Origin of the sequence: Paenibacillus sp. Soil724D2, assembly GCF_001427935.1 — a bacterium.
Classification (GTDB): Bacteria; Bacillota; Bacilli; order Paenibacillales; family NBRC-103111; genus Paenibacillus_E.
This window is the reverse complement of record NZ_LMRY01000009.1, coordinates 1-115,343: the sequence shown is the minus strand read 5'-3', so window position 1 is coordinate 115,343 and position 115,343 is coordinate 1. Positions and strand designations below refer to the sequence as shown.

86 protein-coding genes and 1 pseudogene (1 of these 87 running past the window's edge) are annotated in these 115,343 nt (G+C 46.8%); 72 read left to right on the top strand and 15 right to left on the bottom strand.

Annotated features, from left to right (window positions below):
- Positions 1–1,561, top strand: partial view of a phosphoenolpyruvate--protein phosphotransferase gene (ptsP, locus tag ASG85_RS11335; protein WP_060646278.1) — the 3' portion only. It extends 161 nt beyond the left edge of the window; the window shows 1,561 of its 1,722 coding nt (coding positions 162–1,722); its start codon lies beyond the left edge, outside the window; it ends in the stop codon at positions 1,559–1,561.
- A gap of 47 nt (positions 1,562–1,608) precedes the next feature.
- Here the strand turns inward: ptsP and ASG85_RS11330 are convergent, their stop codons facing one another.
- Positions 1,609–3,219: an S-layer homology domain-containing protein gene (locus tag ASG85_RS11330; protein WP_060646277.1), complete on the bottom strand. Its 1,611-nt coding sequence runs from the start codon at positions 3,217–3,219 to the stop codon at positions 1,609–1,611.
- 1,210 nt (positions 3,220–4,429) lie between these two features.
- On the opposite strand from ASG85_RS11330, the gene ASG85_RS11315 reads away from it, so the two are divergent.
- The 8 genes from ASG85_RS11315 to ASG85_RS11280 all read left to right on the top strand — a co-directional run bounded on the left by ASG85_RS11315 (position 4,430) and on the right by ASG85_RS11280 (position 12,958).
- Positions 4,430–5,137 carry a FadR/GntR family transcriptional regulator gene (locus ASG85_RS11315; RefSeq protein WP_060646274.1) on the top strand — a complete coding sequence of 236 codons (708 nt, stop codon included), beginning with the start codon at positions 4,430–4,432 and terminating at the stop codon, positions 5,135–5,137.
- Between the two features lie 57 nt (positions 5,138–5,194).
- A complete protein-coding gene (locus ASG85_RS11310; protein ID WP_060646273.1) occupies positions 5,195–6,424 on the top strand; it encodes an MFS transporter in 1,230 nt (409 codons plus the stop codon).
- Positions 6,425–6,554: 130 nt separating this feature from the next.
- Positions 6,555–7,130, top strand: coding sequence for a nitroreductase (locus tag ASG85_RS11305; RefSeq protein ID WP_060646272.1), 576 nt, complete (start codon positions 6,555–6,557; stop codon positions 7,128–7,130).
- A gap of 250 nt (positions 7,131–7,380) precedes the next feature.
- A complete protein-coding gene (locus ASG85_RS11300) occupies positions 7,381–8,427 on the top strand; it encodes a LacI family DNA-binding transcriptional regulator (protein WP_060646271.1) in 1,047 nt (348 codons plus the stop codon).
- Positions 8,428–8,451: 24 nt separating this feature from the next.
- Positions 8,452–9,867 (top strand): extracellular solute-binding protein, encoded by a 1,416-nt coding sequence (locus ASG85_RS11295; protein ID WP_060646270.1) that lies wholly within the window; start codon positions 8,452–8,454, stop codon positions 9,865–9,867.
- Positions 9,860–10,813 (top strand): ABC transporter permease subunit, encoded by a 954-nt coding sequence (locus ASG85_RS11290; RefSeq protein ID WP_235550106.1) that lies wholly within the window; start codon positions 9,860–9,862, stop codon positions 10,811–10,813. The genes ASG85_RS11295 and ASG85_RS11290 overlap by 8 nt, the downstream gene beginning before the upstream one ends.
- 9 nt (positions 10,814–10,822) lie before the next feature.
- Positions 10,823–11,683: a carbohydrate ABC transporter permease gene (locus ASG85_RS11285; protein WP_060646268.1), complete on the top strand. Its 861-nt coding sequence runs from the start codon at positions 10,823–10,825 to the stop codon at positions 11,681–11,683.
- Positions 11,684–11,692: 9 nt separating this feature from the next.
- Positions 11,693–12,958: a CehA/McbA family metallohydrolase gene (locus ASG85_RS11280; RefSeq protein WP_060646267.1), complete on the top strand. Its 1,266-nt coding sequence runs from the start codon at positions 11,693–11,695 to the stop codon at positions 12,956–12,958.
- Between the two features lie 81 nt (positions 12,959–13,039).
- Here the strand turns inward: ASG85_RS11280 and ASG85_RS11275 are convergent, their stop codons facing one another.
- From ASG85_RS11275 to ASG85_RS11245, 7 genes are all read right to left on the bottom strand, one after another.
- Positions 13,040–13,954 (bottom strand): pseudouridine-5'-phosphate glycosidase, encoded by a 915-nt coding sequence (locus ASG85_RS11275; protein WP_060646266.1) that lies wholly within the window; start codon positions 13,952–13,954, stop codon positions 13,040–13,042.
- 7 nt (positions 13,955–13,961) lie between these two features.
- Positions 13,962–15,062, bottom strand: a complete 1,101-nt coding sequence (locus ASG85_RS11270) for a carbohydrate kinase (RefSeq protein WP_060646265.1) — start codon at positions 15,060–15,062, stop codon at positions 13,962–13,964.
- 159 nt (positions 15,063–15,221) lie between these two features.
- Positions 15,222–15,611, bottom strand: a complete 390-nt coding sequence (locus tag ASG85_RS11265) for a hypothetical protein (protein ID WP_057302552.1) — start codon at positions 15,609–15,611, stop codon at positions 15,222–15,224.
- A 143-nt stretch (positions 15,612–15,754) separates the two neighbouring features.
- Entirely contained in the window at positions 15,755–18,358 is a 2,604-nt protein-coding gene (locus tag ASG85_RS11260) for an Ig-like domain-containing protein (protein ID WP_060646264.1), read from the bottom strand.
- A gap of 738 nt (positions 18,359–19,096) precedes the next feature.
- A complete protein-coding gene (locus tag ASG85_RS11255) occupies positions 19,097–20,386 on the bottom strand; it encodes a glycoside hydrolase family 18 protein (RefSeq protein WP_060646263.1) in 1,290 nt (429 codons plus the stop codon).
- Between the two features lie 183 nt (positions 20,387–20,569).
- The gene (locus tag ASG85_RS11250) at positions 20,570–22,444 is read right to left on the bottom strand and encodes an alpha/beta fold hydrolase (protein WP_060646262.1); all 1,875 of its coding nucleotides are present in this window, start codon (positions 22,442–22,444) and stop codon (positions 20,570–20,572) included.
- Positions 22,445–22,506: 62 nt separating this feature from the next.
- The gene (locus ASG85_RS11245; RefSeq protein WP_060646261.1) at positions 22,507–23,088 is read right to left on the bottom strand and encodes a TetR/AcrR family transcriptional regulator; all 582 of its coding nucleotides are present in this window, start codon (positions 23,086–23,088) and stop codon (positions 22,507–22,509) included.
- Between the two features lie 109 nt (positions 23,089–23,197).
- On the opposite strand from ASG85_RS11245, the gene ASG85_RS38845 reads away from it, so the two are divergent.
- The 35 genes and pseudogenes from ASG85_RS38845 to ASG85_RS11075 all read left to right on the top strand — a co-directional run bounded on the left by ASG85_RS38845 (position 23,198) and on the right by ASG85_RS11075 (position 74,640).
- Positions 23,198–23,971, top strand: a complete 774-nt coding sequence (locus ASG85_RS38845) for a hypothetical protein (protein WP_057302547.1) — start codon at positions 23,198–23,200, stop codon at positions 23,969–23,971.
- Between the two features lie 10 nt (positions 23,972–23,981).
- The gene (locus tag ASG85_RS38840; RefSeq protein WP_060646260.1) at positions 23,982–24,437 is read left to right on the top strand and encodes a hypothetical protein; all 456 of its coding nucleotides are present in this window, start codon (positions 23,982–23,984) and stop codon (positions 24,435–24,437) included.
- 1,750 nt (positions 24,438–26,187) lie between these two features.
- Positions 26,188–26,388, top strand: a pseudogene (locus ASG85_RS39560) (YiaA/YiaB family inner membrane protein); the annotation flags it as partial.
- Positions 26,380–26,646, top strand: coding sequence for a YiaA/YiaB family inner membrane protein (locus ASG85_RS11230; protein ID WP_268795876.1), 267 nt, complete (start codon positions 26,380–26,382; stop codon positions 26,644–26,646). The pseudogene ASG85_RS39560 and the gene ASG85_RS11230, both read left to right, overlap by 9 nt.
- A 155-nt stretch (positions 26,647–26,801) precedes the next feature.
- Positions 26,802–28,604, top strand: coding sequence for a sensor histidine kinase (locus tag ASG85_RS11225; RefSeq protein WP_057302545.1), 1,803 nt, complete (start codon positions 26,802–26,804; stop codon positions 28,602–28,604).
- The gene (locus ASG85_RS11220) at positions 28,601–30,157 is read left to right on the top strand and encodes a response regulator transcription factor (protein ID WP_060646259.1); all 1,557 of its coding nucleotides are present in this window, start codon (positions 28,601–28,603) and stop codon (positions 30,155–30,157) included. Before ASG85_RS11225 ends, ASG85_RS11220 begins: the two co-directional genes overlap by 4 nt.
- A 162-nt stretch (positions 30,158–30,319) precedes the next feature.
- Entirely contained in the window at positions 30,320–32,185 is a 1,866-nt protein-coding gene (iolD, locus tag ASG85_RS11215) for a 3D-(3,5/4)-trihydroxycyclohexane-1,2-dione acylhydrolase (decyclizing) (protein ID WP_060646258.1), read from the top strand.
- A gap of 24 nt (positions 32,186–32,209) precedes the next feature.
- Positions 32,210–33,118, top strand: a complete 909-nt coding sequence (iolE, locus tag ASG85_RS11210) for a myo-inosose-2 dehydratase (protein ID WP_057302542.1) — start codon at positions 32,210–32,212, stop codon at positions 33,116–33,118.
- Positions 33,119–33,125: 7 nt separating this feature from the next.
- Entirely contained in the window at positions 33,126–34,136 is a 1,011-nt protein-coding gene (gene iolC, locus ASG85_RS11205; RefSeq protein WP_057302541.1) for a 5-dehydro-2-deoxygluconokinase, read from the top strand.
- A 31-nt stretch (positions 34,137–34,167) separates the two neighbouring features.
- Positions 34,168–35,613 carry a CoA-acylating methylmalonate-semialdehyde dehydrogenase gene (locus tag ASG85_RS11200; RefSeq protein ID WP_057302540.1) on the top strand — a complete coding sequence of 482 codons (1,446 nt, stop codon included), beginning with the start codon at positions 34,168–34,170 and terminating at the stop codon, positions 35,611–35,613.
- A 38-nt stretch (positions 35,614–35,651) separates the two neighbouring features.
- Positions 35,652–36,527 (top strand): class II fructose-1,6-bisphosphate aldolase, encoded by an 876-nt coding sequence (fba, locus tag ASG85_RS11195; protein ID WP_057302539.1) that lies wholly within the window; start codon positions 35,652–35,654, stop codon positions 36,525–36,527.
- Positions 36,527–37,570: an inositol 2-dehydrogenase gene (iolG, locus tag ASG85_RS11190; RefSeq protein ID WP_060646329.1), complete on the top strand. Its 1,044-nt coding sequence runs from the start codon at positions 36,527–36,529 to the stop codon at positions 37,568–37,570. The genes fba and iolG overlap by 1 nt, the downstream gene beginning before the upstream one ends.
- 17 nt (positions 37,571–37,587) lie before the next feature.
- Positions 37,588–38,412 carry a 5-deoxy-glucuronate isomerase gene (gene iolB / locus ASG85_RS11185; RefSeq protein ID WP_060646257.1) on the top strand — a complete coding sequence of 275 codons (825 nt, stop codon included), beginning with the start codon at positions 37,588–37,590 and terminating at the stop codon, positions 38,410–38,412.
- A 76-nt stretch (positions 38,413–38,488) separates the two neighbouring features.
- Complete coding sequence (locus tag ASG85_RS11180) at positions 38,489–39,508, top strand: LacI family DNA-binding transcriptional regulator (protein ID WP_060646256.1); 1,020 nt, start codon at positions 38,489–38,491, stop codon at positions 39,506–39,508.
- A 1,057-nt stretch (positions 39,509–40,565) separates the two neighbouring features.
- Complete coding sequence (locus ASG85_RS11175) at positions 40,566–43,181, top strand: transglutaminase domain-containing protein (protein ID WP_082588052.1); 2,616 nt, start codon at positions 40,566–40,568, stop codon at positions 43,179–43,181.
- Between the two features lie 108 nt (positions 43,182–43,289).
- The gene (locus ASG85_RS11170) at positions 43,290–44,438 is read left to right on the top strand and encodes a GntR family transcriptional regulator (protein ID WP_235549185.1); all 1,149 of its coding nucleotides are present in this window, start codon (positions 43,290–43,292) and stop codon (positions 44,436–44,438) included.
- A gap of 984 nt (positions 44,439–45,422) precedes the next feature.
- The gene (locus ASG85_RS11165) at positions 45,423–46,811 is read left to right on the top strand and encodes an ABC transporter substrate-binding protein (protein ID WP_060646254.1); all 1,389 of its coding nucleotides are present in this window, start codon (positions 45,423–45,425) and stop codon (positions 46,809–46,811) included.
- Between the two features lie 74 nt (positions 46,812–46,885).
- Positions 46,886–49,837 (top strand): extracellular solute-binding protein, encoded by a 2,952-nt coding sequence (locus ASG85_RS11160; protein ID WP_082588051.1) that lies wholly within the window; start codon positions 46,886–46,888, stop codon positions 49,835–49,837.
- Positions 49,838–49,903: 66 nt separating this feature from the next.
- A complete protein-coding gene (locus ASG85_RS11155) occupies positions 49,904–50,827 on the top strand; it encodes a carbohydrate ABC transporter permease (protein WP_060646327.1) in 924 nt (307 codons plus the stop codon).
- Positions 50,828–50,832: 5 nt separating this feature from the next.
- A complete protein-coding gene (locus ASG85_RS11150) occupies positions 50,833–51,705 on the top strand; it encodes a carbohydrate ABC transporter permease (protein ID WP_057304328.1) in 873 nt (290 codons plus the stop codon).
- Between the two features lie 15 nt (positions 51,706–51,720).
- On the top strand, positions 51,721–53,784 hold the full coding sequence (locus ASG85_RS11145) for a YIP1 family protein (RefSeq protein ID WP_060646253.1): 2,064 nt from the start codon (positions 51,721–51,723) through the stop codon (positions 53,782–53,784).
- Between the two features lie 75 nt (positions 53,785–53,859).
- On the top strand, positions 53,860–56,460 hold the full coding sequence (locus ASG85_RS11140; RefSeq protein WP_060646252.1) for a DUF5696 domain-containing protein: 2,601 nt from the start codon (positions 53,860–53,862) through the stop codon (positions 56,458–56,460).
- Positions 56,453–57,358, top strand: a complete 906-nt coding sequence (locus ASG85_RS11135) for a carbohydrate ABC transporter permease (RefSeq protein ID WP_414858708.1) — start codon at positions 56,453–56,455, stop codon at positions 57,356–57,358. The genes ASG85_RS11140 and ASG85_RS11135 overlap by 8 nt, the downstream gene beginning before the upstream one ends.
- Positions 57,359–57,373: 15 nt before the next feature.
- Positions 57,374–58,327: a carbohydrate ABC transporter permease gene (locus ASG85_RS11130; protein WP_057304320.1), complete on the top strand. Its 954-nt coding sequence runs from the start codon at positions 57,374–57,376 to the stop codon at positions 58,325–58,327.
- 30 nt (positions 58,328–58,357) lie between these two features.
- Positions 58,358–59,401 carry a family 20 glycosylhydrolase gene (locus ASG85_RS11125; RefSeq protein ID WP_057304319.1) on the top strand — a complete coding sequence of 348 codons (1,044 nt, stop codon included), beginning with the start codon at positions 58,358–58,360 and terminating at the stop codon, positions 59,399–59,401.
- A gap of 32 nt (positions 59,402–59,433) precedes the next feature.
- Positions 59,434–62,202 carry an alpha-mannosidase gene (locus ASG85_RS11120; RefSeq protein WP_060646251.1) on the top strand — a complete coding sequence of 923 codons (2,769 nt, stop codon included), beginning with the start codon at positions 59,434–59,436 and terminating at the stop codon, positions 62,200–62,202.
- 764 nt (positions 62,203–62,966) lie between these two features.
- Positions 62,967–63,932 (top strand): ABC transporter permease, encoded by a 966-nt coding sequence (locus ASG85_RS11115; RefSeq protein ID WP_060646250.1) that lies wholly within the window; start codon positions 62,967–62,969, stop codon positions 63,930–63,932.
- Positions 63,933–63,951: 19 nt separating this feature from the next.
- Complete coding sequence (locus ASG85_RS11110; protein ID WP_060646249.1) at positions 63,952–64,824, top strand: carbohydrate ABC transporter permease; 873 nt, start codon at positions 63,952–63,954, stop codon at positions 64,822–64,824.
- Positions 64,825–64,881: 57 nt separating this feature from the next.
- On the top strand, positions 64,882–66,561 hold the full coding sequence (locus tag ASG85_RS11105) for an extracellular solute-binding protein (RefSeq protein ID WP_060646248.1): 1,680 nt from the start codon (positions 64,882–64,884) through the stop codon (positions 66,559–66,561).
- 127 nt (positions 66,562–66,688) lie between these two features.
- Positions 66,689–67,768, top strand: coding sequence for a Gfo/Idh/MocA family protein (locus ASG85_RS11100; protein WP_060646247.1), 1,080 nt, complete (start codon positions 66,689–66,691; stop codon positions 67,766–67,768).
- A 27-nt stretch (positions 67,769–67,795) separates the two neighbouring features.
- On the top strand, positions 67,796–68,818 hold the full coding sequence (locus ASG85_RS11095) for a Gfo/Idh/MocA family protein (protein ID WP_060646246.1): 1,023 nt from the start codon (positions 67,796–67,798) through the stop codon (positions 68,816–68,818).
- Between the two features lie 109 nt (positions 68,819–68,927).
- A complete protein-coding gene (locus ASG85_RS11090; RefSeq protein WP_060646245.1) occupies positions 68,928–69,875 on the top strand; it encodes a sugar phosphate isomerase/epimerase family protein in 948 nt (315 codons plus the stop codon).
- Between the two features lie 12 nt (positions 69,876–69,887).
- Entirely contained in the window at positions 69,888–71,624 is a 1,737-nt protein-coding gene (locus tag ASG85_RS11085) for a hypothetical protein (RefSeq protein ID WP_060646244.1), read from the top strand.
- Positions 71,625–71,638: 14 nt separating this feature from the next.
- Positions 71,639–73,891 carry a glycoside hydrolase family 105 protein gene (locus tag ASG85_RS11080; protein WP_060646243.1) on the top strand — a complete coding sequence of 751 codons (2,253 nt, stop codon included), beginning with the start codon at positions 71,639–71,641 and terminating at the stop codon, positions 73,889–73,891.
- Entirely contained in the window at positions 73,888–74,640 is a 753-nt protein-coding gene (locus ASG85_RS11075; protein WP_060646242.1) for an MgtC/SapB family protein, read from the top strand. Before ASG85_RS11080 ends, ASG85_RS11075 begins: the two co-directional genes overlap by 4 nt.
- Positions 74,641–75,916: 1,276 nt before the next feature.
- Here the strand turns inward: ASG85_RS11075 and xylA are convergent.
- Entirely contained in the window at positions 75,917–77,236 is a 1,320-nt protein-coding gene (xylA, locus tag ASG85_RS11070; RefSeq protein ID WP_060646241.1) for a xylose isomerase, read from the bottom strand.
- A gap of 171 nt (positions 77,237–77,407) precedes the next feature.
- Here xylA and ASG85_RS11065 point away from each other — a divergent pair, with 171 nt between their 5' ends.
- The 3 genes from ASG85_RS11065 (at position 77,408) to ASG85_RS11055 (ending at position 79,763) form a co-directional block, all read left to right on the top strand.
- Positions 77,408–78,586 carry an ROK family transcriptional regulator gene (locus ASG85_RS11065; protein ID WP_060646240.1) on the top strand — a complete coding sequence of 393 codons (1,179 nt, stop codon included), beginning with the start codon at positions 77,408–77,410 and terminating at the stop codon, positions 78,584–78,586.
- Positions 78,587–78,720: 134 nt separating this feature from the next.
- On the top strand, positions 78,721–79,188 hold the full coding sequence (locus tag ASG85_RS11060; RefSeq protein WP_060646239.1) for a hypothetical protein: 468 nt from the start codon (positions 78,721–78,723) through the stop codon (positions 79,186–79,188).
- 71 nt (positions 79,189–79,259) lie between these two features.
- Positions 79,260–79,763: a Crp/Fnr family transcriptional regulator gene (locus tag ASG85_RS11055; RefSeq protein ID WP_060646238.1), complete on the top strand. Its 504-nt coding sequence runs from the start codon at positions 79,260–79,262 to the stop codon at positions 79,761–79,763.
- Between the two features lie 28 nt (positions 79,764–79,791).
- Here the strand turns inward: ASG85_RS11055 and hmpA are convergent, their stop codons facing one another.
- Positions 79,792–81,006, bottom strand: coding sequence for an NO-inducible flavohemoprotein (gene hmpA / locus ASG85_RS11050; RefSeq protein WP_060646237.1), 1,215 nt, complete (start codon positions 81,004–81,006; stop codon positions 79,792–79,794).
- A 623-nt stretch (positions 81,007–81,629) separates the two neighbouring features.
- Between hmpA and ASG85_RS11045 the strand changes: the two genes are divergently transcribed.
- Together ASG85_RS11045 and ASG85_RS11040 are read left to right on the top strand one after the other, a co-directional pair.
- Positions 81,630–83,138: a hypothetical protein gene (locus ASG85_RS11045; RefSeq protein ID WP_235550105.1), complete on the top strand. Its 1,509-nt coding sequence runs from the start codon at positions 81,630–81,632 to the stop codon at positions 83,136–83,138.
- Between the two features lie 19 nt (positions 83,139–83,157).
- Positions 83,158–83,892 (top strand): metallophosphoesterase family protein, encoded by a 735-nt coding sequence (locus tag ASG85_RS11040; RefSeq protein WP_060646235.1) that lies wholly within the window; start codon positions 83,158–83,160, stop codon positions 83,890–83,892.
- A gap of 641 nt (positions 83,893–84,533) precedes the next feature.
- On the opposite strand, the gene ASG85_RS11035 is transcribed toward ASG85_RS11040, so the two are convergent.
- On the bottom strand, positions 84,534–85,169 hold the full coding sequence (locus ASG85_RS11035; protein ID WP_060646234.1) for an FMN-dependent NADH-azoreductase: 636 nt from the start codon (positions 85,167–85,169) through the stop codon (positions 84,534–84,536).
- 230 nt (positions 85,170–85,399) lie between these two features.
- On the opposite strand from ASG85_RS11035, the gene ASG85_RS11030 reads away from it, so the two are divergent.
- The 12 genes from ASG85_RS11030 (at position 85,400) to ASG85_RS10970 (ending at position 98,291) form a co-directional block, all read left to right on the top strand.
- Positions 85,400–86,434, top strand: coding sequence for an agmatine/peptidylarginine deiminase (locus ASG85_RS11030; protein ID WP_060646233.1), 1,035 nt, complete (start codon positions 85,400–85,402; stop codon positions 86,432–86,434).
- A 5-nt stretch (positions 86,435–86,439) separates the two neighbouring features.
- Complete coding sequence (gene aguB / locus ASG85_RS11025) at positions 86,440–87,315, top strand: N-carbamoylputrescine amidase (protein WP_060646232.1); 876 nt, start codon at positions 86,440–86,442, stop codon at positions 87,313–87,315.
- A 5-nt stretch (positions 87,316–87,320) separates the two neighbouring features.
- Positions 87,321–87,941, top strand: coding sequence for a LysE/ArgO family amino acid transporter (locus ASG85_RS11020; RefSeq protein WP_060646231.1), 621 nt, complete (start codon positions 87,321–87,323; stop codon positions 87,939–87,941).
- A gap of 286 nt (positions 87,942–88,227) precedes the next feature.
- On the top strand, positions 88,228–88,494 hold the full coding sequence (locus tag ASG85_RS11010) for a hypothetical protein (protein ID WP_060646229.1): 267 nt from the start codon (positions 88,228–88,230) through the stop codon (positions 88,492–88,494).
- A gap of 111 nt (positions 88,495–88,605) precedes the next feature.
- On the top strand, positions 88,606–89,547 hold the full coding sequence (locus ASG85_RS11005) for a DUF1861 family protein (RefSeq protein ID WP_156396534.1): 942 nt from the start codon (positions 88,606–88,608) through the stop codon (positions 89,545–89,547).
- Between the two features lie 129 nt (positions 89,548–89,676).
- Positions 89,677–91,971, top strand: coding sequence for an AraC family transcriptional regulator (locus ASG85_RS11000; RefSeq protein ID WP_060646228.1), 2,295 nt, complete (start codon positions 89,677–89,679; stop codon positions 91,969–91,971).
- Positions 91,972–92,140: 169 nt separating this feature from the next.
- The gene (locus ASG85_RS10995) at positions 92,141–93,106 is read left to right on the top strand and encodes an ABC transporter permease (RefSeq protein WP_060646227.1); all 966 of its coding nucleotides are present in this window, start codon (positions 92,141–92,143) and stop codon (positions 93,104–93,106) included.
- 1 nt (position 93,107) lies between these two features.
- Positions 93,108–93,986, top strand: a complete 879-nt coding sequence (locus ASG85_RS10990; RefSeq protein ID WP_082588048.1) for a carbohydrate ABC transporter permease — start codon at positions 93,108–93,110, stop codon at positions 93,984–93,986.
- Between the two features lie 52 nt (positions 93,987–94,038).
- Positions 94,039–95,586, top strand: a complete 1,548-nt coding sequence (locus tag ASG85_RS10985; RefSeq protein ID WP_060646226.1) for an extracellular solute-binding protein — start codon at positions 94,039–94,041, stop codon at positions 95,584–95,586.
- Positions 95,587–95,656: 70 nt separating this feature from the next.
- Positions 95,657–96,718: a glycoside hydrolase family 130 protein gene (locus ASG85_RS10980; RefSeq protein WP_060646225.1), complete on the top strand. Its 1,062-nt coding sequence runs from the start codon at positions 95,657–95,659 to the stop codon at positions 96,716–96,718.
- A 1-nt stretch (position 96,719) separates the two neighbouring features.
- Positions 96,720–97,574: a protein phosphatase 2C domain-containing protein gene (locus ASG85_RS10975; protein WP_060646224.1), complete on the top strand. Its 855-nt coding sequence runs from the start codon at positions 96,720–96,722 to the stop codon at positions 97,572–97,574.
- Positions 97,575–97,856: 282 nt separating this feature from the next.
- A complete protein-coding gene (locus ASG85_RS10970; RefSeq protein WP_060646223.1) occupies positions 97,857–98,291 on the top strand; it encodes a YkvA family protein in 435 nt (144 codons plus the stop codon).
- Between the two features lie 578 nt (positions 98,292–98,869).
- Here ASG85_RS10970 and ASG85_RS10965 read toward each other — a convergent pair.
- Positions 98,870–99,940, bottom strand: coding sequence for a branched-chain amino acid aminotransferase (locus ASG85_RS10965; RefSeq protein WP_414858707.1), 1,071 nt, complete (start codon positions 99,938–99,940; stop codon positions 98,870–98,872).
- 126 nt (positions 99,941–100,066) lie between these two features.
- On the opposite strand from ASG85_RS10965, the gene ASG85_RS10960 reads away from it, so the two are divergent.
- Together ASG85_RS10960 and ASG85_RS10955 are read left to right on the top strand one after the other, a co-directional pair.
- Positions 100,067–100,942: a LysR family transcriptional regulator gene (locus ASG85_RS10960; RefSeq protein WP_060646221.1), complete on the top strand. Its 876-nt coding sequence runs from the start codon at positions 100,067–100,069 to the stop codon at positions 100,940–100,942.
- A 95-nt stretch (positions 100,943–101,037) separates the two neighbouring features.
- The gene (locus ASG85_RS10955) at positions 101,038–102,126 is read left to right on the top strand and encodes a TRM11 family SAM-dependent methyltransferase (protein WP_060646220.1); all 1,089 of its coding nucleotides are present in this window, start codon (positions 101,038–101,040) and stop codon (positions 102,124–102,126) included.
- 2 nt (positions 102,127–102,128) lie between these two features.
- On the opposite strand, the gene ASG85_RS10950 is transcribed toward ASG85_RS10955, so the two are convergent.
- Complete coding sequence (locus ASG85_RS10950; protein ID WP_057304289.1) at positions 102,129–102,737, bottom strand: DUF3298 and DUF4163 domain-containing protein; 609 nt, start codon at positions 102,735–102,737, stop codon at positions 102,129–102,131.
- Positions 102,738–103,459: 722 nt separating this feature from the next.
- Here ASG85_RS10950 and ASG85_RS37765 point away from each other — a divergent pair.
- On the top strand, positions 103,460–103,639 hold the full coding sequence (locus ASG85_RS37765) for a hypothetical protein (RefSeq protein ID WP_156390059.1): 180 nt from the start codon (positions 103,460–103,462) through the stop codon (positions 103,637–103,639).
- Positions 103,640–103,679: 40 nt separating this feature from the next.
- Here the strand turns inward: ASG85_RS37765 and ASG85_RS37760 are convergent, their stop codons facing one another.
- Entirely contained in the window at positions 103,680–103,847 is a 168-nt protein-coding gene (locus ASG85_RS37760) for a hypothetical protein (RefSeq protein ID WP_156390057.1), read from the bottom strand.
- Between the two features lie 297 nt (positions 103,848–104,144).
- On the opposite strand from ASG85_RS37760, the gene ASG85_RS10945 reads away from it, so the two are divergent.
- Positions 104,145–104,714 carry a pyridoxamine 5'-phosphate oxidase family protein gene (locus tag ASG85_RS10945; RefSeq protein ID WP_057304454.1) on the top strand — a complete coding sequence of 190 codons (570 nt, stop codon included), beginning with the start codon at positions 104,145–104,147 and terminating at the stop codon, positions 104,712–104,714.
- Positions 104,715–104,726: 12 nt separating this feature from the next.
- Here ASG85_RS10945 and ASG85_RS10940 read toward each other — a convergent pair whose 3' ends face one another.
- Positions 104,727–105,119, bottom strand: coding sequence for an acyl-CoA thioesterase (locus ASG85_RS10940; RefSeq protein ID WP_060646219.1), 393 nt, complete (start codon positions 105,117–105,119; stop codon positions 104,727–104,729).
- A gap of 199 nt (positions 105,120–105,318) precedes the next feature.
- Here ASG85_RS10940 and fumC point away from each other — a divergent pair, with 199 nt between their 5' ends.
- The 7 genes from fumC (at position 105,319) to dgoD (ending at position 114,919) form a co-directional block, all read left to right on the top strand.
- A complete protein-coding gene (fumC, locus tag ASG85_RS10935; protein ID WP_057304452.1) occupies positions 105,319–106,710 on the top strand; it encodes a class II fumarate hydratase in 1,392 nt (463 codons plus the stop codon).
- A 362-nt stretch (positions 106,711–107,072) separates the two neighbouring features.
- Entirely contained in the window at positions 107,073–108,416 is a 1,344-nt protein-coding gene (locus tag ASG85_RS10930; RefSeq protein WP_057304451.1) for an ABC transporter substrate-binding protein, read from the top strand.
- 95 nt (positions 108,417–108,511) lie between these two features.
- Positions 108,512–109,396 (top strand): carbohydrate ABC transporter permease, encoded by an 885-nt coding sequence (locus ASG85_RS10925; RefSeq protein ID WP_057304450.1) that lies wholly within the window; start codon positions 108,512–108,514, stop codon positions 109,394–109,396.
- Positions 109,393–110,208 carry a carbohydrate ABC transporter permease gene (locus ASG85_RS10920; protein ID WP_029196223.1) on the top strand — a complete coding sequence of 272 codons (816 nt, stop codon included), beginning with the start codon at positions 109,393–109,395 and terminating at the stop codon, positions 110,206–110,208. Before ASG85_RS10925 ends, ASG85_RS10920 begins: the two co-directional genes overlap by 4 nt.
- A 113-nt stretch (positions 110,209–110,321) precedes the next feature.
- Positions 110,322–112,076 (top strand): sensor histidine kinase, encoded by a 1,755-nt coding sequence (locus tag ASG85_RS10915; protein WP_235550104.1) that lies wholly within the window; start codon positions 110,322–110,324, stop codon positions 112,074–112,076.
- Complete coding sequence (locus tag ASG85_RS10910; protein ID WP_060646217.1) at positions 112,073–113,689, top strand: response regulator; 1,617 nt, start codon at positions 112,073–112,075, stop codon at positions 113,687–113,689. Before ASG85_RS10915 ends, ASG85_RS10910 begins: the two co-directional genes overlap by 4 nt.
- An 81-nt stretch (positions 113,690–113,770) precedes the next feature.
- On the top strand, positions 113,771–114,919 hold the full coding sequence (dgoD, locus tag ASG85_RS10905) for a galactonate dehydratase (RefSeq protein ID WP_060646216.1): 1,149 nt from the start codon (positions 113,771–113,773) through the stop codon (positions 114,917–114,919).
- The last annotated feature ends 424 nt before the right edge of the window (positions 114,920–115,343 follow it).

The following is a 115,343-nucleotide window of genomic DNA, read 5'->3' as shown; positions in this document are numbered from 1 at the left end:
GGCTGAACTGCAAGTTCTGATTGAAAAGGCGCAGCGTACACTTGGGGAAGAAAAGGCTGTGATTCTGAAAGGGCAGATCAGCTTTTTGCAAGATCCAACCTTTTATCCACCTATGGAGAAATTAATTGTAAGCGAGCAGTGGACAGCGGAAAGCGCGATATATCAAGTGGTTACGCAGATTGCTGCTCTGTTCGAAAGCATGAAGAATGAATATATGCGGGAGCGCGCGGCGGATGTCCGGGATGTAGGAAACAGGATGTTTGCTCAGCTATGTGAACGCAAAGGAACACAGCTTTCCGATATCGGGGAGCCTGTCATTCTTGTAGCGGATGATTTGACACCTTCTGATACGGTTCAGTTGGACAAAAATTTGGTGCTCGGGTTTGTCACCCGTATTGGCGGCAAAACTTCCCACACGGCTATTTTGGCCAATTCTTTAGGGATTGCAGCGATCCTTGGGTTGGGGGATGGGATAGATCAGATTCAGCATGGAGATGAGCTTCTCATTGATGGCTCGACTGGAAACTGTATCTTAAATCCAACAGCGTCAACCAAAGAATCTTTTCATGTTCTTATGCTGCGTGATGAAGCTGAGAAGGCCGAGCTGCTGGCTTATGTGGAACGGGATGCTGTTACGAAGGACGGCTTCCGTGTGGAACTGGCAGCAAACATCGGTACGGTGGAAGAATCGGTAAGCCTGCTGAGCCAAGGGGCTGAAGCAGTAGGACTGTATCGTACAGAGTTTTTATTTATGGGACAATCTCAGATGCCTGACGAGGAAACCCAATATAAGGCTTACCGGCAGGTAGCAGAAGCAATGAAGGGACGTCCTGTTGTTATTCGTACGCTCGATATTGGCGGCGATAAGGAGCTTCCTTATCTGGATTTGCCGAAGGAGATGAATCCCTTTCTTGGTTACCGAGCCATTCGACTTTGTCTAGACCGTAAGGAATTGCTTATAACCCAGCTTCGTGCGATTTTGCGAGCGGGGGTTCACGGTGATGTGAAAATCATGTTTCCGATGATTTCGGGCATGGAAGAATGGCGTCAGGCGAAAGAAATCTATGAGCTGGTGCGTGAGCAGCTGGGCCAAGAAGGAGTCCCTTATGCGGATTCTGTAGAATTGGGAATTATGATTGAAATTCCGTCAGCAGCATTGCTCGCTTCCAGATTTGCCAAGGAAGTAGACTTCTTCAGCATCGGGACGAACGATCTTGTGCAGTACACGGTTGCTGTCGATCGTATGAATGAGAAGGTAGCTTATTTATACGATTATTTCCATCCGGCCGTCATTCGACTGATCAAGACGGTCATCGATGCTTCTAATGCTGTAGGCAAATGGAGTGGAATGTGCGGCAGCATGGCAGGTGACCCGATTGCAGCACCGCTTTTGCTCGGCTTAGGTCTGCATGAATGGAGTATGGCGGCTTCATCGCTTTCCAAGGTGAAGAAAGTGATTACGGATTTGAACCGCAGCGATTGCGAGTCGTTAGTTGAAAGGATTTTGGAGATGGACACGGCGGCCGAGGTTAGAGAGGCATTGCTGGCGTTTAAGCCATAATTTAGAAAAACCGTCAGGGTGTCCCTGACGGTTTTTCTTTGATTTTATTAGTGCTTAAGTGTCACGTAGCTTGTTGTTTTTTCACCAGTTGGAGTTACTGCGGTTAATTCGAAGGAAGTCACATTGTCAGTCACTTTAACGTTTCCAGCCGCGTCAACCTCTACGGTTCCTACAGGTGTGCCGGCAGTTCCCTTAATATCATTCGTGATGAAAAGGGTGCCTAGTGCGAAATTATAGCCTTTAATGTCCGCACTTGTATACTTAATACCGTAGTTATCTGTGATGGAAAGATCCATTTCCGTATAAGCATTGAAGGTATAAACGCTGCCTGTTACCGTCTTCTCAATGGAAGTTTGTCCTGCTTTTATTTCCTTGGCAGTGATCGCGTCGCTTTTAACCGTAACAGTTACGTGTAATTGCTTAGCGTCGCCATTTCCAATTTGGACAATGACACTGATGTCTGCTGTTCCAGGTTTGTTGCCCAGAACATAAGCGTGATGGTCTGAGGTAAGACCGACTTTAGCTATGCTAGAATCAGAGGAATGAACAGATTGAACAACCCCAGGGATCGCAATGGGATCGCCACTAGCTGATGTCACTTTAATTTCAATTTCTTTAGCTAATTTACTTTTAGTTGGATCTTCAGCAGTTGCTTTGTCAACGAGATCATTCAATCCTGTTGCCGCATCTGTTAGACCGCTATCGAGCACACTAGCTATTGTATAGGTGCCGTTAATTGAAACGTTCCCTGTGCTAGGAGCTGTAACGCTAAAGCTGCCAGTTGTTGTTTGGACAGTGGAAGCGTCGAGTCCGCCAAGCGTAACCGTGTAATCACCTGCAGCAAGCGCTACGTTGGCTGTTAATGTTGCCGATTGGCTATCACTAGCCCATTCTGTTATCGTAAAGACAACCGTTGAACCATTTTTCAAAGTGAGCGTTGCTTTGCTAGCATCTACCTTTTTATTGAAAGTAACTTGAACCTTCTTATTGTCGGAAGAAGAGGCTTGCGTTTTTGTAATCGAAATGAGTGTTTGATTCCCGAAAGCTTGCTGAGCTGTATAGGAGCTTAGAACAAGGTCAGCGCGGTTGGCAGCCTGGTCGCCAGATTTGCTAGTAGGGTGAATACCAAGTTCTGTTGCTTGTTTCACAGCGTCTGTGTACCAAGGTGAACCTGTCATGGAAATCTTTTTGCCTAAGCCTTTAAGTAGGACAGTATCCAGTTGAGCTGTCGTTACTGAATCGCCGGGCATGAAAGTGGTGTCGGTAACACCGTCTATGAGGCCTGCTTTTTTGGCGGCTTCAATATAAGGGATAGCCCAGCCATTTGCTGCATCGTTGGCATTAACATCGGAGAAACTGGACACCTTAACGGTTGGGTCAACAGTGATGTTGTAGATCAATGTGGCTACTTTGGCAAATTGAGCACGAGTCATATTTTGCGTAATGCCAAATGTGCTGTCTGAGACGCCTTCGAAAATACCAGCTGCAATCATCGCATCAATCTTAGCTTTAAGCGCGGCATCACTGCCGGCCAAATCTGTGAAATCAGCGCTTGTTTTGGCTGCAGCAGCGGAAGCTGGAAGAGAAAGTGAAGCTGAAGTGAATAAGGAGAAAGCCATTGCGGCCGTCGCGATCATCGTGAGTTTCGTGGATTTCATAGTACCTCCCAAGGGTTAATTATTTTATTTGAATCTAGCAAACTATCGTTCATCTTCTGTTGCTATAACTATACCTTGCATGATGGAGTACGTCATTGTCAAATTCTTGGCAGTCTCGGTAGGGGAGTGCTAAGGGGGTTTGGTTGATTGGAGTGAGAATGATAAGTCGATTGAAGAATGAGAATGATAAGTGAGATTGAAGAATGAGAATGATAAATAAGAATGATAAATAAAATTAGAATGATAGATGAAAATGATAATGAAATGAAGACTGAGAATGATAGATGAAAATGAAAAATGAGAATGATAAATGAAGAAGCTTGGATGATGTGCAATGCGCATAAGGAACACCCAAAACACTAAAGGTAACTTCGATGGTTTTCACACGCTAAAAAGACACATATGTCTCATACATATAGGTGAAAAAGGGGCTTCCGAATTTTTATTTCGAAGACAAGTTGTACAACGTACAACAATTTCCTTCATTTCTTCTGGGCAAGTTAAGGATTGTTGTATGTCGTACAACAATTTATTCGATTTAGAGGCAATAGAGCTACTTTTGGCTGGAATTGTTGTATTTTTTGCAACAATTACGTGGAAAACGCGGATTAGCTTGCATAATGTTGTACAAAGTACAACATTAGCATGTGGACGAGCAAGCGAATGAGTACCTTGACCGTGGCTTTCTTTGATGCGCGGATAATTGCTGATGTTTTTGTTTTCTGCTTTTGGATGAAAGGAGGGAATTTCGAAGACAAGTTGTACAACGTACAACAATTTCCTTCATTTCCTTCTGGGCAAGCTAAGGACTGTTGTATGTCGTACAACAATTTAACCGATTTAGAGGCAATAGAGCTACTTTTGGCTGGAATTGTTGTATTTTTTGCAACAATTATGTGGAAAAGGCAGATTTTCTTGCATAATCTTGCATAAAATACAACATTAGAATGGATGAGTAAGCGCGTACGTAAACACATACGCCGTGTGAGTAACTTGCTTTAAAATAAACTATACGCCATAGACGCAACCTTCTACGCAGCAACCTTTACAATACCTCGCACAAGAGCAACATAAGCCGTGTTTTCAGTCGATTTAAGGCACTCATATAAGGAAGGAGGCAACCGTGATCTTTGTACGGAGCCCCATTGTAAAAAATAGGATGAAAATCCAAGCTCACCTATGCTATACTCAACAAACAGGAGATGATCTGATGAATTCCAAAATGTCATTCCAGCCGCTAAATCGCCCTAAATTGGTTGACGATGTTGTTAATCAATTACAAAAGAAAATATCGGAAGGCGAAATGAAGCCGGGCGACAAGATTCCAACGGAACCCGAGCTGATGCAGCAATTCGGTGTCGGACGTTCGACGATCCGTGAAGCGGTCAGAGTGCTTGTTCATGCGGGTCTGCTCGAAAAGAAGCAGGGCTTCGGCACTTTTTTGACGGCTAACACCGGTGTGCAGGAACCGCTTGATCATAGGCTTCGCAGAGCCGAGATTCTGGAGGTCTATGAGGTAAGAAGGATGCTCGAGCTGGAAATCGCCCGATTAGCCGCGGAGCGCCGCGATGATCATGATCTTGAGCAGATGCGCAGCGCACTGGATCAACGGTCGGAAGCGCTGGAGAAAGGCGATACGAGCACCTATCTGAACTCTGATGTAAAGTTCCATCTGTCCATAGCTATCGCCAGCAAGAACAGCGTTGCCATCGACCTGTACCGGACTTTCTCAACCGTTCTCCTCGAAACGTCATACAAATTGGTGAGTGTCGAGAGTCCACATGATTCCCACAATCTCCAGCATGAAAATATGTATCAGGCGATTAAAGACAAGGATGTATCGGCTGCCGAGTACTGGACCAAGCAAAATCTAGATGATACGGTCAGCCAGCTTAAAAAGTATGTTAACCAGGAGTAGCTTTATTCTCCTCTAATTTTAAACATCAGATGATATGATGAAAGGGTTTGAGATCACATGTCCGTATCAAACAATGCCCGTAATAGTACCGTTTATGCTATTTTATTTTCAATAAGCTTGGTTCATTTGTTGAATGATGCGATTCAATCCGTTATCCCTGCAGTGTTCCCGATTCTTCATGATTCGTTACAGCTCAGTTTTACACAAATCGGGTGGATTGCCTTCACTCTGAATGTGACCGCATCGATGTTTCAACCCTTAATTGGTCTGTACACAGACGCTAAACCGAAGCCATTTCTGCTTCCCGCAGGTGTGTTTTTCTCTCTTATGGGCGTGATTGTCTTGGCTGTGGCGTCATCGTTCGTGCAGGTTATATTAGCCGTCATTCTGGTTGGTCTGGGTTCCTCGGTCCTTCACCCGGAAGCATCGCGTGTGGCCTATTTGGCTGCTGGGCCTCGCAGAGGACTGGCGCAGTCGATCTTCCAAACAGGCGGTAACATCGGGCAGGCTTTGGCTCCTGTCTTTACAGCCCTAATCTTTGTACCGTTTGGTCAATTCGGTATCATCTGGTTTTCATTTGTCGCTGCGGCGGCGATCGTTGTTCAGTTTTTCGTTGCCAAATGGTATCGGAAGGCGGGAAGCCGTCCATCCACAGCCAACAAAACCGGGGGTGTCCGAAAGAAGCTCCCACGCAAAATGGTTGCCTATGCGATATTTATTCTCATCATGCTGCTATTTTCTAAGTTTGTTTATGTGGCCAGTATGACAGGGTTCTACGCCTTTTATTTGATCGAACATGACCAGCTCTCGGTCGAAAGAGCGCAGCTTTTCATTTTCACCCTGCTTGCTGCCGGAGCTGTAGGTACTTTCATGGGTGGACCTTTAGCGGATCGTTTTGGGAGACGTAATATGATCTGGTTCTCTATTCTAGGCACTGCGCCGTTCTCGCTGCTTCTGCCATACGCCAATTTGTTCTGGGCAGGTGTTCTTTGTGCGTGTATCGGGTTTATTTTGTTATCCGGCTTTTCCGTCATTGTCGTTTATGCACAAGAGCTGCTGCCAGGCAAGGTGGGTACAGTTTCTGGATTGTTCTTCGGATTGGCCTTTGGTTTAGGCGGGATCGGATCAGCTGTGCTGGGAACGCTGGCTGATGCAACAAGCATCACCTTTGTTATTAAGCTCTGTGCCTTTTTACCGTTAATTGGGTTATTGGCAGCCTTCCTTCCGACAGATAAAAAGCTGAATTTGCACGATATTGAGCTGCCGCAAACAGCAGTGAAAGCATAAAGCATGATTCATTAAGCTGCAAGGAAAAGTTCATAGCTACTAGGACGATGCTTCCGATGTAGTTTGCAGTGTGAGCTTGGGTCGTGCAACAATAGAGAGAGAATAAGCAAAAGGGAGAGGAGTGGGGTTCATGGAAATTAAAGAAGCGATTCGCCATCGCCGCAGTATCGGCAAGGTTAAACAGGATCCTGTCGACAAGCCGCTAATCGAACAAATCCTTGAAGCAGGCATTTGGGCGCCTAACCATTGTCACACAGAGCCATGGAGGTTCTGGGTCATGACTGGAGAAGGCAGAGGATTGCTTGGTCGAGGCTACGCTGAGGTTGCCGCTGCTGAAGCGGATCCAACACTCTCTGAGGAGGAGTTATCCAAGCTGAAAAGCGCTCAGGAGAAGAAAGCGTTCCGAGCGCCTGTCGTTATTGCCGTGGCCGTAACACCCTCAGTGAAGCCTGTAGTTCCGGAGACCGAGGAATATGCGGCAGCACACGCCGCAGTTCAGAACATGCTGCTTACAGCGCACGCACTAGGCCTAGGAGCAGTATGGCGGTCGGGTGCACCTACCTATCATCCGAAGATGCGTGAAGCGTTCAGTTTAGCGGGAAAAGAGGAGCTGGTCGGATTCATCTACATCGGCTATCCAGACATGGCTCCTCCTAAGGCGCAGCGGGTGCCGTTCGAGCAGAAGACGGTTTGGGTTAGCGAGTAAGCGTAAAGATTTATCGAACTTAAAAGAACCGTCAGGGATATTCCCTGGCGGTTTTCTCTTTTTGTGTAAACAAATCGTCGAACCGGTTTCATGATTTGTAGTTATGGATTGTAAGGAAATGCTTGAATTTCCTGGTTTTTGATTAAAACGATCATCAAAAACGCGCATTTCCTTTACAAATCATTAAGCTCTATTTAAAACTCCGTTGATAAAACCGGTTTAATATGAAATAGAAGTGAGGCGAGCTCATATGGCCAACATAGATGATGTTGCAAAAGTAGCTGGGGTATCCAAGAGTACAGTGTCCAACGTGTTTAGTAAAAAAAGGCCGATTAGCAAGGAAGTGTCGCAGCGTGTACTTGATGCAGCTTTAAATTTGAATTATCGACCCAATTACTGGGCTCGCAGTTTAGCTAATAAAAAAACGAATATCATCGGGTTAAATATGCCTGGTGAGCAAGTGAAATTCAGTCAGTTCCATCTTGGTCTCTTTAATGGCGTGTTGAGAGAGTGCTATAACCAGGGCTACCGGTTGCTGGTAAACACCCTGTCTACCGAATTCTCCTGCCAAGTTGAGCATTTGGCTACAGATCCCGTAGATGGTGACATTCTTCTGGATCCTGCCGCAAATGATGAGCGAATTTCCGAACGAATAAAGCGTAACGTGCCGCTTGTCGTGATAGGAAGACCACAGGAGGAGTTCGAATCCAGTGTCTCCTATGTGGATAACGATAATATAGAGATGGGACAAATCGTTACCGAGTACCTTCTGCAATTAGGTCATATTCATATCGCGTTCCTCAATGCACCGAAGGAAAGAACGGTTGCTCAAGACCGGGAGCATGGTTACTACAGAGCCTACAATAAAGCGGAGCTGTCGGTTGATGCAAAGTTCATTGTGTATAAAGATAGCAGATTAACGTCCACTGTCTACGGTTACCAGATGACCAAGAAGCTATTAGCAGCTTATCCGCATATTACAGCCATCATTACGGATACAGATAAAGTCGCATTAGGAGTTTACCAAGCGGCTGCGGAGCTTAATTTCCAAATACCGCATGACCTTTCTGTCTTTGCTTTCAGCGATGATTCTGTCTTCGCACCTGAATTCAAGCCACCCCTTACCGGAGTCAGGCTCAACGGGGAGGTACTGGGAAGCGAAGCAGCCAAGCTGCTCATCGAACAGTGCCGTCAGCCCAACGCCATTGCCAAACGAATTTTGATTCCTGCCAGTTTAGTTTATAGAGGCTCATGTGCCCGAGCGAGAGTTAGCTATACCATCAAACCCCATAAATAGATAGAAAAATAGGAGGCCATACCCATGTTCAACAAAAAAGCAGGAATGATCGCAGCACTTGTTTTATCGACAAGTTTACTAGCCACTGCGTGCAGCACGAATAGTGATAAAACAACAACAAACGCTGGCAGCGAAACTTCCAAGCCGGCCAAACAAGAAACCCTCCGCGTTCTGAGCAATGTTGCAGGGGGCAAGACGCCGGAAGAGAATGCCCTATTTGAGAAGGAAGTAGAAAGATTGACCGGTATTAAGGTCACCATTGAGAAACCAGCAGCCGACTATGATAAGAAACTATATGCAGCGATTTCAGCCGGCGAAAAGTATGACCTCATCTATATGGGCAAAGGTAATATGGATGTCCTTGTTGATCAAGGTGCTCTGATGCCGTTAAACGATAAGATCAAAGCCTCCAAAATTTTATCCGATCCTAAAGTGATTCCAACCAAGGAATGGGACATGATCACTTACAAAGACGGTCAGATCTTTAGTGTATTTAATAAATCAGAAGGCGGCACACTGCCTACCGTTCGTCAAGATTGGATGGACAAGCTGAAGCTGCAGCAGCCGAAATCATTGGAGGATTTCTACCAAGTACTGAAGTCATTCAAGGAAAAAGATCCAGACGGCAACGGTAAAGACGACACCTATGGCTTGTCCACGGCTGGGTTATACGACATTCAAGGGTTTATGAGCGCAGCAGGCGTGAAATACAAATATGTGATTGATGCCAGTGGCAAGCGTTCGATTCCTTATGCAACAGAAGCAGCGGTTCCGATTTATGAGTGGTTTGCGAAGCTGTACAAGGAAGGTATTCTAGACCCGAACTTCGCCACCAACGATTCAGCCAAAATGAGAGAGCTCTTCTTGACGAATCGTGTTGGGATGGTCACGTACTGGGATGCATGGGTAGGTTTGTTCAATAATATGAAAAAAACGGATGATCCTAACTTTAAAGCCAAAGCAATCGCTGGGGCTGTAGGTCCAGATGGTAAAATCATGCTTCGTCGCGGCGACCCAAGTGTTTGGGGAGTTCCAGTGAATGCTGAGCATGCAGATACGGCGATTAAATTTTTAGAATTCTGGCACTCCGAGAAGGGCAACATTCTTAGCACATTAGGTATTGAAGGCAGTGATTACACCGTTAAAGATGGGAAATATACGCTAACCGATGAGGGAGTTAAACATGGTATGGACCATGGCGCTCCGTTCCCGAACAACACGAACTTTAAGAACCCGATTGGTACGCTGCCAGGCGCTATGGAAGGCCGTCAAGTTATTTTCGATAATAATGCAACGATTGAAAACTCCACCAAAGACTGGCCGAGCGCTGAAAAAATCGTTACCAATTATGCTTTCCAAGCGATGATGGGTAAACTGCCAGCAGCAGAGGCTGTGAAAAAAATGAATGATGAGCTAAAAGCAGCTAAACTAATTGACTAATGAGAGAGCGGAGGCAGGGAATAACTCCCCAGCCGCCGCTTTACTTTTCATGGATAAGGTGGGACGTCAAGTGACCGCATGGGCACGTTATCGCGTAATGTATATCATGATGATTCCCGTTGTGATTTATTTTTTGATTTTCTCTTATTACCCGCTCATTAAGGGCTTGCAAATCTCCATGCAAAACTTTCGGATTATTGGAAATCGTCCGTTCGTTGGTCTTCAGAATTACATCACGGTTTGGAACGATCCGGTATTCTGGCGCGTCTTGGAGAACACCTTAATCATCGGAGTCGGGATGCTGATAGTTGGCTTTTTTGCCCCGATTATAACGGCTCTGTCGTTAAACGAAGTGCTTAAAACGTGGTTTAAGAAGCTGACACAAATGGTTATTTACTTGCCGCATCTTTTTTCTTGGGTTGTTGTAGGAGGCATCTGGATCATTATGCTGTCTCCGGACGGAGGATTTGTTAATGATTTGTTGAAGCTGCTTGGTGCTGCTAAACCGATTCATTTTTTTGCGGAAGTCGACTATGCCCAAGCTTTAATGGTCTTAACGAACACTTGGAAGGAAATGGGTTTCACTTGCATTCTTTATTTGGCCTCTATAGTGACCATTTCCCCTTCTTTGTATGAAGCCGCGCGTATGGATGGAGCTGGACGCTGGCAGCAAATTCGTTATGTAACCCTGCCTCAGCTCATTCCGACGATGAAGGTTGTGACCTTGCTGAATATGATCGGGATGCTTCGGATGTTCGACCAAATGATCATTCTAAGTAATCCTGTTATTGCCCGTAAAGTGGATGTACTGATGACGTATACGTATCAAAAAGGAATTCTTGAGTTCAAAATGGGCGTTGCATCAGCCGCAGGCTTTCTCGTTGTATTGGCAACGCTGATCTTAGTGTTCGCAACCCGCAAACTGATTCGTTATGACGAGGAGTGAAATCGTGTTATGAATAAATCGTTGAACGGCAGAGACTTGCCCTTCCATATAGTAAACAGCCTCTTCCTGCTGCTGCTTGTAGCGACGATGATCCTGCCTATTTGGAACACCTTTGTCATCTCCATTTCCTCTAACATCTCATCCATGCATGGCGGTATTCGATTATGGCCTTCTGAGCCGAGCCTAGAGGGATACCAGACAGTGTGGCAGCGTATTGAGCTGTGGAGACCTTTCGGTTTGAATGTACTGGTGACGTTGTTGGGGACGTTTGTCCACTTGCTGCTATGTGCAATGGCTGGATATGTGCTGCTGCACAAGGGGCTGCCTGGGCGCAAGCTGATCATTAGCTTTATTTTGCTTACCATGATGGTTCCGAATGAAGCCGTGATGATCCCCCTTTACGTTGTGAATAAAGAGCTAGGCTTATTGAATTCCGTATATGCTTTGATTTTATATAGTTTGGTTTCAGGTTTCAGTATTTTACTAATGAGAAATTTCTTTGGAGCTGTTTCGTACGAAATGGCGGAATCCGCTAAAATCGACGGAGCAGGTGAGTTTCGCATTTTTTCTACCATGTATGTGCCGCTTGCTAAACCAGGATTGGCTACTGTTGCATTGTTCGAATTCGTTTCACGTTGGAATCAACTGACGCCTGGACTGCTCTATATCACCGATCAGAAAATGTTTACTTTGCAGGTAGCGCTGCGCTCACTCGTCATTCAGTCCGACTCGACCAGCAGCAACTTGTTTATGACGCCTAATGTTCGGATGGCCGGTGTCATGCTGGCCTTGATTCCATTGGTAGCTATTTATCCATTTGTGCAAAAATATTTCGTAACAGGCCTTATGGTCGGCGCTACGAAGGAATAGGGGGAGCCTATGAGCTTCGTGACGATATCTCGTTTCATTACAAGTGAGGAAGCCGATCGCTATGTGGAGGTTCCTTTTCAAGTAGCCTCAGGTATGGAACGTATTTACGTTAGCATAGAAGTGGAATCCCATGGACCCGGAGACTGCGTCATTGATCTTGGTTTAAAGGATACGGATCAAGTGAGAGGCTGGAGCGGGGGCGCGCGAACCGAGTTTTATGTGGAGCTTGAAAAGGCGACTCCCGGATATGTACCTGGGTACATGGTCAACGGGGAGTGGTGTGTGCTGCTAGGTACGTACCGGATTCCACCGGCAGGATGCACCGTCATTGTGAAGGTTGCCTGCATACCCAAGGAAGGGCGTTGGCTGAAGGGCGATCTTCATATGCATACCGTCCACAGTGATGGAGCCCTAACATTATCCGAGAATGCTCGAATTATGGAAGAGTTGGGCTGCGATTTTCTAGCAATGACGGATCATAATACGTACAGTCAAAATCTTGCTTATCCGCATGAAACGGGCGTTGTTTTAATTCCCGGTATGGAATTGACGACGAATCACGGACATGCGAACTTCTTGGGTGTTGTTAAGCCTGTGGTAGATTTCCGTGCGACTAGCTCGGAGCAGGTGCAGGAACGTATACGTGAGGCAAGATCGAATGGCGCACGCGTCGTGCTGAACCATCCCCATTGTCCGAATTGCGGCTGGGAATGGGACTGGATGGTCGATTATGATTGGGTAGAAATTTGGAACGGGCCTTGGCGGGAAGCTAACCGCAAGACTCTCGACTGGTGGCATGGGCAGCTTTGCAGGGGCAAACGCCTCATCGCCGTAGGTGGCAGTGATATGCACCGGTTTGGAAGCTACGTCAGTCATAGTTCGCCGACAACCTGGGTGTATGCATCCTCTCGAACCGTTGACGGCATACTTCAAGGTATCGATACGGGGCGCGTTTTTCTAAGCTACTCACCGGATGGTCCAGTCATGGAGTTGAGCGCAGGGAAGTATAATATGGGCGATGTAGTGCCTATAGATGCACCGGAGCGTGAAGAAAATGTAAAGCTTGTGCTGTCAGGGCTGCTTGCAGGGGATGAGGTTAAGCTAATCTCGAATCAAGGTGTCGAGCGCTCATGTATCGTTTACAATGAGCATTCGCTCGAGTTACTAGGTGAGCTGGCAGGTCGAAGTTTTTATCGGGCTGAGGTGTGGCGGTATTTTGTCGAGGTGCATGAAATGCTTCTTGCATCTGTAAGTAATCCGCTGTATATGGCATAATGCTAGCCATCCAACGTAAAAACGAGCCGCCAGAACTTCTGGGGCTCGTTTTTTTGAGAAGTCGAGGTCAGATGAACTCGACTACTTGTTCTTAAGGGCAACCGCAACCTGCGCGGCCGTTTGCGCGTTGTGATAAACGAGCGCGATGTTCGTCTCCAAGCTGCGGCCTTCGGTCAGCTGTTTGATGCGCGCTAGCAGGAAAGGCGTGACCTTCTTGCCGGTCACGTTTTGATCTTTGGCCTCAGCCAGCGCTTGCTGGATGACGCCTTCGATCTCGTGATGGTCCATTGCGGATTCCGCAGGAACCGGATTGGCGATGATGGCGCCGCCGGCAAGTCCCAGCTCCCACTTGGTGCGGAGCATGGCCGCAACCTCGGCTGCCTCATCGAGGCGGAAGTCAACACCGTAGCCGCTTTCGCGGGCGTAGAAGGACGGGAACTCGCTCGTTTTGAAACCAACTACGGGTACGCCGTGGGTTTCCAAATACTCGAGCGTGCGGCCAATATCGAGGATCGACTTCACGCCTGCGCAGACGACAGCGACGTTCGTTTGAGCCAACTCCGTCAAGTCAGCGGAGACGTCCATTGTCACTTCACCTTCGCGGTGAACACCGCCGATACCGCCGGTAGCGAACACTTCGATGCCGGCAAGCGCAGCGCCGATCATCGTTGCCGCAACAGTCGTTGCGCCGATTTTGCCGGACGATAGGATGTAAGGGAAGTCACGACGGCTAACTTTTTCTACATTAGCTGTTGTCGCGAAAGCCTCAAGCTCCTGCTCGTTCAAGCCGATTTTGATTTTGCCATCCATAATGCCAATCGTTGCTGGAACAGCGCCGTTATCGCGGATGATTTGTTCCACTTTTTTGGCCATTTCAATGTTCTGCGGATAAGGCATCCCGTGTGAGATAATCGTTGTTTCCAAGGCTACGATTGGCTTATTGTTCGCGAGAGCATCTTTCACTTCGTCGGTAAATGTCAGGTAGGATGTGTTCATAATAGGTTCAGTCTCCTTTAGTTATCGATTGTATGGTTTGTAGCAGTCGCTCTTCGGTTAGTTCACTTGCTACAGATTGATTGGTTTGAAGCGTAATATGTGCGGCAGCGAGCCCATAGGAGCATGCGTCCATAAAGGTATGTTGATGCATCACACCATAAGCGATACCAGCGACGAGAGCATCACCTGCGCCAGTTACTTCCACGACATGGGTAGGAATAGGAGGGAAGAACCGCTCGCCTTCCTCGCCAGCATACATGACACCCGCGCTGCCAAGTGTAATGATTACGTGTTTCACACCCCGTGCCTGAATAGCTCTAGCCAGCTTAGCGTAATCTTGATCGGTTTCTACCGAGGGACCAGCAAGTAATCGAGCTTCTTCCAGGTTAGGGAAGATCGCTGTAATACCATGAAGCTCCTGCGGGAGCTTTTTCGCTTTTTCGGAAGAGACGGGGTCGATGAATAGCGTGATGCCTTCTTCTTTACAGCGCTTAATTAATTCTTGGAGCGTATCCGCAGGCAAATTCGTATCGGCAATGATCAGCTGGGAAGCCGCAATATGGGACCATTTGTCCATCAAAAGCTGGGGTGTACATTTATCGTAAATTTCCATGTTGGCAAAAGCCAAAAACATCTCGCCCGTGGCATCAAGCAGCGCCGTGTAAGTCCCCGTGTTCTCGCCCTGTAGGACAATCGTTTGGCTGACGTCGACACCGCGCTTTCGTGTTTCATCAAGCACCCACTGACCAGCCTTATCGTCACCGACAACGGTTACGAGGGCAGTCCGGCAGGATAAACCAGCTAGTGTATCCGCGATATTGCGAGCCACACCGCCGCAGGACTCGGTAACCGTTACCGGATTCGAGGAGGCCAGTCGAATAGCCTGCTTGCTGGCAGCTTTACTGTCTAGGTTCGCGCCGCCGATACACATGACGGTTTGCTCATCAGATGTGACATAGGCTCGGCCTCGGATCGTACCTTTCTTGGTCAACGCAGCGATATAGCCGGCAACAGCAGATCGGGAAATGCCTATGGCACTGGCTATTTCAATTTGGGAGATGAATGGATTTTGACGTATTAGTGCTAAAATTTGCTGTTCACGATCCATGAAAAGCTCCTTTCAAACGAATAACTGCCTTTAGTTTAACGCAATCAAAAACATATGTCTATAATATAAACAAATGTCCATAAACAATTTAGCGAAACAGAAAAAAGCCTTCCCCTAAACCGGGAACAAGGCCTCTTTAACCAACCTTCACATGTCACTTTAAGAAGTCCGGGAACGTTTGCCGAGTCCAAGCAGTCCGATTAAACCAAGCAGTCCTAGGTAATTCCACCAAGGCGAAGCTTTGTCGTGCGCTCCGTTTGCTGCCTGGGTATGGACCTTTAAAGCCTTCATCGAAGTAGGCGGTGTAAGCCCATATCCAGCCGCATGACTGTTCATGCTGCCCGTTTTACGCAAATTAGCATCCGCGCCAGGCATGCCGAACGGATTCGTGTCAAAGAACGTCGGTGAGCCTTGTTTGGCGGCTTCCCAACTATCTACTTGCGAAATCATTTGCTGGTTAGGGGAATGCATACGATAGTGATGTGCCCCAAGGAGAGCCGAGATTGACAAAAAAGAAATCAGACCCAGCTTCATAAATCTGGAAACCATGATCCATACCTCCAAGACTTGTTGAATTGGTACTGTAAGTGTAAGTATGGATATATTCCCCTAAGAGCAAGAACTTATGCTTTTTTCTGTAAAATGAGAAAAACCGCTGTTCCCCAATTTGGGAAACAACGGTTTCATTGGTATTACTTCGTAACTGTCACTTGTACGGTCGTTCTCATGTTGGAATACGTGACCGTAATTCTAGCAGACCCTTTGCCGGTTGCTCGAATGATACCATCCTTCACATCAGCAATCATGATGTTCGACGATGTCCATAGTGCAGGTTTGGTTACATCTTCTTCGGACCCGTCTGTGTAGGTAGCCAACGCCTCAATCTGAGCCGTTTTGCCTTCTTGCAGCTCGATTTTGACGACATCTGTTTTCAAATATTTCAGTGAATCGATTTCCACGGGAATAGCGACCATTTTGCCGCCGAAGGACCCGGTGATCGTTGTTTTTCCTGAACCAGTAGCAGTGAAAAGCCCATTCGTAACAGTTCCAAGTTTATAGGCCATGACTTTCCATGTTGCTGTTTCCGTGACATCTTTGGTAGTGCCGTCAGCTAAAGTAGCGGTTAATTTCACTTGTACTTGCTCGCCGCTTTTGGTGACGATGAAAGATTTATCAGCGACTAGTGTCTGAATCACGCCGATTTCAACCGGAATGGATACACTTTTACCGCCATAAGTTGCGGTTATGGTTGCTTTACCTCGGGAAACCGATGTTACAACACCTTTGGATACTGACGCGATGGTGGTGCTGCTTGATTTCCACTCAGCCTCATTAGTTACAATGCGTGCTGCACCGCTAGCATCTGTAGCCGTCAACACGATAGATCTTGTTTCATTCAAGTCAAAAACTAAATTGGTAACATTCGCCGATAGATCGCTTGCCATATCGACAGTGACCGAAATTGTAACTGTCTTGCTGTCCAGCTGCGCGGTCAGGGTCGTTTCTCCTGAAGCTACAGCTTTTACTTTACCTCCGTCAACAGTGGCTGCTTTGAGATTACTGCTTGTCCAGATGACATCTGCGGCTGCATTGCTATTCTTGGTATCATCGGTATATATAGCTTCTGCTGTTAAAGTAACGGAATCGCCTTTTTTCATAACTAGCTTTTCTTGACTGACCGTCAAACTTTTCAGTACGCCAACCGATACTTGAATACTAGTTGTGCGTGTACCGTATTTCCCTGTAATCGTTGCAGTGCCGGTTGAAATCCCTGTGATTTCACCGCCCCGTACTTCGGCGATATCTTTGGAGCTGGTCGTCCATTCTGCCAGGGATGTAACATCCAATTCTCTGTTATCTTTGAAATAAGCGGTTAACGTGACTTTGTCGGACCCGCCTTTTTGTAAATTAACAGCTTTTTTACTTGCTTTGATGGTCGTAGGGATATCGACTTCGACTTTGGTTGTCGTAGTCTTGCCGCCGTATTTAGCGGTTACCGTGGCTTCACCGGATTTATAAGCTTTAACTAAACCCTTACTTACAAATGCAACGGCGTCGTTATCCACGCTCCAAGTCGCGCTATCTGCGATGGTATTGTCGCTCGTACCATCGGCATAAGTAGCCGTCAAAGTAAGGGCGGGAAGCACTTGACCTACTTGCATAGAGAGCAGGTCGGTACTAACGACTAAACGGCGAGGAACTTCAACATCAACGTTAGCTGTAACTACTTTATCACCGTATTTGGCATAAATCGTCGCTTCACCAATGGATATGGCAGTCAGCTTACCTTTGGTAACTTGGACGATATCTTCATCACTTGAAGCCCATTCAGCGCGATCTGTAAAGTTAACGGGTGTAGCGCTGTCGATGTAGGTAGCTTCTAATTTCAGATCTTTAATTGCATTTTTCTTCATTAAGACATTTGGTTGATCTAATGTGAGTTTCAATGTACTGTCCACATCAACTTTAACCGTTGTCGATTTAGTGCCGTATGTAGCAGTTAAATTAGCTGTACCTACACCGTAACCTTTAACGGAACCATTAATGACATCAGCAACGTTCGGTTTGTCAGTGGTCCATACTGCTTTAGCGGAGATATCAGCGTTTGTACCATCTGGGTAGGTAGCGTTCAGTACGATTGGTTCTGTTCCATTAAGCAGTAAGGATATACTGGATTTCACAGCATCAATACGTCTTACAATTTCAACATCGACTGGCAATGTCAGGGATTGATTCATATATTTAATCGTAATCGATGCACTGCCGGGATTTTGTCCCTTCACTAAACCATTCGTTACGGTCGCAATGGAGCTCGTATCGACGGTGTAATCAGCCTTGCTCGTTACATCTTCGGACGTGCCGTCGTCGTAAAAGGCTGTAATCTTAACTTGATCAGTCGCATTAAGGCGGAGAGCCAGGGACTGTTTATCTTTGGTTAATGATTTTACCTTTTTGCTAACATCGACGTTAACGATTACGGTCTTACCCATATACGTGGCAGTTATCACGGCCTTGCCTTCTTTTTTGGCGGTTACCACACCCGCATAGACGGAGGCAATATCGGTCGAACCGGAATTCCAATCGGTTTTGACGGTTGCATTCTCGGTAGAGCCGCTTACGAAGATGGCGGTGGCCGTCAGATTGGCTGTATCTCCGACTTGCAAAGCAAGTTCGTTTTTATTCAGGACGAGCTTAGAAATCTCATCAGCTGCAAAAGCGGTTCCTGTCACTAAGGATTGAGTAGCTAGAATAAAAATAAATACCAAGGATAACCACTTACTGTGTCTAGACTTCATTTCTCTCGTTCCCTCCATTGTTGTTCCTCTACGATTTATAAATTGAAAATTATGGAACGCTACTATTATCGGAATATAGAGGGTTAAAATGAATAGTTGTCATAATAAATACCCAAATACATCCATCGAATCATAGTTTCAAGTTCCATACTTGCCAGCAAGTTTATGCCCCACGCCCTTCCCATTTGATGATCATAAGGATTACAGATGAATATAAGTTAAACCTATGTAATTGGTAAAAATTACTTAAGCTTAGACGAGAGGCTGTAAACAAAGGTTGCAGCAAGTTATTATTCTTTACAAAGGCAGGCTTAGGCCAGAAAAAAGAATTTTCCCAAAAGTAAAAGGGTGCAAAAAACAAAAAAATGAGGTGGCAAGGTTATTCTTGCCTTCTCATTTTTTGTTTTGTCTCGATTGCAAGGGAAAGTCTCACCGGACCTTTAATTAGGGGAACGTCGATTCGTTATTTTGGGAAATCTGCGATAGAAATCGAAATAGAGGAACATGAGAACGCTATTTGCTCAAAATGAACAATCCGGAGGCATAAAAACGATAAATAGCGCATCGTAGTTCCTCTTCCTCATGAATTCGGGTGTTTTTCGTCCAAATAGCGGATCGACGTTCCCTCGGGTAAACCCTGATCGCCATAACTTGGTAAAGTAAATGAGAGATTACATCCAAAAATGGCTTAGTGGGAAAACCTCTTTACTACTTTGTGGATCCGCCATTTCCATCCGACTAAGATCGTTTCACGACTTTGAAATTTTCCTCAAGGAGCAGCCAGTTTTGCGGAAATTTAAGACCAAGCTTCCAGTAACTAATCCCGCGTAAGCCAAGCTCCTTCAATAAGCGGAATTTCGCTTGAATCGAGCGCGCGTCCTCGAACCAGACGGTGTGTTCCTTGCCAGCATCGTCCCAGTAGTTAAAATGCGGGGCTTGCGCCGTGTAATCGTATAGGATCTGCGCATTATACTTGCGGGCGAGATCAATAGCCGCTTGCGGAGAGACAGCCTTAGCAAAGGCGCCGCCTTTGACATAGGGCAACGTCCAGTCGTAGCCGTACAGATTTTGACCCATCATGACTTTGGAAGCGGGCATCTCGCTAATGGCATATTCCAGCACTTTGCGCACGGGTCCGATGGGGGAGACGGCCATAGGGGGGCCACCGCTGTAGCCCCACTCGTACGTCATGATGACAACGAAATCGACGATTTGGCCATGCGCTCTGTAATCATGCGCAGAGTACCAGGCGCCGACTTGAGCGGCGCTTGTTTTCGGCGCGAGTGCCGTAGACATTAAATAACCTTCTTGATGGAGTTGTGTCGCGGCTTTACGTAGAAAGCGATTGTAGGCATCACGATCATCGGGGAACAGATGCTCAATGTCAAAATGGATATCGCGGAATCCATATTGCTTGGCAGTGCTTTTAATAGTCTGAAGCAGATGATTCTGAACGGTTTCGTCGGTGAGGATGATATGTCCGAGCTCAGCGCTGAATTGGTCATTCTCGAGATTGGTCACAACCATCATCAAGGTGACGCCATGCTGTGAGGCAATCCCACGAAGATCATCCAGTGGAGGGGCTTGGAGGGTGCCGTCCCGTTTAATACGGAAGCTGAATGGAGCTAAGTACGTAAGATGAGGGGCTGCTTCCTTGGCGGATTGAATGAGAACGGGCGATACGTCAGACCCGCGAGGCTCTAAATAGGCATTCACTTCTGCTTGCGTACGAGGGGTTGGCGGAATATAGAGACGAAAGCCTACAGGTAAAGATTGATACAAGGTTAGTCTATTGACGGAGGCGAGGGTTTGCAGGTCGATTCCGAGTTTTCGGGCAATCAGATAGAGCCCTTCACCGGGCTGTACCCAGTAGAACGAGCCAACAATCGGAATGACCAATGCCTGTCCGATGACCAGGGATTGGCTGGGGGTCATTTCATTGGCTGATGCGATCGTATCTACTGACACTCCATACGTTTGCGAAATGCGGTATAACGTCTGTCCCTTCTGGACAACGTGGATTTGCATAGGGGTTCCTCCCTTTCTTCGTAAGCAAAGGCGTTACATGCGAGCCTACTTTTTCCTTTACCTTATTCGAAGAGAAGGAATTGGGTGTATGTCTATTGGAAAATGTCTGCTGGAAAAAAATCGAAGAACTCGATTGACATCATGCCTCGCTGCGGCAGAAGAATCGAGCTCTTGCAGTAAAAGCTATAGACCTTGCTGCCTCAGGAGCTGAGCGCTTAGCACCGGATGCGAGATAGGGAAGTGGTGAGCAGCCGCTATCTCCACCGTGCGCGCGGAGCGAAAGCGCTCCGGCAGACGGTACATCTGATCCTGGGTTCCCCACAGGATCGATGTTTGATGAAGCAGCCGCGCATCGAGCTGCTTCAGTGTGAAGCTCTCTGCGCGCGTCAGCGCAGAGAGGGTCTCCGCAGTCGTCTTCCGCACACGCGGCGACTGCAGCTCGGCCAGGACATAAGTGACATACGCAGGCGGTATGTCACTTATGTCCGTGAAGCAGCTCTGCGCCAGCAGCTGCTTCCGTAAGCTCGCCGCGCGCAGCATGCGCAGCGCGGCTTCGTTGATTTGCGCGCTACGGTACCTCCGCGCAGCGCTGTGCAGTGCAGGCTGCAGCAGATGCAGCCTGTGGATCTGTTCCGGTACGCGAGCGTAGGCGTGGGCGGCGAGCAGTCCGCCCAGTGAGTGCCCCACGAGCGTAACCGGGGTCTCGAAAGACCGAATCGCCCGGACAAGCGATTCGATATGCCCTTCTATCACGTCCGCACCGTGGTGATAGGGCGAACGGCCAAAGCCTGGGAGATCGACCAGGCAGACGGAAGACTCAGGGAATTGCTCGGCCAGCGGAAGCAAGCAGTCTGCTCCGCTTAAAGTGCCATGAACGAACAGGATCGGAGGCTTTCCCTTGTCTGATCCCACTCGTTCCAGTGTGGCCAAAGGCCCTCTTTTACCCCGTATATATCCATCTGCCTGAGGGTGGGAATGAACGAGACGAAAGTCGAGATCCGAGATGGTATGGGGCATAATCGAGGCGTTAATCGCGTGCCCCAATCCGTACTTTCTCTGCATGTCTTGTGCGGCAGTTAGGGGATAGACATGATTAACATCCACGATGAAATCGAGGGATTCCTTAGGAATTCCGATTTTCCGTCCAAGAGGACTCCCCAGAATCTTTGACAACCATTTAGGTGAGATCGCTCCCCATGGTTTACTGACACGAAGTTCCTTGGCTATGCCTGACACGAGCTCTGTCATCGAGGGACTTTGCTTCTTCTCATCCAGTAAGTAGTAGGTTTGACTAACGGGATTCGATTCCTTCGCTAGAGCGCTAATGAACTCAGCAGCGTGATCAACATGAAAGAGAGGCAGCCAATGGGAGTTACCGCCGGGTGTAATACTCATCAACCTACGCGCGGTGGCCTGTACGAGAATACCGAGCCCGCCTGTTTGCGGGGTATCCCCATTCTCTGAGCTGCCAATAAGAACGCTTGGATGGACGACAGATAGAGGAAAGTTTAGCTGCTTCGCTCCTTGGCGAATGCGCAAATCAGCTAGAAATTTCATGAGCTCGTAAGGAGATTCCTTCTCTAAACTAGCGATGATAGGTGCTGGATTGTGGATATTATCAGCTGTAAAGGGACTTTTGAAGCCGACTAGATGGATGAAATGCTGCAGACCCTTGCGCTTATGAATTTGCGATGCCAAACTTAGCAATTCCTCGGCGGCTTGCAGGAAAACCGCACGGGCCTCGGCCTCCCCGATCCGAATATCCATCGGTCCACCTGCGTGAATGATGACATCTGCCGTTAGCACTGACGCCATGTCAGGCGCGCTTAATCCAAGGCCGGGTAAGCTTAAATCTCCTATAACCGGGAAAATTCGCTCATTTCCCACACTAGTTTCCCTCTGACCATCACCGCTGAGCCCGCCTAATTGCTTGCGGATCTGCTCCCATCGAGCTTTGGAGCGAACGAGCACCGAAACGGTATGATCCTCACGGAATAGCTGCTCTAATGTTTGTGTTCCTATGAAACCTGTACCGCCTGTGATGAAAATATGAGTCATCTTAATTGCCCGCCCTTCATTGTTATTTTAGTACTAATTGGTACTAGTTGTGATTAAAAAAATTACTTTAGCAACAAGGCTAAAGTAGAAAGAGTTTGATCCAACATAGCTGGATCTTCGTTTGCATGCTGCAGGAACAGCCCGCCTTCAATCGTCGATACGATCAATTGAGCCGTGGCTTTTGTCGGCAGAGTGGATGAAAACTCCTTGTTATGAACACCCTCGATGAGCAGGGCTTCCACCGTAAGTATTTGGTCCCTGAAAAAAACGCTCACTTTCTCCCGCAGTACATCTGCATCAAGCGGCATCTGTGTGTAGAGCGTGAGAAACGGGCATCCGCCTAAGGAAGTCCATTCAAGTCCTGTCAGCACTTGTAGGAGAGCAGTGAAACGCTCCTGCACACTTAACCCCGAACGTGACACGGTCTCCTGGATCATCTCGTTATAGGTGTGAATAAGTTGTTCGAGAATTGCGGTCAACAGGTCTTCTTTGCTTTTGAAATAATAATAAATATTGGTTTTAGACACTTTACTCACGGCAACGATTTCGTCCATGCTGGTTGCTAAGTAGCCTTTGGTCAGGAACAAATCCGTTGCCACTTGAATCACAAGATCACGGTTGGTTAATTTTTTTTGTTTTTTCATGAATAGTACTATACGGTACTAAAAATCAATTGTCAAATCCGAAATGTATATCTTACATGCGAAAGAAGATAATAGCATTATTGGAAACTGATTTATAAGGATGCTGCACATGAGAACCAAGCCTCGCCGTCAGATTGCATTCGTCAGTGTATTAGGCATTACTCAATTGCATTTGCGCAATCCCTTCATTATTGTATGGTGGGCCGCAGCCTTTCCGGGCTTTGGTCATTTATTGCTATCCAAGTATATTCGCGGCTTTATCCTTATTGGATGGGAAATGCTCATTAATTCCCAGATGCATTTGAATGAAGCGATCGTATACACCTTTACTTGTCAATTCGAACGAGCCAATGAGGTGCTGAATATTCGGTGGATGTCACTCTATGTGCCTGTATATTTATTTGCCATTTACGATAGCTATCGAACTACCGTGGATATGAATCATCAATTTATTTTGGCCAAGCGGGAAAAAGCCCCGATGGATTGTTTTAAGATGAGCAGTATGGAAATTAACTATTTAGATAAACGCTCGCCATGGCTATCGATGGTTTGGTCCCTGTTAATGCCGGGAATGGGACAGCTTTACGCCCACCGGATTATCAATGCTTTTTTTATACTGGTGACCTGGATTTCGCTTTCTTATTTGTCCCATTTGCTTGAAGGAATTCACTATTTACTCATGTGGGACTTAACACAGTCCGCCCGTGTAGTAAGTATGCATTGGCTTATATTTTTGCCTTCTCTATATGGTTTTTCCGTCTACGATGCTTATGTAAGTACAGTTGAATATAACAAGCTGTTTGATCACGAGCAGATTTCCATGCTGCAAGAGAACTATCAGCCTCCCCAATTTCCATTTCCTAAATCTTCGCTTCGAAAATGAGGGTTACACCATGCATGTAATAGCATCATTTGAACATTCGATCTACTTGGAGCTGGCGATCACTGCTCTTGAAGAAGCGGGTATTCCAAAGGAGCACATTTATGCTGTTTCTTTGCAGGGGAGACCCCATAAACCGAAGATGTTCGATACGATCCATCGTTCCGATGGCGTTAGTTTATTTGATGCGGGGACAGCCTTGGCAACGGCGTTCACGGTAATTGGCTCTACCTATGGCTTTATTTTAAAAGGTGGGGCCATTCTTTGGGGCCTTATTGGCGCAGCCGTGGGGTTCATCATTGGGGTTATCATTGATATCGTTCATAAAAAAAAGAAGAAGGGGAATCTCCCGTCCCGGAACAAAATAACCGAAGTTATTGTGCTCGTCGCTTGCGAACAAGAGGAAACGAAGCAAATTCAGGGTGTCTTCTGGGAGCATCATGCCTTTGGTGTAGCTATTTGTGATTGAATTTTGGTTGCGCAAAAACAGGATAGATTCATGCCGAGTTAATGCCTTCTCAACGCGCGCGTTATAGCACCGTCGCATAGCGGTGGTCAACCCCGAACGGGTTATTTTTGAAATAGTTGGATCAGAGAGGAGGCGAAGCTTACCTCTATTTAGCATGTTTAGTCATGCAATTTGCTGAGTTGAGTGAGATTGTGGGGAGAATGCCTAATCATTTGGTTAGTGACTATGGGTTGGAGTTGTTTGTAATTGAGTGGGATTGTGCGGATACGTGCGTAATCATTTGGTAAGTGAATATGCGTTGTAGTTGTTTGTGATTGAGTGAGATTGTGGATACGTTCATAAACACTCAGTAAGTGTCTATGCGTTCTTGGCGCTGGTGGTTTGTTTGATTGTCTTGTCTTGTCTTTCTCTGGTCTTGTCTTGTCTGGCTTATCTAGGTTATGTGGTTATTTGTTTAATGTTTGTTTAGTTGAAATAGAGAATTAAGCAGCCAAGTTGTACAACGTGCAACAATTTCTTTGATTCTGCTTAGTAAGCTAAGAATTGTTGTATGTTGGAGTCAATTTCATAATAAAGTCCGATTTTCCAAGTATGGATTCGGGAGAAATGCAGTTGAATAAGAGCCTTTAGAGACTGCTATTTCTTCATTTCCAGCGTATTTTGTAAAAATAAGAGTCCGTAAATAAGAGCCTTTAGAGACTGCTATTTCTTCATTTCCAGCGTATTTTGTAAAAATAAGAGTCCGTAGAGGCTCTTATCCGTCAAGTAAAGTKTGAWCTCRGGAGAAAAGCAATCGGATAAGAGCCTTTAGAGACTGCTATCTCTTCATTTTCACCGTATTATGTAAAAATAGAAGTCCCTAAAGACTCTTAACGTTCAAATGAAGTGTGGATTCGATAGAAATATCGTCGGATAAACCTTAAGGAGCTAATTTCACTATTAAAGCACTATTTTCCCACAAGGAGCCATAATATCTTGGGTAGGTGACTGTTTTTGAATGCGCTATAAGTCCTTATGTAGCAAGGGTTTTGAATTACGAAATTGACTCTGTTGTACAACAATTCGTCCGTTTTAGAGGCTAAAGAGCTGCTTTTGGCTGAAATTTCTGTATTTTTTGCAACATTTCCATAGAAAATGTGGATTAACTTGCAAAATGTTGTACAATGTACAACATTTCCCGGTACGAAGCAAAATGATGCTTAAACTATATATAATCACATAGAAGGTCTCTATGCGTTTTTGGTGACGACTGGTTTGTTTGGATGTCTTGTCTTGACTTGTCTTTGTCTTTGTCTTGTCTTGTCTTTGTCTTGTCTTGACTTATCTTGATTTGACTTGATTTGACTTGACTTGTCTGGTTTATGTGGTTATTTGCTTGTTTATAGTTTATTTAGTGGAAATAGAAAATTTGGAGGCAAGTTGCACAACGTACAACAATTTCCTTGATATCTTCTCTACAAGCAATAGATGTTGTAAATAGGCCTTAGGCGGCACAATGTGTTTAACATCAACCTCTGCAGCACTCGCTCTCTCAACGCGCGAGAATCCTTGGCGCCGTTGTAGCACAACCGCGTGGCGGTGGTCAACCCCAATAAAGACGATGCAAGCCGTGTTTTAGGATGCAAGAGCATTTGGGTACTATTGGTAAATAGTACTATCTGCGATGGGAGCTATCTCGTATACTAAGAACAAAAGCAAGAGCAAAACACTAAAGCGTTGCGGCAGCAACCACAGGGGGCTTTCTGAGATGATGGATCATCGGAGACGGAATACGACAGCATTTACTTTTATGGCATGGGCATCTTTCATTGGGGCGTTTCTGGCGATGTTCATCGGGATTTATACATTGGAAGAATCACTGAGTGTCAAAGGTTACTTCGCAGTTTGCGCGTTATTCCTCACGATGTCAGCTTTTGTCTTACAGAAGGTTATTCGTGATAATTTGGAGGATGGCTACGGTTCACGCAAACGCAATACAGCTGCTTTCACCTTCTTGGCATGGAGCTCATTCGCTCTAGCGCTTCTGGGTATGTTTATTGGGATTATTAACCTGGAGCAGTTGCTTTCTGTAAAAGGTTATTACGCTGTTACGGCCTTGTTCCTGACGATGTCTTCCTTTGTTCTCCAGAAAACGGTACGTGACAACAACGATGATGAGCTCCTGCAACCGATCGAAAATAAATTAGAAAATAAATTCGAAGAGCTGTAGCACACAGCGCTTTGCCAAGAAGTTTAGTTCATGATTGATGAACTAAGCTTTTTTCAATTTTTGCCTATATGACTAAAAGGATGGCAGGAACACGAAAGATGTTGCTATAATGTCGTCAAGGGATTGGCCACTACTAAGATATAGGGGTAAATGAGATGAGATCATGGAGTCGACTTTTACTAAGCATTAACCGCAGCTTCAGGGTAAAACTGATTCTCAGCTTATCCGTCATCATTTTGCTGACGTTCGGCATAACGGGTTATTTAACGTATCGCTATAACTTGACACTGTTTGAAGAAGAAATCAGTAAGCAGTTTTCGAGTACGAACGAAGAAGCACTGGCGAAGATGGACCTGAAAGTACAGGAGGTTGTACGGATCTCACAAACGGTCGTATTTAATCCTGAAATCGAAAAGGTCATCACACGGATCAATTCGAGCGAAGATTCCGATCCTTTTAATCTGTATTACAACAAAAAGCAAATCGAAGAACAGATATTCCAGATCAAATCCGATGCGCCATATATTACCGGTATGTACTTGTATGACCTCAAAGGGAATCCTTCTTATTTCAGCTATACCACCTCGGCCATTAACACGCCGAATGAGAGCGTATTCAGCACAATTCGTTCCAAAATCAACGACACCTATGGGGATCTCGTTTGGATTAACATGCCATTGTCATCCTCCGTGGAGCCAAGCGGGTTCAGAAACACAATCATTGTGGCCCGATGGATGAAAAATAGCGCTTTGAACACGTATGGTGTGCTCGTGATGGCTTTTGACGAATCGTTCTTCTCAGGTTCTCTCAAGGAACTGACGAAGAATGGAGAGGGCGAAGTCTATTTGTTCAACAAGAATAATGAGCTGTTATTTAGCAATTCGCCGGAGAGCACGATAGATAAACAGGAACGCCTGAAAAATTTGAATCAAACTCAGATTATGGATCAGCATTTGTTCGTTCAAGGACAGTCGAAAGTGACTTCCTTCAAGCTAGTTAGCGGCACTTCGCTTACGGCTATTCAAAGCAAGAATCGGGATTTATTTCAGAAAATCGTATACTCTGGCCTGGTCAGCATTCTTCTCACCAGTGTGTTGATCGTACTCTCTACGGGAAATCTGCTGCGGCCGCTCAAGGATTTGCTGCAGGGTCTGCGCAAAGTAAGATCTGGCGATTTCGATACGCGCATTGAGATTCGAACCAAAGATGAGCTGGCCTATATCGGAGAGAGCTTTAACGCAATGGCGGAACAAGTCGGAAGGCTGATCAAGGAAGTGTATTTGACGCAATTAAGTGAGAAGGAAGCAGAGCTTAAAGCGCTGCAGGCTCAATTAAATCCACATTTTTTGCATAACATGTTTAACGAAATTTATTGGAAGCTATATCTGCAAGACGAGGTCGAAACAGCGGCCTTGATCGCGGCCATATCTGAGATGCTCAAGTACTCGTTGATGCCTGTGCGTACCCTAACCACTGTGGGAGAAGAACTACAGCAAATCCGAAACTATTTGAAGGTACAGAAGGAGCTCTTTGAAACGGACTTGGAGACGATCATTCAAGCGGATGATGACGTTCTGAATGGCCAAGTTATGCGGTCTCTTCTACAGCCATTGGTCGAAAATGTGTTTATGCATGCCTTTCGCAACAAAGTGTCGCATAAGGTGCTGTTGATTAAAGCGAGCAGTCGAGATGGCTTTCTTGAGATTGAAGTAACGGATAATGGCTGCGGTATGGACGAAGTGGCCATTTCGCAAATACTAGGCTTCCAAGGCTCCTCTTTGCCGCAGCGTTCAGATGGGCGAGAAAGTCTCGGGGTTCGCAGTGTTGTTAGGAGAATCGAGCTGGTGTATGGCTCGCCTTATCGTTTGGAAATCAATAGCGTGATCGAAAGCGGTACCACTATGCGTCTTGTTTTGCCTTTTGTAAACAACGTCGAGACAGGAGGTTCAGCAGCATGAGAATCGGGAGAGTATTAATTGTGGAAGATCAGCCGAATTTTCGAAAAGGGCTAATGAAGATGTTAGAAGGCAGAGAATTAGGCTGGGAAGTGGTTGGCGAAGCTAGCAACGGGCAGGATGCATTAGCAATGCTGGACGAGCTTAAGCCTGACTTGGTGTTGACCGATATCCGAATGCCCATCATGGACGGGATCGAATTCGTAGGGCATTTGCGGCAGAACTATCCCGACATGCTTGTCATCATTTTGACGGGCTACAAAAATTTTGAGTATGCACAAGCGGCCGTTCGACATGGTGCGTTGGATTTTCTGACCAAACCATGCACGGAACAGGATGTTCGTCAGGTGATGAATAAGGCATCCGAGCGGTTCTATGTAAAATATGCCCAGCAGCAGAAACAGGAAGTGCAGCTGCGGCTCCAGCAAGATCAGGAGCTTCGATCGGCCTTGCTGGACTTGCCTTATGAGAAGAGCACAGCAGCAAGGCTAACCGATGGTCTGGCTGGCAAGGAGCTGTGGCTTCTGCAAATGAACAGCGAGGATTTGGCAAATAAGGCGTATGGGAAAAGCGACATGAGCCTGCTGCAGTTTGCGTTCTCCAATATCGCCCAAGAGCTGCTGAATGGAGCGGGGGTTGAGGCGCAGCTGCTATTAGTGGAGCATGACAGCTTTGTACTGGTTTCGGCACAACATGGTGTCGAGGAGAGCTTGCAAGAAGCCATTCAAAATGCTTCCTTCGAGTATTTGAAAATTCGCTTGCATATGATTTCCATGGGGATCGGCCCTTCTGCTAATGAGTTAGCGGATTTGTATAACTTGACCAAAGGGATTGTCTCCGGACCTGTTGCCAGCCTTCCTGAGAGTGGAAGTGAAATAGGATCCGGGATTATGCTGTCGCTTAACCAGGCGAGGGTTAGAGAGATGGAAGTTCAACTGATGTCTGCCATTCTGGTCGGTCAGGAGGACAGTCTTCAGCTTCTTTTGGATCGGGTGCTTGCAGAGCTGCCTCTTTCGTCGCCAGAGGAAATGCGAATTGGGGCGTTATCACTCTCCATTGCTTTGCTTGGAACGATACAGAAGCAATTTGATCCCGATGATAACAATGCGCTAGCCAGGATTCCTAACGAAATGCCGCAAACGCACTGGACCTCTGAAGAAGTCCTTCATTGGGCTGCCGAGCAAGTGAAGAGCTTCCAGCAGCAATTTAACAACTGGCAGGCGGCCAAAAGTGACAATCTGATCGAGAGAGCGGTCAAGTACATTGAGGAGCACTACAATGAAGAATGCCGCTTGACCGATGTGGCCTCGCATATTCATTTAAATCCAAGCTATTTCAGCGTTGTATTTAAGAAAGCAACAGGGGAAAGCTTTACACGCTTCGTTACCCGTTTCCGTATGGATAAGGCGGCTTTGCTGCTCCGAAATACCGATATGAAAATATTCGAGATCGCTTCTGCCATCGGGTTTGATGAGCCGAATTATTTTACGAATGTCTTCAAACAGCAGTTCCAAATGTCACCCAAGGAGTACAGGAATGGCAGAGCGACACCATAAGGTTAAAAGCTTCAGGATGTCACTATGCCATTGCCATTTCTTGGTCCATGGATTTTTTTTGTAAAAGGCATTGCGGTCGAAAACAATATGTTGTACTATCGGATTAAGCGCTTAACCTTGTGAGATTAAGCGCTTAACCTTTATCGTGAAAGGAAGATGGTCATGAGTACGATTCGACTAACGATGGCACAAGCGCTGCTGCGTTTTCTGGACCAACAGTATGTGTCTGTGGATGGACAAGAGACCAAGTTTGTACGTGGTGTCATGGGGATTTTCGGTCATGGCAATGTGACAGGACTTGGAGAAGCCTTGGAACGAAGCGCAGGAGACCTTACTTATATACAAGGCAAGAATGAGCAGGGGATGGTACATGCCGCTGCGGCTTACGCTAAGCAGCAAAACCGTCTGCAAATCTATGCCTGCACGACATCGATTGGACCTGGTGCTCTGAATATGGTGACCGCCGCGGCAACAGCGACAGTCAACCGGATTCCGGTGCTGCTGCTGCCAGGAGACAATTTTGCCACAAGACAGCCAGATCCAGTGCTTCAGCAGCTTGAGGTTGTGGGTGATTATACCATATCGGCCACTGATCCTTTCAAATCAGTCAGTAAATATTGGGACCGAATTGTTCGCCCAGAGCAGTTAATGAGCGCGGCTGTACAGGCGATGCGAGTGTTAACAGACCCTGCAGAAACAGGTGCGGTTACCCTAGCTTTACCTCAAGATGTGCAGGCTGAGGCGTACGATTATCCGGAAGCCTTTTTCGATAAGAAAGTCCATTATCTAGATAGACGTCCACCAGCAAGAGAAGCGATGAATCGTGCTGTGGCCTGCCTGGTAGGCAAACAGCGTCCGTTGATTATTGCAGGCGGCGGGGTCCTTTATGCAGATGCGACGAAAGAATTAATGGAATTTGCAGCTGCCTTTGGGATTCCTGTAGCAGAAACGCAAGCAGGTAAAAGCTCGTTGCCTTGGAACCATCCGCTGAATGTTGGCGCTATCGGTGTTACGGGCGCACTCGCAGCGAATGTGCTGGCAAAACAAGCGGACCTGATTATCGGCGTAGGGACGCGGTATTCCGACTTTACAACGGCATCGAAATCGGCTTTTGCGAATCCGAAGGTACAGTTTATTAATATAAATGTCAGTGGGTTTGACTCTTCGAAAATGAGCGGAATCAGCATTACGGCTGATGCGAAGGAAGCGTTAAGCGCTCTGAAAGATGCTTTGACGGCGCAGCACTATGTTAGCGGTTACGAGAACGGTTACATAGCTTCTTTGAAAGCAGAGTGGGATGGCGAGGTTGACCGCTTGTACAATGCGGAATGTGAAGAGGGCTTTGCCCAAACTCGCGCGCTTGGGGTCATTAATCAAACGATTGATCCTTCAGCTGTCATTGTTTGCGCAGCGGGAAGCCTGCCGGGGGATTTACACCGCTTATGGCGATCATCGGAGCCTAAAACCTATCATATGGAATACGGCTTCTCCTGCATGGGCTATGAAGTTAGCGGTGCTTTCGGGGCAGCGTTGGCTGAGCCGAATCGCGAGGTCTATGCCGTGGTCGGTGATGGAAGCTACCTGATGCTGCACTCTGAGATGGTCACAAGCCTGCAAGAGGGCCGGAAATTTACTGTGCTGCTGTTCGATAATCATGGCTTCCAATGCATCCATAATCTGCAAAGGGGTCACGGCAGCGACGGGTTCGGGAATGAGTTCCGATATCGTGAAGCCGCTACGGGCAAGTTGACAGGCGGATATATGCCAATTGATTTCGCAGCGCATGCTCGCAGCTTAGGCGCGAAGGCTTACAAAGCAAACACTCCTGAAGAACTAAAGGAAGCGCTGCTTAAAGCGAAGGATGAAACAGTCACGACGCTGATCGAGATTCCTGTTGTTCCGGGAACCAACACACAGGGGTATGAATCCTGGTGGCAGGTAGGTGTTCCTGAAGTTTCCGAGAGCGAGAAAGTGATTGCAGCGCACGAAGAGATGAAGAAAAATATACAAGCGGCGAGACCCATTTAACGATAAAGGGGAGAGAACGTATCTATGAAAGATCTGCCATTTAAGCTAGGTATCCATCCAATTAATTGGGTGGGAGAAGACGTCAAAGAACATGGCGCGGATACCACATATGAGCAAATTTTAGATGATATTCAGGCGTTGGGGCTGAAAGGTACCGAGATGGGCCGCAAATATCCGACCGATATTGCCGTACTGAAGCAGGAGCTGGATAAGCGGGGGATAGGCCTCGTGTCACAGTGGAAATCCGTGCTATTCTCTGATCCTGCTTACAGGGATGAGGAACTGAGAGCCTATAGGAAACACGCTGAGTTTCTCAAAGAAATGGGCAGTACGGTCATCAGCACAGCAGAAGTTGGGGGCTCTCTTCACTTCGACCCGCGCCGCTCCCCGAACGAGAAGGAAGTTATTCGTCTGGATGAAGCCGGCTGGCAAAGCTTAGCAGAAGGACTAAACCTTGCAGGAGCCATCGCGCAGGAGTACGGTTTGAAGTTGACGTATCACCACCACGGTGGAACGGTAGTTGAAAGTCCGGAGGAAATTGATAAGCTGATGGAGCTTACAGATCCTTCGCTCGTATACCTGCTCTTCGACACCGGTCATGCCTATTATGGCGGGGCGGACCCACTCACTGTGCTGCGCAAGCACGAAAAGCGGATTGCTTATATCCACTTGAAGGATATTCGGCAAGCCGTATTAGATGAAGCTCGCGCTGAACAGGTCGATTTCGTGACTTGTATCCGCAAAGGGGTGTTCACCGTTCCTGGTGACGGTTGTATCGACTTCGATCCTATATTTGAGGAGCTGCTATCTCAAGGATTTGCGGGATGGGCGATGTTGGAAGGCGAGCAGGATCCGGCTGCACACAACCCTTATGAATACGCTAAGAAAGCACTTCAACATATAGAATCCCTCATTCCACAAGAAAGAAGGTAATGATCCTATGACCTATGTTTCCTTTCCACAGTCGAAGCCGCTGGATTTTGTAGCCATTGGTAGACTATGTATAGATTTGAATGCGAATGAAATTAATCGTCCTATGGAAGAGACTATGACCTTTACCAAATATGTAGGGGGTTCACCCGCTAACATTACGATTGGCATGGCAAGATTGGGCATGAAAACAGCCTTTATCGGTAAAATCGCCAACGATCAAATGGGTCGTTTCATCGCTGATTATTTAGAGCGGAACAACATCGAAACTACGAATGTCGTGACAGATCATACTGGCGCGGTTACGGGACTAGCCTTTACAGAAATCAAAAGCCCAACGGAATGCAGCATCCTTATGTATCGTGACAATGTGGCGGACTTGCTGCTGACACCAGCCGAAGTACAAGAATCACTGATTGCAGAATCAAAGGTACTTCTTATCTCTGGTACAGCACTTGCGCAAAGCCCGTCCCGCGAAGCCGTCTTTCAGGCATTGGATTACGCGAAGAAGCATGGGGTCGTCATCATTTTTGATCTAGATTACCGTCCATACACATGGAAAACATCAGAAGAGACAGCCGTTTACTACAATCTGGCGGCCGAGAAATGTGACATTATTCTGGGTACCCGCGAAGAATTCGATATGATGGAACGCTTTGAGAACAATCCTGAGAAAAATGATCAGATCACAGCTGCTAAATGGTTCGACTATTCGGCGAAGATTGTCATTATCAAGCATGGCAAGGAAGGCTCCATCGCTTATACGCCAGACGGTGTTGGTCATCGTGCCAAGAGCTTCCCGGCTAAAGTGGTCAAGACGTTTGGTGCAGGGGATTCTTATGCCGCTGGCTTTATTTATGGCATTATGCAAGGTTGGACGATTGAAAAAAGTATGGAATACGGCAGTGCCGCAGCTTGTATCGTGATCTCCAGTCACAGCTGCTCCGATGCGATGCCGACAACTGATCAAGTCAACGACTATATCGAGCGCTGCAACCGCGGTGAAATTACAGCATCTTAACTTATTCGAACCATTAAAGGAGAGTCCACATATGACAACAACATTGAAAAACTGGATTGGCGGCGAATGGATCGCTTCAACATCCACACAAACAGAACCGGTATATAACCCTGCAACAGAAGAGATTCTTGCACATATTCCAATTTCTACGAAAGCAGATGTGGATCATGCGGTTCGTACGGCACAAGAAGCTTTCCAAACTTGGAGCCGCACACCTGTACCACGTAGGGCTCGCGTATTATTCAAATACCAACAGCTTCTGGTGGAGCATTGGGAAGAGCTGGCGCGAATCGTTACACAAGAAAACGGAAAAAGCTACAACGAAGCTTACGGAGAAGTGCTTCGCGGCATCGAGTGTGTAGAATTCGCCGCTGGTGCTCCATCTTTGATGATGGGAAAACAGCTTCCAGATATCGCGTCCAATATTGAATCCGGTATGTACCGTTATCCGATTGGTGTTATCGGTGGTATTACACCATTTAACTTCCCAATGATGGTGCCTTGCTGGATGTTCCCGCTTGCGATTGCCTGCGGTAATACCTTCGTGCTGAAGCCATCTGAACGCACACCTCATCTTGCAAACCGCTTGGCTGAGTTGTTCCATGAAGCGGGCTTACCAGCTGGCGTGCTCAATATCGTTCATGGTGCACATGACGTGGTCAATGGCCTTCTTGAACACAAAGAAGTTAAAGCTATTTCGTTCGTTGGCTCCCAGCCCGTTGCCGAATATATTTACAAAACTGCTTCTGCGAATGGGAAACGCGTTCAAGCACTCGCAGGCGCTAAAAACCACTCGATCGTTATGCCAGATGCCGATTTGAACATTGCTGTGAAAGAAATCGTCAATGCAGCCTTCGGTTCTGCAGGCGAGCGCTGTATGGCTTGTTCCGTCGTGGTGGCGGTTGGAGAAGTTGGCGATACGCTTGTAAGCAAGCTGCTTGAAGCTGCTGATCGGATTACGATTGGTAATGGACTAGAAGAAGGTATTTTCTTAGGGCCTGTCATCCGCGGTCAGCATAAAGAAAGAACGTTAAAATACATCGAAATCGGCGAAACCGAAGGAGCGCTTCTGGTCCGTGACGGCCGTAAGGACGCTGCTTCTGAGGGGCAAGGTTATTTCGTGGGACCTACGATCTTTGACCAAGTTGAGTGTGGCATGAAAATTTGGGAAGACGAGATTTTTGCACCTGTTCTCTCCGTCATTAGAGTGGCTACTCTTGAGGAAGCGATCGAGCTTTCCAATCGTTCTGATTTTGCCAATGGCGCATGCCTCTTTACAAAGGATGGCAGCAATGTACGCCAATTCCGTGAAAATATCGATGCTGGTATGCTCGGCATTAACCTAGGCGTTCCCGCACCGATGGCTTTCTTCCCTTTCTCTGGCTGGAAAAAATCGTTCTACGGCGATTTGCATGCAAATGGGACAGACGGCGTGGAGTTCTATACGCGGAAGAAAATGGTCACTGCTCGCTGGTAACAGCGGGTTAGACCTTATCGACAGGAGAGGTGAACTTCATGACGCTCGTTTCAATGAAAGAGATGCTGCAGCAGGCTTTGGCAGGAAAATATGCGGTCGGGCAGTTTAATTTGAATAACCTAGAATTTACACAAGCAATCTTACAGGCTGCTCAACAGGAACAAGCGCCTGTCATACTAGGTGTTAGTGAAGCTTATATCCCTTATATGGGCGGACTGCCCTGTATTGTAGGAATGGTGAAATCACTAATTGAGCACTATGGGGTAACAGTCCCAGTAGCTCTTCATCTCGACCACGGAACCAGCTATGACCTATGTATTCGTGCGATCCATGCCGGATTTACTTCTGTCATGATCGATGCATCTCATCATTCGCTGGAGGATAATATCGAGGTCACTCGTCAGGTGACACAAGCCGCGCATGTGCTGGGTGTATCGGTGGAGTCGGAGCTGGGCCGGATTACCGGACGCGAGGATGACTTAGTCGTAGACGAAGCCGAAGGCATGTACGCTGTTGCCGAGGACTGCGTTCGTTTAGTGAGGGAGACGGGGATCGATTGTTTAGCTCCTGCCCTTGGATCGGTTCACGGTCCTTATCGGGGACAGCCAAAGCTCGGTTTCGATCGAATGGCGGAAATTAGAACGCTGACTGGACTGCCGCTTGTGCTTCATGGCGGAAGCGGTCTGCCAGATGAAGAGATCCGTCAAGCGATCGCTTGCGGTACGGCCAAAATCAATGTGAATACAGATAATCAAATTGCTTGTACAGCCGCTATCCGTTCGTTCTTGAATGAGCATCCGGAAGCATACGATCCAAGGAACTATTTAGTGCCGGCACGGGAAGCGATCATCGCCTCCGTTAGAGCCAAAATTCAATTATTCGGTTCAACAGGCAAAGCGGGAGGGAACGCATGATGAATAAAATTAGAATCGGTATTATTGGTGCCGGAAGAATTGGTAAAATCCACGCAGACAATTTGCTGCGAATACCTGGGGTTGAAATCATTGCGGTGAGCGATTTGTTTGCCGGTCCTGAGTTAGAGGCATGGGCTGCTTCACGTCAGATTCAGACGGTTACAAAGGATAGCCATGTGCTTATTGATAACCCAGACATCGACGCCATCTTTATTTGCTCATCCACGGATACGCATGTCCCGCTCATTCAATTGGCGGCACTAGCAGGTAAACATATTTTCTGCGAAAAACCAATCAGCATGGATATTACCCAAACTGAAGTGGCAATTGCTGCGGTTAATCAGGCTGGTGTGAAGCTGCAAATCGGCTTCAATCGCAGATTTGACCATAACTTCAAGCGAGTTCGCGAGGTTGTTCAAGGAGGAACAATTGGCGATCCGCATATCGTGAAAATCACGTCCCGTGATCCAAATCCACCACACGCTGATTACATCAAGGTGTCGGGCGGCATTTTCATGGATATGATGATCCATGACTTCGACATGGCTCGCTTTGTAGCGGGAAGCGAGGTTGAGGAAGTTTATGCGCAGGGCCATGTGCTCATTAACCCAGTTTTCGCCGAGCATGGCGATGTCGACACCGCAATCGTAACGCTGAAGTTCCAGAATGGTGCTCTCGGTGTTATCGATAACAGTCGTCAAGCTGTATACGGTTATGACCAACGGGTTGAAGTGTTTGGCTCCAAAGGAAGTGTAGCTGTTGCCAACGATCATCCTAATACGGCTGTAATTAGTACGGCTGATGCTATTGTTAGCGAAAAGCCACTGCATTTCTTCCTGGAACGCTATCAAGCTGCTTATATGGAAGAAACACAGATTTTCATCGATTGTCTGTTAAATGATAAGCCTGTACCAGTGAGTGGCTATGACGGTATGCAGGCGGAGCGGATCGCTTTGGCTGCTAAGCTGTCTTCCCGTTTGGGCCGACCGGTGAAAGTAAGCGAGGCGTTAGATTTGCTTAAACAGACCTCGGTATCTCAATAAGGGAGGGAGACGTTAACATGAACAGGTCTAAACTGATTGTAACGCCTGCCTCCTCCCCGAATGAGGAAGGCAGCCTTTTAACAGTGACTCCGGAGTCAGCAGGATGGAAGTATGTTGGTTTCGAAGTTGTACAGCTTGCGGAGGGGCAATCCTTGAGCCGTGAGACAGCAGGGCTGGAAGTTTGTCTTGTCCTGCTTAGCGGGAAAGCCGATGTGGCTACCAAGCAAGCAGAGTGGACAAATATTGGGCAGCGGATGAGCGTATTTGAGAAAATACCGCCATATTCCGTCTATGTACCTAATGATGATAGCTATGAGGTTACCGCGCTGACTGCAGTGGAGCTTGCTATTTGCTCTGCTCCTGGTGCTGGTAACCATAAAGCACGTCTGATTGCACCTGATCAGGTAGGGGGAGAAACGCGTGGTTATGGCAATATAGAGCGCCAAATCCATAACATTTTGCCAGAGCAGGAACCAGCGGATAGCTTGCTTGTAGTTGAAGTCTTCACACCGAATGGGCACTGGTCGAGCTATCCGCCCCATAAGCATGATCGCGATGCGCTTCCAGACGAATCGTTTCTGGAAGAAACGTATTATTATCGCGTCGATCCTGGCCATGGCTTTGCGGTTCAACGTGTGTACACGGACGACCGATCGCTTGATGAGACGCTAATTGTTAAGAATGGGGAAACCGTGCTCGTTCCGCGTGGCTATCACCCTGTTTCGGCGCCTCCAGGCTATGATGTGTATTACCTGAATGTTATGGCGGGACCTACTCGAACATGGAAGTTTCATAATGATCCGGAACATGCCTGGATCATGACGAAGCCGCGCGAAGCGTAAGCTGGTTTGCAAGTTCCCGTCAGCCCCTTCATAATGGAAGAAAAAAAGTATCCTTCAAGAAAAATGGGGTAGTAGGATGAAGGCAACCATCTATGATGTGGCTAGAGAGGCCGGTGTGTCCATTGCGGCGGTCTCGCAGGTCATGAACGGCAAAGGAAAAATAAGCGAAGAACGGCGCGGTGAAATCATAAAAATAATGGAGCGGCTCAATTATCAGCCTAGCGTTATCGCGTCAGCGCTGACTGGTAAAAAGACCTATACATTAGGTCTGCTTGTGCCCGATATTTCCAATCCCTTTTTTGCGGAAATTGCTCGAGCTGTAGAGGACCAAGGCCATCATATGGGCTATAGCCTGGTCATTTGCAGCAGCGATAATAAAGATGAACGGGTGGAACGGTATCTGAATTTACTCCAGCAAAAAAGTGTGGATGCCATGATCATTGGTACGGGGATGGACAATAAAGACATGCTGACTCCATTGATGGAGAGAGCGATCCCCATTGCTATGATCGCAAGGGAAATGCCTGATATCGACGTTCATACGGTCGTAGTTGATGACTTTGTAGGAGGTGCGTTGGCAGCAACGCATCTACTGGATTTGGGTCATCGGCGCATGGCCATCTTGGCTGAGCACTCGAAAGTAAGCAGCAGCCGCGAAAGGGTGCGAGGCTTCAAGAGCAAGCTGGAAGAAGCGGGGGCCCAGCTGCCGGAAAACAGCGTACGCAATTGCCACTACGTTGTAGCAGATGGAAAGCGTGAAGCGCTTGAACTGTTGGGACAATCAGGCTCTGATCGGCCGACCGCGCTGTTTTGTTGTAATGATTTGCTCGCAATTGGTGCGCTTCAGGCCGCTAAGCAGCTTGGTTTGCGTGTGCCAGAGGAGCTGTCCGTGATCGGTTTCGATAACACGATTCTGGCTTCAGTAACAGATCCGCCGCTTACGACTGTCGCACAACCAATCGAGCCGATGGGGAAGATGGTCGTCGATTTGTTGATTCAGGAATTGAAGAAAGAAACGAAGACAAAGCAACGAGTTGTGATGCGTCCCGAGCTGATTGTTAGGCAATCCACTGCGGCTCCAACGGTTTGTGATTAATATATTTGCAGCTTATTAGGCTGCTTCCCTTTGCGGGAGGCGGCTTTTTTTGTTGATAAGAAATTATAAGTTTTATTTTGACAAACGCGCTCGTCCCAGAAGGACGACGGAGTCGTTTATCCTTGGTTGTATAAGAAATTATGATTTCGCAGTCTGTGGATAAGATGTGCATAAAGTTGTGGATAAGTAATGTGATTTTGTTCTGTTAAATGATGTTGGGTTAAGTTGAGAGGCGAAGCTTACACCTATTTGGCATGCGTGGTGAGTTATGGATTTTGCTGAGTTGAGTGAGAATTGGATAAATGAATAAGCGATAGATTCGGTAGATGGCTAACTAACCTTTTCTGATGCTTGTTTTCTGGAGTTTAATTTTCTAATGTTTTTGATCTAAGTGTTTCGTTTCCTAGCTTGTGTTTGTTGGTTTTTTGAAAAAATGGAGAATTAGCCAGTCAATCGAGCCCAGGATTCGTGAAGTTGTACTTAGTACAACAATTTCCTTGCTTTTTTCTTGATAAGCTCGAGATGTTGTATGCTGTACAACAATTTAGCCTATTTCCGTGCCATAGAGCTACTTTTGGCTGGAATTGTTGTACTTTTTACAACAATCGCGTGGAAAACGCAGATTAGCTCGCCTATTGTTGTACGAAAACGGAAATACAGCATTACACGGATAAGCAAGAGAATGCGTCTTGGGTGCAGCTCGCAAGAGTACTGAGCACTCTTTGTCTCGCCGAATAGTGATGGTCAAGAGCACGCGCACGAATCCTAGGAGCATGCTGAGTCGCCGCATGGTGTGGTCAACACTCACAACCCCAACGGAAGTAGTCTTTTCGTATTATCAGGCATCCAGATATATCTACTTTGCTGCCACTCCCCGCCAATAACCACGTCTGAGCTAGCAGTGACACAGATCTCAGCGGAAGTTACCAAATAAACTTCTGCTTGAGTTATAAAAAAATATATTTAAATTAGATATACTATATTGTAATATATATTTCAAAAGATATATCATTATGGATGTGGCACTTATAAAATGACTAAGGGAGTGGGCACAACAATGACGAATGTTTTTTCGTTAGACAGCACTACGATCACGAGAATCGAAGAAAAAATGCGGTTCAAACGAGAAGTGGCGCAAACGAGGGAGAAGGAGCTTTTTGACATTTTTGAGAAGCCTATGAATGAAGAAGAAGCGTGGGCTCTTAAATTTTTATATGCATACATGCCGCTGAATGATTTGGCGGATTATGAGGGATGTCTCTTTTTAAGCCATGTACGGACTACGCTTGAAATCCGTGAAGATGTGCAATGGGGAAGACGTGTGCCCGATCACGAGTTTCTGCATTTTGTGCTTCCATACCGAGTAAATAATGAAAACATTGAGGACAGCAGGGGATGGTTCTTCGGACAATTAGTTGATCGGGTCAAGAACCTTTCGATGGAACAGGCCATATTGGAAATCAATCACTGGTGCCATGAGAAAGCGACCTATGTCGGATGCGACCCGCGGACGGTTTCCCCGCTGACGATGGTCCGCAATACGCTGGGAAGGTGCGGAGAACAGTCGACTCTATTGGTGGCAGCACTAAGGAGTTTGTGTATTCCTGCCCGCCAGTGTTATACACCGCGATGGGCGCATTGCGATTCCAATCATGCTTGGGTGGAAGCGTGGGCCGACGGAAAATGGTATTTCCTTGGTGCGTGCGAGCCGGAGCCTCGACTGAATGAGGGGTGGTTTCGGGGGCCGGCGAAGCGAGCTATGCTCGTCAATACTCGCGTTGCAGCCAACTATCCAGGTCCAGAGGAGCTTACATTAGCACATCCTTGGTACTCAGAAATCAATTTATTGAGCCCTTACGCCCCAACCAAAAAGATTACGATCAGGGTCAAAGACGAAAAGGGAAACCCGGTGCCTGGGGCCACTGTCATTTTCCAAGTGTACAACTATGCTGACTTTTCTCCTATTGCTACTATACCAGCAGACGAGGGAGGGGAAGCTTTATTAACCGCAGGTCTTGGTGATTTGTTGATTCATTCAGTCTCGGGAAATCTTTGGGGGACGAAAAAGATTAGTGTGAAGGATGCCGATGTGTTCGACATTCTATTGTCCGATAAACTGCCGCAGAATGGGATCAGCGTCTTCGATATGGCTCCCCCGCAGGAACTGCCGGATAGAGCGGAAGACGCTATCACCGAAGCCGAAAAACAAGAGAACAACCGTCGTATTCATGAGGGTGCGAGCATCAGGAAAAAATATGAAGCTTCCTTCGTGGATACCCTTCAGGCAGAGGAATTGGCGAAAAAGTTGTCTTTGCCCGCAAGCAGGGTCAGGGACATATTGGAGATGGCGCGTGGTAACAGTCACGAAATCGCTGCTTTTTTACAAGAATATACGCTGAGATACGGCGAATGGACTTTGAAGCTGCTAGAGAGTTTGAACGTTAAAGATTTGACGGATACCATCGGGTCAACGCTTGCAGACCATCTTGCCCAGTCGGTTGTGTTTAAAGAAAAGTTTGATGAAGAAACGTTTATGCGTTACATCCTTTGTCCAAGAGTTCATTTTGAAATGATAAGGCCTTACAGGAAATTCTTTCTGGAACAATTCACAGATTCGGAGCAACGAAGTTTTCGGGACGATCCAGTCAAGTTGGTCGGTTGGCTCTCGGAGCACTTTGAGATTGTGGAAGATTTGAATTATTATCAGGGAATGGCAACACCTATAGGGAGCTTTCGATTGCAAAAAGGCGACCGTTTGAGTCGCGATATTCTTTTCGTAGCGTTGGCACGAAGCTTAGGGATCCCTGCGCGTCTTGAACCGAGTGAACGAAGTCCCCAATTTCGGGTTGGTGAGTCGTGGAAGGACGTTGTATTTTTACAGCATGGCGACCAATTACGGACGGACTTGTCAGATAACAAGGAAATAGGGAGCATCAGGTTCATTGCAAATGCTGCAGCCGATAATGACTTGGAATATTTCCGTAACTTTTCTTTAGCACGCTTTGAAAATGGCCAGTACAAGACGCTTCTATTCACAGCTGGCAAAAAGGACTTCTATGAGGAGCCGCTTGTTGTGAAGCCCGGCAGTTACCGGTTAACGACAGGTACGCGATTGCCAGATGGGACAGCTAGGGTGCAATTCACGATGTTTACTGTATTGCCAGATAGAACAACGGAAATTATTCCGGCTTTTACCAAGGAATCCGTTCAAGCGCCTGTATGGGGATTGGTTGATCCAGATTTGTCTTTCTCATTTTTCAATGGTAAAAGAAGTGCGCTAGGCGAATTGGCTGAACATCGTGGTCTACTCATGGCTTGGATTGATCCGGATCGGGAACCTACGAAGCATTTGATCCGGGAACTCCGAGAGCTTTCTAAGGAGTATGATGATTGGGGCGGCTCTATTTGCCTGGTAGTTGAGGATGATAAAGTGACTGCTGCGTTTCAGCCGAACGCTTATGATGGCTTACCTGCCAAAACAGATTTTGCAAAAGACGTCTCCAGCAAAGGCCTGCAATCCGTGCTGACTGGTATCCAATCGGAGCTTCAATCCAATCTTCCGCTTGTATTTGTGTTGGATCGTGAATGCCGTATCCGGTATCTGTCCGCAGGTTATAAGTTGGGGATCGGTAAAGAGGCGCTGCAAGTTGTAAGGCAGTTGGATGAAGAATAGGTTTGGGCCCAATAAGCATGCTTGATAATTTGGTATATTTAATTTACAATGTTGGTATATATTTTTATATCAAATAGTCTACGAGATGCATGGACAACTGGAAGTGATGTGTTGGAATTGGATAGTAAACCGCTTTATATGAAAATTTTGAGCGATTTGAAAGAGAAGATTAGATCTGGGGAGTATGTGCCTGAGCAGCAGCTTCCGACCGAAGTTGAGCTTGCGATGCAGTACGGCGTCAGCCGGATTACATCCAAACGCGCCCTGATCGAGTTGGAGCGGGAAGGCATGATCTACCGCAAACGCGGCAGCGGAAGCTACGTAAAATATCCGGAAGATGCCGTTGATACGGCTATTCCAAACGCAACACACCCCATCATCGCAATGATTTTGCCTTATATGGCTACAAGTGAGCTTGACTATATCAAAGGAGCCCACGATTACTTGGACTCCAAAGGCTATTATTTGAGCATACACAATAGCAACTGGAAAAAAGAAAAAGAAAAAGAGATACTGGCCAAGGTGCCGAAAAGCGGCCTGAGCGGTATCATCGTGTATCCAATTAGCACGATCAGCAACATCGATGTGATCAATGCACTTTATTGGAACGATTATCCGATTGTAACGATCGATCAATATTTCGATAGCTTGCCTATCAGTAGTGTCGTATCCGATAACTTTGAAGGTGGTTATATGACTGCCAAAAGATTGATTGAACTCGGGCACGAACGGATCGCTTTTGTTTCCAGCGTCAGCATTGAATACCGTAGTTCTGTTAGGGATAGGTATTTAGGTTATTGCAAAGCATTAAAAGACCATAAGATGTCAATCGATTCGGATCTCGTGCTGACTGATTTCTATCGTGAGTTGAATGGGGCAAACGCGAAAGCATTTTACAAATCGTTGATTTCGAAATTGAGGCATATGAAGGTTACCGCTCTTCAGGTTGAGCATGATCATCTTGCTGTCGAACTGCTCAAAAGCGCTTTGGAAATGGGGATTGGCGTTCCCGAACAGCTATCCATAGCAGGCTTTGACGACCATGAAATAGCCAGGCATGTCGAAGTTCCATTATCTTCGGTCGGCCAAGATTATTACTCGATTGGGCGACAAGCGGCGGAAATCATCATTCGGAGGATTGAGAACGCCGATACCGAACAATACAAAATTAAGACGCCGGTACGATGGGTTGAACGCGAATCCACGGGGCCACGCCCGAATCCGTACACGACCGATTTACCAGCCGTACAACTATAAACAACGAACCTTCCCAGGTGTCATGCCTACCTTCGGGAAGGTTTTATATTTACAGCCCGATTTTACGAGGCTAGTGGGTATGGTGGCGAAGCTTGCCTTATTTAGGAAAGTTAGCTTCGGATTTTTGCAGCCTAAGGCAAGCATGCTCAAACCCGGACGGCTATCATCCAAGCGTCGGGAGCACCATGGAGCGTAAGTGAGATCTAAGCGCTTCGGGAGCATCATAAAGCGTAAGTGAGATTGTGGATATGCATAATCATTCGGTAAGTGAATATGGTCCAGGGTTTTATGTTTGTATTTGTTGGGGGAATAGGGGAATAGGGAAATAGCAAGGCAAACGCGCCCAGGATTCGCAATGTTGTATTTCGTACAACAACTTCCTTGATTTCTTCTGGGCAAGCTGAGGATTGTTGTATTTCGTACAACAATTTAGCGATTTCAGAGGCTAATGAGCTACTTTCGGCTGGAATTGTTGTATTTTTTGCAACAATCGCGTGGAAAACGTGGATTAACTAGCAAAAAGTTGTACGAAATACAAGATTACATGGACAAGTAGGCTTACGTTACTTTGGCGCACCTTGCGTTATACGGATGAGCAAACAAATGTTTCCATATACGTCTTAGGTGTAACTTGAATTGCTTCAACCTTTATAAATACGCTCAACTAAGGAAAACATAAGCCCTTTATTGTGCACGGGACAAATTGAGTATAACTAAAGCTATGCATTTTAACAAAAGATATATTAACTATTTACAAAGATAGGTCATTTCGCTATAATCTTATTAAAGAACGAGGTTAAAGATATATCTAATTGTGTCGATTCTCCTGAATTAGGAGAATTAAACATCTGTCGAACGATTTTAGTTGGCATACATAACTCATAAACTCGGATGTTCACAATGGGATTCAACTTGTTCTTGTAAAGAGATCGTTTTGTAAGCGTTTCAATTTTTCTCAAATCCAAAGGATAGTGAGGGGTTCGAATGAAAGCGTTTAAATTACTTGCAATTCCAGTTGCTCTTACGATGGTCGCGGGTGTAGTTGGTTGTTCACAGGGTACAGCTAGCAAGACATCGCCGACACCACAGCCAACGACACAATCAACAGCGGCGCCGCAAAGTGCGAAGCCGGATGAAAAGAAAGTCGATTTGAAAGGTCAAAGCATTAAAATTGGTGCCTGGTATGACGGAGCCGACCCAAGAACAGTGAAAGAGAAAGGCCCAGCAGAAGAAGCACAGATCAAATTAATTGAAGCTGCTGAGAAGAAATACAACTGTAAAATCGAGTTTGTTAAATTTGGGGATTACGACAAATACGTGGAGAATTTCACGACCACTTCGCTTTCTGGACAGCCGTTCGCGGATATCGTGCGATTGGAATTATTCTGGTCATTCCCACAGCTTGTGAACAAGGGATTTGTTCAGCCGATCGATCAATGGATCAAAGCATCCGATCCGAAATATATCGATTGGATGAGGGTAGGCGGCAGTTACAATGGCCATCAATATGGCTTGGTTGATTCCTCTCCGTCCCCATACGGTATCTTCTATAATAAAACGTTAGTGCAGAAGCTTGGTTTGGAAGATCCGTATGAACTGCAGCAAAAAGGTCAATGGACTTGGGAGAAATTCCGCGAGTTCTCCAAAAAAGCGACACAGGACACGAATGGTGACGGTAAAACAGACGTATGGGGCATTACAGGAGCTTATGGCAAAGTGAAAGCTTTCACGGAGCAATTGGTTTACACGAACAAAGGGGCCGTGGATAAAGATGCAAGCGGAGCTATCAAGTTTTCTTTGAACAGTGAAAACTCCATCCAAGCGCTGCAATACGCGTCTGATTTGTTCAACGTGGACAAATCAATCGAACAGCCGATTCCAGAAGATGCAAGCAAAGAGTTCGTAGCGGGTAAAGGTGTCATGTACGCGGGCTTCAGCTGGGAACTCGGTGGTTTGAAGGATAATATGAAGGGCCAAGAACTAGGTTACGTTTTCTTCCCGAAAGGTCCGAAGGCCGACAAGTATGTGTCCTATACGCCATTCGGCAACATGTGGATGGTTTCTAAGTACTCGAAGAATGCGGAAGTTGCTCTACATATTATGGACGAAATCAGCTTGAACGAAGAAGGCAGAAAGCTTTCCGAGCAATCTTGGCAGCAGTCCTACCCGAACAAAGAGTCCATGGATACTCGTAAGCAAATGAGTAATAACATTAATTACATTTCGTACTATGGGATTCCTGACGGAGAAAAATTGTTCGAAGGTATTGTGAAGGACATCACAGAAGGTAAAGTATCTCCGGCAACGGCGGTAGACAAAGTGAAGCCTCAATTTGAAGCGAAAATCAGTAAACTGCTCGAGGATAGCAAATAAACATGCATAATGCCATGCCCCTAATTCCATGCTAGCAGGGATTAGGGGCAAAGTTAAGAAAAGGGGGAAAACCCATGCGCCGAGCATACGCCAAAGTGTTCCTCATATTCGTTTTGTTTTTTGCAACCGGGTTCGTACCGTATCAGTGTCTCGGCGGCGGTTCCCGCCAAATTGCTTCAGCGGAAGAGCGACCAATAAGCAGATCAGCGCTATCGGTTTTGGCAGATACATATAAAAAAGGCAGCTATGCGGAATATTTGGCCAAGTACAAACAATCGGCGCGCCCGAGCGCTGAAGCCGTCATTCCTACAGAACAATTCAGCTCGACCCAAGGCATGAACGTCTCTGTTTTAGACAATTATCAAGGGGAAAACGGGAAGTCCGTTCTGACTTCGGATACGGGATCCATTGAATGGCAGTTTACAGTCGAGCAAGAAGGCATGTACAACATTGGCATCCAATACTACACGGTAAGCGGGAAAGAGTCGGATATTGAAAGAGAATTGCGCATTGATGGTTCGGTCCCTTTTGCCGAGGCCAAAAGCATAACGTTTCAACGTATATGGAAAAACGATAAAAATGAGTTCGAGCGTGACGAGCAGGGCAACGAGTTGGTTCCATCGCAAGTGGAAGAGCCGATGTGGCAGGCATCGTTATTAAAGGATGCGACTGGATTTAATGAGGATCCTTATCTGTTTTATTTTTCAAAAGGCAAGCACTCCATCATGTTTACTTCGGTAAGAGAACCGCTCATTATTCATTCACTTCATCTTACAAACTCGGCAACTACGCCTTCGTATGATACGCTGGCGAGCACATATACGCAAAAAGGTTACCAGCTTGCGAAAGATGTGATTCTGCAAGTTCAAGGCGAACGCGCCTTATATAAATCTTCTCCAACACTTTTACCTTATAATGATCGTTCCAGTCCCGCGGTAGAGCCGTATCACGTATCTAAATTGCGGAATAATGCAATGGGCGGGTGGGCATGGCGGCTTCCTGGCCAATGGATCGAATGGGAAGTGGATGTGCCAGGCGACGGATTGTATCAAATAGCAGTGAAAAATCACCAAAACTATTTGCGCGGGATGGCTTCGCTTCGAACGATGTACATCGACGGTAAAATGCCCTTTCAGGAGCTTCAGCATGTCGGCTTTCCTTTCAATAGCGAATGGCAGACGACGGTGATTGGCCAAGATGCTGAACATCCGTACTTGTTTTATTTCACGAAGGGCAAACACAAAGTCCGGCTCGAAGTAACATTGGGGGATTTGGCCCCGATTCTGAATGCGGTGGAAACGAGCATTTTGGACTTAAATGCGCTGTATCGTAAGATTATTAGCTTTACGGGGACGGTGCCCGATTCGTTCCGGGACTATCAGCTCGAGCAAAGAATTCCCGAGATGGCTGGGGAGTTTCGCAAACAAAGCGACCTGCTCTATAAAATTACGAAATTGATTCAAGGACAGAATGGAAAGAACGACGAGCGGACCGCGATGTTGAATACGCTGGCTTACCAGCTCAGTGATATGGCAGACCGACCGGATACAGTGCCATCCCGGATTGATCAGTTCAAAACCAATGTAGGAGGACTCGGGGCGTGGCTGCTTTCGGTGAATGAACAACCACTAGCCGTTGATTACTTGACGCTAAGCTCTCCGCAAGCCAAGCTGCCGAATCCGGAAGCCACAGCGTGGCAGAAATTCAAAAGCAGCTCAGCAGCGTTCTTTGCTTCCTTCTTTGAAAATTACGATCAGTTATCGAATACGAAAGAAGGAGCCGATTCGGTTTCAGTATGGGTAACCTCAGCACGTGACCAAGCGCAGACCATCAAGAAATTGATTGACGAATCCTTTACACCAAAGACAGGAATAAAAATTAATTTGAAGTTGGTATCAGCAGACATTTTGCTGCCTTCTACGGTAGCAGGTAAAGGGCCGGACGTAGCGCTGCAAGCTCCCAACGATTTGCCTGTCAATTATGCAAGCCGCAACGCGATGCAGGATCTCTCGGTGTTTCCAGATTTCAACAGCGTGAAATCACGCTTTAGCGAGAGTTCGATGGTTCCGTATGAGTTTTCAGGAAGCTATTACGCGCTGCCGGAAACGCAAACCTTCCCAGTTCTCTTCTATCGGAAAGATATATTGGAAGATGAACTGAAGATGAAGCCTCCGCAAACGTGGGAGGACGTATACGATTTACTGCCTACCCTGCAGAAGCATAACTTGCAGTTCGGACTTCCGCAAAAACCGCTCAACACCTTCGGTAATGACTTGGAAACCAGGGATATCATTACGCTTCCGCCGAATCCGGCTTTAGCCATGTTTTTATACCAGCATGATGGACAGTTTTATAAAAAAGATGGAACCTCCAGCGGTCTTGATTCGGAAACAGCGATCAAGGAGTTCAAACAGTGGACCGATTTTTACGTGAATTATAAAATTCCGATCGCAGCGGACTTCGCTAACCGTTTCCGTACAGGCGAAATGCCAATTGGCATCGCCGACTACACAATGTACAACAAGTTGTCTGTCTTTGCCCCGGAAATTAAAGGATTGTGGGAGTTTGCACCCGTTCCTGGTACGAAAAAGCCGGATGGATCCCTTCGTCGCGATGTCGGTAGCGGGGGATCGGGCGTAGTCATGTTCAAACGCACGAAAAACAAAGATGCGGCGTGGAAGTTTATGGAATGGTGGACCAGCAAGGAGACCCAAATCGCGTTTGGACGTCAAATGGAAATTCGCATGGGATCTTCGGCTAGGTATCCGACGGCCAACATGGAAGCTTTAGCCGCTCTGCCTTGGCCTTCCAGAGATTTCGACAGATTGAAGGAGCAAATGAAGTGGGTGAAAGGGATACCCGAGGTCCCAGGCGGTTATTTGACGGGACGCAACATTGATAACGCATTTCGTAGAGTCGTCGTACAAGGCGACGATGCACGCGAAACGATGGATTATTACGTTCGTTATATCAACGACGAAATAGCTTTAAAACGGAAAGAGTTTAATCTTCCCTACGAGAAATGAGGGGGCGCCATGAAACAACAGCCTGCAGTGAACCCTAGCTTGCCACGTGATACTGGAACAACCGTGATGAAATCCAACTCGGCGTTCCGAGGTAAAATCGGCCGACTGGGCAGTGATGTCAAAAAACATAAGCATGCCTATATGTTAATAGCGCCATATTTTCTTATTTTCCTTACATTTACGGTATTTCCCGTATTAATGTCCGTCTGTTTAAGCTTCACAAGCTACAATATGCTTGAACCGCCTAAATGGGTTGGTTGGCAAAATTTCGCCAGACTGTTCGTACAGGATGACATCTTTTTGATCGCACTCAAAAATACGCTCCTGTTTGCGTTAATTACAGGACCGATCAGCTACATGGCTTGCTTCCTGTTCGCTTGGCTGATCAATGAGCTGCGGCCTAAGCTGCGCGCTGTGCTCACGCTTATCCTGTATGCACCTTCGATTTCAGGTAATACGTACTTGATCTGGCAGACTTTATTTGCCAGCGATTCATACGGATATGCCAATTCATTTCTGATCAAATGGGGGATGATTCTGGAGCCGATCCAGTGGCTGCAGGATCCAAGATTCGTTCTTGCGATTCTGATCCTTGTACAGCTGTGGCTCAGTTTAGGAACATCCTTTCTAGCCTTTATCGCTGGTCTGCAAAATGTAGATCGCACGCTGTATGAAGCCGGTGCCATCGATGGCGTGCGTAACCGTTGGCAGGAGCTATGGTTTATTACACTGCCGGCCATGCGGCCACAGCTGCTGTTCGGCGCGGTTATTCAAATCACGCTCGCTTTCTCCATGGCTGAAATTTCTATCTACATGATTGGCTTCCCGAGTGTTGATTACGCAGCACATACGATTGTGACCCACTTAGTCGACTATGGTTCGATCCGTTTCGAGATGGGGTACGCCTCGGCGATCGCGACCGTCTTGTTTACCATCATGTTTGCAACAAACCTCTTGACGCGTAAGCTGCTAGGAAAAGTGGGTGAATGACCGGGATGAAGCTGACATTAAAGATGCCAAAGCGTTTGAACCGTTCTTGGGCGGTTGATATTTTACTGTTCCTGCTGCTTGGCGGCATAGCCTTCTTTATGGCACTGCCGCTGATTTTTACCATTAGCAATGCGTTTAAACCGATCGATGAAATATTCGTGTTTCCACCCAAGCTATTAGTGCGAAATCCGACATTCAAAAACTTTACAGATTTGGCGAACATTTTTTCCGATTCATGGGTGCCATTCTCGCGTTACGTGTTCAATACATTCTTAATTGCCATTGTCGGCACAGTGGGGCATGTCATCATCGCATCCGCCGCTGCTTATCCGCTGGCCAAAATCAGATTCCCAGGCAGGAACATCCTGTTCAATCTGGTCGTTATGTCGCTTATGTTTACGGCTTATGTTACACAGGTACCAAACTACATGACCATTTCTTGGCTTCATCTCATTAATACCTATTGGGCGATCATCCTGCCGTCCTTCGGCATGACACTCGGCTTGTATCTGATGAAACAGTTTATGGAGCAAGTCCCAGACTCTCTTCTGGAAGCAGCGAAAATTGATGGTGCCAGCGAATACCGGATTTTTTGGCAGATCGTCATGCCGATCGTTAAGCCTGCGTGGCTGACGCTCGTCATTTTTTCGCTGCAAAATTTGTGGACGAATGGTTCCGTGACGAGCCATAAATATATTTACAGCGAGCAGTTGAAGACCGTTGATTACGTGTTCGGGCAAATAGCAAGCGGTGGATTGGTGCGGACCGGACCGGTGTCAGCCGTTACCCTGCTTATGATGGCCGTGCCGATTACCGTGTTTATCGTGACGCAAAGCAACATCATCCAAACCATGTCCACTTCTGGTCTGAAAGAGTAAACAGGGGGGAGCCACTTGAAAAGAATACTTATCATGATGTTCGCCGTTGTGCTTTTCATCGGTATGGCCGCTCCTGTATATGCCGCACCTAACAACGATACGTACAATTACAATTTTTGGGGACAGAGCGTCCCGGCCCCGAGTCCTTATGAGCTGGAGCAGGTCATGTATGGAACAGACTGGAAAACGGGCAATCTGTCGTCGCCCCAGGATCTATTCATCGGCAGTGATCGCCGAATCTACATTGCGGATACCGGAAATGATCGAATCGTCGTATTGAATGATCAGTTTCGGGAAGTTCAGGTTATTTCCGGGTTCGATAATAACGGAAGCAAGGAAACGTTCAACAAGCCGGAAGGCGTGTTCTACAACGGAACCGACGGTCATCTTCTTATCGCGGATACGCAAAACAGAAGGCTGGTAGAATTGAACGGTCAGGGAGCGTTGGTACGTGTAATGGGGGAGCCGAAGTCTTCCCTGCTGCGCGAAGGATTCCAATACATGCCAACTAAGCTGGTTATCGACAAAGCGCAGCGGATCTATGTCATCAGTCGCGGATCCTACGAAGGAATAATGGAATTTGATACCGATGGTGAATTCAACGGGTTTATCGGTACGAATCGCGTGAAGTTCAATCCCGTGGATTTGTTCTGGAAACGGATTTCGACGAAAGCGCAGCGCGAGCAAATGCAGCTGTTCATTCCGCTTGAATTTAATAACTTGGACATTGATGAAGATGGTTTTATTTATACGACCACTTCAGAGGAAAAATCGGATCGCCCGATCAAACGGCTGAACCCGTCTGGTGTAGATATTTTAAGGGATAAAGGATATTTCCCGCCTAAAGGGGATATTCGTACGCTAGAAGTTGGCAGCGCGCCTGGAAGCTCCATTTTCATCGATATTGCCAAGGATGAAGGCGGCATGTACAGTGCAATAGATTTGAAAAGGGGCCGCATTTTCACTTATGACAAAGACGGCAATATGCTGTACGAATTCGGCGGACTTGGCAGCGAACAGGGGAAATTCCGCACGCCTTCGGCGATTGCGATGCTCGGGGACAAGGTGCTGGTGCTCGATAAAGACAACAACCGTTTGTCTGTCTTCCAGCCTACACGTTATGGAAGCCTGATACGCGAAGCAGTAAAATCGCTCTATGACGGGAAAACGGATACCTCTACCGCTTCATGGCGGCAAGTGCTTCAAATGAATGGTAACTTTGAGGTGGCCTACATCGGGATCGGTAAATCGTTATTGAAAAATGGCGACAACCGCGGGGCGATGAGCTATTTCAAATTGGGAAATAACCGTGACTATTATTCCGAAGCTTTCAAACGGTACCGGAAAGAAGTCGTTTTCGCACATTTTGGCACCATCGTCCTAGGTATTGCGCTTGTCTTCGGCCTTGGTTATACGACTGTCAAGATTGCCGGCAGAAGAATGCGTGGAAAGCATTATACAGAAATCGGTGTGTTGAAAAATCCTTTTTATACGATGATGCATCCGTTCAACGGATTTTGGGAGATGAAGTACGAACAAAAAGGCAGGTTGAAGGTTGTAGTCATCTGCTTACTCCTCCTCGTGCTCTTCACTATTTTGAAACGACAGTACAGCGGGTTTGTCGTCAATATGAACAATCCGCTGGAGCTGAATAGTCTCAATGAGCTGAAATTCATCGTTCTTCCGTTTCTACTTTGGTGTATGGCGAATTGGTCTTTGACCACTTTGATGGATGGGGAAGGCAAGTTTAAAGAAATCGTAATGGCAACTGGCTATGCGCTGATGCCGCTCATCCTGATCTATCTCCCGCAGACGCTTTACAGCAATGTGATTACTGGAAGTGAAAGCACGTTTTATTATTTGCTCGATGCGATTGCCTACATCTGGTTCATCTGGCTGCTGTTTGTAGGGACCATGACGGTTCATCAATATTCTGCTTCCAAGACGGTGGTCACCATGATTCTGACGCTTGTTGTTATTGGTATCATCATCTTCCTTGGGGTATTGTTCTTCAGCATGCTGCAGCAAATGATCAATTTCATTACATCCATTTACCGCGAACTCTCATTCAGATTTTAGCGGCACGCTATAAATTAACTAAGATTAAGCATACGGAGAAAGTTTTCCTTTGGAAGACTCTAAGGAGGGATGAAGGTGTCCAGCAAGATAAAAATATCCCTTGGCATCCTGAGCGCCGGTTTAATGGCCTGCAGTCTGATCGTGATCTACTCACAGGATCAATCCGTAAGCATGGCGGAAGCTCAATCCCAGGTCAAATCAATTCTTCCAGATCAAGCAGGTAAGGGAAATCCCGTAACTGCCGCAAGCGCGGAGGTTCGTGCTGCAAGTGGAATGGTTGCTGTATCATCCAATACAGCGGAGGAACAGAGGGCTCTTCAAGCCATGGAGCTAGTGGCCCAGAATGAAATTCTGATGCTCTACGTCAAACGCGAGACGGCCGAGATTGCGGTCAAGGACAAAAGAGACGGCTATATCTGGTTCTCCAATCCAGTGGATCGAGAGAAAGATCCCAAAGCTTCTCCTTTGTATAAATCAGAACTATCGTCCCAACTGTTAGTTACCTACTACAACGAAAAAGGTCAGCTTAATACGTTCAACAGCTATGACGATAGCGTAAAAAAGAAGCAATTTAAAATCAGCAGCGTGGATAAAGGTATCAAAATCGTATACCAGCTGGGAAATATTCCGAAAGATTACGGCAATATTCCTAAGGTGATCGGTAAACAGCGGTTTGAAGAGCGAATTCTGGGGAAGCTGACGGACAAGGACACCCGCGAGGATGTCGCTTTCAAATTCCGATTTGACGAACAGAAGCAAGTATATGAAGTTCGCAAGCTGCAGGATTTTGTGGCGGAGGAGCTGTCCAAAAAACTAGAGGTAATCGGTTATACGAACGAAGAAGCCGCCAAGGACAATAAGGACAATGGGGCGGGAGGCAGCGCACAAGAGGAAGGTCCGAGGTTTACAGTTCCGCTTGAGTACACATTGGACGGAGAGCATCTTGTTGTCAAGACAGCTGGCAAGGAGCTTCAATATACGAATGCTTATCCGATTGCCATGCTGCAGCTGCTCAAATATTTCGGGGCTGCTGATGATAAAAAAGACGGTTACATGTTCGTCCCTGACGGGTCTGGCGCCTTGATTCATCTGAATAACAATAAAAAGAACGCGGAGGCGTACAATCTTCCGGTTTACGGTTCAGATGGCACTTACGACGTCAAAGAAAAGATTCAAACGAACGAAACCACTAGACTGCCCGTCTTCGGCATAAAGCAGAACGATCACGCTATGCTCGGTATGATTGAAGGCGGAGATGCTTTGGCCAATATTACGGCAGACATCTCCGGCAGAAACGATTCTTACAACACAGTTGGCGGGAAGTTTAGAGTCATGGATATGGACTTCTATACGTTAACGTCAGGAACCAAAAAGAGCTCCGTACCGATGTTCGGGCAGAAGCCGTTTCAAGGGGATTACCAGATTCGATATGACTTTTTATCAGGACCTTCATCCGACTACACGGCTATGGCTGGCAAGTATAGAGAGTATTTGGTGAATAAACACGGCCTGAAAAAGCTGGAGCCTGCTAAGGCAAGTCCTTTCCTGCTTGAGGTGGAGGGGGCGTTCCAGAAACAAGCATCTTTTGTCGGTGTCCCGTATCAATCAACGGAAGCGCTGACCACCTTTGATGAAACGCAGTCGATGTTAACAGCTTTGAAAGAAAAAGGAGTCAAGGATATCGGGCTCCGCTATGTCGGCTGGTTTAATGACGGGATTCGGCATACGTCTCCATCGAACGTTGATGTGGTTAGTGAGTTAGGTGGTAAGAAGGGGCTCAACAAGCTAATCGATTATGTATCAAAGGAGAACATCCATCTATTCCTAGATGTAGCTTTTCTTGAAAAATATAAAGGAGCTTCAGACGCAGCTTCCTTTTTAGACAGACAGAAGGCCAAAATTTACAAGTATGACCCTGTCATGTATGTCAAAGATACATCGAAATTTTCACATTACTTATTATCGCCGTCTGCGCTGGCAAAAACAGTGGACGGATTTGTCTCCGATTACGAAAAGCTTGGCCTTACAGGCTTGTCTCTTAGGGATTTAGGGAATGAAGTGAATTCAGACTTCAACCCAGATCATCCGATTAACCGGCAGGAAGCGTTAAACATTGCCGCTCTCGAAACCGAGAAGCTGAAGCAGCGAGCCAATAACCTAATGGTGAATGGCGGCAATGCCTACAGCTTGCCGTACGCTAATATGATTGTGAATGCTCCGACCAAAAGCAGTCGCCTGAATTTGACCGACGAAGACGTACCCTTTTATCAAATCGCGCTTCATGGTTTTTATGATCTCGCCGGGGAGCCGTTTAATATGCAGAGCGTAACCGATTCACGCGATTCCCTGCTGAAAGCGCTGGAGACGGGATCGGACATTTATTACCAGTGGTACTATAGCGATTCATCTGCGGTTAAGGATTCGGATTATAACGAACTATATGCGCTGCATTACAGGGATTGGCTGGATCAAGCGGCTGGTTTCTACAAAGAGGCTAGCACTGTGCTGAATGAGGTCAGGCAATATGTAATTACGGATCATCGTAAATTGGCAGAAGGTGTAGTTCAAACGACCTTCGAGAATGGGAAGAAGATTATTATCAATTACAACAGCGCTGCGGTACAGGTGAACGATAAACAACTAGAGGCCAAGAGCTACTGGGTAGGAGGTGAGTGATTTGCGGAAAAAAAGATTATCGTTGGAACAGACGAAAGCGTGGTACGGCGTTTTGTTCGTATCTCCCCTCATCCTGGGGATGGTCATGCTTTTTCTGCTGCCGCTCATTCAATCGTTCCGATTCAGCTTAAGTTCCATACAAATGGTAGAGGGCGGCTTTGCCGTACTGCCTAAAGGATTTAGCAACTATGTCAGCTTATTTTCTTCTAATCCGGACTATCCACGGTTATTGGCGGAAGGTGTCGTCAACATGGTTGTGAATGTGCCGATCATCATTATTTTCAGCTTGTTCGCAGCGGTGTTATTGAATCAAAAATTTAAAGGGCGCGCCCTTGCGCGCGCGATCTTCTTTTTACCGGTCATTCTGGCGTCGAGCGCCCTTGCTAATCTAGATATCAGCAGTTTCGTTGGAGGTTCGGCTCTCAGTGGAAGCGGGAGCGGAGACGGTTCTAATATGCTGCAAAGCTTTGAACTCAAAAAAATGCTGCTGGATTCGGGCATGGCTCCTATCGTAGTCAATTACATCACTAGTGCTGTAGATCGGATTTATGAAATTATCAGCTCATCTGGTGTGCAAATTTTGATTTTCTTGGCAGGGCTTCAATCGATCTCCCCTTCCTTGTACGAGGCATCCAAAATCGAAGGGGCAACAGGATACGAGATTTTTTGGAAAGTGACGTTTCCAATGATGTCCCCGCTGATATTAACGAACTTGGTCTATTCCATTATTGATTCCTTCAGCAGAAATAAAATGAATACGCTCATTTCGCAAACGGCGTTCAAAACCTTCGATTTCGGATTAAGTGCGGCAATGTCCTGGGTGTACTTCATTGTTGTGGCTATCATCCTTGTCATCTCCACTGCGCTTGTCTCAAGAAAAGTATTTTATTACGACTGATGGAGGGATAGGACTATGAAATCGCAGGCTGTACGTATGGACGGATGGATTAGCAGGCGTAATCCGCTGGAAAAGGCAAAAAATTGGACATGGCAGATCATACGCGCCATCTTGGTGCTTGGCTTTTGCTATATTATTTTGTTTCCCATATTTTTAAGACTATCGGTTGCCTTTCGTGGCAGAATCGACATTTATGATCCAACGGTACTGTGGATTCCCCGGCACTTCACACTCGAAAATTTGAAGATTGCGATCTCAGCGACAAACTATTTGTCAGCTTTATGGAATACGTTCCTTATCTCGTCTACGACAACGCTGATTCAGGTTTGTTCTTGCGCGTTAGCGGGATACGCTTTTGCGAGATTGAAATTTAAAGGCAGCGGGCTGTTGTTTGGTCTGGTCATTTTCACCATCGTCGTGCCGCCTCAAACGATCATGATTCCGCTCTATTTAACATACCGGTATTTTGATCTTTTCGGATTAGTTGGGTTATTTTCAGGGAAGAGCAGTATCAATCTGATCGACACATTCTGGCCGTTTCTTATCTCTTCTGCCACAGCAATGGGGCTGAAAAACGGGCTTTATATTTATATTTTCCGCCAGTTTTTCCGGGGGATTCCCAAGGAAATTGAAGAAGCCGCCCTCGCGGACGGAGCGGGAATTTTCAAAACCTTTTATAGGATTATGCTGCCTAACGCCATTCCTGCCGTTGTCACTGTCGTTTTGTTCTCGTTTGTATGGCAGTGGAACGATAGCTATTATGTATCCCTGTTTTTGAGTAAAGTGAAGGTGCTTTCGACACAGCTGACGGATATGGGGCCAGCTCTAGGCAAAGAGCCGGATCCGGTATACCAGTCTATGCTGCTCAACACAGGAGTACTGCTGATGATGGGGCCTTTGATTGCGTTGTATTTGTTCGTTCAGCGTTATTTCGTGGAAAGCGTGGAACGTACCGGTTTAGTAGGTTAATAAAGATAAAGATAGGGTGGAGGAGAAACTGTGAACAAAGATGGATGGCAGCTGAAAGGATTCCATATGCGCTTCGGATCGCATGAGGATGTTGGGAATTTAAAGCGAGTGGTCGAGGAAGCGTTGGCGCCTATGGGTGTGAATGTTTTGATGCTAGAATGCAACACTTCGTTTCAGTTCCAATCTCATCCGGAAGTATCGGGTGGCACTTTGACGAAGGAAGATGCGAGGGAATTATCCGCCTTATGTAAGCGGCACGGCATCCGGTTGATCCCTTTGTTTGATTGTTTGGGTCATCAAGGCTGGGGCGGAGGGCGGAATTCGCTTCTGCGCGCATATCCGGAATTCGATGAAACCCCGCATGTGCCAGAGGATGCCAAGTGGCCTGAATTTTACTGCCCGAGCTGGTGTCCGTCCCATCCGGACATTAATCCGCTCGTGTTCGATCTGATGGATGAGCTGATCGATGCTTTTGAAGCGGATGCGCTGCACGTCGGCATGGACGAAGTGTTCGCCATAGCGGATGATGGGTGCCCACGGTGTCGTGGGAAAAATAAGGCGGAACTGTTTGCAAAAGCGACGAATGATTATTACGAGCATTTGGTTCGCAAACGGAAGGTACAGATGCTCATGTGGGCGGACCGGTTAATTGACGCCAAAGGCATGGGGTATACAGAGTGGGACGGCGACATTTACGGCATTTGGCCGGCTGTGGATCTTATTCCGAAAGACATTATATTGTGCGATTGGCACTACGATAAATTGGATGCTTATCCATCCGTCGGGCATTTGCTCGACAAAGGGTTTGAAGTGTGGCCCAGCTGTTGGAAAACACCGGAAGCGGCACTTGATCTGCTCGAGCAGTCCATCCGCCAAGCGGAAGAGCGGGGGGCGGTTGACCGCATGCCTGGCATGCTGGTGACCGGCTGGAATGCCAATGGTGCCAAACTGGTGACGGCGCTGCTGGGAGATGGTGACTTAGGCGAAGATACGGGCGATATTAAGGGCATTGCAGCTACGCTGAAGACGGTCATGGAGGAGCTCCGACTACGGACAGAGCATCTTGAAGCATAGAGATGATATTACATAGAAATGGAGACAACGCCATGACACAGTCCAAAACCGTACATATCATTTCGCATACACATTGGGACAGGGAATGGTATTTGCCCTATGAAAAGCATCACGTTTTGTTGATCAAGTTAATGGATACGCTGATTCAAACCCTCAGGAAAGATGATGGATACCGCAGCTTTCATCTGGACGGTCAAACGATCATCTTAGAGGACTACTTGCAAATACGGCCGGAAATGAAGGAGACGCTAGAGCAATTGATTCGCGGAGGGCGCATCCACATCGGCCCGTGGTATGTACTGCAGGATGAATTTTTAACGAGCAGCGAAGCGAATGTACGTAATTTGCTAATCGGCCACCGCGATGCTAAAGCTTATGGCTGCATTTCGAAGTTGGGTTATTTTCCGGATTCCTTCGGCAACATGGGGCAAGCACCGCAGCTGCTGCGGCAAGCAGACATTAAGAACGCCGTGTTCGGTCGTGGTGTGAAGCCGACGGGTTTTAACAACGAAGTATCGGAATCTCAGGCTTATGAGTCGCCGTATTCGGAGATGTTTTGGGAAGCGCCTGACGGCTCCAAGGTGCTGGGTATTTTATTTGCTAATTGGTACAGCAACGGGAATGAGATCCCTGTGAATCCAGAAGCGGCATCCAAGTATTGGGATAAAAAACTAGCAGAGGTATCCCAATATGCTTCTACGCCTCATTGGTTGTTCATGAACGGGTGCGATCATCAGCCTGTGCAGACTGATCTGACGGATGCGATCGGCACAGCTGAGAAGCTGTACCCGGACATTCGGTTCATCCACTCCAATTTTGAAGATTATTTAAGTGAAGTGAACCGGACGATCCCGGGTGACCTATCCGTCATTCGCGGAGAGCTTCGAAGCCAGCATACCGACGGCTGGTCTACGCTTGTAAATACGGCATCTTCACGAGTTTATATCAAGCAAAGAAATCAAGAAGGCCAGACACTCTTGGAAAAGGTGGCGGAGCCTTTGGCTGCCTTTGCTTACCAAGCAGGATGCCCATATCCCCATCATCTGTTTACCTATGCCTGGAAAACATTAATGCAGAACCATCCGCATGACAGCATTTGCGGGTGCAGCGTCGACGAAGTGCATGTCGAAATGATGACGCGTTTTGAGAAAAGCAAGCATGTGGCCGAATCTATCGCCCACGATAGCCTGACTTGGTTGGCAGAACGAGTGGATACGTCTGTGTTTTCCGGTTACGGCAAAGAGGCGACGCCTTTTCTGGTGACGAATACAACAGGATGGGAACGAAGTGGCACCGTAACCGTACAGCTGGAATTAAACAGGGTCTACTTCCGTGATGGCAGGGATTTTCGGGATATGAGACAGGACGTAAAGCAGAAGAGCTTGGACGATGTTGTGTTGGTTGATGTGGGTGGGAAACCTATTCCTTTTGGATTAGAGGATATGGGCATTCACTTTGGGTATGATTTACCTGACGACAAGTTCAGGCAGCCATATTTCGCGCGTGCCGTCCGTGTGACCTTCGAAGCGGCTAATGTGCCTGCTTTGGGGTACAAAACCTATGCATTGACCCGTGATGCCTCATTAAAGCTGCTCCTTTCACCGACTTCTTTAATCGTTAGTAAACACGCGATGGAAAACGAATATTTGAGTGTCCAAATCGCTGAAGACGGCTCGCTTACGGTAACGGAGAAGCTTGAGGGAACGGTCTACAAAGGCTTGGGCGTATATGAAAATACGGGAGATATCGGCAATGAGTATATGTACCGCCAAGCTTGCGGAGACACGGCTGTGACTACGCGTGGTATACCGGCATCTATTCGTATTCAGGAAGATACGCCTTACCGAGCTAGCATAGAGATCGTTCACGAGTTGGAAATACCGGCATCTGCCGAGGAATTGCTGGAAATGGAAAGGAAGGAACTGGTCTGGTTTACTGGGCGCAAGTCGGCGCGATCTGATACAAAGATTATTTTGAAAATCACGACCGTTGTATCCTTGGATAAAAACGGAAAACGCGTTGATATTGCATCAACCTTTAACAATCAAGCCAAAGATCACCGTTTGCGAATGCTGTTTCCTACTGGATTGGAAGCAGAAACCCATTTTGCTGATTCCGTCTTTGAAGTGCCGGAGCGGAGCAATACAACGACAGCCGAATGGAAAAATCCAAGCAACTGCCAGCACCAGCAAGCATTCGTAACCGTGGCGGGGGCACGGCAGGGGCTTACTATCGCCAACCGCGGTTTGAACGAATACGAAATCGTTCGAGAAGATAGCGGCCAAACTATCGCAGTCACACTGCTTCGAGCTGTAGGGGAATTAGGCGACTGGGGCTACTTCCCAACGCCAGAAGCACAGTGTCTCGGCGAACACACCGTGCACCTATCCGTTATCCCTTATGCGGTGCCAGTCGAGACGGCTGAAGAAGATCCGCTAGTTCATGGCTCCAGTGCCATACAGGCTGCCCATCAATATCAAATACCTTGGTCCGTAAGGCAAACTGAGGTTCATCACGGTGAACTGCCGCCGACTTACGCTTTTGGGGGCTGGGAAGGTCAAGCTATGGTCTTCTCCGCAATGAAAGTTTCCGAGGAGACAGGGGATATGATTGCACGTTGGTATAACATCTCTGCACAGGAGAGAGTTCTGAAGATAGACCTCCCTGAGAAATTCCATAACGCTTATAAAAGCGATATTCTAGAACGGCGTTTGGATTGTCTGCAGCAGGAGGGAGCGGAGCGTTTGTCCGTTTCCGTTCGTCCAGCAGAAATCGTTACGATTAGTTTTGAACAACTATGAAAAATGTAAGAAAAAAGACTATTTCAGAAGCGGATATCAAGTGTCCGTATATGAAGTAGTCTTTTTATGCTAAATAAGAAAATTCTTTGGAGCGCGCAAAAAGATTTATTGACTATATTTTCCTGGTGTTTTGTATTCAGACTTTTGAGAGAATGGAGAATTAGGAAGCAAGTTGTACAGCGTACAACAGTTTCCATGATTTCTTCTGAGCAAGCAAAGGATGTTGTTGGAGACCGTCGATGGATTCATCATGTCTCTCACAACTGGTATTCAAAACTCCAAAATTCGACTTTTAATCATTCAGCTTTCGTGAGGGCAAATGGGCTATAGTGGTTACCAAAGTTGTATTATGTACAACAATTCACACGCCCAAAGGCTACTTCGCAACTTGAAGTTGCAGTTTGTACAACATTTTGAGCCCATTTGTTGCGAAATGGCCTGGATAGGACAAAATTGTTGTACATGATGCAACAACGAAGGGAGTAAGGCGAGATTTAGGCCGTTATTGTTGCGCTTTTTACAACATCGTTCAACAGAAAGTATGGATTCAACCATACAGCAACCTCATTTGAGCATCATATGCGTCTTAAATGTAATTTACGCTGCATCGATATATACAAATCGACAAGGGTGGCGTAAGCTGTCTTTTTTTATTTGGACACATACCCAATAAATTTATAGATTTTTCTATAATTTTTTAAGGGTTTTTGGGCTCAAAACTTTTATTATAGGTTTATAACATTGAAGTAAGGAGTGAAGCAGCCTTGGATGGAAATATCAATAAAGCTCCTAGACCCTCTTTAACGACAAGCGAACTTAAAGCTTTGCAACTGAGACGAAGAAGAAGATTGAAACAAAACATTCCGCTTTTTATCATGCTTTTCCCTGTCATTGCTTACTATATTCTGTTCAAATATTGGCCGATGGGCGGACTTGTTATCGCTTTCAAAAATTATAATTTTGCTGATGGTATTTTGCACAGCCCATGGGTTGGTCTGAAAAATTTTAAAGTTTTGTTTTCCAGCACCAGTACGATCCAGATTATCTGGAACACCTTTTGGCTTAGCTTTTTGAATTTGCTTATCGGATTCCCGGTTCCCATCTTCCTCGCCATTCTGCTTAATGAAGTGAGGAAGACATGGTTCAAGAAATGGGTTCAAACGATCGTCTATCTGCCGCATTTTTTCTCTTGGGTCATCGTCGGAGGTCTCGTGTTATCCTTATTTGCAACGGATTACGGCTCGATCAACAAGATACTCAAGCTATTCAATATTGAACCTATAACCTTTCTTTACGAGTCAAAATCCTGGGTTGCCGTATTCGTTGGTTCGGGAGTTTGGAAGGAAATGGGGTTTAGCACAATTATTTATTTAGCCGCTCTGACGAACATAGATCCTGCCCTTTACGAGTCAGCAGGTATGGACGGCGCTTCGAAGTGGCGGCAAATTTGGCACATTACAATTCCAGGCATTCGTCACACGATCATCCTGCTGCTCATTTTGGCTATGGGTCAATTGATGGAGGTCGGCTTTGATCAGATATATAACCTTCAGAACTCAGCGGTTGCTGACGTGTCAGAGGTCATAAGTACTTATATTTATAAAATAGGTTTGGGAAATGCGCAATTTAGCGTAACAACGGCGATGGGGCTGTTCGAATCCATCATTGGATGTACACTCGTACTGGTAGCTAACAGGATCGCCCGCAAATTTGACCAAGCTTTATTCTGATAACGAGGAGGGCGTCCGCATGAAAGCGACAAAGGGTGAAAGAATTTTCTACGCAGTCAATTATGTTATGCTCGGGGCAATTGCCTTAACCTGTTTACTGCCATTTATTCATATCATAGCGCTATCGATGAGCGAGCGTTCGGCCGTAGATTCGGGACATGTTTTCTTCTGGCCGGTAGGCTTGGATTTTACGGCATATAAGGTTTTCTTCCTAACAACTCCGGCTCTCTCAGCATTTAAAAATAGCATTATCATTACACTTGTCGGTGTTGCACTTAGTATGGCGGGGACGGTATTGGCAGCCTATCCGTTGTCGAGAAGCTATTTGATAGGACGACGCAAGTTTGTGCTTGCCATGGTGTTTACGATGTTGTTCTCAGGAGGGTTGATCCCTACTTATCTCGTCGTAAAGAACCTATCTTTAATCGATTCCTATTGGTCTCTGTGGCTCACGGGGTTTATCAGTACCTACAATATGCTGCTCATGAAAAGCTACTTTGAGAATATTCCTTATGAAGTGGAAGAAGCAGCGCGAATTGACGGATGCAGCGACGTATCTCTCCTCATTCGAATCATATTGCCGCTATCGCTTCCGATGCTAGCCACTTTAGCCCTGTTCTATGGGATTAACTATTGGAATGCGTTTATGAGCGTTCTGATGTACATCAATAAGAGTGACATGCAGAATTTGACGGTCATTGTCCAAGCGATGCTGCAAAAAAACGACATCCTGAATTCACCTTCCCTGGCACCAGAGGAGCAGCTAATGGTTGCTACTGAAATGGTCAAATCTGTCGGTGTTGTCGTTATGGTGGTTCCGATGCTGATCGTTTATCCGTTTCTGCAAAAATATTTTGTCAAAGGCGTTATGCTTGGTTCTGTTAAGGGTTAAACCAAATGGGGTTCCACGTTTACCAAAACTTTTCAATATAAAAAGGAGGGTTTGCGCATGAAAAGAAAGCTGTGGATGGGTATGACAATAGGGGTTGTAGCATTAGGGGCAACGCTTGTTGGTTGCAGCAGCGACAAGAAAGAAGGAGCGGCAGCCGGTACTACGGCTACGAATGCTCCGAAGGAGACAGCGGCAGCCAAACGAGGAAATGTTACCGTTTCCATGTATGATCGAGGTGGTGTACCTGCGTCGGAGGGGAACTACGAAGAAAATCGTTGGACCAAATGGATCAATCAAAACGGTCCTGTGAATGTGAAATACATTCCTGTACTCCGAGGCGAGTCTACGAAAAAATTGAATGTTCTTTTTGCCTCCGGTTCTGCGCCTGATATTGTGAACGAGTACAACACACCGTTTCGGAACAGCCTTTACGATCAAAAGCAGCTGCTTCCCATTGACGACATCTTAAAATTCATGCCTGAATACCAGAAGCTGCTTGACCAGTACCCTCAGTTGAAGAAAGCGGGGATGAAACCGGACGGCAAACTATATGAAGTCGGTAAAGTAAAAGAAGCAGTCATACAGCACATGTTATTAATTCGTACCGACTGGCTGAAAAAGCTGAATTTGAGCATGCCGACAACAACGGAAGAACTTATGAAAGTAGCCAAGGCATTTGCTGAACAAGATCCTGACGGCAATGGTAAGAAAGATACGTACGGGATGAACATGAGCTACTATTCTGAACAAGCCATCAACGAGATTTTCGGTGAAAATTCGTCCAAGGATTTGATTGCCTGGGGAACTAAGGATGGAAAAGTAATCCCTCTGTGGGATAATCAGCTGGCCTCCCTGACCTTCAAGAAGAAGCTCTATGACGATGGCCTTATCGATAAAGATTACATCAATGATAAAGACGGCGCAAAGGCAAAACAAGACTTCCTGAATGGTAAAATCGGTATTTACGTTAAATTTTCCGGCGGCATGTATGATCTTGTTATGAACGACTTTGCTACGCTGAAGAAAAATGTGGCAGGCGCGGAAATTGCTCCGTTAGGCTATCCGCAATCGCCGTTGGGGACATTTACCGGTGCTGTCGATAATCCTGTACAAATGACGACTGTTGTGAACGCCAAGGCGAAGGAGCCGGAAGCTGTCGGTCGCTATCTTGACTTCATGATGAAACCGGAAACCGCTTTGAAGATTATTAACGGAGACGAAGGGACACATTGGAAGAAGAGCGCCAATGGCTGCCGTGAGACCATCGATCCATTGAAATCGAAAAATGAAGTCGGCTACGCTTTAGACTACGAAATGTTCTACTCTGCAGGAACAGATAAGTGTAACTTTACCCTGAACGGGTTTAATACTGCAGTACCGGAACAGAAAGCCGGTTCGGACATGTATAAAGAACTTCAGAAAATTTATTTCGATTCGCAAAGACAATACTCTGGATTGACCCATGGGGAACATATGCCGGTCTATCCTGCTGATCTCCAAACGATTAACGCAACAATTCTTAAAGAGCAAACCGACATTTTTGTTAAGGCCACCATCAGCGGTGCGAAATACAGCCCGGAACAAGCGATTAAAGACGCACAAGCGGCATGGGATAAAGCCGGCGGCAAGCAGCTTGAAGACTTTATGAACAAATGGTATGCGGAAAATAAAGATAAAGCGTTCCTTGCCAAGGATATTATGACAATTGCTAGACAACAAATGGAGCAAGTGAAGTAACTGATTTTGAAGGAGGAGCTGGACATGGATATGCGATTGCCTGCCCTTGCAGACATCGCTTGAATGTCCAGCTTCATTCATTTTTCATATCATCGGATAGTTGATCACATCACAGGGGGAAATAGAAATGAACAAGGTGAAAGTCGCCATCATTGGCTGCGGCGGTATAGCAACAGGTAAGCACTTACCCAGCCTAGCAAAGATAGAGCAGGTCGAAATTGTTGGTTTTTTTGATATCGTGCTTGAGCGTGCTCAGCAAGCGGCAGAGAAGTTTGGTGCTCCCGGAGCGAAGGTGTTTGAGAACTATTATGAGCTTCTTGCTGATGCTTCGATTGACGTCGTTCATGTCTGTACTCCAAATGACTCGCATGCGGAGATTTCGATCGCAGCTATGGAAGCAGGCAAGCACGTCATGTGTGAAAAGCCGATGGCCAAAACAGCCGCCGATGCTAGGCGTATGGTTGAAGCAGCTAAGCGTACAGGTAAGAAGCTGACCATTGGCTACAATAATCGCTTCCGAGCGGATAGTCAGTATTTGAAGAAAGTGGTTGAAGATGGTGATCTAGGCGACATTTATTTTGCCAAAGCGCATGCCATTCGCAGGCGTGGGGTTCCAACTTGGGGTGTGTTTCTGGATGAAGACAAACAAGGTGGAGGCCCGCTGATCGACATCGGTACACATGCTCTCGATTTAACGCTGTGGATGATGAATAACTACGAACCTAAGGTGGTGCTTGGCACTGCTTATCATAAGCTTTCCCGGAAAGAAAATGCCGCAAATTCATGGGGCCCTTGGGATCCTGAGAAATTCAAAGTGGAAGACTCCGCATTTGCGATGATCGTGATGAAAAACGGCGCGACTGTGATGGTGGAGGCGAGTTGGGCCTTAAATACATTGGATACGAAGGAAGCAAAGTGTACGCTTTGCGGTACAGAAGGCGGAGCGGACATGCAGGATGGCTTACGCATAAATGGCGAAAACCACAGTCGTTTATACGTCAATCAGTTGCAATTCGATGCCAAAGGTGCAGACTTCTACGAGGGTAAAAAAGAGAGCATGTCGGATAAAGAAATCCGCACGTGGATTGACGCTGTTATGAACGATAAGGAGCCTATTGTAACGCCAGAGCAATCGTGTGTGGTTTCCGAAATACTTGAGGCCATCTACGAATCCAATAGAACGGGAAAAGCGGTTTATTTTGACTAAAATAACCCGAAATGAGGCCATTCTTTCATGATTAGAGTAGCGATGTTGAGCTTTTGGCATGTTCATGCAAAGGATTATGCACGTCTAGCCGCCGAGCACCCGGGTACCGAAATCGTGGCTGTATGGGATGAAGTTCCCGAACGAGGAAGGCAAAAGGCTGAGGAGTATGGTGTTAGCTTTTATGCCGATTTGCATGCGCTTTTGGCCAATCCGGATATCGACGCCGTTATTGTGGATACGCCGACGAATCGGCACTGGGACGTCATCATCGCAGCAGCCAAAGCGGGTAAGCATATCTTTACTGAAAAAGTTATAGCTACCACGACGAAGGAATGTAAGGAGATATTGGCTGCAGTTGAGGCGGCTGGGGTCAAGCTAACGGTTTCTCTACCCCGGCTGTATACCTGGTTTACACAAGCTGTACATACCTTCATTCGGGAGGGTAAGCTTGGCACTGTAACGACAGTTCGTATACGGCTTGCTCATAACGGCGCATTGCGAACAGAGAAAAATCCGAATGGTTCACTGCCATCCCATTTCTTCAACTTAGAGGAGTGCGGGGGAGGGGCATTGATGGACCTTGGCTGCCATCCGATGTACTTAACACGCTTATTTCTGGGCTTACCAGAAAGTGTTAGTGCAAGTTTCGCTTATATCACAGCGCGAGAGGTAGAGGATAGTGCGGTAGCGACTTTACGTTATCCAAATGGAGCAATAGGCATTGTTGAGGCGGGATTCGTAAATAACTACTCACAATTTGATATTGAGGTGCAAGGAACGGAAGGCAGTCTTATGTACACGAGAACGGATGACAAGCTGTTAATTCGAAGCCACAAACTGGAAGGTGAAGCAGCAACAGGGTGGCAAGTGGTCACGAATCTGCCTGAGAATCTCCCTTCTCCCTTTGAACAATGGGTGTCACATATTCGAAATGGAACGACAGCTTCTGAAAATATACAATTAGCCCTTGATTTGACCCGTTTAATGGAAGCTTCGACTTTATCGGCACGCTCAGGTGCTGTATGTAGGCTGAGTGACCTAGCGGAATAAAGGCTTCCTTGAGGAAAGGCCAGATCATTCCCTGCAAAGAAATAAGGGTAATCTGGCTTTTCTTCATTTGAGAGAAATGATGACAACAAAGCTCTGAGGAGGAACAAACATGCTGGACAAAGGGGAATACTCATTTTCTACCTGCTGGAATATTAAAAAGCATACGATTGGAAGGAACATGATAGAGGAAATCAAGGAGCTCGGCTTTCGTCAGGTGGAATTGAACTATAACGTGACGGAAGAAATGATAAAGACGATTGAGCCGATGATCGAAAAAGGGGAAATTGGCGTATCCAGTGTACACAATGTGTTCCCTTTCATTAATGATAAGGATTACGATACAGATTCCGTCATGCTTGGTTTCGATGATGAGGTGAAGCGCAAGCGATCCGTGGAGCTGTTGATTCGGTCTATGGAATATGCGAACCGCTATGGAGCGAAGGCCGTTGTCGTGCATCCAGGCGAAGTGCCTTTCGAATATAACATTGATTTGGATTTGAAAAAGCTTTACAGAGATCACGGGAAGGATTCACCGGAATATCAAAAGCTTTGGAAGGACATGTCCGAAAGACGGGAGCGGTTGAGTCCGCTCTATACCAAACGGATCCAAGAGAGTCTGGAGGAAGTGAGCGAGCATGCTGCCAAACAAGGATGGTCTGTAGCCATTGGCATTGAAACACGCTCAAGGTCGTATCAGATGCCCACCTTAATGGAGGCAAAGACCATTTGTGAGAACCTGAAGGGCGGTCCGGTTTACTTGTGGTACGACATTGGCCATGCCATGATGATGGATCGGATGGGCTTGTATGACAACTTGAAGGAGCTGCAGGAAGTGAAACGCTATATTTATGGCGTACACATCCATGAAACGCTAGAGCTGTCCGATCACTGGTGTCCTTATGTACACAGTAAAGATCTGCAATATTTTGATCATTTTCTAGAAGCGATTGATTTTGCCAAAGTCAAAGTGTATGAGTTGAAGGCTGTGTGCCAGCCGGACGAGATTGATGAAAGCCACAGGCTTATTACAAGTAAAATTGCAGCTATGAAAGGTTAAAAGGTGATCAGCATGGACGCTACTTATAAACAGTTGGTACACATTTATGACGAACATACAGCAGCTATGCTGCAGCGGCAGGTGCTTGATCCTACATCGAAATATGTTGGCGGTATTATTGATGAAACGGGCATTGCTCGTGTCAATCATCTCAGCACGCCGAGCGTTTTGGCCGTATGGGCTTCCGCTATCGTTAATCCAGATTCACGTTACTATCACGATGAGACACTCTTAGCCGCTTTCGACAAAGCAGCGGATTTCATTTTGAATCGCCAGCATGCCGACGGTACGATCTCTTTAGGTTCAACGAACTATAATTCTCCACCAGATACAGCCTTTGTTGTAGGCGGGGTTACGCAAATCTATCAACTGCTTGAGGCGCATGACTGGGCGGCTGTGAAGCCTGCCTCTGTAAAGCTGAAGCTCTTCCTGGAGCGTACGATCCCTGCTATGCTGACAGGTGGATGTCATACACCGAACCATCGCTGGGTTATTACAGCGGCACTTTCTCTGCTGTACGAGATTTTTCAAATGCCTGAGCTGGTAGCTAGAGCAGATGAATGGTTGGCAGAAGGTATGGATATCACACATGACGGCGAATGGACGGAGCGCAGCAACGGCATCTATAATGCCGTCAGCGATATCGCTTTATACCATACGGGTCGTGTGCTTAACCGACCAGAATTATTAGAATGCGTGCGCCGCAATCTGCGCATGATGGTGTATTTGATACATCCATCTGGTGAAGTAGTAACCGATTATTCAGGACGCCAGGATTTCGGGCAAACCTTTGATATGGCCACTTACTTCCTCATTTATCGCTTAATGGCTGCTCACGATAAAGATCCTTTATTCGCTGCAATGTCGGACTACGCAGGTACCTTTATCAAGCATGCGGAAGCGGTAAATAACAATGCGCTTTTGGGTTTATTGCTGTATCCCGAAGCAGATATTTCCGATTTGGAGCGGACTTCGCTTCCCGATCGATATGTCCAAGTTATCAATGAGCATCATCCGATCAATGAGCATCTGGCGCAAATCGATGGCGTGGGCCACCATATGAAAATTGAACACAGCAGCATGCACTTAGCCTTCGGCGCTCCGCTTGTGCGTATTCGGGAGCTTGATCAAAGCGTGACGATTATGCCGCAAACGCCGTCATTCTTCTCCCTTCGCCATGGAAAAGTTAGGCTGCTGGGCATTAAGTTGTCTACATCTTTCTCACCTGGAATAGTGAAGTTCGCGCATCTCACTGCAGAGGAAGGCGTTTATAAGCTAGGAATTGTATTGGAAAAAGGATATAACGGACCGATCCCGCGACAATTTCTGCCGGAGTCCGCGGAGAGATCGACACTCAGTCCTTGGTACTTGCTTCCGCATCAGCATCGGCCGATGACACATTTGCAAACTCTAGAGTTTCAAGCGGAAATTACACAAGGTGACGGGGAATGGAAGATTCGTATCCTTTCCGATGAGCGAGAGGATGTATTCACGCAGCTATCCTTTATTTTAGGAGATGAGGGTACGGTTAGCGGCAGAGACCTCGCCCAAGCCGAGGCAGGGAAATATTTCTTGAAAAATGGATCTATGATATATGCGGTGGATGAAGATGCGATTGAGATTTCAACAGGTGACTACGAGCATTTGCTGCCTGTGCTTCGTGAAGACCAACATCCGGCTGGCTGCAAATACGTCCATGTGAACCTGGTGACGCCGTTCGACCGGACATTTACGGTTCGCTTACTGTAGAAAGGAAGGCCGAGATGACGACTTATTTTAATGAGCAAGAGAGTATACAGTCTCGCTTAGGAGACGATGACAACCGAACATTGAAGGTGCTTGCGGACCGCTACATTGGGGCTAATCCGCCCGTCCCGTTTGCTTTCCGGGCCTTTTACCAATCTGGCGTTTTGCAAAACGAGGATGGGATGTTTGATTTGAATTTGGGGCGGAGATTTCCCGAAGCAAGACCCGGCCAATTTTCATATGCCTATGGTTTAGTATGGAGTGATGGTGAACGAAACCTGGATGTGTTGTTCCGCTGTTTGGGGCCAATTGAGTTCTATTTCAATGATGAACGTGCCTATCGTTCCAACGTAATAGATGAAATTAAGCCTGATGCAAGCGTTAAGCTTAATCTGAACTTTGTGAAAGGCTGGAACCGGCTTTTTATCAAAGCTAAGCATACGGCTGCGGGTTTTGGCTGCTTGTTCGGATCTGATGAAGCGAAGGTACGAATTCTGAATGTGCTTACCCCCTTTGCTGAAAGGAGTGGTCAGGCAGGATGGGTGTACTCTGCTCCGGTCGACACGGATCTATTCGAGGTTAGTCCGCTGCCAAATGGTTTAGCGTCGGAGAAAGAGTACGGGCTGAGCTGGCTGCCGACCTGTGAGTGGACTGAAGGTGAGCTTGCGAAGCCTGTCTGCGAACGTTTATTCGGCTTACAGCCTGGTAAGCAAGCGTACGCGTGGACGAAGCTGAACAAAGTAAGCTCAGGGGAAGAAGCTTGCCTGCTGAAGGGCCATGCGACAGGACCGTTGACCGTTTGGCTGGATGGGAAGCAAGTATTGGAGCTCGCGGAAGAAGGCAGCTTTCAGGTGGAAGTGCCGCTATCTTTTGGCAAACATGATCTGTTAATCCGCAGTATTTGTGGAAATAATGCATGGGGCTTCACATTTCATGCCTCTGTTAGGGGAGAGGTTGTCCCTTTAAGCGCTCCTCAGAAGGTTCACGGGTCAGCTGAGCCGTGGTTATATGTGGGGCCACTGGATTCCAGCGTTGAGTTAGCGTATGAGGAATTAGTAAGAACCGATCGCATTTATGCTAAAAGTTCAAAGTCAGATGCTGCAGGTGACAAGACGTACTGGCAGTTAGACCGTCCAGACGCTTGGATACGTCCTTATTATGAGAATGCCATGCTGAGCAATAAGTGGACCGTCGGCAACGTCACGAATTATGCCCGTTGGGATTACCCGCTTGGCGTTACCATTTATGGGCTGCTGCAAGCAGGTCGGTTGCTGGAGCGGCCTGATATTATCGGGTACGCCCTCGATCATGTTCAAAGCTGCACAGACATGTTCGAATACTCCTTATGGGATCGAGAGAAGTATGGGTTCCCGGCGATCAATCAACAGTTGGTTATGATGAAAATGCTAGATAACTGTGGTTCCTTTGGCTCCGCGATGCTGGAAGCTTATCAGGAAGACAAGGATTTGGGCTTCTTGCCGATAGCGCAGCGAATTGCCGACTTCATACTCGTGCGATTGGAGCGTAAGGAAGACGGTGCATTTTATCGGATATGTCAGGATGAATATTCGGAGAATACGATGTGGGCTGATGACCTCTACATGAGCACGCCGTTTCTGTGCCGCTATGCGGGGATAACCGGAAGCAGCGAGGCGCTGGATGAAGCAGCGAAGCAATTTCTGTTATTCCGCAAGTATTTGTACATGCCGGATCAGCGCATCATGTCGCATGTCTTTGATTTCAAATACGGCATGGCTACCGGCATTCCTTGGGGACGTGGGAATGGATGGACACTCTTCTCGTTGACAGAGGTGCTGGAGGTTCTACCCGCAGACCATGAAGCTCGCCCGGAGTTAGTGCATTTCTTTAACGAGCTGTGCGCGGGATATGCCGATCTGCAAGCTGAAAGCGGGCTGTGGCATCAGGTATTGAACGATCCCGACGCCTATCAGGAAGCCTCGTGTACCGCGATGTTCGCCTATGCGTTTGCGCGAGGCGTGCGATTCGGCTGGCTCAAGGAGCCAGGTCGGTTCATCCATGCTTCGCTGAAGGCATGGGACGGTTTGACCCGTCTGGCCATCGACGCTCAGGGCAACGTCCATGGCGTTTGCAGCGGCTCGCGGTATGCCTTTACCGCTGATTATTATAAAAAGGACCTGCTCACCGTAACCAATGACAACCACGGTGTTGGCATTATGATGCTGGCTGGGACAGAAGTCGTGAAGCTGAAGCGATGGCTATCGCAGCCGCTTGAAGTGACGCATAGATGACGACTGTGAGCAGTGTCTGGCAAATTAGTCATTTGGATTTGATCGTTAGAATGGTGTTGGCGGTCGTTCTGGGCGGTTTGATCGGTCTTGAACGGGAATTGAACAATCATGCAGCGGGCTTTCGTACGCATATTTTAGTTTGTTTAGGTTCTGCCACCATCATGCTGCTGTCGGAGTATGGATTCTCTGACTTTGTAAATGAACCCAACGTCCGTATAGACCCGTCCCGCTTGGCTGCACAGGTTGTCAGCGGCATCGGCTTTCTTGGCGCAGGCGCGATATTGCGAAACGGCAGTGTTATTAAAGGGTTGACTACCGCTGCTTCCGTTTGGTTAGTGGCGGCTATTGGTTTGAGCGTAGGCGCAGGCTTTATTACCGGGGCGTTGGTATGCACCTTTTTAGTACTGATCAGTTTGTATCTTCTGAATAAGTGGGAGAAGCATTTCCTAAGGCATCGCCGAACTCACGAAATTGAGATCATGATCAATGAACATCCCGGCTTCCTCAGCTTGGTTACCTCCCGTTTTGGGGAACAGGGTATCCAAGTCACCAATCTAAAGATGATGCCAGGAAGCGAATATTCCCCCTTATCAGCGAATACCGGAAATACCCCAATGATGCACTTGTGCTTCAGCTTAAGATGCCCGAAGCACGAGAAGCTGCTTGCCGCATACGAACAAATTGCCGCTCTGGACATCGTCGTTAGAATGGAAGCTGCGAACTTCATTTTTCATAAAAAGGTGGCCTAAGAAAAGGTAGGCTTGTGGTTCAACCTTTTTGGATCTCTGATCTCTTCGATCAGAGATCTTTCTATTTTTTCTGAGAGACTATCTGAAGTTAATCGGGCAATTACTCAAAATTCGATGTTAGAGTCGTTCAGCATGCTTCGTGAAGAGAGCCGGGCTATAGCGATTACCAAAGTTGTAAATTCTACAACAATTGACGCGCTCAAGGGCTATTTTGCGAGTTGAAGTTGCAGATGGTACAACATTTTGAGCCCATTTGTTACGAAATGGCCTGAATAGGACCAAATTGTTGTACAGTTTGCAACAACGAAGGGAGAGAGGCGAGATTTAGGCTGCAATTGTTGCACTTTTTACAACAGTCCCCGGCGTATTGGCCTGTGGGGGCATTTTGCATATTAAGATGAGAGTTCCTGTCACCGATTGCTCATTCCCCTCGAAGTTAAGCGTGTTTTATAACGCTAAGGAGGCAAATTTCTTTGTTGCCCATCCGTTGCGATGGAAAACATCGTTACAGAGAGAAGCTAGGAGTGAAATGGTCATTCCCCTTCGATGTTAAGCGTGTTTTATATCGTTAAGGAGGCAATTTTCTGTGTTCCCTATAACGTTAGCGATGGAAAACATCGTTACAGAGAGAAGCTAGAGTGAAATGTTCATTCTCCTCGATGTTAAGCGTGTTTTATAACGCTAAGAAGGCAAATTTCCGCGTTCCCTATACGCTAGCGATGGAAAACATCGTTACAGAGAGAAGCTAGGAGTGAAATGCTCATTCCTCTCGATGTTAAGGGTGTTTTAAAGCGTTAAGGAGGCAAGTTTCAGCGTTGCCCATCCGTTAGCGATGGAAAACATTGTTACAGAAAGAAACTAGGAGTGAAATGGTCATTCCCTCGATGTTAAGCGTGTTTTATAGCGCTAAGGAGGCAATTTCCCCCGTTACCTAAACGTTAGCGATGGAAAACATCGTTACAGAGAGAAACTAGGAGTGAAATGGTCATTTCCTCGATGTTAAGGGTGTTTTAAAGCGTTAAGGAGGCAAGTTTCAGCGTTGCCCATCCGTTAGCGATGGAAAACATCGTTACAGAGAGAAGCTAGGAGTGAATGGTCATTCCCCTTGACTTTAAGCGTGTTTTATATCGTTAAGGAGGCAAATTTCCGCGTTGCCTATACGTTAGCGATGAAAAACATCGTTACAGAGAGAAGCTGCGTTATCTGCACAAGCCGTCAGGTAAACCAAAAAGCCCGCTAAGCCAAGAAAAACGGCTTAAGCGGGCTTTTTCACGAATTAAGAGTTAATCAGATACTGGTTAACCGTCGCCTTAATCAATTCCAAACGGCCGGATTGGTTCACGATGTTGTTGCTGTTCTCAAGCGCATAAGCTTCAAGCGTCTTGAAGTCCGCTTTGCCGGACACGATGTCGGCTCCGATGCCGGACTTGAAGGAAGCATAGCGCGTGTCGAGGATATTATCGAATACGCGGTCTTCGATCAATTTGGCAGCGACTTCTAAGCCGCGAGCGAAGGCGTCCATACCTGCGATGTGGGCGTAGACGACATCGATAGGCTCGAAGGAAGTACGGCGAACCTTGGCGTCGAAGTTCACGCCGCCGCGGCCGATGCCGCCTTCGTTCAGGAGGATTTCGTACATCGCGAGTGTCGTCGAGTACAGGTCTGTCGGGAACTCGTCGGTATCCCAGCCGAGCAGCAGGTCGCCTTGGTTCGCATCGATGGAACCAAGAACACCATTGATGCGCGCGACGCGAAGCTCGTGCTCAAAGGTATGACCAGCAAGCGTGGCATGGTTCGCTTCCAGGTTTAATTTGAAATACGGCAGCAAGTCGTATTTTTGCAAGAAAGATAGCGTCGTAGCCGCATCGAAGTCGTATTGGTGCTTGGATGGCTCTTTTGGTTTAGGCTCGATCAGGAATTGACCGTCGTAGCCGATTTCTTTGGCATAATCAACCGCCATGTGCAGGAAGCGAGCAAGGTTATCAAGCTCCAGGCCGAGGTCCGTGTTAAGCAGAGTCTCGTAGCCTTCGCGTCCGCCCCAGAAAACGTAGTTTTCCGAGCCAAGCTCTTTGGCATGATCTAAGGCTTTCTTCACTTGGGCAGCAGCGTAAGCAAATACGTCCGCATTATTCGTCGTAGCTGCGCCGTGAACAAAGCGCGGGTTAGTGAACATATTAGCTGTGTTCCAGAGCAGCTTCTTGCCGCTGGATTTCATTTTATCTTTGATCAGGGCAACGATCTCGTCAAGGTTCTTGTTCGTTTCTTGCAGCGTGCTGCCCTCAGGCGCGATATCGCGGTCATGGAAAGCGAAGTAGTCGACATCCAGAATGTTCAGCAGCTCAAAGCAAGCGTCAACGCGAGCTTTGGCCAGCTCAAGGCCGGAGTATTGATCCCAAGCGCGAATCGCTGTGCCGCTGCCGAATGGGTCGGAGCCATTAGCGGAAAAAGAATGCCAGTAAGCGATTGCAAAACGCATATGCTCACGCATGGTTTTGCCTAAAATAACTTGATCAGGATTATAAAATTTAAAAGAAAGCGGGTTCGTTGATGCGCGGCCTTCGTACTTAATCGGTTGAATGTTGTCAAAGTAGCTCATGAATTCAGCCTCCATAAAATAGGGATAAATGCTTATGCAGTCATCATAGCACCAAATGAATAGTTTGTAAATTCATTAAACAAACTTAGTTGATGCGTGAAAATGTCTTTCATGTTAAAATCAGTTCATTAGAAGAGAACGATAAGCAATTAGAGCAATGTGGGGGCAAACATGAAGCAAACAGGCGATTTGAATCTCGTAAAAAAAATAAATAAATCCATCGTACTACACCATATTCGCACGAATTCTCCAATATCCCGAGCGCGGATTGCAGAAATTACAGGGCTGACAAAGGCTACAGTGTCGAGTCTTGTTAACGAATTGATCGAGAGCAGTGTCGTCGAAGAGATAGGCGTTGGTGAATCAAGCGGCGGGCGCAAGCCGATGATGCTGCTTTTTAATGGGACGGCTGGTTATGCCATCGGGGTAGACCTAGGGGTTACTGATATTCTCGCGGTGCTGACGGATTTAAGCGGTAAGATCATCCGCGAAGTAAGAGTGCAGCATGACAATGCTTCAGTCGAAAAGGTCGTCCAGCTGTTAAAAACGACCATTCGCGGACTGATAGAAAGCGCGCCGGAGAGCGTCTACGGTATTATCGGCATCGGCATCGGAGTGCCGGGTATTTGTGATGAGAGCGGCAATCTGCTGTTCGCGCCGAATCTTGGCTGGGAGAACGTGCCTTTGCAGCAGCAAATCGAGGAGACGTTCAACATTCCGGTTGTTATTGATAACGAAGCGAACGCAGGAGCTGTAGGGGAGAAACAGTTCGGAGCGGGTAAAGACACGGCGAATCTGGTATATGTGTCGATCGGCATCGGGATCGGTGCCGGGATCATCATTAAAGGCGAGCTGTACCGTGGGGCGACCGGCTTCTCTGGTGAGATCGGGCACATCTCGATCCAGCACGACGGGCCCAAATGCAGCTGCGGCAGCTTGGGCTGCTGGGAGCTGTATGCGTCGGAGCACGCGCTCCTCACGCAGGCGCGCCGCGAGCTTAGCGATGACGCTGTGGATTTAGAGACTTTGCTGAGCAAAGCCGAAGCCGGAGATCCGACGGTGATCGCGCTTTTTGAGCGCCTTGGTTATTATCTCGGTGTAGGCGTGGTTAACATTATTAATGGATATAATCCGGAATACATCATTCTCGGCGGCCGGTTAGCCAGTGCCGAGAGATGGCTGATGAAACCGTTGCTGGCCCTGCTCGAGAAGCGTTCCCTGCCGCATCCGCGCAAGCAGCTGAAAGTTGCGTTCAGCGAGTTGAGCGATAAGTCGACGGTGCTTGGGGCGGCATCTTTTGCGGTGGCCACATTTTTCGTGGAGACAACGGTTTCGGTTGATCGGAACTAAGGAGTGGGAATTCATACCATATGATTGACCGAAGGATGGTCACTTTTGTACAATGAGAAAAGTGCCAAAAATTCGAGAACAAAGGACTGGAACCAACGATGTTTCTACGTTCACTAGTGATGTGCTGCTATCTCATGGGAGCTTACTGGGCTTCCTACCATTTCCCATCAATGAAGATGGTGTTTTATCCAACGCTTGGAGCATTCAGCTTTCTTTTTATGCACCGTGTGGACCAAATTAAGGACATAGGACGCATCACGATGGGTGCTATCATTGCAGTGACAATCGGCAGCAGCATGTACGCGATAAGTCACGGCGCAATGTCATTTTTCATAACAGCAATACTTACCATCTCTCTCATCCAGTGGTTCAAATGGAACGCAGCCCCGATTTTGGCCGTTTCGTTCATTCCATTTTTTGCGCATCCAGTCGCATTCTGGGCGCTGCCTGCAGCTGTCCTTGTTTCACTCCTGGGGCTGATAGGATCGATTTGGCTCATTGGCAAGGTTGAGCAGTTGAATTGGGTTGCCAGATTGTCACTGGCACTTTCGCCGCTTCGCACGAAGCTGGAGCCGTTTAAAAAAGAGGATGTAGCTGGTTAGCAGCTAGCAAATATAAAAAAGCGATCAGCAGGTGAATGCTGTCGCTTTTTTTGATATGAAGGAGAATGAAAATGAAACTGCACAAAGGAGAAATCCTATTCCGGCAAGGGGACACGGGTCCACTGTACCAGCTCCAAACCGGTCTGTTGAAAATTGTTCGTGCTCATGAGGACGGGAATACGACACTCGTGAATATCATTGTGCCTGGCGAGACCATTCCACATCATTCGCTCATTAGTCCAAGTCCTTACTACGGTACTGCGATAGCGCTTGTCACTAGTGACATAGAGGTGCTTCCTGCTGCACAGTGGTACGAGGAGCTGGAGCGCAGCCCGGAGCATTTCCGCACGATTGCCCGACAATTACAGGATAAACTGCGCATGATGCAGCAGCGTATTGATCAACTGACCGAAATGGCTCCCGCTGTCAAGCTGAAGAAGCTGGAACGCTGGTTTGGGCACTACCTGGGAACGTCGAAGCTGACAGACGTGCTAACGCAGGAGGAAATCGGTCAGTTCATCGGGCTTCGCCGGGAGACCGTGAATCGTCTACTGAGGGAGAACGCAAAACTATAATACAGGCGAAATCAGATCGCCAATCCGTTTACAGAGTGCCCGCAGGACCAAAAAATTCATAATGACGGTCTGAGTCGGGAACACCCCATTCACGAAGCGCTTGGTTCACTGCTTTCATAAACGGTACAGGTCCACAGAAATAAAAGCTAGCTTCCTTAGTCGGTACTATGCTTTGGAGCCATGGCAAATCGATATATCCCTTTTTATGAAAAGTTTGCTTGGCTGCATCAGCTTCCGTCGGTTGCTCATAGCACCAGGCAACAGTCACTTGCGGATGCAACGTGGCGAGTTCTTCAACTTCCCTGCGCAGCGCGTGATGCTGACCGTTCTGAGCCGCATGGATATAAGTAACCTGACGATTCGGCGACGTGGTTGTAAGGGTGTGAAGCATACTGACCATTGGCGTCAGCCCAACACCGCCGCTGATAAGTACGACAGGCCGAGTGTCCTTTTGATCCAGTGTAAAATCGCCAGCAGGCGCGGACAACCACAGCACATCGCCCTCTTGCACCTGGTTGTGCAGATAGACCGAAGCTTTGCCAGCAGGAACAGCAGGATTGTGATCCTCGCGTTTTACGGAGATGCGATAGTAAGTCTCCCCGGGTGCATGCGAGAGGCTGTACTGCCGAATATGGGTATGTTCTTCCCCTGGAATCTGAATTCGGATACTCACATACTGCCCCGGTTCAAATGCTGCGAGCGCGCCCCCATCTTGGGGTGCCAGGTAGAAGGAAGTGATGACGTCGCTTTCTTTGTTTTTGCGTTCGACTCGGAACGGTCTGAAATCCTTCCAGCCTCCGGGTTGTTGTGCAGATGTATCATACATCTCAGCTTCAATACCGATGAAAGCATCCGCTATGACCCCATAGGCTTCAGCCCAAGCTTGAAGAATTTCATCGGTTGCTGCATCGCCCAGCACTTCTTTGATAGCTGCAAGCAAATGTTGGCCGACAATCGGATAATGCTCCGCCTTGACGCCCAGGCTGCGATGCTTATGGGCAATTTGTTTCACAGCAGGCAAAATGGCCTCGAGCCGATCAATATGCAGGGCTGCCGCATACACGGCGTTGGCTAGAGCTGTTTGCTGCCGGCCTTGTTTTTGATTCGCATGATTGAATATATTCAGCAGCTCAGGATGTGCTGTGAACAGCTTTTCATAGAAACGTTTGGTTATCGCTACACCGTGAACTTCCAGTACGGGAACTGTAGATTTAATAACGCGGATGGTTTGCTCGTTTAACATAAAGGAACGCCTCACTTCACATAGATTAACTTGATACCCTTAGTATAGAGAACAAGACGATGGAGGCGGTGTGATTTTAATCACAGGGAATAGCAACAATCTGTGACGTAGGCATGACGCCGAATAAGCGGTATACTGGGTAAAATAAACAAATACAGGAGTACCTATCGATGCCTGATTGGTCTTATCACGCGATATTTCGTCCGTTGCTATTTCGACTGCCGGGACGCATAGCCCGGAACTTGACCCTTCATGCGATAGGCGGATTAAGCCGTGTCCCAGGCGGAACGTTCGTGATTAAAACTATGGGTCACATGGAGCTGTCGCCGATCCTCGAGGATGAGCTGGCGGGGGTGCCGATTCAGTGTCCTATCGGCCTCAGCGGCACGCTTGATCCGCATGGAACCGCGCATAAGGCGCTGGCCCAGTTCGGGTTCGGCTTCATCGAGCTCGGACCTGTGACGATCCGAGAGGTGCGGAATGAGGCGCCGATCGAGCGCGGCTCTGAGTGTGAAGCCATCGTCTACCCCGATGGCTATGTCAATGACGGCGCGGACGCAATCGTCCAGCGCCTGCGCAAGGGCACTGGGCATCGCCTGCCGCACTTCGTGCGGCTGCGGCCGATGCCGGGCAGTTCGCCGCGTGAGGCGCTGCTTGAGCAGCAGGAGCTGCTCTCGAAGCTGGCGCCGTACGCGGCGGGGTTCTACATCGATGGCCTCGCCGAAGGCTGGCCACCGGATGAAGCCATAGCGTACCTCCGAGAGGTACGCGTAATAGCTGAAGCAGCGGCCCCAGGGAAGCCGCTGCTGCTCTACCTGCCGCAGCCAACTCCCATTGGGATGCTGCGTGAACTCACCGACATCGCCGCGAGCTTCAGCGGTGTCGTCGTCGGCGAAGCGCTGTGCGAGCCGGGCACCCGCCGCGAACGCGTCGGCGGCGGTGCGGAGGCGCTCACTGCGCAGCTGAGCCAGGTCCGGCTGCTCCGCGAGTCGCTCGGCGAGCGGAGCACGATTGTCGCGGCTGGCGGTGTTCATCAGCCGCAGGATGCTCTAGAGCTCTTGGCTGCTGGAGCGAATAGCGTCCAGCTGCACAGCGGTCTGGTGTACGCGGGGCCAGGGCTGCCCAAGCGAATCAACGAAGCGATCATTCATGATCGCATCAAGCAAACAGCCGAGCCCCAGCTGCCTTCGTATTGGGCCAACTGGGGCTGGATGAGCCTGCTGGGTATCGGCATGATGATTGGCGGTGTGCTCGCATGGCTTATTGCGTCCACAAGCGTTCTATTGCCTTACGACGAAACTTTTCTTGGCGTGAGCCGAAGTGTCATAAATCATTTTAATGGGCATATTATACATTTCATGTCCCATGACCGCATTACTTTAGCCGGAACGATGATTTCGATAGGTATCTTTTATTATCAACTGGCTCGTCATGGCTTGCGTTACGGGCTTCACTGGGCGCGAACTGCGGTAGTTACTTCGAGTGCGGTGGGGTTTAGCAGCTTTTTCCTTTATCTCGGCTATGGCTATTTTGATCCTCTTCATGCCGCAGTTGCGGCCGTGCTCTTTCCGATGCTGCTGCTGACCTTGCGCGGATTAAAAGATCATCCTTCCCGTAAGAAGCCTGGCGTGCTGAATGATTCTGTTTGGCTCAGAGCGCAGTGGGGGCAATGCTGCTTCGTTGTACTCGGATTTGGTTTAGCAATCGGAGGCTTGACGATATCTTTCGTAGGTATCACTACCGTGTTCGTACCGACAGATTTAGCCTTTCTCGACCTGACAGTCCAACAGCTTGCTGCTTGGAACGATAACATCATTCCGCTCATTGCTCATGACCGGGCAGGATTCGGCGGAGCGCTCTTTTCATTAGCGGTAGCGATTACAGCCTCCGCTTTATGGGGGGTCAACCAAGGCGAAAGCTGGTTGTGGTGGACGTTTCTCTGGGGCGGTCTTCCCGGATTTGCGGCCGGACTTCTGGTGCATGTTCACATTGGCTATATGGACTTCATTCATTTGTTGCCTGTTTATATAGCCGTTCTGCTGTATGTCGTTGGATTGTATCTGATGTATCCGTTTTTGGTTGGCAGAGCGGGCAGGAGAGAAGCATCCATTTCGCGTAACGAAAAATATTAACATAAAGGCAGGTGGGTCGATGGAGAAACTAGCCATTATTTCAGATATCCATGGTAATATGCCTGCATTCGAAGCGGTTATGAAGGATATTCAGCATCGACATGTTACGGAGATCATTTGTCTAGGGGATTTAGTAGGGAAGGGACCGCATTCGGATCTCGTTGTTGATCACGTGCGGGAGGTTTGCCATAAGGTTATTATGGGAAACTGGGATGATTTCATCGGTAATCCTACCGAAGATCAGGTTTTGCTTTGGCATCAGACTAGGCTTGGGCACGAGCGGTTGACTTATTTGAAAGGGCTGCCTTTTTGCTATGAGTTTTGGATGAGCGGGAAGTTCGTGAGGTTATTTCATGCTTCGCCAAGAAGCGTATATGAACGTATTCAGCCGTGGGACCAGATGGAAAGCCGTATGTCGATGTTTGAGTCCTCGGAAGTGTGCGAGGAGACTTTCCAAGCCGACGTGGCAGGGTATGGTGATGTTCACAACGCCTATTTGCAGATTCTTAAGGGTAAAATGCTTTTCAATACAGGAAGCGTAGGAAATCCGCTGGATTTAACACAAGCTTCCTATGTCCTTCTTGAGGGGAATTACCACAGCAAACAGCCCGCAGCGTTCAATCTACAGCATGTGCGAGTGCCTTACGACATTGAACTTGCTGTCCAGCACGCAAAGGATGAGCGAATGCCGGATTCGGACGCCTATATCTTGGAATTGCGAACGGGTCAATATCGCGGGAGAAAGACGAAATAGGTCCCAAGGGCTGTTTCAAAAGTAGTATCTGCTTTCAGGCAGCCTCTTTATTACCATAGGTCCCCATTAGACGCTGCTGAACTAGTGGCTGTCCAAAAAGTAGTCAAAGATGTCTGAGAGACAGGCTGTACATGCAGAGTTTGCCGACCTGTGACGCAATGATGAAAAGTATCGTTACAGCATGAAAACGAGGATTGAGCTCCCTTGCAACAATGTAAAACATCGTTCCATTAATCTTTTATGGACCGTTATACTCCCAATCGCCCTCCTAACGATGTAAAACATCGATGCAGCAATCGCAATGCGACCTCAACTTGAATCTAACGATGAAATACATCATTGCAGCAAAAGTGGCTGTGTAAAAAAATCCATATACCTTGGATCAAATTGGCTTGTCAAAGTGAGCATAAAGTATTTGCGTTTTAAAAAACCAGGCAAGTGAAAAACTCGACAGCGAAGAAGGCAGCGCGCTAGCGGTTCGACGTATGATCGAGCCCGAGCCGGTTGACGTCAAAAACAAAGGAGCTAAGCACATTCAAGCCGCTTAGCTCCTTTTCATTCCAATATTCACTATTTTAAACAATTGGATCTGTCCCACACATCTATCTTGTTACTTTTGAGACAGCCTCTTTTATTATTTGTTAGAACGTTTTAGCTAATGCTTGCGCACGGCTAATCGCATCCTCTTTAATTTGCGGAGCTTTGTCGGGTGACTGAGCCATGCCCTCAACAAAAAGTCCTTGGAAATCTGTAATGCCGAAGAATGACATGATGACACTTAAATAACGATGTCCCATTTCCATAGCGGCAGCAGGTCCTTCCGAATAAACGCCGCCGCTTGCTTGGATATGCAGCGCTTTTTTGTCAGGCAATAAGCCTACAGGACCAGTTTCTGTGTACTTAAACGTCTTGCCAGCGATACAAATAGCATCAATATAGGCTTTCATAAGCGGTGGGAATGAGAAATTCCACATTGGCGTTACAAATACGTATTTATCCGCTGCTACAAACTGATCCGTTATTTCGCCAAGTCGGCCTACTTTTGTTTGTTCTTCCTTGCTCAAATCTGAGAATTGTTGACCGCCTCGTAATTTCCCCCACCCGCTGAATACGTCGGCATCAATGTGAGGCAATTGAATGCTGTACAAGTCCAGATGGATGACTTCATCATTAGGATTGGCTTCCCGATAGGTTTCAATAAAGGCTTTTCCTACAGCCATACTGAATGATGTTTGGTGGTCATGGGGATGTGCTGAAATGTGTAAAACAGTTGCCATGTGATCCGCCCTTTCATTTCGTTACATGTTAAAGCCATATATAATGTTCATTAAAAGCAAACAAAATATGCAGAGTAGAGCAATTTGGCTTTAAACGATTGCTAAATTTGTAAACCTATGTACATTGAGCCTAAGCTCCTTTTGGTATATGATGAAAGACGGTGCATTTGACTTCGAAATTTGCCCTTCATATAGCTGTCAACAAATTTATATAAAGTGAGATGGATGAGATGAAACCTAAGGATTTACACTATAGAATGCCAGCAGAGTGGACAACACACGAACGTACCTTTATTTCTTGGCCCGTTCAATCTTCGATGGTTTACCCAGAGGATCACGCGATTGTATCAAAAGGCTATGCAGATTTGGCCAAGGCCATTGCTGAGTTCGAGCCAGTGACAGTGATTGTGAACCCGGCGGATGCTGAGAAAGTACAGGCTATGTTTGACGAGAAGAACGTTGATTTTCTGATCATTCCGCATAACGATGCTTGGTTCCGTGATAACGGCCCAACATTCTTGTTAAATGAACAGCAGGAAATCGCAGCTGTGAATTGGAAATTCAACGCGTGGGGCGGCAAATATGCGCCGTGGGATCTTGATGATAACGTGGCTCCGCAAATTTTGGAGCATCACGGTGTGAAGCGTTTTGACGCTCCTCTCGTCATGGAAGGCGGCTCCATTCATGTGGATGGAGAAGGTACGCTTTTGACTACGGAGGAATGTCTTCTGAACACGAACCGCAATCCGGACCTAAGCCGCGAACAAATTGAGGAGTATGTGAAAAACTTCGTCAACGTCGAGAAGATCATCTGGCTGAATAAAGGGCTGGACGGCGATGAAACGGACGGTCATGTCGACAATATTGCTTGCTTCGCGGCTCCAGGCAAAATCATTTTACAGGTCTGCAACGACCCAGCGGATGCAAACTATGCGATTACACAGGAGAATTTAGAAATTCTACGCAATGCGACGGATGCTAAGGGACGTTCTTTTGAAATTATCCAGATCGAGCAGCCTCCTTTAACGTTCTTTGAAGAGCAGCGTCTGACGCTGAGTTATTTGAACTTTTATTTCGTAAACGGCGGCATTATTTTGCCAGTGTTCGGCGGAACTGCGGAAGAGACGGATCGTAAGGCGGAAGAGGTGCTAAGCGCAGCTTTCCCAGATCGCAGAATCCGCACCATTAATGGCATGTCCATTATCAAAGAAGGCGGCAACGTCCACTGTACGACACAGCAAATGCCAGCAAGCAAGAAAGGGTGATTCCATTGAGAAATGTCACAGTAGCAGCAACACAAATGAGCTGTTCCGATAATATAGAAGAAAATATCCGCAAAGCAGAGACTTTGGTTCGTCAAGCTGCCGCGAAGGGCGCTCAAATTATTTTGATCCAAGAGTTGTTTGAGACACCGTATTTCTGCCAAAAAGAGAAGTCCGACTACTACCATTATGCGACTGAGCTGGAGAACAACAAAGCGATCAAACATTTCCGCGAAATTGCTAAGGAGCTTAAGGTCGTACTGCCGATAAGCTTTTATGAGAAAAAGAATTATGCGCGCTACAACTCGTTAGCTGTCATCGATGCAGATGGTGAAGTGCTAGGCCTCTATCGCAAAAGTCATATCCCTGATGGTCCCGGGTATGAGGAGAAATTTTATTTTAACCCTGGCGATACCGGGTTCAAGGTTTGGAAAACACGCTATGCCAAAATCGGCGTAGGCGTATGTTGGGATCAATGGTACCCGGAAGCTGCAAGGGTTATGGCATTGATGGGTGCAGAGCTGCTGTTCTACCCGACCGCTATCGGCTCCGAGCCGCAGGATGGTTCAATCGATTCTAAGGATCACTGGCAAATGTGCATGCGCGGCCACGCCGCGGCAAATTTGATGCCTGTTATCGCGTCGAATCGCATCGGTAAGGAAGAAGATGAGGAATCCAGCATCAACTTCTATGGTTCGTCTTTCATCGCAGGCCCGCAGGGCAATATGATTGAGGAAGCTGGCCGCAATGAGGAAACGGTGCTTGTTGCCGAATTTGACCTCGATCAGCTAGAAGTTCAGCGTATCGAGTGGGGCATTTTCCGTGACCGCCGTCCGGATCTTTACAAGAAGATTGCTACGTATGATGGTGAGCAGGTACTGTAATCACGATGCTCATTCCGTTGTTGAAAGGAATTGTACTGGGGCTCTCGATCGCTGCACCGGTCGGACCCATCGGTATTTTATGTATACGTAGAACGATCACATTAGGTAGACTGCATGGCTTTTTGTCAGGATTGGGAGCTGCGTCGGCTGACGCTTTCTACGGCTTCATCGCTGGTTTCGGTCTCACGCTGATAACCAGCTTCCTGCTTGACCAAAAGGTGCTGCTGCAAGCGGTCGGTGGCTTGTTCTTATGTTATTTGGGCGTGCGGACCTTCCGCTCTAAGCCTGCTGCCGAGGCAGCCAAAGCCTCAGGTAATACGCTTTTCAGATCGTACGCCTCCACACTAATGCTGACCATTACGAATCCGATGACCATTATGTCTTTTCTTGGTGCTTTTGCTGGTTTAGGAATGGGCGGCTCACAGACAGGCATTGCTTCAGCTGTTACCCTGGTGATCGGTGTATTCGTAGGCTCCGCCTTATGGTGGCTTGCGCTAAGTACTGTGATTGGCATGCTTCGAGATCGCATTCATGTTTCGGCTTTTCGTTGGATCAACCGAATATCGGGTGTCATATTAACCGTGTTTGGCTTGGTAGCCATCATAGGGCTGCTCCTTGGGGAGTAGCCCTTTTTTTGAATCGATTTTATGCCAAACCGGAAGCTTGACTCTGATTTCATTGTCGAACAAAAGCTGTGGCGATGGTGGGAACCGCTCATTTTAGGCAACGCCTTCAGGGTTCGGAAGCAGCAAACGGAACTACGATGCGCTATGTATCCAATATCCAGCTTTTTTGAGCGTAAAGGGAACATGGAGGCATTATTTTGCCAATTTTGATTGAAATACTGCTTGCGGAGGAGAAATAAGGGCTTTACGTTCCGTTTAACTAGTTGAATAGATCACGACTGACCCTATGTCGCAATTGAGTAGTAATCCCAGTGTCTATATTTCTAGTCAACAAAAATCCTACGACGATATCGTCAGCCGCGGGGATGCAGCGCTCGTCTATTTGACGCAAACTCTCAAAGCCAGCGAGAAAAATGGTCTCAAAGAATGGATCATGGCCTATGCATGTACAGACATTCTTGGTGAGAAAAACCCGGTGAAAGCATGGGGCAACGGCAAAGAATGGCTGGCTAGCTACGAGGTGCTAAGTAAAGAAAATAGCGAGAATCTATAAAAATCAACGATTGTTAATTCTCAATACTCATTCCTGAAAATCGAAATTTACTTTTCGCTATGCCTATTTTATGATCAAAAACATCACAAATAGGAATGGGGAGAAGGTACATTGACACTTTCTTTGCGTAACGAAGTAAAGTCCTCCAAGCAGCTGCTAGAGGACTTTAACAAGAAATCTTACGGTGCGGAAAAACTTGTCTTCGCAGGCGTTGACGAGAAGGATGTATACAATATTGCGGCTCCTTTTATGGACGATGGCGAGATGGTTCTTGCTGGTCGTGTGGAGTCCCGTGATTCAGAGCGTTCAGAGGTTATGTTTTTCGTAAATCGCGGCGGTACATGGATACCGAGGGCAGGGGCTGTTACCTTCGGTTTGCAGGACCCCTTTTTCACGTTTATCTCCGGGGAGTTAGTTTTCGGCGGTGTCGAGGTCGTCTTTGATACGGAGAATCCTAAGCATGTCGCAACATGGCGCACCTTGTTCTATAAGGGGACGGATATACAAGATTTAACTTACTTTGCCTGCGGCCCTGATCACATGAAAGATATCCGACTAATTGAGTATGCAAACGGTCGAATAGGTGTATTTACACGGCCATTTGGTGTTGAAGGAGCCCGGGCTGTCATTGGTTATACAGAAATTGGAAAGCTCGAAGATTTGAATGAAGCCGTGATCGATGAAGCTCCTGTATTCACGGATCAGTTTATGAAGGATGAATGGGGAGGCGTGAATGAAGTACACTTGTTAAAGAACGGGCTAGCGGGTGTTCTTGGTCACATCTCTTACATGCAAGAAGGCGATATTCGCCATTACCATGCCATGACATTTGCTTTCGATCCGAAGAGTTCGGAAAGAAGTCCAATTAAGATCATCGCAACGCGTGATCAATTTCCGCAAGGACCTGCCAAGAGAAATGATCTCATCGATGTGATTTTCAGCGGGGGTCTTCATCGCTTGGAGGATGGAAAGGCGATGCTGTATGCAGGTGTAAGCGATGCAGAAGCACATAGACTGCTTATTGACGATCCATTCGAGGAATACGAAAAATAGGTGAGAACATGCTCCTCCTGATTGTCGATCAGGAGGAGCTTTTTGCTGATTTTTAAAATAGAGTCAGCTTTTTCAAGGATGCTTTAATGAAGCGGGATGAGTTATGATGGAGTCAAGGGGGACTACATCATGGGATTTTTAAAGCGTATTCAACACTATCGCGTATATAGAAGACTAATATTGTCCTACTTGTTCTTAATTATGGTGACGATCGGTCTATTATGCACTATTTTATATTCGATGTTTTCAAATAGAGCAGTCAAAGAAATTGATCTCTCTTCGCGAGAAATGCTTTCGCAAGTAAGTTATACGGCGAATGTCGTTTTTGAACAAGTGCAGAACATTACGAACCAATTGATGAGTGATAACCAGATTATCACCTTCATGTATGCCAATGATGATGATAAAGTCGCGAATTATAATGCTAATCTTCTATTATCGAAGATGCAAAGCGTGTATCCTTTCTTAGCCAATATCAGCATTTATAATTTCACCAATAAGGCTTATGTTGATGTTGCTTCTCTGCCTCCAGACCCGCAAATGGGGGAAAGAAGACAAACCGGTTATCTTGGCTTTTATCCTCGTAAAGTTCTAGATGGAAATGGCCATCCGTTACAATTACTAACGTTCAAAATTATTCCTGAACCTGTCTTTTCTGGGGCTACCAAGTCGGCAATCGTACTCGATTTAAAAGAGACATATATTCAGAATACGATGAGCAGTATTAGCAGTTCGTCTAGCAATACAAGTACCTTTGTTATGGATTCAAAAGGCACCGTGATCTCTCATTCGAATTCTGAGCAATTTATGAAAAATTTCTCGGATAACGATTATGTTCAACGTATTTTATCAGAGGAGGGAAGTCATGGCAGCTTTGTTCAATCACTTGAACATCACAAATTTCTCATTACTTATGTGAAGTCAGAAAAACTGGATTGGGTGTTTGTTAGCGCTCGCCCTTATGACCAATTGCTTTCGAACATTTATGAGCTTCGTAATTGGACGCTCCTTATTGCGCTATTTCTTTTCATTACAGGGGCTGGTATCTCATTAATTGTAACTGGTAACCTGTATAACCCAATCAAAGCACTAGTAGACAAGGTAACAGAGAGTGGAACTTCTGAAGGCAAATCACTTCTCCGGTTGGATGAGTACAAGCTGTTATCGGAGGCATTTTCTAACTCCATACAGGTGACCAAATCAATGGAAGTGACGCTGTCACGCTCTTCTGATTTACTGAAGAACGGCTATATGTATAACATGCTGAAAGGACATTTACAGTCATCTAGCTATAAAGGGGATATTGAACAGCAGTTGCTTTCTCGTATGCAAGGTCCTTATTTTGCCGTTATTCAGTTTCAAATTGATCAATACCCTAGTTTTAAGAACACGTTCAGCGCTCTTGACAGGGAACTCATTCGTTTTGCCATAAGCAATATTGCACAAGAGATGCTCGGCAAGATCTATCGGACGGATCAGGTTATTCTCGAAGAAAATGAAATAACGATGATTATTCAATTGGAGCAGTCTTCACCGGATATGCAGTTATATTACATTCTGAATGAAATTCAAGCGACTGTTAAAGACTATTACAAAACATCTATATCGGTAAGTATTGGTGATACGGTGTCGGCTTTTGGAGACATAGAGAGCTCGTATCGTTCTACACAAAGGTATATGGCATTGAAGCTGTTTTGGGGGTATGGCAGCTTGCTTGATGCGATGAAATCTATCGTTCCTGGCGAACCTATTCGTTACCCAGCAGCAATGGAACGCAAAATCATTGATGCCATCAAGCTTTGTCAGCCCAAAACCATTCAAAAAGAGATCGCGGAATGGACCTCCCTATTATCCCGTAGCGGTTCTCCGTCATTAACGTTACAGTATGCAAGCTTTTTACATCTGGCTATCACGCGAGAATTTGAAAGTATTGTGGAATGGTGGGATGCTGATCCCAAGGAGCTATATTTGGCTTTGAATGACCTTCCACAGGCGGAAACGTTGGATGAAATTCAAAACATGATGAAGCTTTTTTGCTTCCGAATTGTAGATATGATCGAAGAAAATAAAACGAGTTTGGCCGCTTTGAAGAACTCCAAGGTGATTGAAGAGGTTAAGCAATATTTACAGCAGCACTACCACGACCCTAATCTCTCACTTGAGATCGTATCGGATCAGGTAGGACTAACTTCGGGTTACATTGGTAAAATGTTCAAAAGTATGGTGGGCACATCTTTTAATGATCATGTTACTCATATTCGCATGGAGCAGGCAAAAACACTGTTGGCAGGAACGAGCGATACCGTTGCTCAAATTGGCGAGCAAGTCGGGATTTACAATGTTTCTTATTTTTCAACGCTATTTAAGAAAAAATACGGGGTTACGCCCTCACGCTTTCGTGAACAACATCAACAAAATACGTAAAAAATTGGACGATTGGAGCTCTAACCGGCACTCAATCGTCTTTTTTGATAGCATATCTTATTTTTAATAAGCCGAAACACGAATTATTGAAAGGAGTACGAATACTCGAAATTTACAGTGCCGGGGTAATCTCCTATGCTGTAGTCAACCCGAAAGTGAGAGGTGCTGTATGCAGACACGAACATCCTTGAAAAAAAAGAGCGTTTCCACAATCAAAAAGAAAACTGGAGTACTGCAAGAACTTTTCATCAATCGGTTCTCCTACTTATTAATTGTTCCTGCCCTCCTATATGTTTTTATTTTCTCGTATGCCACTTACCCCTACCTCTTGATAGCCTTTCAACATTTTAATTACCAAAAGGGTGTGTTTGGCAGTGAGTGGATCGGCTTCAAAAATTTCGAATTTTTCTTTAAGACAAGCGATGCGATGCTGATTACCATAAATACGGTGAAGTTAAATGTCATGTTTCTTATCGCCGGCACCGTTAGCGCGGTATTCATCGCGATCTTGTTTAACGAAATAAGAAGCCGCTTGTTTCAACGATTCGCACAAACAACAATGATATTTCCGAATTTTCTTTCATGGATTATTGTCAGCTACATGATGTACGGACTTTTTTCCACAGATTTTGGAATGATCAATCAGATGCTTACTTTCTTCGGGATGGAAACCGTGAACTGGTACACGAAAGCGGAGGCATGGCCATGGATTCTCGTGGCTATGAAAATTTGGAAAGAAGCGGGAATGGGCTCGATCATATATTTGGCAGCGATCACTGGCATCGATCATTCGCTTTATGAATCTGCTGAAATCGATGGAGCTACAAGATGGGACAAAATTTGGAGGATTACAATGCCTCTCTTAGCACCGACAATTGCGATATTGACCTTACTAAACTTAGGCAAAATCTTCTATGGGGATTTCGGCATGATCTATGCCATCATCGGCGATAATGGTGTGTTGTATCCAACGACAGATGTCATTGATACGTACGTGTTTCGATCGCTTCGTCAAATAGGAGATCCATCCAACGCAGCGGCTGTAGGCTTGTTCCAATCAACAGTAGGTTTAGTGCTTGTTTTCGTCGCGAATTGGTTTACCCGTAGATATTTCAAGGAAGGGGCGCTTTATTAAGATGAAGACAATGAAACGCTTCGACTTGGCGGGGATGTTTATCTATATTGTGCTAGCCATTTATGCTCTCCTATGTATTCTGCCTATGTTCCTTACGGTGATGGTATCCATATCGGATGAAAACAGCATTATTCGGCACGGGTATCAGCTGATTCCAGAACAATTTTCATTAGAAGCTTATCGCACTTTACTCAACAATAAGACCGTATTGCTCAAGAGCTATCTGGTGACGATCACGGTAACCGTGGTCGGCAGCCTGATCGCTGTGATTATCACGGCCATGGCTGCATATACGCTCTCCAACCCGAAGGTGAAATATCGCGCAGGACTTAATTTATACTTTTTTATTACACTGCTTTTTAACGGCGGTTTGGTTCCATGGTATATCATGTGTAAAAAGTTAGGACTGGTAGATAATCTGTTTGCTCTTATTGTTCCTATGCTGCTATTCAATGCATTCAATATGTTTCTAGTACGCAACTTTATGGAAGCACTGCCGGGTGCGCTTAGGGAATCAGCCTATATGGATGGGGCTAATGATGTACGAATTGCTTTTCAGATTTACTTACCCTTATGCGTCCCCGTACTAGCGACCATTCTTCTTTTCTATGCGCTCGCCTACTGGAACGATTGGTTTAATGCGATCATGTTAGTCGATGATAAGAGCTTATACCCTCTGCAGTATGTTTTATTTAAAATCCGATCCAACATTGAAATGCTCAGCATGATTCCGGCAGGCGCAAGCAGTCAATATACCGCTCCTGCAGAATCCGCGAAAATGGCAACCGTAGTGATAACACTTGGCCCTATCGTCTTTTTATATCCATTTCTCCAACGATATTTTGTCAAAGGACTTATCGTAGGTTCAGTAAAAGGTTGATATTTTCCTCGGAAGAGGTTTATATAAGATTAACTCAAAGGGAGAGGGTCAAATGAAAAAGCTATCCATGGTGTCAATATCTAGCCTGTTGGCAGTAACCTTTATTGCAGGCTGCGGGGCAACAAATGAAAAGCCTGAGGCTTCTGCATCGGCAAAAACAGAAGACAAGAGTGTCAAAGAATCGGCAAAACCAGCAGAAGTCGTCACTTTGAAATATGTGTTACCCGGAAATGAACCCAAAGAGTGGGCTGCCGTAAAAGACGCTGTAGATAAGAAGCTGCAAGCGGACGGTGTAAATGTGAAAATCGTCAAAGAATACATTGACTGGGGAGCTTGGGAACAAAAGCTGAACCTCAAGCTTTCAACTGGTGAAGATTTTGATATGTTCCACGTCATGAATGACTGGATTTCTTTGGCCAATTATATTGGTCGCGGAGCTGTCAAAGATGTTGGACCCGAGGTTGCCAAATATGGGCCGGAGTTAAAGAAAGCTATACCTGATTCCGTTTGGAGCGGTGTACAAAAAGACGGAAAAACGTTCGGTATTCCATCCTATTGGTATGAACCTGCCGTTGACGGTTCCTTCACGGCGAATCGCATCTTGTTGAATCAAGCTGGTGTCACGGATGTTCCTAAGACCCAGGAAGAAATGCTTGCAGCTATGGAAAAAGTGATGGCAACAGATCATGGCGCTTCCAAGCCGTATCTTCCTATTCGCGGCGGACTACGTGATGCATCCGATGTGCTGCACCGAGCGTATGACTCATATCCGTTTGCAGTGAAAGATAAAATTGCTTTCATTGATAAGGACGGCAAAGTTAAGAGCTGGGCTGAAACAGAAGAATTTAAAAAGGATTCGGCTTTCTTCCGTACAGCTTACCAGAAAAAGCTTACAAACCCAGATATTCTCGTTGTAAAGCAAGAGCAAATCGATAAGCAAATCAATAGTGCCATATATCCATTTTTATTCGGTACACCAAATAACGTTAACGAAATGAAAAAGACGTATCCAAATATGAAAGACGAAGATTTTACACTTCAACGGTTAAATCCGGATAAACCGCATTACAGAATGTTTAACGCGAAGAACGTTAATGCTGTAGCTGCGAACAGCAAACATCCGGAAGCCGCTGTACAGTTCTTGAATTGGTTATATACCTCCCAGGAAAATTATGATTTGTTCATGTATGGGATTGAAGGCAAAACATACAAAAAAGTCGGTGATCGCGGTATTGAATACCTGAAAGATGCTGATGGTAAGACGAATCTCTATTTGCAGGAAGACTGGATGATCGGGAACCTAAAGTATATTCGTATCGATCCCAATACGTTAAGCGCTAACAAAGCTTTGTTCGTTGCAGATCCGAATGCGAAAACATTCTTCGCCGCAGACTTCTTCTTCGATCCGACTGCGGTTAAATCTGAGATGTCTAATATTCAGGCTGTTTATACATCGGATATTATGCCTATCTACGATGGTGTGCTCGATTATGATCAGAAGAGCAAAGCAGCTATTGATAAGCTAAAAGCAGCAGGTATTGATAAAGTAATAGCTGAGTATCAAAAACAATTAGATGCTTATAAAGCGTCCAAAAAATAATGAACTACGGTGGGCTACTCCAAAAAGAAAAACTGGAGTAGCCTCATCTATGAGTGAGGGGAATATAAACATGTATCGAGATGGTAAGTTGGAATGGGAGCTGGGTCCATTTATCAAAGCAGATGAGATTAATCCCATATTGCTTCCCGAAGCTGAGGCGTCATTCATCTGTCCGGTTCGAAATTGTGAGGTGAACTGGGAGGAGAAGGATTTATTCAATCCTACTGCTATTGTTCGAGAGGGTGAGGTGCATCTCTTATATCGTGCGGAGGATAGGGTAGGGAAGTACGAAGGTACATCTCGGATCGGACATGCGGTGAGCAGAGATGGACTGCAGTTTAAGAAGGAGCGTGAACCCGTCTTATATCCTGAACAGGATTCATTCCATACGCTTGAATGGGAAGGTGGCTGCGAGGACCCGCGTATCGTAGAGGATTCAAATGGCACGTACTATATGATGTATACCGCTTATGATGGCATCAAAGCCAGACTTTGTGTGGCGACATCCGTTAATCTAACGTCATGGTCGAAGCATGGATTGGCATTTGGTCAAGAGTTAGATGGCAAATACGCAGACATTTGGAGTAAATCAGGGGCTATTGTCACCAAACGTGTTGGAGAGAAGTTCATCGCTGAACGAATTGACGGCTTGTACTGGATGTATTGGGGTGAGTCCAACATCTATGCCGCCACTTCGTTGGATTTGATCCACTGGACACCAGTGGAAGCGGAAGATCCGCGAGGCTACCATGCTGAGCCCTTTCTGCTTCCTCTTTTGTCAATAAGAAAGCATCATTTCGATAGTGATCTCATTGAGCCTGGTCCGCAAGCCATCATCATGGAACAGGGGATTTTGCTCATCTATAACAGCAAAAATCATGGTCAACACGGAGATCCAAACTATACGACAGGCGCATATTGCGCTGCACAAGTTCTGTTCGATCTGAAAGACCCCAGCGTCGTAATCGCCCGCTCGACTAAGCCCTTCTTGATGCCTGACAGAGAATACGAAATTAATGGTCAAATTAATCATGTATGCTTTGTGGAAGGTCTCGTCTATCACGAAGGCACATGGCTTCTATATTATGGAACAGCGGATTCCAAGATCGCTGTAGCCAGGTGTGAAGGTTAATATGAAGATACAGACAATCTCAACGCAAGGGAACAGTGTATGGAATGAGGATTCGCTAATTGTTAACGATACTATTCAACTTTATGGTGTCATAGATGGGGCTACTTCATTAGAACCTTACAGAGGCTTGGATGGTGAGACGGGTGGGTATTTGGCTGCACAGCTGATAGCCAAGGCAATTATTGCTTTGTCCCAGGATAAAGTTGGGCAAAAGCTTTCTCCGCAATGTATGCTGATGCAAGCCAATCAGCAGCTGCGTGACGAGATGATTGCAGCAGGTGTGGATGTGACATGTAAAGAACAATTGTGGAGCGCTTGTGCTTTACTTGTTCGTGTAAATGACACCCATGTTGAGTTCGCACATGCAGGTGATTGTATGCTGATCGCAATGTATGAAGATGGTACGATTAGGCTTGTAACCCGAGACCAGTTGGAGGTTGTGGATCGCCGCACCCGTCAGCTTTGGGCGGAGGGAGTTGCATCAGGACTCACTTCCCGCGAGGAATTATGGCAGCTTGTAAAGCCGCAGATTCATGCTGGAAGAGCATTAATGAATACCGTAAATGGGTATTCCGTCTTAAATGGAGAACCGGTACTGGCAGATCATATGGAATATGGCCGAATTAGCAGAGCGCAATTAACGTCATTGTTTCTATTCTCTGATGGCCTAATTGATCCTCAACGGGAGCATTCACTCGATGAAGATTTAAAGCAGATCGTCTTGAGAGTCAAATCGATGGGGCTGGAAAATTATATCCATTGGCTTATCCAAGTGGAGGAAGCAGATCCAGATTGCTTGCAGTTTCCAAGAGTGAAAAAGTCGGATGATAAAACAGCTATTTATTTAGAATTATAAACGAGGCGTGTGCTGCACGGCGCACTTCTTTGTTAGAACTAGGTCGGAGAGAAGTCACTCTTCTGTCTAGTTCTTTTTTCTTCATGGACTCCTTGCATATCTCCTCAATTCTGTGACAAAATCAACATAGACTCACTAAGTGAGGAGCAAGCTTAGAAACGGGAGTTTCTTGGCGTTGGGCTGAGCACACTAACGGCATAGCACATATGAGTATCATCAGGGGATGCTTGATTTCCGTTGTATATGGGTTATATATATATAAATGATTGGAGTGATCGTGCGATGGACTCTTCCAAATATCAGAAATATTTCTCAACCGACGGCTTCTGGCTGAAACTGAAAAAGGGCGCCAAAAAGGCAGGCAGCAAAGTCATTTACAGCGGATTGCTGCTCTTCTACGCCGTAGAAAGTCCGAAAACACCGCTTAGAGCAAAGGTTCAAATCTACGGCGCGCTGGGCTATCTCATTTTGCCCCTGGATATCTTGCCTGATTTGCTGCCGATTGTTGGATATGTAGATGATTTAAGCGCTATGGGGTTAGCGCTGGCATCTGTCGCAAGGAGTATCGATGACGATGTGAAGCGCAAAGCGAAGAAAAAGCTAAGGGATCTTCTTGGTGATGATGTGATGAACAGCAAGGATATTATCGATATCGATGGGCAGCTTGTAGAGCAGAAAGAGAAGGAATCAGAGAGTGATGAGCAGTCAGCAAAATAGGGTACTACTTTGACTGTCCCTGGGCTGTTCGCACACACATGTATGGCAAAGCGTTAGCTGCTCCAAGTAATCTAAAGGCCTAAGGAGCTACTATATAGCCTCCACATGAAAAAAGACACCCGCGAGGTGTCTTTTTTGCAACACACACAACACAGACACACAACACACACACAACACAGACACACAACACACACACACACACAGGCTATTTTATATGTTTTAGGGCAAGGGGATGGGGATTAAATTTTCCTGGGTTTGAGAGAGAATTGGGAAGGCAAGTTGTACAGCGTACAACAATTTCCTTGATTTCTTCAGGGAAAGCTAAGATTGTTGTATGTTGTGCAATAAATTAGCCGTGTTAGAGGCTATAAAGCTAATTTGGGCTGGAATTGTTGTGTTTTTTACAACAATTGCATAGAAAAAGCCGATTAGCTTGCCTAATAATGTACAAAATACAACATTACACGTATAAGCAACAGAGAATGATTCTTCCATACACGTCATAGGCGTAATTTTCGTTGCATCAACTTTAACAAACACTCTCAACTAAGGCCGACGTAATTTTTTTCAGCATGCGTCTAACAAGAAATCGTCCACCCGTAAGAATCCTCAATCCTTCCGTATTGAATCCCGGTAATCGTATCGTAAAGCCGACGAACCAGATCACCAATGTTACCTTGGTTAATCACCATAGGCGTACCTTTCCACAGGAGATTGCCAATGGGGGATACGACGGCAGCCGTACCGGTACCGAAGGCCTCCTCCAGGGTTCCGTTCTCATAGGCCAGAACAATCTCATCGATCGAAATTTTCCGCTCTGTAACCGGAATGCCCCACTCTTTTAGCAGGTGAATGATGCTTTTTCGCGTGATGCCATCCAGAATACTGCCGCTAAGACTCGGGGTTACAACTTCCCCGTTGATTTTGAAAAAGACATTCATGCTGCCGGCTTCTTCTATATAAATCTTCTCGATGGCATCCAGCCAGAGCACTTGCGCGCAGTTGTGTTCTTTGGCGAGGGCTTGTGCCTTGAGGGTTGCAGCGTAATTACCGGCTGTTTTGGCATTGCCCGTACCACCTTGAACGGCCCTAGCATAATGGCTCTCTACAAGGAGATTAACGGGCTGAAGCCCTTCCTCATAGTAGGAGTCTACCGGCGACATAATGATTACGAACGAATAGCGCGATGAGGCACGTACGCCTAGGCCTGCTTCGGTAGCAATTACAAAAGGACGAATATATAAAGAGGACCCCTTTTTTCGGGGTACCCATTCGGCATCCACACGAACAAGGGTTTGAATAGCGCCTACGACGAAATTCTCATCCATTTGCGGCATTTGCAGCCGGTCGCTGGAACGGTTTAGTCGCTGTGCATTTTGGTCAGGTCGAAATAAAACAATCTCATCCTTTTCCGTACGAAAAGCCTTTAACCCCTCGAACACGGCTTGCCCATAATGAAAAACCATCGCTGAAGGGTCATGGGAAATAGGCCCATAAGGGATAATACGCGGATCATGCCAGCCCTTTCCTTCCTCGAAATCCATCATAAACATATGATCGGTAAAATGACGTCCAAATCCTAAGTCCTCTTCAAAACGGGGCATTGCTTTACAACTCAGATTGTGTTCGATTCGAATCTGTCCATACATCGCCATCAACCACCTTTTCGAATGTGCTTACTTGTTATCGTTACTATAGTTAAATAACAATCATTGATCAATTGCGAATAATCAATTACCATCATAGTTAATAACTATGATCGGAGGCATACCAAGATGGAGCATCGGTTATTGGAATACTTTTTAGCGGTATGCGAAGAACTTCACTTTACGAAGGCAGCGGAAAAGCTTGGCATCAGCCAACCTACACTTAGTCAACAGATTCGTCTGTTGGAGCATCGGGTAGGATCACCTCTTTTTCAGCGAATCGGAAAAAAGATTTACGTCACAGAAGCGGGAGAGATCCTTCATAAACACAGCAGGAACATGTTCCATGAGTTGAATCAAGCTCAGGCGGCCATTAATGAGATCCAAGGTATGCAGCGGGGACGGCTGCGTATTGGCTGCTCTGGTAATCATTTGCTCACCGCGACGATTATTGCTTTCCATGCCCTTTACCCGAAAATCGAGCTATCTGTAACAGAACTCGCTACCGAGGAGACGAAAGAGCGACTGCTGAGCAACCAGCTTGACATTGGTGTTGTTTTCCTGCCTGATGAAGATGAACAGTTTCATTACATCCCGTTGTACAAGGAACAGCTGCGGCTTGTTATTTCGGACAAGCATCCGCTTGCTCAGGCGAAAGCTATTCGTTTGGCGGATTTGGTCCAGCTTCCAGTCGCTATGCTCCAGAAAAAGTTTTATGTTCGGCAAATGATGGATGATTGCTGTGAGCAGTCTGGTTTTGTATGGAAGCCAGTGATAGAACTCTCGACTCTGGAGTCACTGCTTCAGATGGCTAAAAACAATGTAGAAGGCGGAGCTATATTGCCGAGGTCGTATGTGGACAGTATCCGTACCGGCGGCATTCGGAGCATCCCGATTATTGACCCGATTCCCCAGAAGGATGTCGGGATTGTGTATCGCAAGGATATGTTCCTATGTAAGACAACGGATATGTTTATGAAGCAGTTAATGCAGCAGTTTTTGTAGCTGTTTAGCGTTAGGTGCTGGGAAAACAGAAATTTAAAAAGCAAAACTGATTTAAACTGATTTAGGCATTTAACATGTAAAATGAGGGATGAAGCATGGAACATATATACGTATACGCCTGCCACGAAGACGAGCAGGCGCTGTGTCAGTTAGAGCTGCGCACCTTACTGGGCGCAGAGACAGTGCTTGCTGCGCGCTACGCGGTTAGCGCGCGTTGTGTGGAGCCGAGCCGCAGCCCGTTTCTAAAGCTGCGGCTGGACGTGTTGTTCGAGGCCGGCAGCTTGCCGGAGCTGGCCTCGTTGGTGGCAACGTTGACCGTGCAGGGGTCAACGTTCAAGGTTGCGTTCGCGGAGACAGACGCTGCGGTCAGCTCTGACCGCCAGCGCGAGGTCGCTCGCGAGATAGGCCGGCATCTTCACGGCAAAGCCGAAATGCGACGGCCAGAGCAATGGTTCGCCGTGACGGAGCTGGGAGGCCGATGGTTGTTCGGCCACTGCAGCTACGGCGAAGCCGTGTGGCTTCAGCATCAGCAGAAGCCACAGAACTACTCCACCGCCCTGAGTACGCGCGTAGCGCGGGCGGTGGTGAACATTGCCGTGCCCATTGTTGCGGGCACGAAGGCCATTGACCCGTGCTGCGGCATCGGCACGGTGCTGGTGGAGGCGATGTCGATGGGGATCGACATCGTGGGCTATGACATTAACCCGCTGGCGGTGCGCGGCGCGCGGGTGAATCTCGACCACTTCGGCATGCCGAACGTGGTGAGCATCGCGGATATGCGGACCCTAGGCTTGGTAGGCGAGGTGGTTTCGTCACCGACCAGCCTTGGACGCATAGGCGAGCAGGTGACTGAGTCACCGACCAGCCTTGGACGCATAGGCGAGCAGGTGACTGAGTCACGGACTAGCCTTGGACGCATAGGCGAGCAGGTGACTGAGTCACGGATCAGCCCGCTGGTCCGCTATGATGCGCTCATCCTAGACATGCCGTATAATCTCTGCTCGAAGCTGCCAGAGGACGAGCAGCTGCAAATGCTCCAAAGCGCCCGGCAATTAGCGAAACGCGCGGTTATCGTTACAACGGAGCAGATCGATCCGCTCATCGTGCTAGCAGGATTTCGCATTGCAGAGCGCTGCACCGTCAATAAAGGTAACTTCAGCAGACAAATTATCGTCTGCATATAGCACTAATAAAGCATTTTACCTAGCGGACCATCTTCAGCGATGATATCCTGGATGGCATACACAGAAATAGGAAAATACAAAAATCCGTAGACATAAGCGGCAAGCTCATACACTTGAAAATAAACGACCAAAGCCTTATCGGCAATATAAAAATCCTGATCTGGTCTAATACTGTTAAATTCAACCAACAAGGGAATATCCCGCGTTTTAAGCTCAGCCTTAATTATGGCACTAAGCTTGGCAACGTAATCGCTGCCGGGCTTAAATAGATCTTTGAGCGCATAGGCTTTGCCTGATTCCGTGTTGAAGGTCAGTGCATTTTGGATCGTTAGTCCATGGGCTCCGCCCGAAAAAGCATAATTCCATAAGGTTAAGCTAAGGATGCCGCGTTCATTCGTCTTAAGCTCATAATGGGCCGTCACGTCTGTCTGCGGATTTTGCGGATAGCCTTGCTCACGAAGCTGCTTATTAACTGCGTTAACAATCGCGGTGTTCATTGCAAGTTCTGCCGTGTAAGGCGTATGCTTCACAACAGCTGGGTACAGCAGGTTTAATTTATCACGAAGCACTTTGTACGTCTGTATACTAACGGGCTCATCTAATCCGTTCATTTTCATCATCCATCCATACGTTTTTGCTACAATTTATTCCGTAGGTGGGCGTTTGGTTCAATGTTCTCGGGAATGTTGGAGAATAAGAGTCTCCAAAGGCTCCTATTTCCGAAAAAAATACAACAAACACAAGAATAGAAGCCCCAAAAGACTTCTATTTCCCCCCATATACCCACCCAAATCCCCTTTTTTCGAAAATAAGAGTCTCGAAAGGCTACTATTTTGATCAAAGGGGATGAAAATAGAGAAATAGCAGTCTCTGGAGGCTCTTATTTCGCCGAAGGTGATACGGTGGAGTAAAAAAGTAGAAAAGCGGAGAAATTGGGTGGTACAAGAGGAAATGGAGAAGTAGAAGGATGGAGGGATGTAGCTGTACTAGAGAAGTGGAAAAGTAGTTGTGTGCAGAAATGTGTAGCTGCAGTGTGGGTTTAGAGAAGTAGAAGAGTGGAGCAATGGGTGGTACAAGAGGGGGTAGAGCTGTAGAGGATGGAGGGGTATAGCGGTATTAGTGAAGTTAAGAAATAGGGGTGCAGAAGTGAGTAGTTCAATGTAGAGAAGTAAAAGTGTGGAGGAATGAGCGGTATTGAGGAAGTAAGGAAGTAAGCAAGTAAAAGGCGGAAGAATGCAGCTGTACTAGAAAAGTGGAAAAGTAGTTATATGTGGAATTGAGTAGAGCATAATGAAGTAGAGCAGTGAAGTTTGGAAAAGGGGTGCTTAACGAGGTGGAGCAAAAAATGGGTTGTACAAATGTGGAAAATGGAGTAGCTAAAGCACTCATCTGGTCAAGGATTACAGCAGTATTCACTCAGCCTCATCAACCTAAAATCCCCAAAAAAGAGCTCTTCCTCGGTCTCATAGACCAGCAGGAAAAGCTCTTTTTGCAGTGCTTTATACTTATCTAACGATGTTAATTCTTAATCATCTAAAATGATTTGCAACGGATTACTCCTGTGAGGACGTTTCTTCATTAGCGCTGGAGTTTGTTGCTGTACCTTGAAGCAAGGAGTTTAATTCCTCCACTTTTTGTTTAGATTCGCTATCTTCCGCGTTGGCCTGTGCGGCATTAATGCCATGGCTCACCACATCATCACTGCTGTTGGTCGTTGACATTTGAAATCACCTCCTCTAAGTTTCAGTTGATTAGTAAGTATAAGTTAACGTTGAACTTAAACTTAAGGCATCAACCCTGATAAACGCACTCGTCCTAAAGGACAGCGTAAGCCGTTTATCTTTGACTAACTAAGTATGTCTCTATTTTCCAGTAAACATACAGGCAGTTTATTTGATATTAGAATGTAACCGCTATTAATCATAGGTAAAGACTATAAAGAATGTCTATTTTAACTATTTCACAAATATCGTAAGGGAGAGCATAATAGAAGAAAATGGAAAGGTGATGATTCGCGTATGGGGAAATCATTTGAAGCGCTGCTGCCGGAGCATGAAGCATTTATCGAGAAGCAGCACATCTTCTTTGTGGGATCGGCACCGCTATCGGCGGAAGGGCATGTTAATCTTTCTCCGAAGGGTCATGATGTGCTGCGTATTTTATCTGCGAATGAAGTGGCCTATTTGGACTTAACGGGGAGCGGGAATGAGACAAGCGCGCATCTGGAGGAGAATGGACGAATTACGTTGATGTTCACAGCCGTGGAAGGACCTCCGATGATACTGCGCCTGTATGGGAAGGGGCAAGTTGTTTTGCCAGGTACCCCAGAGTGGGAGAAACTGTCTCCGCGGTTTACGTTGCTGCCAGGAGCTCGGCAAATCATCGTCGTCCAAGTCCATGAGGTCAAAACATCATGCGGTTACAGTGTTCCCTTTTACACGTATGAAGGAGAGCGGAAAACCCTGCAGAATTGGGCGACGAAACAAGGCGAGCAAGGGTTGAATGACTATTGGCAAGCAAAAAACGTGACAAGCATGGACGGACTGCTGACGACACTCGGTCAAAAGTTATCCACAGACACTGTATAAGATCGCATTTTTTTAGTCAAAATGTTTCCGCAACGCCTCCGGCGCTTCTCGGCTTTTACGCGTCGCGCTATCCATCGTTACGCTGGTGACAAGGGCATCAGCACATAGCTCGCCTTGCTTGTTGAAAATCTCTTGCTTCAGCACATAGCTGGAGCGTCCCATTTTGTCAGGGCGGCAGGTGACCGTTAATTGATCTCCTTGTTTGCATTCTTTTTTATAATTGATGGTGATGTTCACGGTAACAGTTTGAATCCCCATCACGCCAAAGGTTTCATAGGATAGCTGGGACTGCTCATACCATTCCTCGCGCCCCCATTCTAGGTACTCCAAATATTTGGCATTATTGACGTGTCCATTCACATCAATTTCCGTTGATCTGACGATAATATCAAGTTTGGATTCCATGAAAATGAGCTCCTTCTTTTACACCTGGCATGGGCAGGTGTTTTTGTTCATTATAGCTCTCCTACGGGTGTGAAAACCAGTAAAAGGCTCATACTGCTCCATAATGTGGGCAAACTATGCCTTGCGTGTTTGGTGATGTCAGTAGATTGGTTAACTTATTTTATCTGTATATAAAGCTAGGTTCAGGAGGCGGTGCAAAATGGCGCAAGATTATCGCGTTGAAAAGGATACGATGGGTGAAATCAGAGTACCTGTGGATAAGTTATGGGGGGCTCAGACACAGCGCAGCTATGAGAATTTTAAGATTGGCACGGAACGGATGCCGGTGCGGTTGATTGGGGCTTTTGCTTTGTTGAAAAAGGCCGCCGCGCAGGTGAACCGCGAGCTAGCCGGGTTATCTCCAGAGAAGGCGGAGGCGATTGCGCAGGCTGCCGATGAAATCGTGGAGGGCCGCTGGAACGACGAGTTCCCGCTCGTCGTCTGGCAGACGGGCAGCGGGACGCAGTCAAACATGAACGTCAATGAGGTGATTGCTCATCGAGGCAGCGAATTGCTGGGGGATGGGGGGGAACGCATTCATCCCAACGATGATGTGAATCGTTCGCAAAGTTCGAACGATACGTTCCCCACCGCGATGCATGTCGCTGGCGTCATCGCGGTGGAGGAAGAGCTTTTGCCTGCGATGGAGCTTCTGCAGGCTACGCTCCAGAGCAAGATGACGGCCTTCGCCGACATCGTGAAGATCGGCCGCACCCACCTGCAGGACGCCACCCCGCTGACACTGGGGCAGGAGATCAGCGGCTGGTGGGCGATGCTGGAGCAGACGGCGCGCATGGTGCGCAGCAGCGTCGATACGATGCGCGAGCTGGCTATCGGCGGCACCGCCGTCGGCACAGGGCTGAACGCGCATCCCGAGTTCGGCGCGCGCGTCGCTGAAGCTTTGTCTCGCGAGACGGGCACGCGCTTCGTCTCGGCCGCGAACAAGTATCATGCGCTGACCAGCCATGATCAGATCGTTTACGCCCACGGCGCGCTGAAGGCGCTGGCGGCGAACTTGATGAAGATAGCCAACGATGTGCGGTGGCTATCGAGCGGTCCCCGCTGCGGGATCGGTGAAATCACGATCCCGGAGAACGAGCCCGGCAGCTCGATCATGCCGGGCAAGGTCAACCCCACGCAGAGCGAAGCGATGACGATGGTCGTTTGCCAGGTGATGGGCAACGATGCGGCCATCGGCTTCGCCGCCAGCCAGGGCAACTTCGAGCTGAACGTGTTCAAGCCCGTGATCATACACAACTTCCTGCAGTCCGTGCGGCTGCTGGCTGATAGTATGCGCTCGTTCAATGACAACTGTCTCGTTGGCATGGAGCCGAATCGCGAGGTCATTCAGCGCAATCTCGAGCAATCCCTTATGCTGGTTACAGCGCTCAATCCGTATATCGGGTATGAGAAAGCGGCCAGCATCGCGAAGCAAGCCCACAAAGAAGGGCTGACGCTGAAGGAGTCAGCGGTGCGCAGCGGCTACTTAACGGCTGAGCAGTTTGACAGCTACGTACGTCCGGAAGATATGGTGCATCCGAAGGCAACATGATGATGAGCTACGGGGGAGCGGAGGGAGTGTCTCCACCACAAAAGAGGTTGGGCCGCAGTTAAAGACTGCAGCTCAACCTCTTTTTGTGCAAGTCCCACCCGCACCCAACTGCAAAAAGTGCAGTAGGCTGCAGCAGATCTGATATTGTTCACAGGGTTTCAGCAATCTTCGAAATCGGCTTCCAATGTAGTTCACAGGTCCTAACCTGTCTATCGAAGACAGCTCCATCCTCCCCACCCACCTTTTCCCTTCACATGTAGTTATGCATGTTTAATTTTCGTTATATAACGGAATATAAGAATCAAGTACTCTTAGATATGTAAGCACATACATTTCAGATTACCTGGGAGGTCACATATCAGATGAAAAAATCATTGAAACAATGGGTCGGTGTTGGCACGACAGTTATTATGGCAGCAACGTTTGTTGCAGGATGCGGGAGCACGCCGGAGGCGGCGAAACAACCAGCAGCTTCAGCAGGAGCAACCGCAGCGAATGCAAAGCCTTTTGCAGGAAAGACGATCTCTTTAGTGGCAGCGAACCATCCTTGGGCTGAGGCGATTAAGCCTTTGCTTCCAGACTTCGAGAAGGAAACGGGCATCAAGGTCAACGTTGAGAGCTTCTTCGAGGATCAGCTGACACAAAAATTAACGGTACAATTTACATCCGGTTCTGCAACACCAGACGTTTTCATGTATCGTCCGCTTCAAGAGGGCAAATTATTCTATAAAAACGGTTGGCTTCAACCGCTCGATGATTACGCTCAAAAAGCAAAGAACTATGACTTTGCCGACTTTGCTAAATCCGCAGTTGGCTCCACAACGGTAGATGCGAAGCTAGCTGGTATTCCGATTATCACGGAACAAGAAATTTTGTACTACCGTAAAGATTTGCTGCAAAAAGCCGGCATTGCGGTACCTAAAACATTAGATGAACTGCAAGCTGCGGTGAAGAAGCTGCATGATCCTAAAAGCGAGATGTACGGCTTTGTGGCAAGGGGCCAACGTTCACCGCTAGTTACGCAAGTATCTTCCTACCTATATTCAGAAGGTGCTGACTTCACGAATGGCGATAAAGCGACGATTAACACGCCAGAAGCGATTAAAGCATTTACAACGTACGGCACGCTTCTTAAAGATTATGCGCCTCCAGGCGTACTTAATATGTCTTGGCCGCAAGCTTTCGGTATTTTCGCTCAAGGGAAAGTTGCTTTCCTAACGGATGCAAACTCACTGTACCAAAATGCGATAGATCCAGCGAAGTCCCAAGTCGCCGATAAAGTTGGTTTTGCCGTTATGCCAGGTGGTAAAGCTGGTTCTAAGCCTTATAGTATTACATCTTGGGGTCTAGCGATGAATGCCAAATCAGGTAACAAAGATGCGACTTGGGCATTCATTGAATGGGCAACAAGCAAAGATATCGTGCTGAAAACGCAGCAAAAAGGGAACCCAGGCGCCCGTACATCGGTTTGGGATAAACCAGAAGGTACGACAGGCTTCCCAGCTGATCTTGTTCCTATCATTAAAGAAAGCTCCAAAAACGGTGTTGACCACGACCGTCCGACGGTAATTAGTGTAGGTGAAGCTCGTGATGCCGTTGGTGAAATCGTACAAAAATTAATGACCGGTGAAACGAACATTCAGCCGGTAGCAGACAAAGCGAATGCAGCTTTGCAAGCGATTATGGATAAAGATAAAACGAAATAAATACAGCGTGAAAGCAATAAATGAGGGTCATCTCAAGTGGCCCTCTTCACCCTTTGCATAAGGGTACAATTTCATCAGGAAGGGTGAATGAAGTCATGCAATACAGTTGGTTTAACCGCAATCTCAAATGGATTTATACGCTTCCGGCGGTCATCTTCGTCTTGTTGATGATGTTGTTTCCAATCATCTATACATTCCGAATTAGCTTCTATGAGTGGAGCATGTCCGCAACAACTCCGCCACTCTTTGTAGGGTTGTCAAATTATATCGCCTTATTCAAAGATGAGCGCTTTTGGCATGCAACAGGTTCAACGTTCTATTTCACGATCATGGCCCTTGGGCTTGAAATTATCCTGGGGATCGCGATTGCCTTGCTGCTGTCTAGGGAATTCAAAGGCAAAAACCTCGTAAAAACGGTATTCTTGCTGCCCATGGTAGCAACACCGGTAGCTATGGGCTTGGTGTGGATGCTCATCTATGAGCCGACAATCGGGATAGCCAATATGATGCTCAAATCGATGGGATTAAAGCCTTTACTATGGCTAGCTTCACCTAATCAGGTTATACCTTCCCTTGTTATTGTAGATGTCTGGCAATGGACACCGATGATTGCTCTCATTATTATGGCAGGCTTAGCTACACTGCCAACGGATCCTTATGAGGCGGCAGATGTGGACGGAGCAACGGCATGGAGAAAATTCGTTTCCATAACGCTGCCCTTGCTGAAACCTACGATCATTGTAGCGGCGATGCTGCGCTTAATCGATGTGCTCAAAACGTTCGATATTATTTATGCGACAACACAAGGCGGACCGAATTTTGCTTCAGAGACATTGAACTTGTATGGCTATGTGCTCGGTTTCCAATACTTTAAGCTGGGTATGGCTTCATCGTTACTTGTAATCTTCTTTGCTCTGGTGATGGGACTAACTTTATTTATGATATGGATGCGCAAACGATTGGAGGGAACCTCATCATGAAGCCAAAGAAGGGCTTAAAATTTATACTAACGCTGCTAACGTTCCTAGTCCTAATCGCCTTTGGTTTTCCATTTATCTGGATGTTATTGGCTTCTTTTAAGACACAATCACAGATTTTATCGACGGGCAATATCTTCTTTTTCAAACCGACTTTTCATAACTATGTCAGTGTATTCAAAGAGTACAATTTCCTGAAGTTTATTTGGAATAGTTTCCTTGTTGCAGCTGGTTCAACGCTTTTATCTCTCATTCTAGGTCTTCCTGCAGCATATGCCATTGCAAGACATCACCTTCACAAGCTGGGGCTTCTCATCTTAGTTGCGAGAATTATTCCGGGAATCACATTCTTGATTCCTTGGTTCATCCTGTTCTCCAAGATCCATTTGGTGGACACGTATACAGCGTTAATTCTTAGTCATATGCTCGTTGGATTACCGTTTATTATTTGGATTATGATCTCCTTTTTTGAGGCGCTTCCTACGGAAATTGAAGAATCTGGTCTTATCGATGGATGTACGCATCATCAAGTGTTTCTACGCATTATTTTGCCTATCTCAGGACCAGGTGTCATCACTGCATCGCTGCTTTCCTTCATATTTTCGTGGAACAATTTTATGTTCTCCGTTATTTTGGCAGGGGACAAAACAAAAACATTGCCGATCGCTGTGTTTAACTTTATGTCCTATTCCGAAATCAACTGGGGTGCGCTGATGGCTGCGGCCTGCATCATTACACTTCCAGTTCTGATCATTGCTTTAGTGTCCCAACGCTACGTGGTAAGCGGACTTTCTGCTGGTGCAGTTAAAGGCTAATAACGAAGACATAACAATAAGAGGGTAGTCGTCGCCTTTTCTTTGGATGACTTCTCTCGTATAGTTAACTCTAAGTTAGAAAGCTTAGCAGAAGCATGGAAGGTGAACCCAGCGTGCCGTATAAACTTAATATTTTCAGCAAAATTCTCATCCTATTGGTCCTACTTCTTATCCCAATCGTGCTGCTCTACAGCTATACGAATCGGATAACGAATAACGTTGTTCAAGACCAGATTCAGTCATCGAATTTAAATCAACTGTCTTTCTTCATGCACCAACTGGATGTGGACGTGGAGCGATTAGCAATGTCACCGGTCATTCTCGGCAGCGATCCTTACATAAGGGAGTTTATCGACAGGAATGAGTCGCCCGATTATGACATGCTGAAAGAACAGTCACGTATTATACAAAAGCTTAGCCTCCAAAGTGTCTCCAGCGGATGGGTGAATGAACTTACTATTGCCATTCCACATGGGAAGCAAGTGTTATCTTCCAGTATTTTTGTGAATGGGACGGATGCTTGGCCTTGGGACAGCCCAATTAAGCGAACCTGGACGTATGAGGAACGCAAGGGTGACAATGGGATAGGGTCGTTCGTTAGGGAAATCAGTGAGCCGATTCGTGCCCAAATTGCCAGTCAAGCTAATGTGCTGTATCAAGTAAGGTTCAGCGTGCAGAATATGATTCAATTGTTGGATGTGTACAAACAAGATAAACGAAGCGATCCTTTTTTAATTGATGGACAGAATAGGGCGATTTTCAACAGCTCATCTAATCCGTCGATTACGCATACGATCCATGAAAGATTGGCTGGTCAAGGCTTACCGCTTACCGGCCAAGTTCAATTTGATATCGCGAATCAGCAATATTTGATCAGCATTGTCAAATCGGAACAGTTGGATTGGTACTTGGTTGATTATGTACCTGTACAGAAGATACTTTCTCCTATTACGATGACGCGTAAATTGTTTTACGTTTCTATTGCTCTGCTGCTTGTGATGAGTATTCTGGCTTCTTTCTTGCTGTATCGCAACGTGCAAATCCCGATTGGCAAGATGATTCAAAGTGTACAGCAAGTGAAACGAGGCGATTTATCGGCTCGGATCGCGTATAAAGCCAAAAATGAATTTGATTTTCTCATCCAGCGATTTAATGAGATGGCCGAGCAAATTCAAGTGCTTGTAGAGGATGTTTATGCGGAGAAAATACGTTCACGTGAAGCGACTCTGAAGCAGCTGCAATCGCAGATTCACCCGCATTTTCTGTATAATTCCTTGTTCTTCATTATCAATTCAGCAGAGATGGAAGACAAAGAATCGGTCGTAGCGATGTCGCAAAATTTAGCTGAGTTTTACCGTTACACCACTAGAGTGGAAAAACAAAGCGTACGGTTGCGAGAAGAGCTGGATTTGGTAGGCCATTATTTAACGATTCAGAATCTCCGTATACACCGGTTAAAATATGAGATATCTGTGCCGGAAGAGATGCTCAGCGAATGGGTTCCCCGACTTATCTTACAGCCGTTAGTAGAGAATGCCATTGTCCATGGGATTGAGCGCAGCGCAGAAGGTGATCGAATTACGATTACCGGTGAGCAAAAAGACGGCTGGAACCGACTGATTGTTGAAGATAACGGCGGAGGGTTGGATGAAGTGGGATTAGATAAGCTGCTAAAACAGCTAGAGGCTCCAATGTCCGATGAGATTGGCTGTGGAACATGGAATGTCCACCACCGTTTGTATTATCAATTCGGGGAAGGCTCCGGACTTACTTTTGAGCGATTAACTAACGGCGGTTTAAGGGCAGTGCTGACTTGGAAACATAATTCGCAGGAGAGTGATCTAGCCACAGAGGTGATGAAACGATGATTCAACTGTTGATTGTCGATGACGAAGCGCATGTCGTGGATCGGCTTCAGTCTACGATTGACTGGGCATCTATCGGGATTGAACAGGTTTTTAAGGCTTATTCCGGTAAAGAAGCGCTGGAGCTGCTCGAGCAAATGTCGATTGATATCGTGATTACGGACATTCAGATGCCAGGGATCTCCGGCTTGCAATTAATTGCCGAGATCAACCGTCGTTGGGCGAAGACCAAGTGTATTCTTTTGTCCGGGTACTCCGATTTCAACTATGCCAAAGAAGCGATTCTACAGGGCTCGGAGGATTATTTGCTGAAGCCTGTCACTGAACAGGCTCTACTGGCTACTGTCAGCCGTGTGATGGAGAAGCTGCAGAAGGAATGGGAGGCCGTCATCTCTACGCAGCGTCTTACGTATACATTCAAGGAAAACCTCCCTTTACTTCGGGGGAACTTATTAAATGATTTACTTCAAGGGCACAAAATATCGGAGCAGTCACTTCGAGAAAAAATGCAGATTCTGGAGCTCCCTGATTATCATGAGCATGCATGCGTATTGATGATGGTTCGGTTGGAATCGAATTTCCTGGAATATGATACTGGTCATTTATCGTTAATGGAATATGCGATTAGCAATATGGCCCACGAACTATTTTCTGAAAAATTCGATAGTTGGCATACGAAGGATGCTCACGATTATTTGGTATTTGTGATGAAGCATAAGCAGGAAACACCTGACAAGGAAGATGCTGCATGGCTGGAACGTACGGCTTCTGTACTTCAATCGGCCGTAAAGAATTATTTGAAAGGCAAGATATCCATCCTCCTGAGCAGTTGGGGCGAGTTCCCGGTCGAAATCAATGCGCTCTATAATAGCTCGCTTAGTGCCTTTCGCAAACGCATCGGGAGTGAGCACGAGCTGTTCATGCGGCTGGGTGATGAATCTGTTCAGGCCGAACTGTCAGCCCTGCAAAGGCTATATGAACCGCCAACGCTCAATCATTTGCTGGAAGCAGCAAGATGGGAAGATACGGAGGAGAAGCTGTCTCAGATTTTTGATGAAATGGAAGTCAGATTTTCCGAATCTCAGGAACATCTATTAGAGGTTTATTTCTCGATCGCATCCGCTTTTGCTTATATTGCACATAAGAATGGCCGGCAGCTGCATCAGCTCATTGGCGGTGATTACGACCGGATGATGGAAGGTATACCGTTTCGTACGGTGAACCAGCTGCGCGAATGGTCGATCCGTTCTTTGAGGCGCATGAAGGAAGATATGGATCAAGAAAGGCAAGATAGCCGTGCAACGCTGATCAAGGATATCAGGTCTTTCATCGATCAGCATCTAGCTAGCGACGTCTCCTTACAATCGATTGCCGAGCATGTGTACATGCATCCGGTTTATGTATCGAAGATCTACAAACTTGAAACGGGTGAAAATTTAAGCGACTACGTCAATCATGCACGGATGGATAAAGCCGCTTATCTGCTGAAGAATGGTCAGGATAAGATTTATGAAATCGCGACACAGCTTGGCTATCAACGCCCGCATTCCTTTAACCATGCGTTCAAGAAGCATTATGGCATGACTCCACAAGAGTACCGAGATCAATATTCGTAGAGAACAAATTAACCGCTGACGGGTGAGAGGAGTTTGGTCTTGCCCAGCGAATTCAACATGGGATAGAGGAGGACGATGATCATGAAAATTACGAAATTGGAACTGTTTAAGGTGCCGCCAAGATGGTTATTTCTGAAAATCGAAACGGATGAAGGCATTACGGGTTGGGGAGAGCCCGTTGTAGAGGGCAAGGCGGATACCGTTGCAGCGGCGGTGATGGAAATGAGCGACCATATCATTGGCAAGGATCCGATGCGGATCGAGGATATGTTCCAAGTGCTGTACCGCGGCGGCTTCTACCGCGGAGGACCGATCTTAACCAGCGCAATCTCAGGCATTGAGCAAGCGCTCTGGGACATTAAGGGCAAATTCTACAATGCGCCCGTCTATGATCTGCTTGGCGGCGCTTGCCGCGACAAGACGCGTGTCTATTCGTGGATCGGCGGGGACCGCCCGAGCGACGTAGGTCAAGCGGCCAAACAGCAGGTCGCAGCTGGATTTACGGCAGTGAAAATGAACGCTACGGAGGAAATGCACTACATCGACTCCATCAGCAAAGTTGATGAAGCTATTGCGCGCATTGCCGCGGTACGCGAAGCCGTCGGCAAAGACGTTGGCATCGGCATCGATTTCCACGGCCGCGTTCACAAGTCGATGGCCAAAATCATCGTCAAGGAATTAGAGCAGTACCGGCCTATGTTCATTGAAGAGCCTGTTTTGCCCGAGAATAATGAAGCGCTTAAAGAGATCGCTCGCTACACCTCGTGTCCGATTGCGACTGGTGAGCGGATGTATACGCGCTGGGGCTTCAAAGAGCTGCTTGCCCAAGGCATCGTGGACATTATCCAACCCGATCTTTCCCATGCCGGAGGCATCTTGGAAACACGCAAAATTGCCGCGATGGCGGAAGCTTACGATATTGCAATTGCACCGCACTGTCCGTTAGGCCCTATCGCTTTGGCAGCATGCTTACAGCTGGATACGTGCTCTCCGAATGCCTTCATTCAGGAGCAGAGTCTCGGCATTCACTACAATCAAGGCAGTGATTTGCTCGATTATTTGAAAGATCCTTCTGTGTTTAAGTATGAAGAAGGCTTCGTAGCCAATCTAACTGCGCCTGGTCTTGGCATCGAGATCAATGAAGATAAAGTAAGAGAGATGGCTGCAATTGGTCATAATTGGAAAAATCCAGTCTGGCGTCAAGCCGATGGTACCGTAGCCGAGTGGTAAATGAAATAGCAGGAAAGAGCAAGAAAGAGCATGAAAGAGCAAAAAAGAGCAAGAAAGAGCAAGGAAGAGCAAAAAAGAGCCTCAATTCCATGGAAATGGAGTTGAGGCTCTTCTTGTTTTTGTGTAGGAATTTAGCAGTTTGAGGATATGGTGCTTAATCTGCATGGACGAGCGGGATGATCTGCCTGAGAAGTCGATTTCCGACTTCTCGGACTCAGTTAGCGTGCTTCGGCTCGCATAGCTCTGGCTGTAAGCGCGGTTTTCGCGCTWATTTGCTCTGGCGCTCCAGATTAAGCGCGTTTTCCGCGCTTAATCTGCTTTGATGCRCGAGATGATCTGCCTGAGAAGTCGATTTCCGACTTCTCGGACTCAGTTAGCGTGCTTCGGCTCGCATAGCTCTGGCWRTAAGCGCGGTTTTCGCGCT

Bases quoted from the DNA above. Each gene is read 5' to 3' on its own strand.
- ASG85_RS10955 (WP_060646220.1), top strand. From the start codon at position 101,038: ATGGAACATATATACGTATACGCCTGCCACGAAGACGAGCAGGCGCTG.
- ASG85_RS38845 (WP_057302547.1), top strand. From the start codon at position 23,198: ATGAGAACCAAGCCTCGCCGTCAGATTGCATTCGTCAGTGTATTAGGC.
- ASG85_RS11175 (WP_082588052.1), top strand. From the start codon at position 40,566: ATGACGAATGTTTTTTCGTTAGACAGCACTACGATCACGAGAATCGAA.
- ASG85_RS10950 (WP_057304289.1), bottom strand. From the start codon at position 102,737: ATGAACGGATTAGATGAGCCCGTTAGTATACAGACGTACAAAGTGCTT.
- ASG85_RS10980 (WP_060646225.1), top strand. From the start codon at position 95,657: ATGTATCGAGATGGTAAGTTGGAATGGGAGCTGGGTCCATTTATCAAA.
- ASG85_RS11085 (WP_060646244.1), top strand. From the start codon at position 69,888: ATGGACGCTACTTATAAACAGTTGGTACACATTTATGACGAACATACA.
- ASG85_RS10910 (WP_060646217.1), top strand. From the start codon at position 112,073: ATGATTCAACTGTTGATTGTCGATGACGAAGCGCATGTCGTGGATCGG.
- ASG85_RS11305 (WP_060646272.1), top strand. From the start codon at position 6,555: ATGGAAATTAAAGAAGCGATTCGCCATCGCCGCAGTATCGGCAAGGTT.
- iolD (WP_060646258.1), top strand. From the start codon at position 30,320: ATGAGTACGATTCGACTAACGATGGCACAAGCGCTGCTGCGTTTTCTG.
- ASG85_RS11130 (WP_057304320.1), top strand. From the start codon at position 57,374: ATGAAATCGCAGGCTGTACGTATGGACGGATGGATTAGCAGGCGTAAT.
- ASG85_RS11300 (WP_060646271.1), top strand. From the start codon at position 7,381: ATGGCCAACATAGATGATGTTGCAAAAGTAGCTGGGGTATCCAAGAGT.
- xylA (WP_060646241.1), bottom strand. From the start codon at position 77,236: ATGAGCTACTTTGACAACATTCAACCGATTAAGTACGAAGGCCGCGCA.
- ASG85_RS11095 (WP_060646246.1), top strand. From the start codon at position 67,796: ATGATTAGAGTAGCGATGTTGAGCTTTTGGCATGTTCATGCAAAGGAT.
- ASG85_RS11065 (WP_060646240.1), top strand. From the start codon at position 77,408: ATGAAGCAAACAGGCGATTTGAATCTCGTAAAAAAAATAAATAAATCC.
- ASG85_RS11080 (WP_060646243.1), top strand. From the start codon at position 71,639: ATGACGACTTATTTTAATGAGCAAGAGAGTATACAGTCTCGCTTAGGA.
- ASG85_RS10965 (WP_414858707.1), bottom strand. From the start codon at position 99,940: ATGTATGGACAGATTCGAATCGAACACAATCTGAGTTGTAAAGCAATG.
- ASG85_RS10940 (WP_060646219.1), bottom strand. From the start codon at position 105,119: ATGGAATCCAAACTTGATATTATCGTCAGATCAACGGAAATTGATGTG.
- ASG85_RS11040 (WP_060646235.1), top strand. From the start codon at position 83,158: ATGGAGAAACTAGCCATTATTTCAGATATCCATGGTAATATGCCTGCA.
- ASG85_RS11160 (WP_082588051.1), top strand. From the start codon at position 46,886: ATGCGCCGAGCATACGCCAAAGTGTTCCTCATATTCGTTTTGTTTTTT.
- iolB (WP_060646257.1), top strand. From the start codon at position 37,588: ATGAACAGGTCTAAACTGATTGTAACGCCTGCCTCCTCCCCGAATGAG.
- dgoD (WP_060646216.1), top strand. From the start codon at position 113,771: ATGAAAATTACGAAATTGGAACTGTTTAAGGTGCCGCCAAGATGGTTA.
- ASG85_RS38840 (WP_060646260.1), top strand. From the start codon at position 23,982: ATGCATGTAATAGCATCATTTGAACATTCGATCTACTTGGAGCTGGCG.
- ASG85_RS11250 (WP_060646262.1), bottom strand. From the start codon at position 22,444: ATGACTCATATTTTCATCACAGGCGGTACAGGTTTCATAGGAACACAA.
- fumC (WP_057304452.1), top strand. From the start codon at position 105,319: ATGGCGCAAGATTATCGCGTTGAAAAGGATACGATGGGTGAAATCAGA.
- ASG85_RS11030 (WP_060646233.1), top strand. From the start codon at position 85,400: ATGAAACCTAAGGATTTACACTATAGAATGCCAGCAGAGTGGACAACA.
- ASG85_RS11090 (WP_060646245.1), top strand. From the start codon at position 68,928: ATGCTGGACAAAGGGGAATACTCATTTTCTACCTGCTGGAATATTAAA.
- ASG85_RS11260 (WP_060646264.1), bottom strand. From the start codon at position 18,358: ATGAAGTCTAGACACAGTAAGTGGTTATCCTTGGTATTTATTTTTATT.
- ASG85_RS11265 (WP_057302552.1), bottom strand. From the start codon at position 15,611: ATGGTTTCCAGATTTATGAAGCTGGGTCTGATTTCTTTTTTGTCAATC.
- iolC (WP_057302541.1), top strand. From the start codon at position 33,126: ATGACCTATGTTTCCTTTCCACAGTCGAAGCCGCTGGATTTTGTAGCC.
- ASG85_RS10970 (WP_060646223.1), top strand. From the start codon at position 97,857: ATGGACTCTTCCAAATATCAGAAATATTTCTCAACCGACGGCTTCTGG.
- ASG85_RS11295 (WP_060646270.1), top strand. From the start codon at position 8,452: ATGTTCAACAAAAAAGCAGGAATGATCGCAGCACTTGTTTTATCGACA.
- ASG85_RS10985 (WP_060646226.1), top strand. From the start codon at position 94,039: ATGAAAAAGCTATCCATGGTGTCAATATCTAGCCTGTTGGCAGTAACC.
- ASG85_RS10960 (WP_060646221.1), top strand. From the start codon at position 100,067: ATGGAGCATCGGTTATTGGAATACTTTTTAGCGGTATGCGAAGAACTT.
- ASG85_RS10990 (WP_082588048.1), top strand. From the start codon at position 93,108: ATGAAGACAATGAAACGCTTCGACTTGGCGGGGATGTTTATCTATATT.
- ASG85_RS11110 (WP_060646249.1), top strand. From the start codon at position 63,952: ATGAAAGCGACAAAGGGTGAAAGAATTTTCTACGCAGTCAATTATGTT.
- ASG85_RS11020 (WP_060646231.1), top strand. From the start codon at position 87,321: ATGCTCATTCCGTTGTTGAAAGGAATTGTACTGGGGCTCTCGATCGCT.
- ASG85_RS11220 (WP_060646259.1), top strand. From the start codon at position 28,601: ATGAGAATCGGGAGAGTATTAATTGTGGAAGATCAGCCGAATTTTCGA.
- ASG85_RS10995 (WP_060646227.1), top strand. From the start codon at position 92,141: ATGCAGACACGAACATCCTTGAAAAAAAAGAGCGTTTCCACAATCAAA.
- ASG85_RS11150 (WP_057304328.1), top strand. From the start codon at position 50,833: ATGAAGCTGACATTAAAGATGCCAAAGCGTTTGAACCGTTCTTGGGCG.
- ASG85_RS11315 (WP_060646274.1), top strand. From the start codon at position 4,430: ATGAATTCCAAAATGTCATTCCAGCCGCTAAATCGCCCTAAATTGGTT.
- ASG85_RS11060 (WP_060646239.1), top strand. From the start codon at position 78,721: ATGGGAGCTTACTGGGCTTCCTACCATTTCCCATCAATGAAGATGGTG.
- ASG85_RS11055 (WP_060646238.1), top strand. From the start codon at position 79,260: ATGAAACTGCACAAAGGAGAAATCCTATTCCGGCAAGGGGACACGGGT.
- ASG85_RS11245 (WP_060646261.1), bottom strand. From the start codon at position 23,088: ATGAAAAAACAAAAAAAATTAACCAACCGTGATCTTGTGATTCAAGTG.
- ASG85_RS11255 (WP_060646263.1), bottom strand. From the start codon at position 20,386: ATGCAAATCCACGTTGTCCAGAAGGGACAGACGTTATACCGCATTTCG.
- ASG85_RS10920 (WP_029196223.1), top strand. From the start codon at position 109,393: ATGAAGCCAAAGAAGGGCTTAAAATTTATACTAACGCTGCTAACGTTC.
- ASG85_RS11280 (WP_060646267.1), top strand. From the start codon at position 11,693: ATGAGCTTCGTGACGATATCTCGTTTCATTACAAGTGAGGAAGCCGAT.
- ASG85_RS11165 (WP_060646254.1), top strand. From the start codon at position 45,423: ATGAAAGCGTTTAAATTACTTGCAATTCCAGTTGCTCTTACGATGGTC.
- ASG85_RS37760 (WP_156390057.1), bottom strand. From the start codon at position 103,847: ATGTCAACGACCAACAGCAGTGATGATGTGGTGAGCCATGGCATTAAT.
- ASG85_RS11045 (WP_235550105.1), top strand. From the start codon at position 81,630: ATGCCGGGCAGTTCGCCGCGTGAGGCGCTGCTTGAGCAGCAGGAGCTG.
- ASG85_RS11285 (WP_060646268.1), top strand. From the start codon at position 10,823: ATGAATAAATCGTTGAACGGCAGAGACTTGCCCTTCCATATAGTAAAC.
- ASG85_RS11000 (WP_060646228.1), top strand. From the start codon at position 89,677: ATGGGATTTTTAAAGCGTATTCAACACTATCGCGTATATAGAAGACTA.
- ASG85_RS10975 (WP_060646224.1), top strand. From the start codon at position 96,720: ATGAAGATACAGACAATCTCAACGCAAGGGAACAGTGTATGGAATGAG.
- iolE (WP_057302542.1), top strand. From the start codon at position 32,210: ATGAAAGATCTGCCATTTAAGCTAGGTATCCATCCAATTAATTGGGTG.
- ASG85_RS11200 (WP_057302540.1), top strand. From the start codon at position 34,168: ATGACAACAACATTGAAAAACTGGATTGGCGGCGAATGGATCGCTTCA.
- hmpA (WP_060646237.1), bottom strand. From the start codon at position 81,006: ATGTTAAACGAGCAAACCATCCGCGTTATTAAATCTACAGTTCCCGTA.
- ASG85_RS11075 (WP_060646242.1), top strand. From the start codon at position 73,888: ATGACGACTGTGAGCAGTGTCTGGCAAATTAGTCATTTGGATTTGATC.
- ASG85_RS11035 (WP_060646234.1), bottom strand. From the start codon at position 85,169: ATGGCAACTGTTTTACACATTTCAGCACATCCCCATGACCACCAAACA.
- ASG85_RS11180 (WP_060646256.1), top strand. From the start codon at position 38,489: ATGAAGGCAACCATCTATGATGTGGCTAGAGAGGCCGGTGTGTCCATT.
- ASG85_RS11155 (WP_060646327.1), top strand. From the start codon at position 49,904: ATGAAATCCAACTCGGCGTTCCGAGGTAAAATCGGCCGACTGGGCAGT.
- ASG85_RS11120 (WP_060646251.1), top strand. From the start codon at position 59,434: ATGACACAGTCCAAAACCGTACATATCATTTCGCATACACATTGGGAC.
- fba (WP_057302539.1), top strand. From the start codon at position 35,652: ATGACGCTCGTTTCAATGAAAGAGATGCTGCAGCAGGCTTTGGCAGGA.
- iolG (WP_060646329.1), top strand. From the start codon at position 36,527: ATGAATAAAATTAGAATCGGTATTATTGGTGCCGGAAGAATTGGTAAA.
- ASG85_RS10930 (WP_057304451.1), top strand. From the start codon at position 107,073: ATGAAAAAATCATTGAAACAATGGGTCGGTGTTGGCACGACAGTTATT.
- ASG85_RS11330 (WP_060646277.1), bottom strand. From the start codon at position 3,219: ATGAAATCCACGAAACTCACGATGATCGCGACGGCCGCAATGGCTTTC.
- ASG85_RS10945 (WP_057304454.1), top strand. From the start codon at position 104,145: ATGGGGAAATCATTTGAAGCGCTGCTGCCGGAGCATGAAGCATTTATC.
- ASG85_RS11275 (WP_060646266.1), bottom strand. From the start codon at position 13,954: ATGAACACATCCTACCTGACATTTACCGACGAAGTGAAAGATGCTCTC.
- ASG85_RS11310 (WP_060646273.1), top strand. From the start codon at position 5,195: ATGTCCGTATCAAACAATGCCCGTAATAGTACCGTTTATGCTATTTTA.
- ASG85_RS11105 (WP_060646248.1), top strand. From the start codon at position 64,882: ATGAAAAGAAAGCTGTGGATGGGTATGACAATAGGGGTTGTAGCATTA.
- ASG85_RS11270 (WP_060646265.1), bottom strand. From the start codon at position 15,062: ATGGATCGTGAACAGCAAATTTTAGCACTAATACGTCAAAATCCATTC.
- ASG85_RS11100 (WP_060646247.1), top strand. From the start codon at position 66,689: ATGAACAAGGTGAAAGTCGCCATCATTGGCTGCGGCGGTATAGCAACA.
- ASG85_RS11010 (WP_060646229.1), top strand. From the start codon at position 88,228: ATGTCGCAATTGAGTAGTAATCCCAGTGTCTATATTTCTAGTCAACAA.
- ASG85_RS11225 (WP_057302545.1), top strand. From the start codon at position 26,802: ATGAGATCATGGAGTCGACTTTTACTAAGCATTAACCGCAGCTTCAGG.
- ASG85_RS10925 (WP_057304450.1), top strand. From the start codon at position 108,512: ATGCAATACAGTTGGTTTAACCGCAATCTCAAATGGATTTATACGCTT.